The following is a 111,051-nucleotide window of genomic DNA, read 5'->3' on the forward strand; positions in this document are numbered from 1 at the left end:
CGTAAGGCACGTACCGCTTCGCCATCCACAACACCACCATCAGTCAGCGTTGCTACGACCGATGGAGTCCGCGGCGTCACAACGCCGTGGCAGTGGGCATAACCCCGCGTTACAGCCGGCGGTGTGGGCGCCGGCGGCCTGGGCGCCGGCGGGGTGGGCGCCGGCGGGTCAGGAGCCTTCGGCGAGGGCGCGGGAGCGGTCGCGCGCGGCCTCCATCGCGGTGAGGAAGGCGGCGCGCACCTTGTGGTCCTCGAGCTCGCGCAGCGCGGCGGCGGTGGTGCCACCGGGCGAGGTGACCTGCTCGCGCAGCACCGTGGGGTGGGTGCCGGTCTCGCGCAGCATCTTGCCCGAGCCGACGACGGTCTGGATGACCAGCTCGGTCGCGGTGGCCCGCGGCAGGCCGAGGTGGACGCCGGCCTCGATCATCGACTCCACGACGAAGAACACGTAGGCGGGCCCGGAACCGGAGATCGCGGTGACCGCGTCCTGCTGGCGCTCCGGGATGCGCAGTACCTTGCCGGTCGAGGCCATCAGCGACTCGGCCTCGGCGAGGTCGGCGTCGTCGCAGTGCGAGCCCGGCGAGATCGCCGCCATCCCCTCGTCGACGAGGGCGGGGGTGTTCGGCATCACCCGGACCACGGCCACCCCCTCGGGCACCCGCGCCTCGATGAACCCGGTGGTGATGCCGGCGGCCAGGGAGACCAGCAGCTGGCCGGGGCGCAGCTCGGGGTTGATCTCGGCGAGCACGTCGGCCATGTCCTGCGGCTTCACCACCAGCGCGAGGGTGTCCGCGCGGCGAGCCGCCTCGAGGTTGTCCACGACCGCCACGCCGTAGCGCTCCTCGAGCTCGCGGGCGCGCTCGGGGCGCTTCTCGCCGACCAGCAGCTGGTCGACGCGCCGTCCGGCCCGGACCAGGCCGGAGAGCAGGGTCTCCCCCATCACTCCGGCGCCGATGATCGCGGTCTGCTTCATGTGCCCCACTCTCCGCCGACGCCCGGCGTCGGTCTCCGGTGACCGGCGGCGGCGCCGTCGGTCGGTCAGTCCTTGCTGATCAGCGACCTGAGGAAGAACCCCACGTTGCGCGGCCGTTCGGCCAGGCGCCGCATCAGGTAGCCGTACCACTCGCGACCGTAGGGGACGTAGACCCGCACGGTCTCACCGGCCTCGACCAGCCGGCGCTGCTCCTCGGGGCGGATCCCGTAGAGCATCTGGAACTCATACGACCCCTGCGCCCGGCCGAACCGGCTGGCCAGCGCGCCCGCGATGCGCAGCAGGCGCGGGTCGTGGGTCGCGATCATCGGGTAGCCCTGCCCCGCCATCAACACCTTGAGGCAGCGGACGAAGGAGCGGTCCACCTCGAGCCGGCTCCCGAAGGCGACCTCCTCCGGCTCGTTGTAGGCGCCCTTGCACAGCCGCACCCGCGAGCCCTCGTAGGCCAGGTCGCGGCAGTCGGCCTCGGTACGGCGCAGGTAGGCCTGCACCACGGCGCCGGTCTCGGGGAAGTCCTTGCGCAGGTCGCGCAGGATCGCCAGCGTGGAGTCGGTGGTGCGGTGGTCCTCCATGTCGAGGGTGATCGTCGTGCCGGCATTGCGGGCGGCCCGGCAGATGGTCCGGGCGTTCTCCAGCGCCACCCGGTGTCCCCCCTCGGGCGCGACCTCTCGGGGCAGCGCCTGGCCGATCGCCGACAGCTTCAGCGACACCTCGGCGCTGCGCGAGAGACCCCGCTTGGCGAGCTGGTCGAGGAGCTGGAGGTAGGCATCGACGGTGGCGGTGGCCTGAGCGAGCTCCTCGGTGTCCTCGCCCAGGTAGTCGAGCGAGACCTGCAGCCCGTCCTCGGCCAGCTGGGCGGCCACCTCGACCGCCGCCTCGAGCCGTTCCCCGGGGACGTAGCCGCGGACCACCCCGGCAGACGCGGGAAGGGTGGTGACGAGACGCTTGACCCGGCCGCTGCGCGCGAGCAGCAGCAGGGGTTGGCGGAGCACGGACATGGTCCTCCCTGGAGGCGAGGCCCGCACCGTCGCGGGGCCACCGCCACAGGCTACGCCGTACGGCGATGCCGGGGGCGCCGCCGAGGCTCAGGGCGTCGCGGTGACAGCGAGGTGCTGGCGGGCGAACTCGAGCGACTCGATGAGGTCCCGCTCGCGCTCGGCCCGGTCCGCGGCCCGCCGGGTGTTGATCTCGAGGACCACGTGGCCGGCGAAGCCGCTGCCGCCCAGCTCACGCAGCAGCTGCGCCGCGGGCATCGTGCCGCGCCCCGGCACCAGGTGCTCGTCCTTGGCCGAGCCGGTGCCGTCGGTGAGGTGGATGTGGCGCAGCCGCGCCCCGAGCCGCTGCGCCATCGCCATCGGGTCGTCGCGCGCGATGGCGGCGTGGGAGAGGTCGAGGGTGGTGTTGCGGTAGTCCTCCTCGGAGGGGTCCCGGCCGGGCAGGTACATCTCCATCCCGCGGCGCTGCGAGGCACGCCAGGGGTACATGTTCTCGACGGCGAAGGCGATCCCGGTCGACTCCTCGAGGGAGGCGATCCCCTCCACGAAGTCGCGCGCGTACTCGCGCTGCCAGCGGAACGGCGGGTGCACGACGACCACGTCCGCGCCGACGCTGTGAGCCATCTCGGCCGAGCGGTCCAGCTTCCCCCAGGGGTCGGTCCCCCAGACCCGCTGGGTGAACAGCAGACACGGGGCGTGCACCGCGCACACGGGCATCTCGTGGTGCTCGGAGAGCTGCTGGATCGCCGAGGTCTGCTGACTCAGGGCGTCGATGCCCACCATCACCTCGACGGCGTCGTAGCCCAGCGTCGCGGCGTAGGCGAACGCGTGGGCCGTCGACTCCGGGTAGACCGAGGCTGTGGAGAGCCCGACCAGGGAGTTGCTGCTCACGCGACCACCGCCTCAGTCCAGGAATTCCAGTCGGTCGAATCGATCGAGGATCAGGCCCTCGCGCAGCGCCCACGGGGAGATCTCCAACGCGGGGAGGTCGAAGATGTCCATCACCGCCTCGGCCACCAGGGCTCCGGGGACGATCTGGTGGGCACGGCTCGGCGAGACGCCGGGCAGCGCGCAGAGCTCGTCGTAGGGCATCGCGATCAGCTTGGGCAGCCACGGCGCCAGCGCGTCGGCGCGCAGGGTGCGCGTAACGAGGGGCCCCTGGTCCGAGGGCGCCGCGCCGCAGATGCGCGCCAGCGAGCGGAACGTCTTCGAGCTTCCCGCGGCACGGTCGGGAGCGCCGTCGCGCAGCAGGCGGCCGGCGTCGCGGGCGATGGTGGCGCGGATCGTCCGGCGCAGCGAGCGGACGGTCTCCTCGTCGGGGCTGCCGTGCGGGAACCACTCGCGGGCCAGTCGGGCGGCGCCGAGCGGTACCGACCACGCCACGGCCGGTGACTCGTCGGTGCCGCCGGCGATCTCGAGAGAGCCGCCGCCGATGTCGAAGACCGCCAGCCGACCGGCCGACCACCCGAACCAGCGGCGTACGGCGAGGAAGGTCAGCCGCGCCTCATCGGCCCCGGAGAGGACCTCGATCCGCACGCCGGTGCGCTCGTGCACCTCGTCCAGCACGGCGTCGGCGTTCACGGCGTCGCGCACCGCCGACGTCGCGAAGGACAGCATCTCCTCGCAGCCCTTGTCCTCGGCCACGAGCACCGACTCGGCGGCGAACGCCGTCAGCGCGTCGATGCCGGTCTGCGAGACCGCGCCGGAGTCGTCGAGGTGCTCGGCCAGCCGCAGCGGCCGCTTGTGGGAGTACGCCGGCAGCGGGGCCGCGCCCCCGTGGGCGTCCACCACCAGCAGGTGCCCCGTGTTGGAGCCGATGTCGAGCACGCCCAGACGCATGCCTCCACGCTAGCCCGTGGGGGGAAGTAGGTTGGCGGTGTGCCCGAAGTCGACCTCGTCTTCCCCCGTGCCTGGATCGAGTTCGCCGATCCCGCCGACGACGCCCAGGTGTTCCGCTGCGACCTGACCTGGCTCACGTCGAGCTACACGTGCATCTTCGGCCAGGGCTGCCCGGGGATCTATGCCGATGCCCCCGACGTCGGCTGCTGCACGCTGGGAGCGCACTTCTCCGACGCCGACGACGAGGAGCGCGTCGCGTCGTACGTGGCCAAGCTCGACGACGCGCTGTGGCAGCACCGCCCGGGCGACGCGCCGCCGACCCGTGAGCAGTGGGTCGAGGTGGACGACGAGGGCGAGCGCAAGACGCGCACCATCGAGGTCGACGGCCAGCGCGCCTGCATCTTCCAGAACCGGCCCGACTTCCACGCCGGGGCCGGGTGCGCCCTGCACGCGCTGGCCTACGTCGAGGGCCGCAACCCGCTGGAGACGAAGCCCGACGTCTGCTGGCAGCTGCCGATCCGGCGCACCTTCCGCGACGTCGAGCGCCCCGACGGCACGGCGTACACCGAGGTCTCGATCGGGGAGTACGACCGCCGCGGCTGGGGCTCGGGAGGCCACGACCTCGACTGGTACTGCTCGGGCAACACCGAGGCGCACGTCGGCGTCGAGCCGGTCTTCGTCACCAACGAGCCCGAGCTGGTCGAGCTCATGGGCCGCCCCGCCTACGACGAGCTGGTGCGCCACTGCGAGGCCCACCTGCGCTCGCGCTCGGCGCTGGCGCTGCACCCCGCCGACCCCCGCTGACGCCGGCGCACGTCGTACCGCTCCCCCGGCCTCGGTCCCCTGCCCGACCGCCCACCCCCTCCGTTGGGGACCAAACGGTGAGGAATCCCGACTTCGGCACGCCGTTGGGGACCAAACGGCGACCCCACCGCCAACCCGGAAAAATGTGTGCCTACTCCCACAATTCTGTCTCGACGTCAAGAGACCAGACCCCGATGTGACGAGCCAATCAGTACCGGTAAACAATGTTCACATGCGCCTGGACCACCTCTCCTTCGCCGCCGGGCCGGACGGCCTCGCCAGCACCGCTCAGCGCCTCGGGGGGCTGCTCGGCCGGGAATTCGTCGACGGCGGTGTGCATCCCCGCTTCGGGACCCGGAACATGACTTTCCCGCTCGGGGGTGACACCTACCTCGAGATCGTCGAGGCACTGGACCACCCCGCGTCGGACAAGGCCCCCTTCGGCCAGGCCGTCCGCGCCCGCTCCGCCCTGGGCGGCGGCTGGCTCGGCTGGGTGGTGGCCGTCAAGGACATCGCCACCGTCGAGCAGCGTCTGGGCCGCGAGGCGGTGCAGGGCAACCGGCACCGCCCCGACGGCACCGAGCTGCGCTGGAAGCAGATCGGCGTGCACGGCCTGATCGCCGACCCGCAGCTGCCGTTCTTCGTGGAGTGGGAGACCCCCGCCGAGCTGCACCCCGGCGCCGGGGCCGGGGCCGACTACACCCTCGCCTGCCTGGAGATCGCCGGCGACCCGCACCGGGTCAGCGAATGGCTGGGCGAGACCGTCGAGGCTCCGCTGGAGGACATCAAGGTCGATTGGGTCGCCCCGAACGGCACGCCCGGCATCCTCGCCGCCCAGATCAACACCCCCGGCGGCCTGGTCCGGATCTGATGTCGTCGCCCGGTCACCCGACCGGGGTGGCCGGTCCGCGGTGAGTCGCCCGGCCGGCCTGCCCGCCGGCGCTCACCCCAGCCCGAACATCTGGCACCACACCGCCACCTACGAGCTGGAGAACCACGCCGTCGACCCGGAGCGGCGCATCGAGGCCGCGATGGCCGAGGTCGCCGGCTGGCAGGGGCGCACCGTCCTCGATCTCGGCTGCGGGACCGGCTTCCACCTCCCGCGCTGGGCCGAGCAGGCCACCCGCGTGTACGGCGTGGAGCCTCACCCCGACCTGGCCGCGCTGGCCCGGCGCCGTACCCGCCGACTCGACCGGGTGACGGTGCTCCAGGGCACCGCCCAGGACATCCCGCTGCCCGATGCCAGCGTCGACGTCGTGCACGCCCGGTGGGCCTACTTCTTCGGGCCCGGCTGCGAGCCGGGGCTCGCCGAGCTCTCCCGGGTCGTACGACGTGGCGGCAGCGCGTTCGTGATCGACAACGACGCCACCCGCTCCACGTTCGGGGGATGGTTCCGGCGCGGGTACCCCGAGATCGACCCCCTCGCCGTCGAGCGCTTCTGGTCGTTGCACGGCTGGTCGCGCACCCCCCTCGACGTCCGCTGGAGCTTCGCCTCGCGCGCGGACCTGGAGAGCGTCGTGCGCATCGAGTTCACCGCCGACCTCGCCGAGGAGCTGATCGCCGACCACGCCGGGCTGGAGGTCGACTACGCGGTGAACCTGTGGTGGCGCCACTTCTAGCGACCGCCCGCAGCTGACCCGAAGGGCGGGCGCTCAGCTGGAGCCGCGCACCGCCAGCGTGGGGGCGAGCAGCACTCCGCGCGAGCGGATCGGCGGATGGCCCAGCAGCCGCTGCAGGGCGGCGACGATCTCGACGGCCACCTGCTCCAGCGGCTGGCGCACCGAGGTCAGCCCGGGGGTCATCACCTGCGCCACCTGGGAGTCGTCGAAGCCGACGACCGCGACGTCCTGTCCGGCGCGCAGGCCGCGCTCGGCGAGCGTGTGCATGACTCCCATCGCCAGCGTGTCCGAGGCGCACATGAAGGCCGTGGGCCGGGCCTCGTCGAGCAGCACCGAGGAGGCCTCGCGACCGCTGGAGACGGTGTCCTCGACCCGTGACGCCAGGCCGGTGGTGGGCAGCCCGCGGTCGTGCAGGGCGCGTGCCCAGCCCAGCCGCCGGTCCTCCCCCAGCCGGGAGTCCTTGCGCCACCCGATCCAGGCGATCCGGGTGTGCCCGCGCTCGAGCAGGTGCCGGGTCCCGAGTTCGGCGCCCACCGCGCCGTCGACGTCGACCCACGGGTGGGTCGCGCCCGGCTGGTCCCAGGGCCGACCGAATGCCACGAACGGCGCCCTGCGGGCCTCCAGCCACTCGGCCTGGGGATTGCCCAGGAACGTGTCGGTGGCGACGAAGGCGTCCACCGCGTTGGAGCGGAGCAGGTCCTCGTAGCCCGCCACCGGGTCGTCGGGGTCGCCGGCGAAGAGCAGCACGTGGTACCCGGCCACCCGCGAGGTCTCGACCAGGGAGTGCACGAACCGGTCCATCGCGGCGTTGGCGGTGTGCTCCTGTCCGGGCGCATACCGCAGGCCGATCAGGTGGGAGGTGCGGGTGCGCAGGTTGCGCGCCGCCCGGTTGGGCGAGTAGCCGAGCTCACCGATCACCGTGCGGACCCGCACCAGGGTCTCGGGGCGCAGCAGGTCGGGGTTGTTCAGGGCGTTGGACACCGTCTGGCGCGAGACTCCCGCGCGCTCGGCGACGTCTGCCAGGGTGGGCGGCACGCCGAGGGACACGCGTGAGCCGCTGCGTGACATCCCCACCCCTTGATCGTTCCAATCGATGCTTCTGGCGCAACTATCGGCGTTGTCGCGGCCCTCGTCAACAGCTGTCCCGGCCGTGCCACGTCACACCTGGGGACGACGCGCTCCGGGCTGTCGGCGCCATGTCCTAGCGTGCCTGTCATGAGCAGAGCCACCGCCAAGACCCGCACCCGTCCGGCCTACCGCTGCGCCGAGTGCGGGTGGGAGACCGCCAAGTGGGTCGGCCGCTGCGGAGAGTGCCAGGCCTGGGGCTCGGTGGCGGAGACCGCCGTCGTGGCCACCCGATCCGCGGCCGGGCCCGTCACCACGCCGGCGGTCCCGATCGGGGAGGTCTCGGTGGCGGAGTCGCAGTTCCGCTCTAGCGGGGTCCCCGAGCTCGACCGGGTGCTCGGCGGCGGGCTGGTGCCCGGCGCCGCGATCCTGCTCGCCGGCGAGCCCGGGGTCGGCAAGAGCACGCTGCTGCTGGAGGTGGCCGCCCAGACCGCTCGCCTGCGCCAGCGCACCCTCTACATCACCGGTGAGGAGTCGGCGTCGCAGGTGCGGCTGCGCGCCGACCGCACCGGGGGCGTCCAGGACGAGCTCTACCTCGCCGCCGAGACCGACCTGGCGGCGGTGCTCACCCACATCGAGGAGGTCCGCCCGACCCTGATCGTGGTCGACTCGGTCCAGACCATCAGCGCCTCGAGCGTGGACGGGGTCCCGGGCGGGGTCACCCAGGTCAAGGAGGTCGCCGCGGCGCTCATCCGGGTCGCCAAGACCCGCAACATCACCACGGTGCTGGTCGGCCACGTCACCAAGGACGGCACCATCGCCGGGCCCCGCGTCCTGGAGCACCTGGTCGACGTCGTCCTGCACTTCGAAGGCGACCGCAACTCCCGCTTCCGGATGGTGCGGGCGATGAAGAACCGGTTCGGCCCGGTCGACGAGGTCGGCTGCTTCGACCTGTCCTCCGAGGGCATCACCGCGGTCACCGACCCGACCGGGCTCTTCGTGGAGAACCATCAGCAGCAGGTGCCCGGGACCTGCGTCGCGGTGACGATGGAGGGGCGCCGTCCGCTGCTGGCCGAGGTGCAGTCCCTGGTCACCCACAGCGCGGCCGAGCGTCCCCGTCGTACGACGTCGGGGCTGGACTCCTCCCGCGTGGCGATGGTGCTGGCGGTGCTGCAGCAGCACTGCGGCATCCGGCTGCACAGCCACGACGTGTTCGCCTCCACCGTCGGCGGGGCCAGACTGGTCGACCCCGCCAGCGACCTGGCCATCGCGGTGGCGCTGGCCTCCGCGACGTACGGCGAGCCGGCCCCGCTCGGAGTCGCCGCGATCGGGGAGATCGGCCTGGCCGGTGAGCTGCGCCGGGTGCGCGACCTCCCCCAGCGCCTGGCCGAGGCCGCCCGGCTCGGTTTCCGGGTCGCGGTGGTCCCGGGAAGCCACGAGAAGAAGGTCCGCAGCCCCGAGTCGTGGACCGTCGACGGCATGCGGGTGCTCGACGTGCCCAACGTCGCCTCGGCGCTGCGACTCCTGCATCTCGCAGGTCCCCGCCCCACGGGCCCGCGTCCCCTAGACTGACGCCGGCGGCGGAGGTCTGCTGCCGCATGCTTACAGGAGATCGGGGACGTCGTGGTCGGCATCGAGCGTTCCGAGGACACGCTGCGTCTTCGGGCCACCCTGGCGTCGATCGCTCCCGGCACAGCGCTGCGTGACGGCCTGGAGCGGATCCTGCGTGGACGCACCGGCGCGCTCATCGTGCTGGGCCTGGACAAGACGGTGGAGTCCATCGCGACCGGCGGGTTCACCCTCGACGTCCCGTTCACCGCCACCGGGCTGCGCGAGCTGGCGAAGATGGACGGCGCGATCATCCTGGACAAGGACGTCACCCGCATCCACCGCGCGGCCGTCCACCTGATGCCCGACCACACCATCCACTCCGAGGAGACCGGCACCCGGCACCGCACGGCCGACCGGGTGGCCAAGCAGACCCGGTTCCCGGTGATCTCGGTGTCGCAGTCGATGCAGATCATCGCCGCCTACGTCGGCGAAACCCGTCACGTGCTGGAGGACTCCGGCCAGATCCTGTCGCGCGCCAACCAGGCCCTGGCCACCCTCGAGCGCTACAAGATGCGTCTCGACGAGGTGTCCAGCACGTTGTCTGCCCTGGAGATCGAGGACCTGGTCACCGTGCGCGACGTCGCGGTCGTGGCGCAGCGCCTCGAGATGGTGATCCGGATCGCGCGCGAGATCGAGGACTACGTGCTCGAGCTCGGGACCGACGGACGCCTGCTGTCGCTGCAGCTCGAGGAGCTGGTGACCGGCGTCGACGCCGAGCGCGAGCTGGTCATCCGCGACTACCTCCCGGCCGGGCGGCGCACCAAGAGCCCCGAGACCCTGCTCAACCGGCTCGAGTCGCTCTCCGCGACCGACCTGGTCGATCCCGCCTCGGTCACCCGGGCGCTGGGGCTGGGCGCCAGCGAGCACCTGGACGGTGCGGTGGCGCCGCGCGGCTACCGGCTGCTGGCCAAGGTCCCCCGGCTGCCGAGCACGGTCGTGGACCGCCTGGTGGAGCACTTCGGGACCCTGCAGAAGCTGCTCTCGGCCGGCATCGACGACCTGCAGGCCGTCGAGGGCGTGGGCGAGCTGCGCGCGCGCAGCGTGCGTGAGGGGCTCTCCCGGCTCGCCGAGTCCAGCATCCTCGAGCGCTACGTCTGAGCCTGGCTCGCCCGGCAGCGAGCTTGCGCCGACTCGGCGCTCCTGCGCGACGAGTTCACGCCGACTCGGCGCTTGTGCGCGCCGAGTTCACGCCGACTCGGCGGGGGTCAGCGGTTGGGCTCTACGGCGCCGGAGGGGCGCGCGCCGGGGCGGCGGGTGCCGGTGGAGGAGTCGGTGCCGGGCTGGTTCGAGCCGGTGCCCTGCGAGGCACGCGGACGGTTCGGCGAGGGCTTCGGGGTGACGGTGCGGGTGACGACGGCGCCGGCGGGGGCCTCGAGCTCGAAGTAGGCCTCCGAGGGCTCGCCGGCCAGGGCCGCGGCCTCGACGTGGTAGCCGCCGGGCATCGCCCACTCGGTCAGCACGCTGCACTCGGCGTCCGAGCGCCGCCCCGACCAGCGCACCGCGATCTTCGCGGGCATCTCCTTGCGCACGATCAGGTCCTTGGTGGGGATCGCCTGGGGGCAGTGCCGGCTGAACCAGATCTCGTCGGGGCCCGAGGTGATCTTCACGGTGAGCGTCTGGGACGAGACCCGCCAGGTGCAGGCCTCCGCCTCCCGGGTGGTCAGCTCCAGCGCGAGCAGGCTCTTCTTGCCCGCCTCGATCTTGCCCACCACGGGCGTGGCCACCACGTCCTCGTCGACGCAGGGGCCGTCCGGCTGGGCCGGCGTGGGCTTGACCGAGGCCGCCTGGGAGGCCCGGGGACCGCTCGCGCCGCTCTGGCCCGAGGAGCTCTGCGGGGTCTCCTGGGTGGCGGAGGGATCCGCGGCGACCGGGGCGGCCTCGGGCTCCGAGGAGGCGTCGCTGCCCGACCCGAGCACCCGCGCGATCCCGGCCACCAGCAGCACGGCCACGGCGAGCAGGACCAGGCGGCGGGTCCAGTAGACCCGCGCGGGGAGCGGACCCCGAGGACGGGTCAGAGCTGTCATGGACGACACGGTATCGACCCCGAGCACGACGGTGGTGGAGCCACACCGCACGGGTGGCGAGCCCGCGCCGCCCGGGTGGCGTCGCCGCCCCTACGATCGTCGCGATGAGCGAGCTGCACGCCCCGGTCCTGCGCTGGTACGACGAGAGCGCCCGCGACCTGCCCTGGCGTCGCGCCGACGCCAGCGCCTGGTCGGTGATGGTCTCGGAGTTCATGCTCCAGCAGACCCCGGTGGCCCGGGTGCTGCCGGTCCACGCCGAGTGGCTCACTCGCTGGCCGACCCCGGCAGCGCTGGCCGCCGAGCCGCCGGGCGAGGCGGTCCGGGCCTGGGGACGACTGGGCTACCCGCGCCGAGCCCTGCGCCTGCACGCCGCGGCCACCACCATCCTCGAGCGCCACGGCGGCGCGGTCCCCGCGTCGTACGACGAGCTGATCGCGCTGCCGGGCGTGGGCGACTACACCGCGGCGGCGATCGCGACGTTCGCCTACGGCCGGCGCCACGTCGTGCTGGACACCAACGTCCGCCGCGTCCTGGCCCGGACGCTGCAGGGCGCCGAGCACCCCGCCGCGGCCGTCACCCGGGCCGAGCGCGAGCTGGCCGCCGGCGTGCTCCCGGCCGCTGAGCCCGAGGCGGCCACCTGGTCGGTGGCGGTGATGGAGCTCGGGGCCCTCGTCTGCACCGCGAAGGCCCCCCGCTGCGGGGACTGCCCGGTGGCGGAGCTGTGCGCCTGGCGGGCCGCCGGCTACCCGGCGTATGACGGCCCGGCGCGTCGGGTCCAGACCTACGCCGGCACCGACCGGCAGTGCCGCGGCCGGCTGCTCGCCGTGCTGCGCGACAGCGAGGCGCCGGTGCACCGCTCGCGCCTGGAGACGGTCTGGTCGCCCGAGGTCCAGCGCGAGCGGGCGCTGGTCAGCCTGGTCGCCGACGGGCTGGTCGTCGCCGGGCCGGGCGAGACCTACGCCCTGCCGTGACGAGCTGCCCCGACGCTCTGCCGTGACGCCCAGACGCACTACTGCCCGCACGCCGTGAAATGCGGCCGGCGCCGACCTCCCACGGGAGGCCGGCGCCGGCTGCAGCACTCGGGGGCTACTCCCCCTCGGGCGACTTCTTGATGTCGACGGGGCCGTCGGTCTCGTCCGAGGCCGACTTCTCGCCCTTGCCCAGGTCGATGGCGGCCGTCTCCAGCGGGGGCAGGTCGGGCAGCGCCCCGACCTTCTGGCCCTTGAAGGTGAACGTCGCGGACGGGCCCTCGCCCTCCACGTCGACCAGCACGATCTGACCGGGACCGACCTCGCCGTAGAGCATCTTCTCGGCCATCACGTCCTCGATCTCGCGCTGGACCGTGCGCCGCAGCGGGCGCGCGCCGAGCACCGGGTCGAAGCCCCGCTTCGCCAGCAGGTCCTTGGCCGGCTGGGTCAGCTCCAGCGACATGTCGCGGTCCTTGAGGCGCAACTCCACCGAGGCGATCATGTTGTCGACCATCGCCACGATCTGCTCCTCCGAGAGCGGCGGGAAGACCACGATCTCGTCGACGCGGTTGAGGAACTCGGGCCGGAAGTGCTGCTTGAGCTCCTCGGAGACCTTGCTCTTCATCCGCTCGTAGGACGACGCCTTGTCACCCATCTGGTTGAAGCCCAGGTTGACGCTCTTGGCGATATCGCGCGAGCCGAGGTTGGTCGTCATGATGATGACGGTGTTCTTGAAGTCCACCACCCGGCCCTGCGAGTCGGTCAGGCGACCTTCCTCGAGGATCTGCAACAGCGAGTTGAAGATGTCCGGGTGAGCCTTCTCGATCTCGTCGAAGAGGACGACGGAGAACGGCTTGCGGCGCACCTTCTCGGTGAGCTGGCCGCCCTCCTCGTAACCGACGTAGCCGGGAGGCGAGCCGAACAGTCGCGAGACCGTGTGCTTCTCGCCGAACTCGCTCATGTCGAGCTGGATCAGCGCGTCCTCGTCGCCGAAGAGGAACTCCGCCAGCGTCTTGGACAGCCAGGTCTTACCGACACCGGACGGGCCGGCGAAGATGAACGAGCCGCCGGGACGCTTGGGGTCCTTGAGCCCCGCCCGGGTACGACGGATCGCCCGCGAGAGCGCCTTGACGGCCTGGTCCTGGCCGATCACGCGCTTGTGGAGCTCGTCCTCCATCTTCAGCAGACGGGTGGACTCGGCCTCGGAGAGCTTGACGATCGGGATGCCGGTCGCGACCGCGAGGACCTCGGCGATCAGCTCCTCGTCGACCTCGGCGACGACGTCCATGTCGCCCGCGCGCCACTGCTTCTCGCGCTCGGCCTTCTTGGCGATGAGCTGCTTCTCCTCGTCGCGCAGACGCGCCGCGGCCTCGAAGTCCTGACCGTCGATCGCCGCCTCCTTGCGCTGGCGGACCTCGCCGATCTTGTCGTCGAACTCGCGCAGGTCGGCCGGCGCCGTCATCCGGCGGATCCGCAGCCGCGAGCCGGCCTCGTCGATCAGGTCGATGGCCTTGTCGGGCAGGAACCGGTCGGAGATGTAGCGGTCGGCCAGCGTCGCCGCCGAGACCAGGGCCTCGTCGGTGATCGTGACCCGGTGGTGCGCCTCGTAGCGGTCGCGCAGGCCCTTGAGCATCTCGATGGTGTGCGCGATCGACGGCTCGGCGACCTGGATGGGCTGGAAGCGGCGCTCCAGGGCGGCGTCCTTCTCGAGGTACTTGCGGTACTCGTCGAGGGTGGTGGCGCCGATGGTCTGCAGCTCGCCGCGCGCCAGCATCGGCTTGAGGATGCTGGCGGCGTCGATCGCGCCCTCGGCCGCGCCGGCCCCGACGAGGGTGTGGATCTCGTCGATGAACAGCACGATGTCGCCGCGGGTGCGGATCTCCTTGAGGACCTTCTTCAGCCGCTCCTCGAAGTCGCCGCGGTAGCGTGATCCGGCCACCAGCGCGCCGAGGTCGAGGGTGTAGATGTGCTTGTCCTTGAGCGTCTCGGGCACGTTGCCCTTGACGATGTCCTGGGCCAGCCCCTCGACGATCGTCGTCTTGCCGACGCCGGGCTCGCCGATCAGGACCGGGTTGTTCTTCGTGCGCCGCGACAGGATCTGCATGACGCGCTCGATCTCCTGGCCGCGCCCGATCACCGGGTCGAGCTTGCCCTCGCGGGCCGCCTGGGTCAGGTTGCGCCCGAACTGGTCGAGGACCAGCGAGGAGGACGGCGCCTCGGCGCCACCACCCTGCGGGGCGCCGGCCGCGGCGCTCTCCTTGCCCTGGAAGCCGGAGAGGAGCTGGATGACCTGCTGGCGGACCCGGTTGAGGTCGGCGCCGAGCTTCTGCAGCACCTGAGCTGCGACACCCTCGCCCTCGCGGATCAGGCCGAGCAGGATGTGCTCGGTGCCGATGTAGGAGTGACCGAGCTGCAGCGCCTCGCGCAGGGACAGCTCGAGCACCTTCTTGGCACGGGGCGTGAAGGGGATGTGACCACTGGGGGCCTGCTGGCCCTGACCGATGATCTCCTCGACCTGCGCGCGGACAGCCTCCAGGGAGATGTCCAGGCTCTCGAGGGCCTTGGCGGCGACGCCCTCACCCTCGTGGATGAGCCCGAGCAGGATGTGCTCGGTGCCGATGTAGTTGTGGGAGAGCATGCGGGCCTCTTCCTGGGCCAGCACGACCACCCGGCGGGCTCGGTCAGTGAACCGCTCGAACATGTGCGCTCCTCAGGCATGGAGTTCCTTGAAGTGGGCGATCCACTTCGCGTCGTGAGCGGCCCCAGTGGGACGCCCTCACGTGAGGGAACAACTTCTCCACAAGCCTACGTGTTCCCCCAGAACAGCAGGCGCCGGTCCGCTGTCAGCGAACAGCGGACCGTGGTGGGAAACGGCTCAGTGGGCCGCGTCGTACGCCTCGCGCACCTCGGAGGAGACGCGGCCGCGCTCGGGGACCTCCCAGCCGTTCTCGCGCGCCCACTCGCGGATCTCCTTGGCGCTCGGGCCGCCCGCGGACGTGCCGGACCCCGAGCCGGAGCTGCGTCGTCCGCGGCGGGGCGAGGCGCTGAGCTTGCGGGCGTGGCCGACGTACGTCGCCAGGGCCTCGCGAAGCGCCGTCGCGTTCGCGTCGTTCAGGTCGATCTCGTAGGAGGCGCCGTCGAGGCCGAAGGAAATGGTCTCGTCCGCCTCGGTACCGTCGATGTCGTCAACGAGCTGAATACTGACCTTTTGCGCCATTGCTGACTCCCTGAATCGGTCGAATGAATATCCAGTGAATCATGCCACACGGCACTCTGCCCATTCCTATGGAATACGCGGTGCCCGTGATCAGGAGTTACGCAGGAAAACCAGCTCGAGGCCGCGCAGCGTCAACCACGGGGAATGTGCGGTGAAACACGCGCATTCGTCGAGCACCACCGGGGCGAGGTAACCGGTGGCAATCACGTGCACGTCGGCCGTGGCCGCACCGAGCTCACCGATCATGCGCGCGACGATTCCCTCCACCTGCGCGGCGACACCGAAGAGCATTCCCGACTGCAATGCCTCCACGGTGTTCTTCGCAATCACGGTGCGCGGGCGCAGCAATTCCACCTTCCGCAGCTGCGCGCCGCGGCGTCCCAACGCCTCCAGGGAGATCTCGATCCCGGGCGCGATGGCGCCGCCGACGTACTGTCCCGCGGCACTGACCACGTCGAAGGTGGTGGCGGTCCCACCGAAGTCGACGACGATCGCCGGTCCCCCGTGCAGCGTCGCGGCCGCCAGGGCGTTGACGATCCGGTCCGCGCCGACCTCACGCGGGTTGTCCATCAGGATCGGCACCCCGGTGCGCACCCCGGGCTCCACGACGACGCTCGGCACGTCCGCGAACCGGCCGGCCAGCATCTCGCGCCACTCGTGCAGCACCGAGGGGACGGTGCTGCACACCGCGATCCCGTCCAGGAGGACGCCGGCCGGCCCGCCGCCGCGCAGCGCCCCGGGCGCGTCGGCGAGGAGCCCGCTGAGCAGGACCGCCCACTCGTCGGCGGTGCGCCGCGCGTCGGTCCCGACCCGCCAGTGCGCCAGCACCTCGCCGTCCTCGACCAGCCCCAGCACCGTGTGGCTGTTGCCGATGTCGGCGGCGAGCAGGCTCATCGCCGGGTCCCGGGCATGCTCAGCGGCCGGCTGCGGTGAGGTCGCCGCGGACCAGCCCGGTGCCGGGCAGCGCCTCGGCCGGGTCGGAGCCGGTGCCGATGATGGCGTTGTCGGCGTCGACGAAGACGACGTGCGGCTGCAGCTCCTTCGCCTCGGCGGTGTCCATCTGGCCGTAGCCGATCAGGATGACCACGTCGCCGGGGTGGACCAGGCGGGCCGCGGCGCCGTTGATGCCGATCACTCCCGAGCCGCGCTCGCCGGCGATCGTGTAGGTCTCGATGCGGGCCCCGTTGGTGACGTCGACGATGTGGACCAGCTCGCCGGCCAGCAGGTCGGCGGCGTCGAGCAGGTCCTCGTCGACGGTCACGGAGCCGACGTAGTGCAGGTCCGCCTGGGTCACCGTCGCGCGGTGGATCTTGCTCTTCATCATGGTGCGCAGCATCAGTGCACTTCCCTCGTCGCTGGCTGGTCGGCCGTCTCGTCACGGCTCGTCTGGTGGTGGCTGTGGTCGCCCGGGGTCTGGTCGGGCTGGGCGGTCTGGTCGGGCTGGGCGGTCGGCGAGGCTCCCAGCAGGAGCGGCATGTTGTCGAGCAGCCGGGTCCCGCCCACCCGGGCGGTGATCAGGATGCGCGCCTGCGTCCTGGCCGGCACCGGGACGGGCAGCGGCGTCAGGTCGGGCGCGGTGATCGTCAGGTAGTCGAGGTCCACGCCGTGCGACTGGCGCAGCACCGCGCGGGCGGCGGCGTAGGCCGCGTCCAGGCCCTCGGCGGCGGCGTCCTGGGCGGCGAGCAGGGCGGCGGACAGGTTCAACGCGCGGCGGCGCTGCTCGGCGTCGAGGTAGCGGTTGCGCGAGCTCATCGCCAGCCCGTCCTCCTCGCGGCGGGTGGGCCCGCCGACGACCTCGACCCCCAGACACAGGTCGCTCACCATCCGGCGCACCAGCACGAGCTGCTGGTAGTCCTTCTCGCCGAAGACCGCGACGTCGGGACGCACCAGCCCCAGGAGCTTGGCGACCACGGTGAGCACCCCGCGGAAGTGTCCGGGACGCGCGGCGCCCTCCAGGACGTCCGCCAACGGGCCCGGGTCGAGGGTCACCTGGGGCGGACCGCCGGGGTAGACCTCCTCCACGCTCGGCGCGAACACGATGTCGGCTCCGGCGCCGGCACACACCTCGAGGTCGGCCTCCAGGGTGCGCGGGTAGCGCTCCAGGTCCTCGCCGGGGCCGAACTGCATCGGGTTGACGAAGATCGAGACCACGACCGGACCGTCCCCGACGCGCTCGCGGGCGCACCGCACCAGGCTGGCGTGACCGTCGTGCAGCGCGCCCATCGTGGGCACGAGGCCGACGCGGCGGCCCGCGGCTCGATGCTCGGCGAGCAGGGCGGAGAGCTGCTCGCGGGTCTCCGCGAGCACAGGGGCGGCGCTCATTGCAGCTGCGCTCCCCGCTCCGGGACCTCGACCGGGCCAGCGAGGGCGTCGGCGTCGACGCCGAGCAGCTCGGCGATCCGCGCCGCCCGGATCGGCAGCAGCCGGCCGTCGAGCACCGCGCGGCTGAGCGTGGCGCGGCCCATCGCGACGTACGACGCCAGCGTGTGCGGGGCGTTGGCGGTGAGGTCGGCCAGGTGCGCGCGCACGGTGTTGACGTCGCCGCGCACGATCGGGCCGGTCAGCGCGGCGTCACCGTGGGTGAGCGCGTTGTCCAGGGCCGCGTTGAGCAGCGGGCGCAGCGTGTCCGCGGGGCTGTCGGCGCCGGCGGCGGCGAGCATCTCCATCGCCTCGCTGACCAGCGTCACCAGGTGGTTCGCGCCGTGGGCGAGGCCCGCGTGGTAGAGCGTGCGACGCTCCTCGGGCACCCACATGGCACGTCCCCCGAGGTCGTCCACCAGCGATTCGGCGAGGCCACGCTCGTCGGGTCCGGCGGTGACGCCGAAGACGCAGCCGGCGAGCCGGTCGAGGTCGAGCGCGGTGCCGGTGAAGGTCATCGCCGGGTGCAGCGCCACCGGGCGCGCGCCCACGGCGAGCGCGTCGGCGAGCACGGCGAGGCCGTGCCGACCGGAGGTGTGCACCACCAGCTGGCCCTCGTGGATGGCGCCACTGGCGCTGAGCGTGGCGACGACGTTGGGCAGCATGTCGTCGGGCACGGTGAGCAGCAGGAGGTCGCAGTCGCGGGCGACCGCGGTGGGCTTGGCGTTGGCGACGCCCGGCAGCAGCGCCGAGATGCGTGAGAGCGAGGCGTCGGACTCACCGGCGGCGGCCACGATCTCGTGACCGGCGGTGCGCAGAGCGGCAGCGAGGACCGCACCGACGCGACCTGCGCCGATGACCCCCACCCGAAGCGGGTGCGTCATGGACCGAACCTTTCGTTCCCGTCCCGCCGACCACCCTCCGTGCGGAGGGCCGGTGTGGGTACCGGACGTGTGCTCGAGTTGTGGAAGGACTCCGGCTGGCGCCCTCGTCCCCGAGTTCAACGAGGAATGTACGCCTCCGCATTCCCCAGGGGAACCGGCCGGGAGGTGACCTGGGTAACGCGGCCGTCATCGTGGTGTCACCCGGGCGACGCGGAACGGCCCTCCCGAGGACCGCCGACCCGCCGCCGCGGACGTAGGGTCTGCGGGCATGAGCACCACGAGTCTGGGGATGCCGGGGTTGCCGGCGCCCACGGAGCCCACCTGGAAGCAGGCCTGGGACCGTGCCTCGTTCGGCCCCGAGGGCTTCCTGCGCCGCCACCCGCCCGCGTTCACCCGGGACCGGGAGGCGCTGATCGGGCTGGTCGAGCGCGAGGATCCCAGCGAGCTCGTCCTGCTCGGGTCCGCGGGGATGCTCGCCCCCGACCTCGCCCGCGCCCTGCCCGGGCTGGCCACCCGCTTCGACCTCCCGGCGGGCTTCGCCGGGCTGGTCCTCGCCGTCGACTGGCTCAACCACGTGCCGACCCACGTGGTGGCCGTCGACGAGGCGGGCTTCCCGCGGCTGGTCCACGTCGACCCGCTGACCGGCCGCGAGCGGCTCGGGGCACGGCTCAACGAGACCCGCGTCCCGCAGAGCATCGGCACCTGGCTGGCCGACTGGTGGCCCCTGGCCGACGACGGCCCCGGCGCCAGGGCCGAGGTGGGCACCGGGCGCGACGCCGCCTGGCGCGACGTCGTACGCAGCCTGGCCGGCGGGCGCGCGATCGCCGTGGAGAGCGGCCACCTGGCCGGTCAGCGGCCCCGGCTGGGCACCCTGCGCTGCGTGCGCCGCACCGGCCCGGTGATCCCCGACGGCGAACGGGAGCTGGTCGCCGACGTCGCGCTGGACGCGGTCGCCCACGCGACCGGCGGCGAGGTGGTCCTCGACGGCGCGCTGACCCGCGTGGTGCTCGACACCCGCTGAGCCGCCCTGCTGCTCAGCGCCCCGCGGCGGGCTCCGGCGCTGCGGTCCCCCGGGCGACGCTCACCACGACGTCCCCCAGCCGCACGGTGACGTGCTCGAGGACGACGCCCGGCGGCAGGTCCAGCCCGTCGCGCGCCAGCACGGCCATCGGCACGCCGGAGAGCTTGGCCGCGCACTCCGCCCGCGTCCAGCGCTCCCAGAAGCGCTCGACTCCGAGCCGGTGGCCCAGGGCCGGGGGCACCGGGCGCGCCACCTCGGCGTCGATCGCGATGCCCTCGCTCGGCCCGGTCCAGGCCACGCAGCGCCCGTCGTGCAGGTGCGAGCGACGCTGCGAGGAGACCAGCGTCTCGGGCCGGCCCACCACCAGGTGGGCCAGCGCGCCGGCCTCGTCGAGGGCCTCAGATGGAGCCGGCACCGTCGATCACGAGCGACTGGCCGTTGATGTTGGTCTGCTCCAGCAGCAGCATCCGCACCACCGGGACGACGTCCTCGGGGGTCGTCATCCGCCCGGACGGGGTGCGCCGCAGGATCTGGTCGAGCTGGGTCTGCCCGAGCACCGCGGACATCTCGGAGGCGAAGAACCCCGGCGCGACGGCGTTGGCCAGCACCCGGCCGCTGAACTCGCGGGCGAACGCCCGGGTCGCCGCGTCGAGGCCGCCCTTGGTGGCCGAGTAGGCGACCAGGCCGGGATAGCCCCGCTGCCCGCAGATCGAGGTGACGTTGACCAGACGGCCCCGGCGGCCCTTGGCCAGGAGCCGGCGCAGCACGAAGCGGGTCAGCAGCAGCGGCGCGGTCAGGTTCGTCGCGATGATCTGCTCGATGCGCTCGGGCGAGGTGTGCACGTGCAGGGAGTCCTGCCCGATGGCGGCGTTGTTGACGAGGCCGTCGATGACGCCGAGCTTCTCCTCCACCTGCCGCACGAAGGCCTGCGTCGCCGCGGTGTCGGTGATGTCCACCGACCCGAACAGCGAGGTGTCCGGGTACTGCTCGGCCAGCGCCTCCAGCTCGGGGGTGACGGTGCGGGCGAAGGCCGCGACCTTCACCCCGCGGGCCAGCAGGTCGGCGACCATGGCGAGACCCAGGCCTCGCGAGGCTCCCGAGATGAGGACCACCTCGGCGGTGGGGAACTCGTCACCGGCGGTGCCGGTGGCGGTGCTGGGGGTGGTCTCAGACATCGCTCTTCAACGTCTCCTTGATCGGGATCTGGTCACGGAAGCGGAACCGCCGGGGCACGCCGTGCTCCGGCAGCCGCGGGCGGCACCACGCCACGAGCTCCTGCTCGAGTGCCGCGGTGTCGCCGGTCGGCTCGGCCGGTACGACCTCGGCCTGGACGAGCTGGCCGACCAGCGGCGCGCGCCGGCCGGTGACCCGCGCCCAGGCCACGCCGGGGTGCGCCATCAGCACGTTGCGGACCACGCCGGCAGAGACCTTGGCCCCGCCCACGTTGATCTCGTCGGAGTCCAGACGGCCGGTGATCAGCACCCTGCCGTCGACCCGCTCGACCCGGTCTCCGGTGCGCACCGGCCCGTCCAGGCCGGCGCCGTGGTGAGGGGAGGTGATCACCAGCTCGTCGCCCACGACGTCGATGACCGGGCGGCCCGGGACCGAGCGCCCCAGCCACTCCTCGGGGAAGCCGGCACGACCGTCGTGCACCACGATCGAGGCGCCCACCTCGGAGGAGGCGTAGATCCAGGAGATCCGCGCCTGCGGGAGCACCTCGCGCAGCTGGTCGATGATGGCCTGGTCGACCGGCTCTCCCCCGAGCGTCACCTGCTGCAGCGGCACCCGGGCGAGCCCGTCGGCCTGCCCCATCAGGGTCTGGCGCCAGAAGGTGGGCGTGCCGGACGCCGCGCTGACGCCGTGCTCCGCCGCGGCGGCGGTCCAGGAGTCGAGGTGCCCGGGGTCGACGACCAGCAGGTCCTGCCCCGGCTGGGTCAGGCCCAGCGTCACCACCTGCCACCAGGCGTAGGTGCCCGGGGAGTAGGGACACAGCCAGGTCCGCGGTGCCTGGGAGCCCGCGACGGTGGTCAGCGAGGCCAGGGTGTGGCCGATCCGCTTGGGCCGGCCGGTGGAGCCCGAGGTGAGCAGCCACAGCCGCCCCGCCTCGCCCGTGCGGGGGTGGTCCGGCTCCTGCTCGCGGCTGCCGGCCAGCCGGAAGCCGGCGGAGGTGAGCTCGGCGGCGAGGCCGTCCTCCATCCGGCCGGCGGCAACCACCAGCAGCTCGCCGCCGGTGCGCGCGTGGGCCCACACCCACGGCAGCGCGTCGAGGCCGTTGCCGACCACCGCCGCGACCGGAGGGTTCAGCGCGACGTCGTCCAGCTCGCCCCAGGTGGTCACGGCGCCGGTGCGGGCGTCGATGATGCGGTTGCCCGCGCCCGCCGCGGCCACGCCGTCAGCGCCGGCCGTCACGAGGACTGGAGCTCCTCGAGGAGGTCCAGGACGTCCTTGACGGTCACGATCTGGCGCAGCCCGGAGGCCTCGAAGTTGAGCTCCTCGTCGGTCTCGTCCTCCACGCGCAGCGCCAGCTCGGAGAAGTCCAGGGAGCGGAAGCCGATCTCGGACAGGACAGCCGACTCGTCGGCCGGCAGCGTCTTGCCCTGGGCAGTGAGCACCGCAGTCATCAGGTCACGGATCTGCTCACGGGACAGTGCGTTCATGGCACGCAGACTAGCGTGGCAGACTCGACGCCATGCTTCGCCCTGCCCTCGATGGTGACCTCGAGACGATGCTCGAATGGCGTAACCAGCCGGCGAACCGGGAGGTGAGCAACCACGCCCACGTGATCGGCCTCGAGGAGCACCGTGCCTGGTGGCAGCGTGTGCAGGAGGACCCCACCCGGCGGGTGCTGGTCTACCGCGCCGGCGAGCGCGACCTGGGGGTGGTCAGCTTCTTCGACATCACCGGCTCCAGCGCCGGCTGGGGCTTCTACCTCGACCACGAGTCCGTCACCGCCGAGGGCCTCGCGCTGACCGCCTGGATGGCGGTGATGAAGGAGGCGACCGACTACGCCTTCGACGAGCTCGGCGTCGACGTGCTGACCGGCGAGGTGCTGGCCCACAACGAGGCGGTGCGGATGATGAACCGCCGCTTCCGCTTCACCGAGGGCGAGCCCACGACCCGTGAGGTCGACGGACGTAGCATCACCGTGATCCCGATCGAGTTGCGACGCGAGAACCGTCGCGGAGGAGGCAAGCGATGACCCCGCGCGAGGTCCGCATCGGCGACATCCCGGTGGGCCCGGACCACCCGCCGTTCGTCATCGCCGAGATGTCGGGCAACCACAACGGCGACAAGGGCCGCGCCCTGGAGATCGTCCGCGCGGCAGCCGACGCCGGCGCGCACGCGCTGAAGATCCAGACCTACACCGCCGACACGATCACCCTCGACGTCGACAGCCCGCGCTTCCGGCTCTCCGCGGACCACCCGCTGTGGCCCAACCGCCGCCTGCACGACCTGTACGTCGAGGCGCACACCCCCTGGGACTGGCACGAGGAGATCTTCGACCTGGCCAAGAGCCTGGGGATGATCGCCTTCTCGGCGCCGTTCGACCCGACCGCGGTCGACTTCCTGGTCGGCCTGGACGTGCCGGTGCTCAAGTCGGCCTCCAGCGAGATCACCGACCTCCCGCTGATCCGCGCCATCGCCGCCGCCGGCCGGCCGATCATCATCTCGACCGGCACCGCCACGATGGGCGAGATCGACGCCGCGGTCCGCGCCGCCCGGGAGACCGGCAACGAGCAGGTGATCGTGCTCGGCTGCACCGCCTCCTACCCGGCGCCGCCCGAGGCCTCCAACCTGCGCTCGCTGCCGGTGCTGCGCGACGCGCTGGACGTGGTGGTGGGCCTGTCCGACCACACCCTGGGGATCGGCGCCTCGGTGGCGGCGGTGGCGCTGGGCGCCTGCGTCATCGAGAAGCACCTCACCCTGGACCCCGAGGACGGCGGCGTCGACTCGGCGTTCTCGTTGAGCCCGGAGCAGTTCCGGCTGCTGGTCAGCGAGACCCGCACCGCCTGGCAGGCGCTGGGCGAGGCCACCGTCGGGCCCAAGGCGATCGAGGCCGAGGGGCTGCGCTTCCGCCGCTCGCTCTTCGTCACCCGCGACGTCCGGGCCGGGGAGCGGGTCACGGCCGACAACGTCCGCTCGGTGCGGCCCGCCGACGGCCTGCCGCCGGACACCTTCCGGATCGTGGAGGGCCGCACGTTCGCGGTGGACGCCGCGATGGGCACCCCGCTGAGCTGGGACCTGCTGGCGGGCCCCGTCCAGGGCTGAGCCGCCCGGCTCAGCCCTGAGCCGCCGGGCGGCGCTTGAGCCGCACCAGCCAGTCGATGGCGCGCGGCGCCCTGGCGCCACCGGTCGCGACCCGGGCCCGCACGAACGTCGGCTCCTCGAGCTCGGGGAGCCGTACGACGTACCGGCGGTCCTCGCCCGGCCGGACGGAGACCGGCTGCACCGGGCTCCCGGTCAGGGAGACCGCGTCGACCTGGACCGTCCCCCGGGTCAGGCGTCGGTCGACCACCCGCTCACCGAGGTTCCGCACCCGGTGCAGGGGCTCGACCAGGCGCGCCCCGCGCCCGGAGGCGACCTCCCGCGGCTCACGCAGCCGAGGCCAGAGCGCGAGGCTGACCGGGCCCGGCCGGCTGCCGGGGTTGACCACGAAGAAGCCGGGCTGCGCCTTCACCAGGGCCGCCCGGTGGGCCTGCCTGCCTCCGGAGATGTCTCCGGGCGCGGGCTCGGGGCCGATCGGCTCGAAGCCGACGCTGCGGATGCACACGCCGATCGCGGAGTCCTCGAGCAGGTCCTGCTCGGCCCAGGCCGGGATCGCCCCCGGGGTCTCGAAGCCGATCATCACGATGCCGGATCCGTCGATCTCCTCGGCCGGGAGGTCGAACTGGACGTGCCCGCGGGCCACCGGCTCGCCGGGCTCGCGGCGCAGCACGATGGCCGCCCGCGTGCGCCCCTGCGCGCTCACCTCGAGCAGCCGGTGCTTGCCGAACTCGTCCTCCAGCACCGGCTCCCCGACGTCGTCGAGGTGCGCGTGGCGCCACATGATCGTGGAGTTCTCGTCGACCAGGAAACGGATCGTGACGCGCACCCCGGCGCCGGGGTTCTCCAGCCGCAGTCCCAGCATCGCCACCCGCCGCACCAGCCGGGCGAGGCGGTACGGGGCACGGTTCGCGCCGTCCAGCATGCACAGCGCCAACGAGTCGCCCCGCTCGGCGACCTCAGGGACGACGAGCGGCTGGACCGGGTCGTCGAACTGGGTGTCGAGGTCGATGGAGCTCAGGCGGTAGGTCACAGCGCACCCACCGGGGCCAGAGCGTCGCTGAGCTGCTCGGGCGGCAGCTCGAAGTCGACACGCGTCAAGAAGGGGTCCCTTCGTCTCCAGAGCCGGCGCACGCCGACGAACGCCGGCTCGGCGTCGGTCTCGACCTGCAGCATGTTCACCGACAGCAGGTTGAACAGCTCGTCTCCCTCGCCGACCTGCCACTGCTGCACCAGCCCGGAGGCGATGTCGGTGGCGGAACGGTAGAACCAGGCCCAGAGCCGGGCGCGCTCGACCTGCTCGGGCGAGATCAGGTCCTCGCCGCGCAGCAGGGCCTGCAGGTGCTGGCCCAGGGTCTCGAAGTACTCCTCGCGGCTGGAGACGACGGTCGTGAAGCCGCAGGAGCTCCACTCCGACCAGCCGGTCTGCAGCGCCGGGATGCCCAGGGCGGGGTACTCGTTGCTGACGCTGCCGCGCACGGTGAGGACCAGGTCGGTCAGCGCGGTCAGGAAGTTCTTGCTCAGATCCAGGCTGAGCATGAACTTCATGTGCGGCTGGTCGGCGTAGCGCGCGGCCACCCGGTCCATGAACCCGGAGGAGTCGTAGAGCGCCCGGTGCGGGTGGTCGAGGAACAGCCAGCTCACCTCCGGATGCTCCGCGGCGAACCGGGCGGTCTCCTCGAACCACTCGCCGAGGTCGTCGAAGGTCTCCATGTTGGTCCCCAGGGCGTCGGAGACCGCGTGGTTGAAGACGGTGACGATCGGCTTGTCCGGGTCCAGGCCGGTGCGGCGGGCGGCGTAGGTGCGCAGCACCGCCCGGTCGTCGGCGCTGTGCAGGTCGACGCCGGAGAAGCCACGACCCGCCCGCCACCACGCGGGGCGGCCCAGCGTCGCCTTGGCACGCCACGTGGTCAGCTCCGCGCCTCGGTAGACCAGATCCCGGTTGGCCCAGATGTGCTTCTCGAAGAACTCGCCGATCTGCTCGGTCAGCGTGGCCCGGACCGCCGCCTTCGGATCGTGCTTCTCGGGGAAGATCGCGTAGGCCTTCAACCCGCCGGTCGACTGCGGGAACAGGACCGGTACGTCGTGGCGGAGCGCGGCCTCGGTCGCCAGGCCGAAGTTGTTGTAGTCCACGTGGCTCGAGACGAGCGCCACCACGTCCAGGTTGGTCAGCAGGGCGTCGTAGACCTTGGCGAACTCGGTGCTGCGGCGCTGCACCTGCAGCCGCTTGGCCTCGAGCTCCGCGGAGCCGTCGAGGCGCGGCACCCGGGCCATCCGGCAGGCGGTGGCGTAGACGACCCGCTCGAACTCGGCCGGGTCGATCCCGGGGTCGGGGAGGTCGCCGCCCAGGTCGACGCCGGCCACCGTCAGCTCGGTCGGGTCACCGGCCACCCGGGCATCCACGAGGCTGTGCACGTCGAAGATCTCGTCGGCCCCGTAGGCCCGGGCCAGCTGGCTGATCTCGTCGAGGTTGAAGTAGGTCCACACGACCTGGTTCCAGTCCTCGTCGGCGCCGCTGTAGACCACGATCCGGGCGGGCTCGATGCGTCGCAGGGCGTTGGCGATGGTGAGGTTGCGCAGCGTGACTCGCAGGTCCTGGCTCATCGCCTCGACCAGGATCACCCGGTCGCCGGCAGGCAGGACGTTGTGCTGCCAGAACTGCGCAGCCACCTTGCAGAAGGGCTGGAAGTTTGTCAGTTCGCGCACTTCACTCTTATATCAGCCGGGACCGCCGGTGCCTGCGGCCCGGGCGGCTAGATCAGCGGCCCCTTCGGGTGGTAACCGGGGGGCACCAGCTCCTTGTCAACGGCGATCGGCTCGCGCTCGGGGACCTGGTCCCCGCGGTCGATCCACCGATGGGCCGCAGGCGCTCCCCGGTCGCGCCACCGCGCCGCCAGCCGGCGCCCCAGCGCGCGGAACCACAGCACCCGGCTGCCGATGCGGTACTCCGGCGAGGCGCTCAGCGCCTCGGCCCGCGCCCGGGCGGCGACCGCGGCGCGCTGTCGCTGGTGGATCCGGACCAGGAGCCACTCCAGCTGCTCCTCGCGCTGCGTCAGCGCCTGCTGGTAGCCGGCCAGCTGCTCGGCCAGCTCGGTGAACGCCTCAGGCGTGGCTCCGGCGCCGGTGCCCGAGAAGTCCGGCACCGGCTCCCCCGCGGGCCGCAGCCGTGCGTCGAGCGCGAGCGCCGCGCCGAAGAGGGCGTCGTCCAGCGCGAGGCCGGCCGCGGCCAGCAGCGACGCGGCCACGGTGCGGGGCGTCGCCGAGCGGGGCCAGGGGTGGCGTCCACCCTGGGCGACCAGGGCGGAACCGGCGACGAGCGCCATCCGGCCCAGTGCCACGTCCAGGGGCGCGCTCGCGTCGGCGACCCGGCTGCGATCGAGCGCGGCGAAGCCGGCCTCGGTCTCGACGACGTTGTCGAAGGTCAGCGCCACCCTCTCGGCCGGCACCTCCCCCACCGGGGCCAGCCATCCGGCGAAGGCGCGGACCAGCTCGGCGATGCCCGCGCGGTCGTGGGCCGAGGCGAGGTCCGCGAGACGGACCGACAGCGGCAGGCCGGAGGGGACCACCCCGGCGAGCCGGGCGGGCTCGCGCCGCACGCCGGGGGCCCAGGCGTAGGGGCCGGGGTCGGTCACCGGCTCGGCCACCCACTGCTCGCCGGTCCGGGTGATCCGGACGGCCAGGGACGGCTCGCTCGACCGGGTCGGCTGGGCGGCCAGCAGCACCGTCGCGTCGGGCTCACGGGTGACCTCCCCGCGCCGCAGGTGCAGCACCCACAGCGGCGCCACCTGGGCGCCGAGCCCGTGGCGCAGCAGGGTCCGCGCCGCGATCGCCGGGTCCTTGACCGGGATGTCCTGGCCGACCCCCACGGCCGCCGCGCGGCCGACCAGCGTGGCCAACACCGGGTCGTGGCGTCGCTGCGCGAAGATGCCCTGGGGCGCGGCCAGCAGCGGCTCGGTGCGCTGGCCGTAGCAGGCCCAGGCCTCGACCCGGGCCAGCCCGTGCCGGGCCCGCGCGTGCTCGGTGAGCTCGTCCAGGCTCAGCGGCACCTGCTCGTGCGAGGCCACGCCGGCCGGCCAGTGGCTGTTGTCGTGGCGGTCGTGTCCGGGCAGCGTCAGCAGCCGGCCGACACCGGCGTCGTTGGCGACCCCGACGTAGAGCTCGCCGTCCGCGCCCAGCAGGTCGGTCAGCTCGGTGAGGCAGCCTGCCCAGGACCGCGCCGGCTCCTCCGCGCTGTGCAACCGCTCGATGCCGTCGAGGGCGACGACCGCGTCGTAGCCGGCCTCCGGCCGGGCCAGCCTGCCGATCGGCCCGCAGTGGACGCGCACCGTGCTCGGCAGCTCGGCGCAGAGGCGCTCGGCGTCGGGCAGCGAGCGGACCACCACGTCGGCCCGCTGGAACTGGGCGGCGACCTCGGCGACCACCTCGGCGTCGTGCGGGCCGGCGACCAGCACGTGGCCGCGAGCCCCGCCGAAGGCGTGCAGCAGCTCCGCGGCGACCCGGCCCCGCAGGGGCCCGAGCTCCCCGTCGAAGTCCGACCAGGTCAGCATCTCCGCCCCGAGCAGGGTGATCCCCGAGAGCTCCTCAGCGTCGAGCATCGTCACCGTGTTCTCCTCCGTGTCTGCCTCGGCGCTCACGCGCGCCGCTCCGGCCTGGTCCAGCTGAACGCCTCCATGATCTCGGCCGGCGTCCGCACGTGGCGCAGCCCGAGCTCGTCGCGGGCGACCTCCTCGGCCAGCGCGCGCGGCACGTGCTCCTGGTGCAGCTCTGGCCAGCTGCGCTGCTGTCGCTCGATGCCTCCGTAGACGGAGTGCTCGCCGGCCAGCACCATCGGATCACCGTAGACGCCGACCTCGCAGCCCACCGAGGCGCCGTAGAGGATGGCCGACCCCAGCCTGTTGGAGACCACCCGCCGGTGTGCCCTCAGCTCGGCGTACTGCTTGTAGAGGAAGAGCCGGTCGGTGCCCCGGTGCGCGAAGCCGCGCAGGCCGTGGGTGATCACGCGGCAGCCGCCCTCCTCGTAGACCCGGCGGATCTCCGCGTTCTCGTAGTCCATCCAGTACAGGCAGACGGTGAGGGGACCGTCCTCGACCTCACGCAGCCGCCGCAGCATCGCCGTGTGGTCGCCGACCACCTCCTGGGCCTCCCACCCGTGGAAGGGGTAGAAGATGGTGCCCTCCCGCTCGCCGGTCGGGGCGTCGGCGTAGGCCCGCAGCTGCGGGAGCGGGCCTCGCTCTGCGCGAGCCAGCAGGTAGGCCCAGGCCGACCCGATCACCTCGTAGTTGCGTCGTCCCATCGCCCAGCCCCGGCGCAGCACCGAGTCCGACCAGACGAACAGCGGCGCCCCCGGCACGAACTCGGTGCCCACCGCGAAGCCGTCGTGCAGGTTCCACCCGTGCTGGAGGTAGCCCCAGATCATCACCGGGAACGGGATGTCCACGTAGTCGGCGAAGACGTGGGCGTGGCCGTAGTAGTGGTTGGCGGTGTGCAACTGGCTTCCCTTCCGGTGACGCTGGCTAGGCCGATGACGCGGGGGGCCGGTCCGAGAACCTCAGGCCGAGGCACGCATCGACGACGCGCTCACGCCCCCGTCCGTCGACCTCGCGCCAGACCGCGCTGCGAAGCCGCGCCCGCTCGTCGGGCGAGGCGAGCGACTCGCTGAGCAGCGAGACGGCCTCGCCGGGCGCCTCTCTCAGCGCGCCAAGATAGCCCAGCCCCACGGCGAGCCGCTGGTCGACGACCCGCTCATAAGACTGCGCCTGGTTGTCCACGACGGCGATCAGGGCGCAGGCCGCGCCGAGACAGAAGAGCTCCCACGTCGATGTGCCCGCGGCACCGACCACCAGGTCGGAGGCGACCACCAGCTCCGCCAGCCGGTCGGTGGGGTCGATCACGGACAGCCGCTGACCGGGGCCGACCCGCCCGGCCAGCGCATCCAGGGCAGGAGCCAGGTCGGCCCGGCCGCGCACCACCGTCAGCTCACAGGGCCGGCCGGTGGCCAGCACCGCCGCCGCCAGCACCGGAGCCGCCCCGTAGGCGTCGGTCCCCCCGAAGACAGCCAGCACCCGCGGCACCGGCGACCCAGCCTCCTTCGGTCGCTGCGAGATCTCGGCGGGCCGGTGACGGCGGACCTCGTCGCGCATCAAGGCGTAGCGCAGGCCGGCCAGCCGCACCGCTCCCGGCGGCAGCACCGGCCGGTCCAGCTCAGCGCCGATGTTCTGGTCCAGGTAGAGGTCGGCGACCCGCCCGCCCAGCTCACCGTCCACGAAGGCGAGCAGCGGAGCGCCGAGGCCGCGCATCGCGTCGTACGTCGAGGGCGGGAGCAGGTAGGAGTCCACGACGACCAGCGCCGGCGCGACCTCGCGGACCAGCCGGGCGTGCGCCTCGTCGCCGTGCACGGCCGGAACGTGGGCGATGCCGCGCGACTCCAGTTGGCGGCGGGCGAGCGGCACCTCGGCGACGTCGGCGCAGAAGAGCACCCGCAGACCCCGGGCCAGGAGCTCCTCGCTGAGGGCGACGCAGCGCATCAGGTGACCGACACCTGTCGTCGTCCCGACATCGCACCGCACCAGCACGTCCGCAGGCGTCACCGGCGACACCGTCCACCTCCGCAATCGCGACGAGGGCGCCACGATACCCTCTCCACCGTTGCACGACGGCGACCCCGACGGCCGCCGATCCGAGGGAAGGTACGCACAGCATGTCGATTCTCCAGGGCGCCAGCATCCTCGTGACGGGAGGCACCGGCTCCTTCGGCAAGGCGTTCATCGCCTACGCCCTCGAGAACCTGAACCCCGCCCGACTGGTGATCTTCTCGCGCGACGAGCTCAAGCAGTACGAGGTCCGCCAGCTGTTCAAGGACGACCCGCGCCTGCGCTGGTTCATCGGCGACATCCGCGACGAGCGCCGTCTGCTGCGGGCCATGCACAACGTCGACTACGTGGTGCACGCCGCGGCCCTCAAGCAGGTCGACACCGCGGAGTACAACCCCTTCGAGTTCGTGCAGACCAACGTCGTCGGCTCGCAGAACGTGATCGAGGCCTGCATCGACAGCGGCGTGAAGAAGGTCGTCGCGCTGTCGACCGACAAGGCGTCCTCGCCGATCAACCTCTACGGCGCGACCAAGCTGACCGCGGACAAGCTGTTCGTGACCGGCAACCACTACGCCGCCGCCTACGACACCCGCTTCGCCGTCGTCCGCTACGGCAACGTGATGGGCAGCCGCGGCTCGGTGATCCCGTTCTTCCGCCGCCTCGCCGAAACCGGCCAGTCGCTGCCGATCACCGACCTGCGCTGCACCCGGTTCTTCATCACGCTCCCCCAGGCCGTGCAGATGGTCGTCGACACCTTCGACATGATGCAGGGCGGCGAGCTGCTGGTGCCGCGGATCCCGTCGATGAAGGTCACCGACCTCGCCCAGGCGATCGCCCCCGGCGCCCCGATGCACGACGTGGGCCTGCGCCCCGGGGAGAAGCTCCACGAGGAGATGATCTCCCCCGAGGAGGGCCGACGCGCGGTCTCGGTGCACGACGGGAAGTACTTCGTGATCCAGCCCGACCTCGCCACCTGGGGCTACCGCCCGCCGGTCGACGCCGAGCCCGTGGGCCCCGGCTTCGCCTACCGCTCGGACACCAACGACCAGTGGCACACCCAGGAAGACATCCGCAGGATCATCGAATCGGAGCTGTGAGCGTGCTTCCCTACGGACGCCAGTCGATCGCGGACGAGGACGTCGAGGCGGTCGCCGAGATCCTGCGCGGCGACTGGCTGACCACCGGTCCGACGGTGGCCGCGTTCGAGGCGGAGCTGAGCCGCCTGTCCGGTGGGCACCACGCGGTCAGCTGCACCTCGGGCACCGCCGCCCTACACATCGCCTACTCGGCGCTCGGCGTCGGCCCCGGTGACGAGGTCGTCACCACGCCGATGACCTTCGTCGCCACCGCCTCGGGGGCGGCGCTGCTGGGCGCGAAGATCGTCTTCGCCGACGTCACCGAGGACACCGCGCTGCTCGACCCGGCGGCGGTCGAGGCGGCCGTCACCGAGCGCACCAAGGTGGTCGCGGCCGTCGACTACGCCGGCCACGCCGCCGACTACGACGCGCTGCAGCCCATCGCCGAGCGCGTCGGCGCCCGCACGCTGGCCGACGCCGCGCACTCGGTGGGCGGCACCTACAAGGGCCGCCCGGTGGGCGACCTGGCCGACGTCACCACCTTCTCGTTCTTCCCGACGAAGAACCTCACCACCGCCGAGGGCGGCGCGGTGATCGCCAAGGACGCCGAGGTGGCCGACCGGGCGGCGAAGTTCCACAACATCGGGCTGGTCCGTGAGCCCGAGCGGCTGCGGATGCCCGACGAGGGCCCCTGGCACCAGGAGGTGCACGCGTTCGGCCTCAACTACCGGCTCACCGACGTCGCCAGCGCCCTGGGCCTGTCGCAGCTGCGCCGGCTGGCGTCGTTCACCCGCCGCCGCGCGGAGCTCACCGCCCGCTACAACGCCGCCCTGGCCGGGGTCCCCGGCCTGCGCGTCCCGGCGCAGAGCCCCGACGTCGACCCGGCCTGGCACCTCTACCCGGTGCGGGTGCTGGACGGGCGACGCAAGGAGGTCTTCGTGCGGATGCGCGAGGCCGGCATCGGCGTGCAGGTCAACTACATCCCGGTCTACTGGCACCCGGTCTTCGAGGACCTGGGCTACCGACGCGGGATGTGCCCCCACGCGGAGCGCTTCTACGCCGAGGAGCTGTCCCTGCCGATGTTCCCCGACCTCACCAACGCCGACGTCGACCGGGTGATCGAGACCCTCGTCGGGATCCTCGGGTGAGCCGGCTGGCCGGGCGCCGGGGCATCGTCACCCAGGCCCGGATGACGAGCACCCGGCTGCCGGGCAAGGTCCTCCTCGAGGTGGCCGGCAAGACCCTGCTCGAGCACCACCTCGACCGGCTGCGCGCCAGCGGTCTGGACACCTACGTCGCCACCACCACGAACGCCGCCGACGACCCGATCGTCGAGGTCGCGCGCGAGCGCGGCCTGCCGGTCTTCCGGGGCAGCGAGCACGACGTGCTGGGCCGCTACGCCGGCTGCATCGAGGAGTTCGAGCTGGGCACGGTGGTGCGCGTGACCTCCGACTGCCCGCTCGTCGACGGCGCGCTGATCCGGGCCGGCGTCGATCGGTTCGTCGCCGAGGACGACCCCGACCTGTACCTGGCCAACACCCTGCAGCGCAGCTTCCCGCGCGGCTTCGACTACGAGGTCTTCGCCGGCCGCACGCTGCTCGAGGCCGAGCGGGCGGCGCAGCTGCCCGCGCACCGCGAGCACGTCACGCCGTACCTGTACGAGAACGCCTCGGGGCGCACCCGCCTGCTCAACCTGCCCTGGCCCGAGGACCGCTCGGCCTACCGGGTCACCCTCGACACCCCCGAGGACCTGGAGCTGATCCGGATCCTGCTGGAGGAGTACGACGCGGCGTCGCTGGACTGCGGCGAGATCATCGCGGTCCTCGACGCCCACCCCGAGCTGGTCGCGATCAACGCCCACGTGGAGCAGAAGAAGCTGCACGGCTGAGCGCGTCAGCCGCCCAGCGCGGCCACCTGCTCCTCCAGCACCCGCAGCCGCTCCTCGTAGCGCGACGCGGCGCTGATCCGGGCACGCACCCGGGCGTGCTCGGCGCGGACGTCGGCCAGCACCTGCGCCACCTCGGCCGGCTCGGCGTCCCCGGTCAGCGGGGCGGGCGGCTGCGCCTGCAGCTGCGCGACCCGCTCCTCCAGCGCCGCCAGCTGAGGGGAGACCCGAGCCAGCTCGCGCTCCAGCTCCGCGATCCGCTCGTGCTGTCGGTTCAGGCGCTGGGTGACCTGGTCGGGTCCGCGCGGGGCCCGGCCGAGGCGTCGCCGTACCCGGGCGACGGCCCTCCTGGCCGCGCTGGCCTGATGCTGCTCCACGGTGTCTCCTCCTCCAAGCGGTGCGCCGGTCTCAGCGCAGGAACGTCACGGTCCGGTCGTCGACCCACGAGCGCATCAGCAGCGCCTCGCGGTCGATGCGGTGCTCGCGTCCCACCGGCGCCTCGTCGCCCCACTGGTGGCGCCACGAGGTCTGGTCGGGGTCGTCGAGGAACGAGAAGCCGGTGAGCACGATCTCGGCGTCGGCGAAGAGCGTCACCGCCAGGTAGGCGGCGGTCAGGCCGGTGGTCGGGGCCAGCCGCTGCGCGCGCCAGTCGTCGCCGAGCAGCTGGTTGAGCCGGGCGGCGACCTCCCGGTTCGGCAACGGCACCAGCCCCAGGTCGCTGGGCCAGGACGCCGGCCACATCTCCGGGTTGCCGTACATCCGCATCGGCTCCGCGAGCAGGTAGAGGCGCTCGGGGTAGCGGTCGAAGAGGAACTTGGTGGCCAGGGTGATCCGGTTCCAGACCACCACGTCGACCCGGGCGCCCTGGGCGCGCGGCCCGCCGGGCTCATCCATCACGAAGCTGTTCACCCGCAGCACCAGGTCGGCGGCGTCGATGGCGTCGGCGCGGGCCTCGTCGGGGCTCAGCGGCGCGTTCCCGACCACCGCGACCCGGCGCACCGGGCGGTGGCGGGCGTAGGCGAGCATCAGCTCCCGCAGGGTCTGCAGCGCCGGCTCCAGGGGCTGCGTGGCCACCGCCGGGTCAGTCACGCGGCCCACCGCGACCGCCGCCGCGAGGGAGCCGGTCGCGCAGCTGCGCGGCCCGGTGCCGGACCCGCAGCCGGCGGCGCGCGGCCCGGGCGAGGCGGCGCGGCGCGGGCACGGCCAGCTCGGTCTCCAGCTCGGCGATGCGGACCTGCTGGCGCTCGGCGCGCTGGCGCAGGTCGCGCTGCTCGCGCTGCTCGCCCTGGCGCAGCTCCAGCACGTCGGCCAGCGCCCGGGCGGCCACGTCGAGCACCTCCGCGGGCTCGGGCTGGGTGACCACGCCGAAGGACCCGTCGTCCGGGCGCAGGTCGGCCTCGTCGCCGACGACGTGCAGACCCGCCTCGCGGATCTGCACGATCCACTCCTCGGCGGTGGTCTCGCACCACGGGCGCAGCTCGGTCGGCACCCGCAGCGGGGCGCCGTCCTGACGTTGCAGCACCCGCTGGGCCAGGTACTCCTTGGCCAGCGGCCCGTAGCCCTGGCGCGGGGAGGGCAGCCGGTCGCCGAGGGCGAGGTTGACCCGGCGCAGCAGGTCGGCCTGGGCGTGGCCCAGCGAGCGGTTGCTGGTGGCCTGCGCGACGTCCAGCCCGCGCGGGTCGACCCCGAGCACGGAGCAGAACCGGTCGAGCAGGCTGCTGGAGCCGGGGCCGCGCGAGTGCGGGGAGGTGACCAGGTGCAGGCGCTCGGGAGGCACCACCGCGCCCCAGTTCGCCAGCACCCGGCCGAGGTCCTGGTTGCGCCACAGGTCGGCGGCCGCGGGCGCCCGCGCCACCACGTCGTCGAGGAACTCGGCGTAGGTGTACGTCGCACGGGCCTGGATCCGCTGCTGCCAGGCCGAGGGCAGCTGGCGGGCCAGGTCGCGGGCGGTGACGATCACGTGCACCTCGAAGTCGCGCAGCAGCGCGAGCAGCGGCGCCGCCTCCTCGGGCGTGGTCGGGGCCAGCGCCTCCTGCGAGATCAGCACCCGCTGCGCGCGGGTCTCGCCCGCCTGGGTGCCGAGGCGCTGCAGCACGGTGCGCGCCCGCGGGTCGTCGTACTCCTGGATCAGGCCACGCACGGCCAGCGCCAGGTGGAAGTGGTCGACGCGGCGCGCGGGCAGCATCACGAGCCCCTGGTCGGCCAGCGCCTCCTGGTTCGACCACAGGACGTCCTGGAGGAACGACGTCCCGGTCTTGGGCAGTCCGACGTGCAGGTAGCAGCGGCGCACCGCGCCCGTCTCGTGCTCAGGCACGGGAGCCCCGCTGTGCTGTCGACCCGGAGACCATGGGCCGAACCCTACCGGCCGCCGCCGCGGCCCCGGTCACCTCCGCCTCAGAGCAGGCCCTCCTCGGCGAGGAAGTCCCGCGCGACGTCCTGGGGCTTCTCGCGGTCCACCGAGACCCGCACCAGCAGCTCGGCCATCGTGTCGTTGTCGAGGGCGCCCATCAGCTCGTTGAGCGGAGCCTCGATGTCCGGGTGCTCGGCGAGGAACTCGCTGCTGAGGAGCGGGACGAGGTTCTGCGCGGGCTGGATGCCCTTGTCGTCCTCGAGCATCACCAGCCCCTGGCTCTCCAGGGTGCCGTCGAGGGTGCCGGTCTGCCCCAGCTGGGACTCCCCGTCCAGCACCGACTTGTAGGTCTGTGGCGAGGCGAACCCCAGCGGCAGCACCTTGGTGACGTCGATGCCGTAGACGTCCTGGAGGCCGGCCGCGCAGTCGGCCCGGTCCGCGCAGTCGGAGTTGGCGGCAAGCACCACGGACTGGCTCTGGAGGTCGGAGAGCCGGGTGACGTCGTTCTCCTCGCTGTACTCCTCGGTGACGAAGTAGGCGTTCTGCGAGGTGGCCGCGGAGGGTTCGAGCAGGGTGAGACCCTTCTCCTCGAGCAGCGGGGTGACGTTGTCGATCGTCTCCTGGGTGTCGGAGGTGGTCAGCGGTTCGGCGGTCTCGCCGTTGACGAGGGTGTTCAGGTGGTCGGTGATGCCCCCGACGTACTCGGGGGCCAGGTCGACCGCGGCGGGCATCTCCGTGACGTAGGCCGACCGCTGGTCCACGGCCTTGGTGGTGACGTCGTAGCCGGCGTCCTCGAGCAGCTCGGCGTACATCGCCGCGACCAGCGCCGCCTCGTCGAAGGCCTGGGTGCCGATCGTCACCGAGCCGGCATCGGCCGCCGGAGACGAGGACTCCTCGTCGGCGGCGAGCTCGTCGTCGGCGCAGCCGGCGGCGAGCACCAGCGTGCCGGCGGCCAGCAACGCGGTCAGCGTGCGTCGGATCGTCATACGGTTACCACCTTCTGTGTACGGCGGCCGGGGGCCGCGCGCTGGACCAGGGACGAGGCGACCTCGAGGAGCAGGGCGACCACCGCGACCACGATCGCCCCGGCGACTGCCTGTCCATAGAGGTTACGGGCGAAGCCGTCGGTGATCACCCGACCGAGACCGGGCCCGGCGACCAGCGCGGCGATGGTGGCGGTGGCCCACAGCTGCACCAGCGCCATCCGCAGCCCAGCGCCGATCAGCGGCAGCGCGAGGGGCAGCTCGATGCGGACGAACAGCTGCACGCCGGTCATCCCCATCCCTCGCGCGGCCTCCACGACGTCCGCGGGCACCTCCCGCATCGCGACGTACGCCTGGGTGATCACCGGCGGCAGCGCGAAGAGCATCAGCGCCAGCAGGGTCGCCATCCCCGCGCGGCCGTACGGTCCCAGGGTCGCGGTCCCCGGCCAGTCCGCGGCCACCAGCAGGGCGAGCAGCGCGAAGGTCGGGACCGCACGACCGACGTTGGAGATGTTGATCGCCAGCAGCCCGCCGCGGCCGAGGTGTCCGAGCCACAGCGCGAGGGGAAGGCCCACGGCCATCGCCATCAGCAGCGCGGTGAGCGTGACCAGCAGCTGCTGGACGAGCAGCTCCAGCATCCCCCCGTCGCCGCTCCAGTGCGACGACTCGAGCAGGTAGTCGGCCGCCCCGCGCAGCGTGCTCATCCGCGCACCCCGCGGGTCCACGGGGTGAGCAGCCGCTGCAGCGCGACGATGAGCAGGTCGAGGAGGACGGCGATCAGCACGCACAGCACGGCCGCGGTGAGCAGCTGGGCCCGGAAGTCGGTGGCCACCCCGCTGGCCAGCAGGTTGCCGAGACCGCCGTAGGACACGACCGTGCCGACCGTGGTCAGCGCCACCGTCGAGACCGCGGCGACGCGCAGCCCGGCCATCATCACCGGCAGCGCCAGGGGCAGCTCGACGCGCAGCAGCCGCCGCGACGCGGAGTAGCCGAGCCCGGTGGCCGACTCCCGGACGTGGTCGGGCACGGAGGTCAGCCCGTCCAGGACCGCCCGGACGAGGATGGTGAGCGCGTACAGGGCGAGGCCGATCACCACGGTCGTCGCGCTGAGGCCGGTGAACGGCACCAGCAGCGGGAACAGCGCCAGCGACGGCACCGCGTAGATGCCCGACGCGGTCGCCAGCAGCGTGCCCTCCAGGCGCCGGCTGCGGCGGGCGAGCAGGGCGAGCGGCAGCGCGAGCAGCACGCCGAGGGCGAGGGCCGAGGCGGTGATCGTCAGGTGCTGGGTGGTGGCGTCGACGAGCTCGGGGCGCCGGTCGACCACGTAGTCCCAGCAGACCCAGTCGTTGACCAGCCGGCTGTAGCAGCTCGGCTCGTCTCCGGGCGCCGGCGCCGCCTGGGTCAGTAGGGTCACGCCATGGACGCTACCGAAGTCCCGATGATCCGGCTCTCGGGAGTGAGCAAGCGGTACGGCGATGGCCCCCCGGCCGTGCGCGAGCTCGACCTGGCCGTGGCCCGCGGTGAGCTGGTCTGCCTGGTCGGGCCGTCGGGGTGCGGCAAGTCCACCACGCTGAAGATGATCAACCGGCTGATCGAGCCGAGCACCGGCACCATCGAGATCGACGGCCACGACGTCACCCACCAGGACCCGGTCCGGCTGCGTCGCGGGATCGGCTACGTCATCCAGCAGGTCGGGCTGTTCCCGCACCAGCGGGTGATCGCGAACGTGATGACGGTGCCGCTGCTCTACGGGGAGTCCCGGGCCACCGCGCGAGCGCGCGCCACCGAGCTGCTCGAGCTCGTCGGCCTCGACCCGACGACGTACGCCGAGCGGTATCCGCACCAGCTCTCGGGCGGTCAGCAGCAGCGCGTCGGCGTGGCCCGGGCGCTGGCCGCGAACCCGCCGGTGCTGCTGATGGACGAGCCGTTCGGCGCCGTCGACCCGGTCGTGCGCACCCGGCTGCAGGAGGAGTTCAAGAGCCTGCAGCGCGACCTGGGCAAGACGGTGGTGCTGGTGACCCACGACATCGACGAGGCGGTGCGGATGGGCGACCGGGTGGGGATCTTCGCGGCGGGCGGCCGGCTGGCGCAGCTCGCCACGCCCGCGGAGCTGCTTGCGCGCCCGGCCGACGACTTCGTGGCCGACTTCGTCGGCTCCACCCGGGGGCTGCGCCGGCTGAGCGTCACCCGGATCGACCCGCGCCACCTGGAGCCGCTCGAGGGCGTGCGCGCCGGCGACCTCGCCGCGGCCGTGGACGCCGACGCGACCCTGGAGGACGCGCTCGCACTGATGCTGCGCGACGACCGCGCCGTGGTGGGCGTCCGGCGGGGCACGCAGTTCATCGGCGTCCTCACGCCGGGCGGCATCCACCGGGCGCTGCGCGCCTCGCTACGCGCCCCCGCGGGGACACCCGACCGGCTCAGCTGACGGCGACGTCCTTGTGCCAGGACTCGGTGACGTAGCGCGTCTGCCAGCCCATCCCGGTGTAGAGCGAGTCCGCCCCGGTGGGCGAGTCGGCGTCGACCTCCAGGCCGACGCGGTCGTGCCCGCGCTCGGCGGCGTCGGCGATGATCGTCTTCAGCAGGCCCTTGGCGACGCCGCGGCCGCGGGCGTTGGCGAGCACGCCCAGGTAGTCGACGTAGGACCCGTTGGGGCCGTCGGCGGTCTCCGACAGGGTGCCGACCAGGGCGCCCGCCGGCTCGGGCCGGCCGCTCTCACCGTCCACGATCTCGGCGAGCCACCAGTGGTCCCAGCGGTGGCCGGGGTCCTCGCGCAGCCGGTGGACGAACTCGGCGAACGTCTCCTCCTGCGAGTTGAAGTGATCGGTGAAGGCACCCTCGAGCACCTCGTGCACGGCACGCAGGTCGGACTCGTCGGGCATCCCGCTGCCCTCGCGCTCGACGCGGCGGAAGACCACGCCCTTGCGCTCCCAGCGGGCCGGGTCGGCCACCAGGGAGACCTCGTCGGCGCTGACCGGCCGGCTCATCTGCCACCAGGTCCGGACCCGGTCGAAGCCCGCGCTCTCCAGCCAGCGGTGCTGACGCTCGTCGTCGGCGAAGGCGCCGGTGTCGATCTGCTGTACGTCGAGCCCGCGGGCCGCGCCGACCGCACGGGCCTGGGCCTCGGCCCACGCGTAGAGCACCGCCGAGCACTGCTCGGCGGCCTCCTCGGGGATCCGGCGGTCGACCAGGTGGACGTAGAGCATCCGGCCGGCCGCACGGTCGTGGACGCTGCCCCAGGCACGCGCCACCGCGTCGCTGTCGCGGATGACCACGTTGGCCCGGGTGCGCTCGCCGTGCTCGGAGATGTCGACGAGCACCGCGTCCTCGTCCGCGGAGGCCCACCCGCGGGCGGCCTCCTCGTGGGTGCGCAGCAGGTCGGTCAGCTGGGCGACGTCGCCGGGGTCCTCGGGGTCTGCGCCACCCACCGTCCAGCCGTGCGGGAGCGGGGGCCGCTCGGGCAGCACCACGTCGGGGTCGTTCTCGAACCTTGAGTCCTCGGGGATCACGACGTACCAGCATGCCCGAGGCCCCGGCGCACGAAACCGTCGGGGGGTGTGACCAACGCCCTGCGAGGCGTACGGCGCGCGGCGGCGTCGGCGGCGCGGGCGCGCAGCGCGCGGGGGGTCAGTCAGGCGCGGCGGCGGGCGGGCTCGGCGGCGGCGGCCATCCAGGCGTTCAGCTCGGCGCGCAGCGTGTCGATCTCGGCCTCGAGCTCGGCGACCCGGACGATGGCCTCCGCGGCGCGCTCCTGGGCGTCGTCGAGGTGCGAGGCGGTGGCGCGCTCGCGCTGCTCGGCGACGTCGGCACGACGGGCCTCGGCGTTCATCTTGCGGGTGACCTCGGCGGCCCGCTTCTGGGCCTGGGCGAGGACGACCTCGAGCTCGCCGATGGTGCTCTCGCGCTCGGCGATGCGCTTGGCCATGTCGTCGGCGAAGGCGGCGTTCTCGGCCGAGCGCTTCTCGCTCATCTCGCGGTAGGCCTGCGCCTGCTCGGCGCGGTCGCGCGCGGCCTCGATCCGGGTCTGGACCAGCTCGGCGTGGGTGATCTTGGTGGAGGCGGCACCCAGGGCGACGCCGGCGAAGGCCGCCAGCACCACCAGGAGCGAGGAACCGCTCGCGACGCTGCCCGCGACCAGCAGCGCAGCGACGGCCAGGAGGAGGACAGCGACCGTGAGGCGGGTGCTGCGCTGACGGCGACGCGACGAAGACGAGGGGGAGGCCATGAGAGCAGACTAGGCGGCGTCGTCGTCGGAGGGGACGCGACACGCGCGCTCGAGCAACAGAGACGTGATGGCGATCGCCACACCGGCGCCGGCAGCAACCAGCGAGCGCACCAGCCGCTGGTCGGCCAGCTCCGCGGACGCCCCGACCCAGCTCAGCGCATAGCCGAGGTAGGCGCCCGCCACCAGCGCCCCGACCAGCGCGCAGGCGCGCGCGAGCACCAGCCGGTTGACGGCCTGCTGGGCGTCGAGCCGCTCGCGGCGCACCTGCACCGCACGCCAGGTCAACCAGGCGGTGGCGCCCAGGATGGCCGCGACCAGCAGCAGGGCGAGCACCTGGATCCAGGTGACCAGCGGAGCCGTGCCCCCGGTCCCCTCGACCAGTCGGCGCAGCAGCCAGCCGCCGACCAGGGCGACCAGGCCACAGCCGAGCAGCAACCGCCGCGACGTGGGCTGCAGCCGGCCCTCCGGGGGCGGGGAGCTCACCGGCGGATCCTGGGCGCCCGCTCGCTCACTGGAAGGAGAGCACGAGGTCCTCGCGCAGCTTCAGGCCGCCACGGTCCACGCGCTGGAGCAGCTCGGCGACCGGGCCGTGGTCGGGCAGGACGGCGTCGGACTCCACGTCGAACCAGGGCTGCAGCACGAACGCGCGCTCGGCGGCCCGCGGGTGCGGCAGCCTCAGCCACTCCTCGTCGCTGCGCCGGTCGCCGACGACGATCAGGTCGACGTCCAGCGTGCGGGGCGCGTTCTGCACCTCGCCGCGCTCGCGGTGGAACGCGTCCTCGATGGCGAGCGCTCGGTCGAGCAGCCGGGCCGCCGAGAGGGTGCTGTCGAAGAGCACCACGGCGTTGAGGTAGGGCCGCGCCTCGGGCGGCGAGTCGACCGGGGCGGTCTCGTAGACCGGCGACACGGAGGTCACCCACACCTCGGGGGTGTCGGCCAGCGCCTCCACGGCTCCTTGCAGGCTCGCCATCCGCTCGCCGAGATTGGACCCCAGGGCGACGACGCAGCGGCGGATCGGGTGCATCTCGCCGGTCAGCGTGTCGGTGTCGACGATGTGCGGGTTGGGAGTCTCAGTCACGGTCGGCCCTTCGGGTGATGGTCAGCGCGACGTCCGAGAACGTCGCGGCGATGGGTGCATCTGGCTTGTGGACCGTCACGCGGGCCCAGTCAACACGGTCTGCGGTGAGGCAGACGTCCGCAATGCGTTGGGCCAGCGTCTCGATGAGATCCACCGGATCGGTCTCCACGGCGGTCTTCACCGCGGCCACGAGACTTCCGTAGTCCACAGTGTCATGCAAGTCGTCTGAGGCCGCCGCCGGGCCGGTGTCGAGGCCGAGCGTGAGGTCCACGACGAAGATCTGGCCCTCGCGGCGCTCGAAGTCGAAGACCCCGTGGTGCCCGAAGCACTCGATGCCGCGGACGGTGAGCTCGTCCGCGGGGGCGGGGGTGTGCTGGGTCATCTGTCTCCCTCGTTCGCTGGGGTGCTCAGGGCGGCGACGACGCGCAGGGCGTCTCGGCTGGCTCTCACGTCGTGCACCCGCACCGCCCACACGCCGTGTGAGGCGAGCAGCGTGGTCAGTGCGGTCACCGCGGCCTCGCGCTCGAGCACCGGACGCGGTCGGCCGCCCTCGTCGGCGAGCAGCGCCCCCAGGAAGGCCTTGCGGCTGGCGCCGACCAGCAGCGGGAAGCCGAGCGCGTCCAGCTGAGCCAGGCCGCGCAGCAGCTCCCAGTTCTGCTCGCCGGTCTTGGCGAAGCCCAGTCCCGGGTCGAGCACCACCTGCTCGTCGCGCACGCCGGCCGCGCGGATCGCGGCCACCCGCTCGGCGAGCTCGTCGCGGACCCCGCCGACGACGCCGCCGGGGCCGTCGTAGGAGGTGAACTGCTGCATCCGGGTGCTGTGCGCGCGCCAGTGCATGGCGACGTACGTCGCGCCGCTGTCGGCCACGACGCCCAGGATGCGGGGGTCGGCGAGCCCGCCGGAGACGTCGTTGACGATCCTGGCGCCCGCGGCGAGCGCGGCCTCGGCCACCTCGCTGCGCATGGTGTCGACCGAGAGCACGGCCCCCTCCGCGGACAGCGCCCTGATCACCGGCACCACCCGGTCCAGCTCCTCGGCGAGCAGCGGCCGGGTGGCTCCGGGGCGGGTGGACTCCCCGCCGATGTCGAGGATGTCGGCGCCGTCGGCGAGCAGACGCCGGCCGTGCGCGGTCGCCGCGTCGGCGTCGGCCCAGCGGCCTCCGTCGGAGAAGGAGTCGGGCGTGACGTTGACGATGCCCATCACCCGGGTGCGCCCGACGTCAGGCAGCCCCGGGGACGGCTGTGCGGCCATCAACGGCGACTGTTGATCAGCGCCATCGCCTCGGAGCGGGTCGCGGCGCTGTGCATGATGCCGCGGACCGCCGAGGTGATCGTGCGCGCACCGGCCTTGCGTACCCCGCGCATGGTCATGCACAGGTGCTCGGCCTCAATCACCACGATCACCCCACGCGCCTCCAGGATCTCCATCAGCGCGTCGGCCACCTGCGTGGTCAGCCGCTCCTGGACCTGGGGACGCTTGGCGTAGACGTCGACGAGCCGGGCGAGCTTGGACAGCCCGGTGATCTTGCCGCTCTCGGCCGGGATGTAGCCGACGTGGGCGACCCCGGTGAACGGCACGAGGTGGTGCTCGCACATCGACCACAGCTCGATGTCGCGCACCAGCACCATCTCGTCGTGGCCGATGTCGAACGTCGTGGTGAGGACGTCCTCGGGCTCGATGCGCAGTCCGGCGGTCAGCTCCTCGTAGGCCCGGGCCACCCGCGCCGGGGTCTCGCGCAGGCCCTCGCGCTCGGGGTCCTCCCCCAGCGCGTACAGCAGCTCGCGCACCGCCGCCTCGGCACGCGCGTGGTCGAACGCGGGGACGTCAGCGCAGGGGCGCCCCACCAGGCCGATCGGGTCGGTCATCGCGGGGGCAGCTCCTGGCCCGGGGCGTCGGGGCCGAGGCCCGGGTCGCCGTGCACGTCGCCGCCGCTGCCGGGAGGCGTGATGACCACGCCGCCCTCGCGCTTCTTCTCGAGCTCGATGCCGTTGGCGGCGACCCGGTCCCGGATCGACTGCGGGATGTCGATCGGCGGGATCTGCGAGGGGTTGCGGTTGGGCGACCCGGTCCAGGCCGGCCGTGCCGAACGGCGCCGCAGCGGCTCGAAGATCTCCGCGACCTCCGCCTTGTCGAGCGTCTCGCGATCCATCAGCGCGAGCACCAGCGAGTCCAGGACGTCGCGGTTCTCCTCGAGGATGTCGAAGGCCTCCTGGTGCGCGGTGGCCAGCAGCCGCTTCGTCTCGTCGTCGACGATCGCGGCGACGTCCTCGGAGTAGTTGCGCTGGTGGCCCATGTCGCGTCCCAGGAAGGGCTCGCCCTGGGTCTCGCCGAGCTTGATCGCGCCGAGCCGCTCGGTCATCCCGTACTGGGTGACCATCGCCCGGGCCAGGTTCGTGGCCTTCTCGATGTCGTTGCCGGCGCCGGTGGTGGGGTCGTGGAAGACCATCTCCTCGGCCGCGCGCCCGCCCAGCATGTAGGCCAGCTTGTCCAGCATCTCCGACCGGGTCTGGGAGTACTTGTCCTCGTCGGGCAGCACCATCGTGTAGCCCAGCGCCCGTCCGCGCGGCAGGATCGTGATCTTGTGGACCGGGTCGGTGCCCGGCAGCGCCGCCGCCACCAGCGCGTGGCCGCCCTCGTGGTAGGCGGTGATGAGCTTCTCCTTCTCGCTCATCAGCCGCGAGCTGCGCTGCGGGCCGGCGATCACCCGGTCGATGGCCTCGTCGAGGGAGTGGTTGGTGATCTGCTTCTGGTTCTGCCGAGCCGTCAGCAGCGCCGCCTCGTTGAGGACGTTGGCGAGGTCGGCACCGGTGAAGCCGGGGGTACGTCGCGCGATCGAGCGCAGGTCGATGTCCTCGGACATCGGCTTGCCCCGCGAGTGGACGCGCAGGATCATCTCGCGACCGGCGAGGTCGGGGGCGTCGACGCCGATCTGGCGGTCGAAGCGGCCCGGGCGCAGCAGCGCCGGGTCGAGCACGTCGGGGCGGTTGGTCGCGGCGATCAGGATCACGCCGCCGCGCACGTCGAAGCCGTCCATCTCGACCAGCAGCTGGTTGAGGGTCTGCTCGCGCTCGTCGTGGCCGCCGCCCATGCCGGCACCGCGGTGCCGGCCGACGGCGTCGATCTCGTCGATGAAGACGATCGCCGGGGCGTTCTCCTTGGCCTGCTCGAACAGGTCGCGGACCCGGGAGGCGCCCACGCCGACGAACATCTCGACGAAGTCGGAGCCGGAGATCGAGTAGAACGGCACGCCGGCCTCACCGGCGACGGCGCGGGCGAGCAGCGTCTTGCCGGTTCCGGGCGGGCCGTAGAGGAGCACGCCCTTGGGGATCTTGGCGCCCACGGCCTGGAACTTCGCCGGCTCCTGGAGGAACTCCTTGATCTCGCCGAGCTCCTCGATCGCCTCGTCGCAGCCGGCGACGTCGGAGAACGTGGTCTTGGGCATGTCCTTGGAGATCAGCTTCGCCTTGGACTTGGCGAACTGCATCACGCCGCGGCCGCCGCCCCCCTGCACCTGGTTCATCAGGAACAGGAAGATCACGATGATGATCAGGAACGGAAGGAACGTCGCGAGGATCGACCCGAGCACGCTGGGCTGCGGGTTCTCGGAGTTCGACTTCTCGATCGTGCCGTCGGCGACCTGCTGGTCGACGGCGTCGATGATGCCTTCCTGCTGGCCTTGGATGTAGTAGGCCTTGACGTCCTTGCCGCCGTCGCGGTCGACGTCGTCGTCGAGGGTGGCCTTGATCTCCTGGTCACCGTCGACGAACGTGATCTCCTTGACGTCGCCGTCGGCGATGTACTCCTCCATCTGCGAGGTGGAGATCTCGTCGTACCCCCCTCCGGGGGCAAGGAACTGCAGGGCCAGGAGGACGCCGGCGACGGCGACTACGACCCACAGCCAAGGACCTTTGAATATGCGCTTCACGGGCTTCTCTCGCCAAATTCCGCACGGTGCCGCGCCGGGTCGACGGGGCACGCTCGTCTGAGGTAATGACGTTACACGTCAGAGCCAATCCAGATGGCGCGGGGCACGGGCGAATCAGCGGACCCTCGGAGACCTCTCAGCCTCACCTCAGACGCGCGCACCCGGTGGGGACGCCGTGCAGGCTCAGGAGTAGACGTGAGGCGCCAGGGTCCCGATGCAGCGCAGGTTGCGGTAGAGCTCCTTGTAGTCGAGGCCGTAGCCGACCACGAACTCGTTGGGGATGTCCCAGCCGACGTACTTGACCTCCACCGGCATGCTCTGCGCCTCCGGCTTGCGCAGCAGCGTGGCGATCTCGATGCTCGCGGGGTTGCGGCTGGAGAGGTTCGAGACCAGCCAGCTCAACGTCAGGCCGGTGTCGATGATCTCGTCGACGACCAGCACGTGCCGTCCGGAGATGTCGGTGTCGAGGTCCTTGAGGATGCGCACGACGCCGCTGGACTTGGTGCCCGAGCCGTAGGACGACACCGCCATCCAGTCCATCTCGACGTGACGGCCCAGCGAGCGCGACAGGTCGGCCATCACCATCACCGCGCCGCGCAGCACCCCGACCAGCAGCAGGTCCTGACCGGCGTAGTCCGCCTCGATCCGGGCCGCCATCTCCTTCAGCTTGTCCTGGATCTCCTCCTCGGTGAAGAGGATGTTGACCAGGTCGTTCTCCACGTGGGCAGCGTCCATGGGAGGAAAGCGTAGGCGGTCGCCGGCTCCGGTCGCCGTTGGGGACCAATCGGCGACGAAAACGCCCCGGAGACCGCCGTCTCTGCCCAATCGGCGCCCTCCCCCAGCCGCGCGCCCTCAGCCGCGGGCGCCCTCGAAGACCAGCGCGCCGTCGCGGCGTACGACGCGCAGGTGGCCGGGCAGGTCGATCCAACGCTGCCCGCGCCAGCTGGTGAGCAGTGCGTCGACGGCCAGCACGTGGTCGTGGAACAGCTCGCTGGCGGGGCTTCCCGCGGCCAGGGCGGCCAACCGGATCGCGCGGCGGCGCAGCGGGGCGGGCTCCGCGGTCAGGGTGGCGACGTCGAGCGCTCCCCCGGCCCGTACGGCGCGGCGCAGGGCAGCGTCGGCGAGGTCGTCGAGCAGCTCCATGTCGCCGCGCAGCTGGTCGGCGGTACGGGCCAGCGTGACCGCCACTCCGGGCCCGAGCTCGGCCTCCAGCATCGGCAGGACCACCTGGCGCACCCGCACCCGGGTGAAGCGCGGGTCCGCGTTGTGGGGGTCCTCCCAGGCCGCCAGGCCCTCGGCCGCGCAGGCGGCGCGGGTGTCGGCGCGCGAGACGTCGAGCAGAGGGCGCCGGTAGCGGCCGAACCCGCGCCGCATCCCGGCGATCGAGCGCCCGCCGGAGCCGCGGGCGAGGCCGAGCAGCACCGTCTCGGCCTGGTCGTCGCGGGTGTGGCCCAGCAGCACCGTCTCCGCTTCCAGCCGCTGGGCGAGCTCGTCGAGCGCCGCGTAGCGCGCCTCGCGGGCAGCCGCCTCGGGTCCCATCCCCGCCGCGTCCACGCGCACGGTGATCACGGCGGTCTCGTCGACGCCGAGCCCGGCCATCACGCCGGCCAGCGCCTGTGCCCGCTGCGCCGAGCCTTCCTGGAGCCCGTGGTCGACGGTCGCGCCCACCACCCGCCAGCCGGCCGAGCGCCGTTCGAAGACGGTCGCGCTCAGCAGGGCCAGGGAGTCGGCGCCACCGGAGCAGGCGACCACGACGGTCCGCCCGGGGCCGACGTCGACCAGCGTGCGTCGTACGGCGAGGCGGACCGCGGCGACGGCGGGATGCAGCGCCACCCGGGCGTCAGCCCAGGACCCGGGCCACCCAGGCACCCGGGTCGGCGATCTCCGCCTTGGAGGGCAGGTTCTCCGGGGCCGCCCAGACCGCGTTGAACTCGGCCATCCCGACCTTGCCCACCACCCCGTGCACGAACTTCGCGCCGTCGCGGTACTGCGCCATCTTCGCGTCGATGCCGAGCAGGCGGCGCAGGAGCTTGTCGAGGACCCCGACGCCCTGGCGGCGACGGTTGAAGCTGCGGCGGATCTGCGCCACGGTCGGGATGACCTGCGGCCCCACCCCGTCCATCACCACGTCGGCGTGGCCCTCGAGCAGCGACATCACCCCGGTCACCCGGTCCAGCACCTCCTGCTGCTCGGGGGTGCCGACCATCTCGATGAGGCTGCCGCCGCCGCGCACGCCGCGCACCGCGGCGGCCAGCCGATCGACGAGGTCCTCCCCCTGCTCGGGCTCCAGGGTGTCCACCAGCGTCTGCATCTGCGCGAACAGGTGCTCGCGCATCCAGGGCACCGCGGTGAACTGCACCCGGTGGGTCTCCTCGTGCAGGCACACCCAGAGCCGGAAGTCGTGCGGGTCGGCGCCGATCTCGCGCTCGACGTGGACGACGTTGGGGGCCACCAGCAGCAGCCGCCCCGAGGGGTCGAAGAACGGGTCGAACTGGCCCAGCACCTTGGTGCCCAGGAAGCCGAGCAGCAGCCCGACCTCGGTCCCGGTGACCCGCGAGCCGACGGCCCGCGACAGCGCCCCGGGCCCTCCCTTCTTCTGGGTCATCCGTTCGACGATGGGGTCCAGCACGGTGGCGAAGCCGTCCGCGTTGGCCTGCACCCAGCCGGCCCGGTCGACGACCAGCACCGGGGCGGTGGCCTCGGCCGCGACCAGCCCGGTGAAGTCACGCACCAGCCCGGTCGAGCGCTCGGCGCCCGCACGCAGCTCGGCGACGGCGGCGACGGCCTCGCCGCGCGCCACCGTCGGGCCCTGCCCGGCCACCCGCGAGCCCAGCGAGACCGCGAGGTCCCAGTCGATCATCTTCGCGCTCATGGCCCGACCCTACGTGGACTCTGGGAGCCCGCGGGGCCATCCGGCCCCGACGTCCGCCCGCGCCGCGCGGGCGCCCGGCGTGCTCAGGCCGAGCAGCGGCAGGCGCCCAGCTCGGCGGCGACGTTGTCCAGGGCCTCGCGCGCGTCCAGCGCGTCGAGCTCGCCGACGCGATCGGCGATCATCGCGAAGACCATCACGTTGCCGTCGAGGTCGGTGGCCACCCCGGCCAGTCCGTGTACGCCGGTGAGCGTGCCGGTCTTGGCGCGCACCCGCCCCGGCCCGGCGTCCGCGCCGCTGGCGAAGCGCGAGCTCAGCGACCCGGTGAAGCCGGCCACGGGAAGCCCGCTGAGCACGGCGCGCAGCCGCGGGTGCTCGGGGGACGCGGCGATCCGCAGCACGTCGACGAGGGTCTCCACGTCGAGCCGGTTGGCGCGCGAGAGCCCGCTCCCGTCGTGGACCACGTCGCGGGCCAGCGGGACCCCCAGCCGGCGCAGGGTCTGCACGATGCCGGCGGCCGCCGCGTCGAAGGAACCCTCGCCGGAGACCGCGAGGCCGACGTGGTGGGCGAGCACCTCGGCGCCCTCGTTGTCGCTGACGTCGAGCACCCGCTCCACGATCTGCTCGACCGGGGCGCTCTCGACCTCGGCCAGCACGGCGGCTCCGGTGGGCGCGGCGGCGCGGCGCGGCGCGCCCTGCACGCGGATGCCGGCACCGGACAGCGCGGCCGCGAACGTCCGCGCCGCCTCCGCGGACGGGTCCGCCACCCGGCTCCAGCCGTCCTCGCCGCGGCCCTGGTCGACCCACAGCGCGGTGATCGGGGAGACCACGCCGTCGGTGACGTAGTCGGGGCGCCACTGCGGGCTGGTCGTGGGACCGGTGAACAGGGAGTCGTCGTAGGCCAGCCGCACCCGGCGTACGCCGTCCGCGCGCAGCGCCCGGGCGGTGGACCGCGCGAGCGTGGCGACGTCCGCGCGGGGCGGGTAGGGCGGCTCGTCGTCCGCGGCCGGGCCCCGCTCGAGGTAGGGGTCGCCGCCGCCGACCAGCACGATCTGGCCGGCGCGGGCGCCCGCGACCACGCTGGTGGTGAAGGTGTGCTCGGGGCCGAGAGCCTCGAGCGCGGCGGTGGCGGTCAGCAGCTTCAGGGTCGAGGCGGGCACCACCTGGCCGCTGCCGGACTCGAAGACGGGGCTGCCACCGGAGAGGTTGGCGACCACGGCGACGACGTGGCGACCCAGGTCGGGGTCGGCGAGGCCTGCCCGCAGCGCGCGTCGTACGGCGGCCGGGTCGACCGCACCGGACTCGGCGCGGTTCACCGGCCGGGCCACCGGCGGCGGCGTGGTGGGCTCGGACAGATCCAGTCCCGGGGGCGGCTCGACGGCGGCCGGATCGGTGCGCGGGTCGGCCCCCTCGAGGCCGAGCCAGCGGGAGCCGAGGTCGAAGCGGTACGCCGCGCCGGCGGCGACCAGCAGCGCGAGGACCACCACCACCGGGAGCCAGCCGAACAGCCCGCCGGCCCTGTGTGGTGCGTCACCTCGTCCCATCGAGCCCCCTTCCGAGTTCCAGTTCATAACATTCTGCGCGAGACTGACCCCGGCTCCGTGTCCGGGGCCGGACCGAGACCTGTTCCGGCCACCTCACGCAGGGGCCGACGATCGCTGGAGGAACAACGTGCTGGAGTTCGACGTACTCGTGGAGATCCCGAAGGGTGAGCGGAACAAGTACGAGGTCGACCACGAGTCGGGTCGCCTTCGCCTGGACCGCATGCTCTTCACCTCCACGCAGTATCCCGCCGACTACGGCTACATCGAGAACACCCTCGGCCAGGACGGCGACCCTCTCGACGCGCTGGTGATCCTCCAGGCCCCGACGTTCCCCGGCTGCCTGATCAAGTGCCGCGCGATCGGCATGTTCCGGATGACCGACGAGGCCGGCGGCGACGACAAGGTGCTCTGCGTCCCGGCGCACGACCCCCGCCAGGGCCACCTCAAGGACATCGGCGACGTGTCGAAGTACGACCGCCTCGAGATCCAGCACTTCTTCGAGGTCTACAAGGACCTCGAGCCCGGCAAGTCCGTCGAGGGCGCCAACTGGGTCGGCCTCGCCGACGCCGAGGCCGAGGTCCTCGCGTCGTTCGAGCGCGCCAAGACCAACGGGCACTGAGCGCTCTGGCCTCAGCCGCCTCGGCTTTCACACGTTAACTCGTGAAAACCCCACTTCCCACGTGAAGGAACGCGTGGGAAGTGGGGTTTTCGCGTGGTCAGTACGGCGCGCCGGGGGGCGCCAGGAACTCCTCCAGGGCGCGGGCGACGCCGAGCAGCACCTCGCCGGTGCGCACGACGTCGCCCGGGACCGCGAGGGAGTGGTCGGCGTCGGGGAACTCCAGCATGGTGCACCCCGCGGCACCGGCCAGGTCGTGGGCGACCGCGCTGTCCCACAGCTCGTCGCCGAGCCCGCCGACGAGCAGCTGGCGACCACCCGCCCCGGCGAGCGCGCGGATGCCCTCGACCACTCCGGGGTTGGTCAGCAGCGGGGTCAGCCAGACGGCGTCGAAGACGGGCGCCGAGTCCGGGTGCAGGGCAAGCGTCGAGGCCCGCGAGCCCAGCGACTTGCCGCAGACCACGAGCCGGTCCACGCCTCCCACCTCGGCCCGCTCCTCCTCGAGCTCGGTGAGCACGTGCTCGCGCACCCAGCCGGACGGGTCGGCGAGCCGCTGGTGGGCGTCCCACCAGAGCTCGCGCACGACGTACCCGCGCTGGAGCAGGGCGATCCGGGTCAGGTCGAGCATCGGCCGCGCCGGGGAGTAGCGGCGCCCCGGAGCGACCACCGCGAGTCCGGCGGGTGACCCGGGCGGCAGGTGGCGACGGGGGTGCCACCCGAACGGCTCCATCATCGCCCTACCGGCCCCGGGCGACCCGACGTCTCAGGCACCCGCCTCGTCCTTCCCGCCCGCAGCGGCCCCCGCACCGACCAGGTCCGGGGAGCGCAGCATCGCCGCCGGCACGCCGAACGCGTCGACGAGGTCCTCGGCGATCGGGCGCAGCTTGCGGCACAGGTCGCCGATCTCGCGGGTGATCGCCTTGGAGCGCTGGCTGCCGAGCCGGCCGTGCTCCATGAACCAGGCCCGGTCCGCCTCGATCACGCTCAGCGCGTGCAGGTCGCACAGCATGGCCAGCGCGACCTTCTCGTCGCCCTCCTCCATGGCCTGCACCTTCGCGACGAACGCCTCCAGCACGAGGCGCTCCACGTGGGCGCGCGCCGCGCGGATCACGTGGTCCTGCACCCGGGAGAAGACCACGCCGGGGTTCATCCCCTGGTCCACGCCGCGCTTGAGCCGGCGGGCCACGCCGCCGATGACGTGCTCCTCGCGGAAGCGCAGCATCGCGAGCTGGTAGTCCGAGTCGAGCAGCCCCGCGTCCTGGTCCCACTCGTCGCCGCCGGGGAACGCGTCGCGGATGCGCTGGAGCACCTTGTGCACCGCGGTCCGCTCGAGCACGGTCTCGACGGCCAGCCCGGCCACGAACCGGACCATCCCGAACTGGTCCATGTCCTCGAACTCGCTGGCGTAGTCGGTGAGCAGGCCCTTGGCGACCAGCTGCAGCAGCACGTGGTTGTCGCCCTCGAACGTCGTGAAGACGTCGGTGTCGGCCTTGAGCGCGGCGAACCGGTTGACCGAGAGGTACCCGGCCCCGCCGCAGGCCTCGCGGCTCTCCTGGATCGTCCGGGTGGCGTGCCAGGTGCCGTAGGCCTTGGTGCCGGCCGCGCGCGCCTCCAGGGCCCGTACGGCGGACTCGTCCCCGCCTCCCTCGCCGGAGAACGCGTCGTGCAGCTGGCCGCGCACCACCTCCTGGGCGAAGTGCAGGGCGTAGGTGTCGGCGAGCAGCGGCAGCAACCGGCGCTGGTGCATGCCGTAGTCGAGGAGCAGCTCCTCGGTGCCGTCGCCGGTGGCCTCGAACTGGCGGCGCCGGTTGGCGTACTTGACCGCGATCGCCAGTGCGACCTTGCTGGCGTTGATCGCGCCGCCGCCGACCGAGACGCGGCCCTGGATGAGCGTGCCGAGCATGGTGAAGAAGCGCCGGTTGGGGTTCTCGATCGGGGACTCGTAGACCCCGGCCGGGGTGACGTCGGCGAAGCGGTTGAGCAGTGCGGTGCGCGGGACCCGGACCTCGTCGAACCACAGCCGGCCGTTGTCGACGCCGTTGAGGCCCATCTTGTGCCCGCAGTCCTCGATGCGGACGCCGGGCGCGGGCTCGCCGTCGACCCGGATCGGCACCACGAACGCATGCACCCCCTCGGACTTGCCGGCCACCTCGAGCTGGGCGAAGACCACCGCGAGCTCGGCGTGCTTGGCCGCGTTGCCGATGTAGTCCTTGCGCGCCGACTCCGAGGTCGTGGTGATCACGAACTCCTGGGTCGCCACGTCGTACGACGCGACGGTGCCGAGCGCCTGGACGTTCGAGCCGTGACCCGACTCCGTCATCGCGAAGCAGCCCATCAGCCGCCCGGTGATCAGGTCGCTCAGGTAGGCGTCGTGGTGCTCCTTGGAGCCCAGCTGGAGGATCGCGCCGCCGAAGAGGCCGAACTGGACGCCGACCTTCACCAGCACCGACAGGTCGCCGTAGGCAAGGGTCTCGAAGGCCGCGATCGAGGCGCCCAGGTCGCCACCGCCGCCGTACTCCTCGGGGAAGCCCATCCCCGTCTGGCCGGTCTGGGCCATCTCCACGACGACGTCCTTGACCCGCTCGCGGAACGCGCCGCGGTCGAGCTCCTCGGCCTCGGTGAGGATCGAGGCGTAGTCGGCCAGGTTCGCCCGGACGAGGTTGCGCACCTCGGCGTAGCGGTCGTCGAGCAGCGCCGTCAACGCCGCCACGTCGACGACCGGCTGGGTGTAGCCGCGTCCGGTCTCGGGAGGCGTGCCGGAGGTGGTGTCAGTCGCAACGTGCGCTGCTGCGCCCGCGGGGGAGGCGTCGGTGTCGGATGGCATGAGCGCGACGTTACCCACGCCCGCGCCTTCACAACCGCGACTTTGCCTCAGATCACCTTCACGGGCGGGCGTGCTTCACGGGCGGGCGTGGAAGTTCGGCGGGATCCAGTAGTACAGCGACTCCTGCACCACCGGGCGCCCGGCGCGGGGGGCGTGGATGATCTGCCCGCCGCCGATGTAGAGCGCGACGTGGTAGATCGACGACGACCGGCTCGAGGAGCCCCAGAAGACCAGGTCCCCGGGGCGCAGGGACGACGCGCTGATCGGCGTGGACTGCTCGTACTGGGCCACCGAGTAGTGCGGCAGCGAGGTGCCGCCGGCCTGCCAGGCCTGCATCGTCAGGCCCGAGCAGTCCCAGGAGCTGGGCCCCGCGGCGCCCCAGCGGTAGGGCTCCCCCAGCTGGGCCTTGGCGAAGCGGATCGCGGCGGCGGCCCCCGCGGCGGGCGGGGCCGGGCTGGGCTCGGGTGTCGGGACCGGCTCGGGCGTGGGCGCCGGAGCAGGAGCCGGAGCGGGCGCCGGAGCAGGAACCGGTGCGGGCTCGGGAGCGGACGGCGCGGACGGCGCGCTGTCCCCCGGGCTCGACGACCCGCCGGGAGCCGCGGGAGCGCCGGGAGCCGCGGGCACGGACGGACTCTGCGGGGTTCCCCCGGTGTCCGGCCCTGCCGGCGCCGCCGTACCGCCCGACGCCTGCGCCTCCTGATCGGCCTGCGCCGCCTGCGCCTGGGCCGCCGCGGCGGCCTGCTCCAGCGCGGCGCGCTCGAGGGCGGCCTGACGGCGCCCGGCCAGCGCGACGCTGATGTTCTCCAGTTGGGCCAGCTCGGTGATCAGCTGGTCCTTCTCCGTGGCGATGGTCTGGGCGTCGGCCGCCGCGGCGTCGGCAAGCTGCTGGGCCTCGTCGTGCGCCTCGCGGGCCTCGCCGGCGAGCGCGACGGCCTGCGTGCGGGCCTTCACGGCAGCGGCGGAGGCGAGCTCGGCCAGCGTCGCAGTGGCCTTGAAGCGGTCGTAGCCCTGACCCAGCGCGGACTCGGCGTGACGCATGCTGGTGGCCTGCTCCACGACGGTGTCGATCCCGTCGGAGTCGACGATCGCGCCGAGCGCCGTCAGCTCCGGCGCCATCCGGTACGTCGTGGCCAGCGCGCTGGCGTAGCTGGCCTGCTGCCGCGCCACCGACTCGTCGGCCCGGTCGGCGCGTCGCTGTGCCGCCGCCGCGGCCAGCCGGGCCTGGCGCGCCTTCCAGCGCGCGCCGTTCCAGGCCTCGGCCGCCTTGGCTGCGGCGATCCCGGACTCCTCCAGGCGGGCGTTGGCCTGGGCGAGCTCGGCTCGCACCGTGGCCACGTCACGGGCCTTGGCCTGTGCCTGGCGCTGCGCGGTGGCTACCTCGTGCTCGCTGGGCGGGTCGTCGTCGGCCGCGGAGGCGACCCCGCTGCCCAGCGGGGCCAGGGCCAGCAGGGTGAGGGCCAGGACCGCGGCGGACGTACGTCGTACCCCTCGCCCGCCCGGTGCGCCGGCTCCGCGTGGCCCCCGGACCTGCTGGTCCGGCGCCGGACAGCGGAGCCTCTGACGTGCCTCGTGACGACCTGCTCGCACGTGTGACCCCAATCGTTCGCTTCGCCTCGGCTGCTGGCCATCCGGACCGAGACCGTGCCTCGGGCGACTTCCCCATCGCCCGAGACACACCGGTCACGCTAATGCGCAACAGTCACAGAAGGGAACAACTTTCTCAAATTTTCCGACGCCGCGCGGCGTGTCGGCTTGACGAACTACACGAATGTAATTCGCGGCTCGCGTCGTTCGCGGGGCGCGTCGCGGGGCCGTGGGGCGGCGTACGCGAGCCCGAGACGACCGCTCGGGGCCGGCGGCCGGCGACCTCAGTGACGGAATCGGCCCCTGGGGCCGGTGAGGTAGTACCGGTCGTCAACTACTGATGTTGTCGGGCGAAGCTTCGGCCGACAACATCAGGTTTCCCCGGTCGGCCGGGGAAACCGACACCCCCAGAACACAAAGAGGCCCCGCTCGCGAAGACGAGCGGGGCCTCTGGATGGCCAGCGGGCAGCGGTCAGCGGGCGGTGGTCTCCACCGGTATCTCGACGGGCACCGCGGAGGTGTCCGTCGTGGGATGGGCGGCCAGCCCCTTGCGATCGAATTTCTGTCCTGTGGCGACGCCGCCGATGTAGAAGGAGATCAGCGCGATGCCGACGCCGGCGATGTCGTCGGCGACGTAGTGCCAGCCGAAGTAGAGGGTGGCGATCACGGTCAGGCCGAAGTTGATCCACAGCACCCAGTGCACGATGCGGTTGCGCATCGTGTACTGCGCCATCAGCGCGACCAGCAGGGTGATCGCCACGTGCAGGCTGGCGAAGCCGGCCACGGACTGCACGGCTCCCTGGAGGTCGCGGTGCAGTACGCCGGCACGTCCGTAGAACAGCGAGTCCATCAACGTCGTCGTGCCGGTGTAGGCCAGGTCCTGGTAGAGCCAGGGGTAGCGGAAGCCCGGGCCGAGGGTGGGCAGCGCGTAGTACGACGCCGTGCCCAGCGTCCAGGCCAGCACCTGCGCGGTGCAGAACCAGTAGCCGAACGAGATGTTGCGCGACCAGACGACCCAGATCGTCACCATCACCGGCACCAGCGGCAGGAAGACCAGGTAGACCACCGAGAGCACGTGCGAGACCCAGTCGAAGCCGATCACGCTGTGCAGCACCACCGCGGGCTCGTGGCCGAAGAACAGCGCCTGGTCGATCAGGTGCAGCTCGCGGTCGAACTTGTAGTCCAGGCCCAGCACGTCGGGCAGGAACGACTTGAGGTTGCGGTAGCAGACGTAGGTTCCGTAGAAGCAGATGATCCCCAGCACCACCAGGGTGATCCGCTCGCGGTTCCAGTGCTCCTTCACCCGGGCGCGGACGATCGGCATCATCCGCTTGGGGTGCATCCGCGAGCCCCACAGCATCCGGGGCACGATGTCGACCAGGAAGGCCGCGCCGACCAGCAGCGGACCGCGCGCCCAGGCGGGGCCCAGGAAGCCTTCGGGGTCGACGATCCTCCGATCGAGACTCGCTGCGGTGACCAGGGCGAGGATCGCCATCATCACCGAGACACCGATCAAGAGAACGTACGCCCGTCGATACACGGGCGCCATTCTAGGGATGGGCACCAGCGGGGCGATCTCGGGTCAGCGTCGGGCGTGGATCACGGCCAGCCGCGCCGGATCCACCCGCAGCCGCACCGGCCCACCCGGCACCGGGGCCGGCCCGCCGGGCGCGCCGGTCGCGGCGACCGCGTCGAGGAGCCCGATCCCCGGGGCGTCGACGACCAGCCGGGCCTGCTCGGGGGTGGCGCTGAGCGAGACCACGGTGGCGCACAGCGGGCCCTGCTCGTCGACCACGAACGCCGAGCGGCGTACGGCGACCCGGGCACCGTCGGCGCCGTCGGCGAGGCCCGGCTCCCCGCCGGCCAGCCGCAGCAGCCGGGCGGCGGCCGGGCCGTCGAGGACCTGGGCGTAGCCGAGGAACAGCGCGGTCTCGGCATCGGCCGGGCCGGCCCACACCCGCGCGACCGGTCCCTCCTGGACCAGCCGGCCGGCGCGCATCACCGCGATCCGGTCGGCGATGGCCCAGGCCTCGTCCTGGTCGTGGGTGACCATCAGCGCGGTGGTCCCCTCGGCGTGCAGGATCGCGCGCAGGTCGCCTGCCAGCCGACGGCGCAGCTCGGCGTCGAGGGCCGACAGCGGCTCGTCGAGCAGCAGCAGCCGGGGCCGCACCGCGAGCGCGCGGGCCAGCGCGACCCGCTGGCGCTCGCCGCCGGAGAGCGTGCCCGGCAGCCGCTCGCCGTACCCGGCCAGCCCGACCAGCTCGAGCAGCTCGGCGACCCGGGCGCGGACCGCGGCGCGCGGCACCCGGCGCAGCCGCAGCGGATAGCCCACGTTGCCGGCCACACTGAGGTGCCCGAAGAGCTGGCCGTCCTGGAACATCAGCGCGAAGCCCCGCTTGTGCGGTGGGGTGCCGGCCAGGTCCCGGCCGTCGAAGGCCACCGCCCCGCCGGCCACCGGCTCCAGGCCGGCGATCGCGCGCAGCAGTGTGGACTTGCCGCAGCCCGAGGGGCCGAGCACGGCGAGGACCTCGCCGTCGGGCAGGGTGAGGGAGAGCTCGCGCACGGCCTCCACGCCGTCGTAGCGCACGCTCACCCGATCCAGGCTCAACATCTCAGAATGCTCCCACCGAGGGCACCCGCAGGCGCTCCACCACCAGCATCACCGTCGTGGTCACCACGGCCAGCACCACCGCGGCCGCGAGCGCCATCTCGTGGTTGGCCTCCCCGGGGCGCCCGATCAGCCGGAAGATCACCACCGGCACCGTGGGATGGTCCTCGCGGGCCAGGAACGACGTCGCGCCGAACTCCCCCAGCGAGACGGCGAAGGCGAACCCGGCCGCGGCGAGCAGCGGCTTCCACACCACCGGCAGGTCGACGGTCAGCATCGCCCGCCACGGCGAGGCGCCCAGGGTGGCCGCCGCCTGCCGTTGGCGGTCGTCGATCCCGGCCAGCACCGGCGCCAGGATCCGCACCACCAGGGGCAGCGCGACCAGCGCCTGGGCGATGGGCACCAGCAGCGGGCTGTCGCGCAGGTCGAGCGGCGGCCGGTCCAGGGTGACCAGGAAGCCGAAGCCGAGCGTCACCGCGGAGACCCCCAGCGGCAGCATGAAGAAGCCGTCCAGCACGCCGCGCAGGCGGCGCTCGGCGCTGGAATGCGAGCGGCGGGTCACGATCACCGCCACGGCCAGGCCCAGCAGCAGCGACATCCAGGTGGCGTCGACGGCCGTGCGCAGCGAGTTGGCGAGCGCCTCGGTGACCGGGACCACCAGCGAGCGGGCACCCGGGCTGCCGGGCTGCGCGTCGAGCGCGCGGTAGTTGCCCAGCCCCCAGCCGTCGCCGACCCGCAGCGACCCGGCCACCATCGTCGCCAACGGCACGGCAACCAGCACCACCGGCAGCGCGGTCAGCGCCAGCAGCGGCAGGTCGGCGCGGCGCAGCGGCCGCGGTCGCGCCACGACCCGCTGCACGGTGGGGTCCGGCGTCGCGCGCAGACGCTGGGTGAGCATCAGCAGCGCGGCCACCACGGCGAGCTGCACCAGGGACAGCGCCGCGGCCCCCTGGAGGTCGAGCAGGTTGGTGGTGAGCAGGTAGATCTCGCTCTCCACGGTGGCGTGGCGCAGCCCGCCGAGGGTCAGCACGATGCCGAAGGAGGTGGCGCAGAAGAGGAAGACGACGCTCGCCGCCGAGACGATCGCCGGGCGCAGGCTGGGCAGGGTGACGGTGCGCAGCACCTGCAGCGGCGAGGCGCCGAGCAGCGCCGCCGCCTGGGCCGGGCGCGGGTCGAGCGACTCCCAGGCCGCCCCGACGGTGCGCACCACCACGCTGACGTTGAAGAAGACCAGCGCCGCGACGATCGCGGCGGGTGTCTGGTCCGCGCCCAGGAAGCCCAGCGGACCGCCGTCGCTGAGCAGCTGGCGGAAGGCGATCCCGACCACCACCGTGGGCAGCACGAACGGCACCAGCAGCGTGGCGCGCAGCAGCCGCCGGCCGGGGAACTCGCGCCGGTGCAGCAGGTACGCCGCGGGCAGGCCGAGCAGCACCGAGAGCACGGTGCCGGCCGCCGACGACCACAGCGTGAACGCCAGCACCCGGTGCACCCGGGGCCGGGCGAGCACCTGCGCGACGCCGCCGGGGTCGAAGGTGCCGTCGGGCCACAGCCCACGCGCGACCATGCCGCACACGGGCAGCACGAAGAAGACCGACAGCACCAGCACCGGGCCGGCGGCCAGCGCGGCCAGCCCGACCACCCGTCTCATCGCCCCTCCCCCCACGCCGCGACCGCCCCGGACCTTCTCACCAGCCGCCGGCTCAGCGGGTCGTGACCTCGGTCCAGGTCTGGAGCCAGTCGTCGCGCTCGGCGGCGATCTGGTCGGGGTCCAGGGTGTGCGGGTCCTCGGGCTGCCGGGCGTGCCGGGCCCACGCCGCGGGCAGCTCGACGTCGCTGCGCACCGGGAAGACGTACATGCTGTCCGGCAGTGCGGCCTGGACGTCCTCGGAGAGCAGGAAGTCGACCAGCGCGGCGCCCCCCTCGGGGTTGTCGGCGCCCTCGAGCACGCCGGCGTACTCCACCTGGCGGAAGCAGGTGTCGAGCAGCGCCGTGGTCGTCGACGTCGCGCCGTCCTCGCTGACGGTGAACGCCGGCGAGGAGTCGTAGGAGACCACGAGGGGGCGGGTGCCCTGCTCGCCGCCTTGGGTGAAGTCGACGTAGTAGGCGTCCGACCAGCCCGAGGTCAGCTTGGCGCCGTTGGCCATCAGCCTGCCCCAGTAGTCCGGCCACTGCGCGCCGTACTGCGCCACCGTGCTGAGCAGGAACGCCAGCCCCGGCGAGCTGGTGGCGGCCCCCGGCAGGACGAGCAGGTCGCGGTACGCCGGCTCGGTGAGGTCGTCGAGGGTGGCCGGCGGGTCGAGTCGGCGCTTGACGAACCACGTGGTGTCGACGTTGACGCAGACGTGTCCGACGTCGACGGGTGCCAGCCGCGCGCCGTCGCCGGGCAGCGCGTAGGTCTGCGCCCCCGGCGGCAGCTCCACGTCGAGCGGCGCGAAGACCCCGTCCTCGATCGCGCGGGAGGCGAAGGTGTTGTCGACCCCGAAGGCGACGTCGCCGGTCGGCGACTCCTTGGTGAGCACCAGCTTGTTGGTCAGGGTGCCGGCGTCGCCGCTGGGTCGGGTGGTGAGCCGGTAGCCGCTCTCCTCCTCGAAGCGCGCGAGCACCTCGTCGGGCAGGGCGAAGGAGTCGTGGGTGACCAGCACGACCTCCTGCGAGCTCCCCGCCGCATCGCCTCCCTCGTCGCCGCCGCCGAGCACCGAGCACCCGGCGAGCAGGGCACTAGCGAGGACGACGGCCCCCCACCGCAGCGGCCCCCTGGTGACGGATCTGGTCGGTCGTCGGCACGCACGCTCGCTGATCATCGGACTCCCTTCGCCGGTGCTAACCGGAGCAGGTTCGGAGGGTCTGCGGCTGTTCCGCACTCTCAGCACGCACGAGCGTGCTCCCCTGTCATCGAAGGCCCACCCTACGCCCCCACCGCCGGGTGCCGGCTACCTCGTGAGCGCCACCTCGCGCTGTCCGCCGGCGAGCTTCTCGGGGCTGCGCACCAGGTAGAGCCCGCTCACCAGGCCGTCCTCGACGAGCATCGAGGCGACCAGCGTGACCCGGCCGTGCTCGATCACGCGCAGCGCCGGAGCGCCGTTGTAGTCACACACGTCGACCTGGACACCGTCGCCGCCCAGCCCGCGGGCGATGACCGCGGCCAGGAACCGGAGCACCTTGTCGCGCCCGGTGATCGGCCGCAGCGCGGCGCTGACCAGACCGCCCCCGTCGGTGAGCAGCACGACGTCGGGCGCGAGCACGTCCATCAGCCCCTGGAGGTCGCCGGTGGCGGTCGCCGCCAGGAACCGCTCCACCACGGCGTCGCGCCGGGTCGGGTCCACCCGCTCGCGGGGGCGGCGGGCCTGCACGTGGGCGCGCGCCCGGTGCGCCACCTGTCGCACGGCCGCCGGCGTCCGGTCCACGGCCGCGGCGATCTCGTCGTACTCCAGGGCGAAGACCTCGCGCAGCACGAACACCGCCCGCTCGACCGGGCCCAGCGTCTCCAGCACGAGCAGCATCGCCGTCGAGACGCCGTCGGCGAGCTCGACGTCCTCAGCCACGTCCGGCGCGGTCAGCAGCGGCTCGGGCAGCCACGGCCCGACGTAGCTCTCGCGGAGTCGCCGCAGCGTGCGCAGCCGGTTGAGCGCGAGCCGGGTGGCGATCCGCACCAGGTAGGCGCGCGGCTCGCGGACCTCGGCCGGGTCGACCTCGACCCACCGCAGCCAGGTCTCCTGGATCACGTCCTCGGCGTCGGCCGCCGAGCCGAGCATCTCGTAGGCCACCGTGAACAGCAGGTTGCGATGCGCGACGAACTCGTCGGTGGCGGTCACACCCGCCATCATCACTCGCGCGCGGAGGCGAGGTCGACGAGCGGGAGCTCGCAGACGTCGGAGAACCCCTGGCTGGCCAGTCCCATCGCGCTGTTGAAGCGCGAGCGCTCGTTCTCGACCGCGACCATCAGCGTCAGCTCGACGACGGCCTGGGTGCCGAGCCGCCCGGACAGCGCGGTGACCATCTCGTCGGTGACGGTGGGCGGGGTCAGCGTCATCGCCTCGGCGTAGGCCATCACGTCGCGCTCGAGGTCGGTGAACACCTCGGACTCGCGCCAGCGGGGCACCTCCCGGACCTTCGCCTCGTCGAGCCCCTCGTCGTGGGCCAGGAAGTAGCCGAAGTCCAGGCACCACGAGCACCCGATCGTCGCCGCCGAGGAGAGCAGCGCGAAGGACTTCAGGTGCGGGTCGAGCCGGTCGAGCCGGGCGACCCTGCCCTCCAGCGCCAGCACCGCGCGCAGCGCCGGGCGGTGGTGCCAGAGCACCAGGAGGTTGTCGGGCACCTTGCCCCAGGTACGGCGTGCGTAGGCGCTCACCGCGCGGGCGACGGGGCCGGTCATCGTGGCCGGTGGGATGCGGAAGCTGCTGGTCATCGGATCCTCCTGGGTCTCGCCCCGGCCGCCGGTGGGCCGGTCCTGCACGTGAGACACCGGCCGGCGCCGATCTGTGACAGCCCCGCGTGACCCAGCCGCGCGTGACCTAGCCGCGCGCCGCGGCGCTGGCCCTACATTTGCCCCATGCCCCACCATCTGGCCCCCCGCGCCGACCGTCCGAGCCTGCGCCACGAGCTGCTCGCCCACGTCGTGCCCCGGCTCCGCGGCTCGCGCGAGCTGGACTCGGAGGAGGCCGAGCGGGCGCGGATCGAGCGCTGGCACACGGGGCTGGACCACTCGCTGCCCACCGGCGCGGTCCCCCGCTTCGACCGGCGGTTCATGGTCCTCGTCGAGCAGATCGCGCACGGGGACGGCCCCGGCTTCACGTCGTACTCGCTGTCGCGGCGCGGGTCGCGCCCCTCGCGCACCGTGCTCTACCTGCACGGGGGCGGCTACGTCGCGCCGATCGACCCCTTCCACACCCGCTATGCCGCGCGTCTGGCCGTCGGGCTCGACGCGCGCGTCGTGCTGCCCGACTACCCGCTGGCACCGGAGCACACCTGGCGCGACTCCCACGACGCGCTGGTCGCCCTGGCCGAGCGGCTGCTCTCGGGAGGCGGGGAGGTGATCCTGGCCGGGGACTCCGCGGGCGGGGGTCTCGCGCTGGCGCTGGCGCAGAGCCTGCGGGACCGGGCCCGGGCGACCGGTGCGCGCCAGCCCGACCGGCTGCTGCTGATCTCGCCGTGGGTCGACCTGACCGCGAGCGCCCCGGACACCGAGGCGTTCAGCACCCGCGACACGTGGCTCTTCCTGGGCAAGCTGCGCGCCTACGCCCGGTGGTGGGCCGGCTGCGCCGAGGACCTCGCCCGCCCCGAGGTCAGCCCGGGCCTCGGCGAGCTGGACGGGCTTCCGCCGGCGCTGATGCTGTGCGGCAGCCGCGACACGCTCGCACCGGCCTGTCGCCAGCTGGCCGACCGGGCGATCACCTCGACGTGGGACCTGACCTACCTCGAGCGGCCGGAGCTGATCCACGTCTTCCCGCTGCTGCCGGGCGTGCCCGAGGCGGCCCAGGCGTGGCGGGTCACCCGGGACTTCCTGCTGCACGGACCGGCCCCGCGGTGAGGGGCATCCGGACGCTCGCCTTCGACGACCTCGACGCCCGTACGGCGTACCAGGTGTGGCGGCTGCGCCAGGAGGTGTTCATCGTCGAGCAGGAGTGCCCCTACCTCGACCTGGACGGTCGGGACCTGGAGCCGGCGACCCGGCACGTGCTGCTCGAGGAGGACGCGACGCTGCTCGGCTACCTGCGCGTCCTCGACGACGGCCCGCACCTGCGGATCGGGCGGGTGCTGCTGCGCCGTGAGGCCCGCGGGCGTGGGCTGGCCGATGCGCTGATGGACGCCGCGCTGCAGCTCGCCGACGCCCGGACGGTGCGTCTGGAGGCGCAGAGCCCGCTGCGTGCCTGGTACGAGTCGCACGGGTTCGTCGTGGACGGCGCGGAGTACGAGGAGGACGCGATCCCCCACCTGCCGATGGTGCGGGCGGGGGCTCAGCCCACGCCGGGCGCCGCGGCCGACGGGGCGTAGACGAACCCGGCCTCGGAGCCTGACCGGCTCAGCTCGCCGCGCGCGACCAGCAGCTCGAGGTGCGCCTTGGTCTCCAGCGTCGCGAGCGCGCCGTTGAAGGCGTCGAGGGTGTCGAAGCGGTGCTCGTGGCGCGTCCACGGCAGCTCCCCGGCGACCTGCCAGGCCGTGCTGCCGGCCGGGGCGACGCCGGCTCGGCACAGGTCGAGGCGCTCGTCGTGGTGGGCGGCGAGCTCGTCCACGCGGGTGTGCACGGAGTCGGCGACCGGGCCGTGCGCCGGCAGCAGCCGGGCGTCCGGGAGCGCGCGCACCTTGGCCAGCGAGGCCAGGAAGTCACCCAGCGGCTGAGCGGCGAGCACCGGCTCGAAGCCGATCGAGGGCGTGATCGTGGGGAGCACGTGGTCGCCGGAGAAGAGCAGCTGCGCGGTCTGGTCGGCGAAGACGAAGTGCCCCTGGGTGTGGCCGGGCGTGGAGATCGCCTGCAGGGTGCGCGAGCCGACGTCGATGGGGTGGTCGTCCTCCAGCCAGGCGTCCGGGTAGCCCCACAGGTCGAGCTCGGGGCTGCTCTTGTCGAAGGCCTGCCACTGCTCCACCAGGTCATGGGCGCCGGCGTCGCGCAGCATCTGCAGGTGCGGGTTCTCGTCGAGGTCCCCGGGGTCATGGATCAGGTCGAGCGTCGGCTTGTCGCCGAGGCCGAGGCTGACGTGGGCCCCGAACTCCCTGCTGATCGTCGAGGCCTGGGTGTAGTGGTCGCGGTGCACGTGGGTGACCAGGAAGCGGGTGATGTCCCGCACGCCGTGGCCGATCTCGGCCAGCGACTTCTCCAGCAGCGTCCGGGAGACCTCGATCGCCCAGCCGCCGTCGATCAGGGTCAGCCCGCGGTCGGTCTCGAGCACGTAGACGTTGACCGCGCGCAGCCCGTCCATCGGCAGCGGGAGCGGGACCCGGTAGACCCCGGGGGCCACGGGCCAAGCACCCGGCTCGGTCCAGTGCTGCCCCGAGTCCGGGGAGATCGCGTGCTTGGTGGGGACACTCACCTTCCGGACTCTAGGCCCGATCCCCCAGCCCAGCCGCCCCCGTGCCGATCTCCGGGAGTCCCGGCCCGCCCGCGCCCCGCGCCCCGCCCCGCGGCCCCCCGCCCCGCGCCCCGCGGCCCCCGCCGGCTTGTAACGCGGGGTTATGCCTTCCACCACAGCGAAATAACGCTGGGGTAGTGGACATAACCCCGCGTTACAGCCGGACGGGGGCCGTACGGCGGCCGGACGGGGGCGGTACGGCGGCCGGGCGGCGGCCGTACGGCGGGGGCGCCGGGGGCGGGCGGGGCGGGGGTGGGGTGGCGCGGCTAGGCTCGCGGCAACCGTTGGAAGGACGCTCATGAGCACCGAGGAAGAAGCGACCCTCAGCGTCGCCGCACAGCTGATCAACGACCCCGAGATGCACCACGTCGCCACCGTGGGCGGCGCCCAGCCCGGCATCGTCCTGGAGCTGGTCGACCAGGCTCACGACCCCCAGCCGCAGGACGACGAGTGGGACCTCGACCCCACCGCGGACCTGGCCCTGAAGATCACCATGGGCGGCGTCGACCCGGTGGTGGCCGCTCAGCTCCTGCGCATCGCCGCGGAGTTCCTGGACGAGGCCACGATCGAGCACGACGAGGGACACGAGCAGCACTAGGCACGCCCCCAGGTCGGGCTAGGCGCTATCGGCGGCGCCCGGGCACGCCGGGCAGTTCCCGAACAGCTCGAGGGTGTGGCTCACGTCGCTGAAGCCGTGGGCGTCGGCCGTCGTGCTGGCCCAGCGTTCGACCGCCGGCCCCTCCACCTCGACGGTGCGTCCGCACACGCGGCACACCAGGTGGTGGTGATGGGTGGAGCTGCAGCGGCGATAGACGGCCTCACCACCGGCCGTGCGCAGCACGTCGACCTCGCCGACGTCCACCAGGGACTGCAGGGCCCGGTAGACCGTGGCCAGCCCCACCCGGTCCCCGGTGCGGCGCAGGGCGTCGTGGATGTCCTGGGCGCTGCGGAAGTCCTCCGAGGCCTGCAGCTCGGCCACCACGGCGCGTCGCTGCCGTGTCGACTTGGCGATGGCGGGTACGTCGTCCAGGTCGCGATTGCTCACCGGGTCAACCTACTCGCGCCGAGCGGCGCGGGGTGGGGCTACCGTGACACGCGATCAGCGATGTTCTAGGTTGACAATGAGAACGATTATCGAACAGAGGAGACCAACCATGAACCGCACCGACCTCCGCAACGCCGTGGCGGAGTCCACCGGGCTCACCAACGCCCAGGCCGACAGCGTCATCGGCGCCGTCCTGGACACCATCGGCGAGCGCCTGGCCGCGGGCGAGAGCGTCAGCCTCGCCGGCTTCGGCAACTTCGAGATCCGCGAGCGGGCCGCTCGCTCGGGCCGCAACCCGCAGACGGGTGAGCCCCTGGAGATCGCCGCCAGCGTCGCGCCCGCCTTCAAGCCGGCCGCCGCGCTGAAGCGTCGCGTCTCCGAGGGCCAGTCCCCCAGCTGAGCTGAGCCGACTCCAGCCGCTCGCTCTCCACGGTGGTACGTCCACCGCGGGAGCGAGCGGCTGAGTCGGAGCCAGGTCGTGGCTCAGCCCACGACGAGGTCGCGGAGCGCGCCACCCTCCGCACCACCCTCCGCGCCTCCCCCGTCCGAGCCAGCCCTGTCAGGGACCGTGCCGTCGGACAGGACCGGCCGTACGCCGCCGGACGCGGTGACCCAGCCGAGGCCGGGCTCGAAGCGCCGGATCACCCGCGCCGGCGAGCCGCCGACGATCGCGTTGTCGGCCACCTCGCCACGCACCACCGACCCGGCGGCCACCACGGCGTTGCGCCCGATCGTCGTACCCGGCAGCAGGATCGCGCCGTGACCGATCCAGGAGCCCGAGCCGACGACCACCGGCTGGTGGGTGCCGAACTGCCGGCCGATCGGCACGTCGAGGCGCTGGTAGCCGTGGCTGGCGTCGGAGACGAAGACGTCCTGCCCGCACCACACGTCGTCCCCGATCACGATCGACTCGTGGGCGGTCAGGCTGGTGCGCGCGCCGATCACGCACCGATCCCCGATCACCAGGCCCCGGGCCGGCATCCGGGTGTCGAGCGGCCCGTACCCGACCGAGAGGGTGACCTGGCGCCCGATCAGGGTGTGGGCGCCGATGTGGATCGACTCCTCCCCCATCAGCGTGGCGCTCGGGAAGCCGATGCAGCTGCCCGCGCCCAGGGCACCGAAGGCGTCGCCCGCGCGGGTGCCCGGGACGATCTCGCCGGAGCGCTCCGCCCAGCGCCAGGCGGCGAGCAGGGCGCGGTTGATCCATCTCTTGGAGGGGGTCACATCCGCCGAGGGTAGTGAACCCGTGACGCCGGACCGTACGGCGTCCGCCGGCTCAGCGCCCGGCGGCACCCAGGAAGACCCGCAGCGCGGAGACGAACGCCTCCGGCTGCTCGGAGTGCACCCAGTGTCCGGCCCCCTTGATGGTCACCTCCGTGGTGCGCGGGAAGAGCCGGCGCATGGTGGCGGCGTGCTCGGGCTGGATGTAGCGCGACCGTTCGCCTCCCATCCACAGGGTGGGGTGGTCGAACGTGGCGCCGACCTCGGGGAACCCCCCGATCGCGGGCAGCTCGCGGCGCAGCAGGGCGAGGTTGGCCTGCCAGTGGAATCCCTCGCGCCCCGAGCGCAGGTTCTGCAGCAGGAAGCCGCGGACCACGGCGTCGTCGATCGGGGCGGCCAGCCGCTCGTCGGCGTCCGCGCGGCGCTCCAGGCTGCCCAGGTCGAGCGCGGCGAGGCTGTCGAGGAGGTGCTCGAACTCGCCGGCGCCCTCGGAGACGACCGGGGAGATGTCGACCACGACCAGGCGGGCGACCAGCTCGGGGTGGCGCAGCGCCAGCACCATCGCCACCTTCCCGCCCAGCGAGTGACCGACCAGGTGGACCGGGCCGTCGGCGGCGAACCCCCGGCGCAGCTCCTCGGCGACCAGGTCGGCCATCAGCTCGTAGCTGAACTCCTCGGTCCACGACGAGCGGCCGTGGTTGGGCAGGTCCACCAGCAGCGAGCGGTACTCCGGCTGCAGCGCCTTGGCGATCTGGGTGAAGTTCCGGCCCTGCCCGAACAGGCCGTGCAGGAAGGCGACGCGGGCGCCGCCGTCACCGACCTGCGTGGTGTGCAGCGGCACCGCGTCCTGGGGAGACGGGGCGTGGGCGGAGGGGCCGGTGGGCGGAGCAGGCTGCGCGGAGGTCACGGGGCCAGCCTAGGCAGTGCGCGGCAGGCGCCTGCTCAGGACTCCTCGAGCACCTGCTGGGCGATCCGGAAGGCGGTGTTGGCGTCGGGGACCCCGCAGTAGATCGCGGTCTGCAGCAGCACCTCCTTGATCTCCTCGACGCTCAGCCCGTTGGTCAGCGCGGCCCGCACGTGCATGGCCAGCTCCTCGTGGTGGCCCCGGGCGACGAGCGCGGTCAGCGTCACCATCGAGCGCGAGCGCCGGTCGAGGCCGGGCCGGGTCCACACGCTGCCCCAGGCGTACTCGGTGATCAGCTCCTGGAAGTCGCGGGTGAGGTCGGTGGTGCGGGCCACCGCCCGGTCCACGTGCGCGTCGCCGAGCACCTCCCGGCGCACCTGCATCCCGGCGGCCCGGACCTCCGCGACGCTCATCACGTCCCGGCTCGGGCCGAAGACGTGCTCGCGGATCAGCCGCGCGACCGCCTCGGGGGCCTCGGCCGGCGCCAGGTGCGCGACGCCGTCGAGGACCACCAGCCGCCCGTCGCGCACGCCGTCGGCGATCTCGCGCAGGTTGGCCGGCGGCGTGGCGACGTCCCCGGCCCCGGCGACGGCGAGCACCGGCGCGGCGATCTCGCCCAGCCGGCCGCGTACGTCGAAGGCGCCCAGCGCGCCGCAGACCGCGGCGTACCCCTCGTCCTCGACCTCGGTGAGCGCGTTCAGCAGCGCGGAGCCGCGATCGGGCGCACGCTCCAGGAATCCAGGCGCGAACCAGCGCTCGGCGGAGCCGGCGACCATCGAGGCGGTGCCGGCGCGGCGTACCGCCTCGGCCCGCTCGGCCCACCCCTCCGGCTCGCCGACCTTGGCGCCGGTGCACAGCAGGGTGGCCGACTCCACCCGCGCCGGGGCGTCGAGGAGCAGTTGCAGGCCGACCGCTCCGCCCACGGAGTCCCCGGCGTAGTGGAAGCTCGGGGGCTGGATCCCCTGACCGATGGTGTTCACCAGGTCCAGCACCCCGGCGGCCAGGCCGGCGACGCTGACCGGTCCCTCCACCGCGACCCGGTTGGTGCCGTGCCCGGGCAGGTCCCAGCCGATCACCTGGAAGTCGTCGGCGAGCAGCGCGGCGGCCTCGGCCCACAGGGTGCTCGCGGTGGTGCCGAGCGAGGGGCCGAGCACCAGCAGCGGCAGGTCGGGTCGCCCGCCGAGGCGGACGGCGGTCAGGGCGGTCATGGGTTCCTCCGGCGGGGGTCGGGCTGGCTCGGGTGGGACTGGTGGTCTCTGGCACGCTCGAGCACCTCGCCGACGAGGTCGTCGGCGGCGCCGAGGTAGTCGCCGATCGGCTCCCGGCCGGCGAGGGCGGCCATGCTCCGGTGCTCGGCGTGCAGGTCGGCCGCGGCCGCGGCCGCCGTGGCCCGCATCCGGTCCGGGTGCACGCGCAGCCGCCCCAGCAGGACCGTGGCCTGCTCGGCCGCGACGACGGTACGGCGGGCGAGGACGCCGAGCGCGTCCCACTCGGCGTGCCAGCCACCGAGGGCCCGCTCGTCGACCTGGTCGGCGGCGGCCAGGTGCAGCGTGGCGCCCAGCGGCGGCGCGGCCAGGGCGGCGCGGCGCAGCAGCACCGACAGCACCGGGTTCTGCTTGTGCGGCATCGTCGAGGAGCCGCCGGCCTCGTCCTCCGACAGCTCGCCGATCTCCGGGCGCGAGAGCACCAGGACGTCGTTGGCCAGCCGCCCCCAGGCGTCGGTGCAGGCCACCAGTGCGTCCCCGGCGCGGGTCACCGGGCGGCGGGTGGTGTGCCACGGTGCGGCCGGGGCCAGCCCGAGCAGCGTCGCCAGGCGCTGCCGCGCGGCGCGGGGGTCGACGCCGAGCTCGACGGCGGCGGCCATCGTCGCGGCCGCGCCGCCCAGCTGGACGGGGAAGGTGAGCCCGGCCAGGTCGTCGTCGGCGTCGAGCAGCCCGGTGAGCCAGGTGGCCGCCTTGAGCCCGAAGGTGGTGGGCACGGCGTGCTGGGTCAGCGTGCGGGCGGCCATCGGGGTGGCGCGGTGCTCCTCGGCGAGCACGGCCAGGGCGCCCACCTGCGCGCGCACCTCGGCCCGCACCCGCCGGACGCTCTCGCGCAGCATCAGCACCAGCGCGGTGTCGACCACGTCCTGGCTGGTCAGCCCGCGATGCACCGCCGCCTCGCCGGAGCGCTCACGCAGCAGGCGGACGAGCCCGAGCACGGGGTTGCCGGCCGCCTCCGCGTCCCCGGAGATCCGGTCGAGGTCGTCCGCGCCGACCAGGCCGGTGAGCTCGCGCGGGCAGCCGAGCACGTCGAGCCAGGCCTGCTCGACCGCGACCATCGCCGCGAGGAAGCCGTCCTGGCTGAACGGGCCGGCCCCGGACGCGTCACCGGCACGCTCGGCGCCCGGCCAGAAGAGATCACCCACGGGGCTCAGTGTGCCGGGTCGGCCAGGAAGACGGTCTCCCCCTCGCCCTGCAGCCGCACGTCGAAGACGTAGCCGCGCTCGTCGCGTCGCGCGAGCAGGGTGGCGCGCCGGGCGGGGTCGACGCCCGCCAGGAACGGGTCCGCGTCCACCTGCGGCCCGGGCAGGTAGCAGCGGGTCAGCAGCCGGTGCAGCAGTCCGCGGGCGAAGACCGCCACCGCGACGTACGGCGCACGCCCCTCGGCCAGCGGCCCGGGCTCCAGCGTGGTGAACGTGTAGCGCCCGGCCCGGTCGGTCGAGGCGCGCCCGAACCCGGTGAAGGTGTGCCCGTCGCGGCGCAGCGAGCCCGGCTCGCGCACCACGTTGCCGGCCGGGTCGGGCTGCCAGATCTCCAGCAGCGCGTCGGGCACCGGGTCGCCGGCGCCGTCCAGGACGAGCCCGGTCAGCCGCACCGACCCGGGCGAGCCGGGCGGCACCAGGTCGCGGTCGTGGTCGTAGGGCAGGGCGTAGTGGAAGAACGGCCCGACGGTCTGGCCGGGGGTGGGCTGCAGCGGCTCGCTCACTGGTGGTCCTCCTGCTCCAGGGGGGTGGCCGCGCTGCCGGTGAGCACGATGTCCCAGCGGTAGCCGGTGGACCGCTCGGGTCGGGTCACCTCGTGGTCGTAGGTGGCGACCAGCCGGGCGCGCGCCCGCGGGTCCACGATCGACTGGTAGATCGGGTCGAGGGCGAAGAGCGGGTCGCCGGGGAAGTACATCTGGGTGACCAGCCGCTGGGTGAACTCGGTGCCGAACAGCGAGAAGTGGATGTGCGCCGGGCGCCACGCGTTGCGGTGGTTGCGCCACGGGTAGGGGCCGGGCTTGATCGTGGTGAAGGCGTAGCGGCCCTCGTCGTCGGTCAGGCAGCGCCCGACGCCGGTGAAGTGCGGGTCCAGCGGTGCCGGGTGCTGGTCGCGCTTGTGCACGTAGCGCCCGGCCGAGTTGGCCTGCCAGACCTCCACGAGCTGGCGGCGCACCGGGCGCCCGTCGCCGTCCAGCACGCGGCCGGTGACGACGAGCTTCTCGCCCAGCGGCTCCCCGCCGTCCTGGATGGTCAGGTCGGCCTCGAGCGGGTCGACGTCGCGCTCACCGAAGACCGGCGACCAGCGCTCGATGCCCTCGGGGTCGGGGTGGTGCAGGCTCTTGGTGGGGTGGCGCAGGATGCTCGAGCGGTACGGCGGGTAGTCCAGGCGCGGCTGGGTCTCGCCGGCGCCGTCCGGGCCGCCCGCGGCCTGGTAGGCGGCGGTGACCGCCTCCATCTCGGCGCTGACCTCACGCTGGCTGCTGGCCGCGGCGTCGGAGTCCGCCACGGACGGTGCGGTGCTGCTCATGGGCGTCCCTTCGAGGTGGTGGGCCAGCCGGTGTAGCCCTCGGCGAGGTAGGTGGCGCCGGCGCTCGAGGCACTCAGCGAGGCGAGCTCGCCGACCTGGCGCCGTACGTCGAAGTCGGAGGCGTCCGGCAGGCGGTGGAGCATCGTGGTCATCCAGTAGGAGAAGTGCTGGGCGCGCCAGACCCGGTCCAGCGCCCGCTCGGTGTAGTCGTCGAGGCTCGAGGGATCGCCGCCGCGCACGGCGCGCTCGAGCTCCTCGGCGAGCACCCGTACGTCGGCCAGCGCCAGGTTGAGGCCCTTGGCGCCGGTGGGCGGGACGGTGTGCGCGGCGTCGCCGGCGAGCAGCATCCGCCCGTAGCGCATCGGCTCCTGCACGAAGGAGCGGAACGGCAGCACCGTGCGCGAGGTGATCGGGCCCTCCTTCAGGGTGTGGCCGTTGGCGCCCACCCGGGCCTGCAGCTCCGCCCAGATCCGGTCGTCGGACCAGGCGTCGGCGTCGGTGTCGGGGTCGCACTGGAAGTACATCCGCTGCAGGGTCTCGGTGCGCTGGCTGATCAGCGCGAACCCCCGCTCGGAGTGGTTGTAGATCAGCTCCGGCGCGCTCGGCGGGGCCTCGGCGAGGATCCCGAACCAGGCGAACGGGTACTCGCGCTGGTACTGGCGGCGCTGGTCGGCAGGCACCTGGCGCCGGCAGGTGCTGCGCGACCCGTCGGCGCCGACCAGGTGGTCGCAGCTCACCTGGTGGAGCACCCCGTCGGCGTCGGTGAAGCGCAGCAGCGCCCGCTCGGCGCGCAGGTCGTCGACCTCCACGTCGCGCACCCCGAAGCGGACGTCGCCGCCGTCGCGGGCGCGGGCGTCGGCGAGGTCGATGAAGACGTCGGTCTGCGGATAGAGGTACGTCGAGGCGCCGACCAGCGCCTGGAAGTCGACGCGGTGGCTGCGCCCGCCGTAGGCCAGCTCGATGCCGTGGTGCTCGACCCCGTCGCGCAGCACCCGGTCGGACACGCCGCTGTCGACCAGCAGCCGGGCGCTGGCGTGCTCGAGGATGCCGGCGCGATGGGTCTGCTCGATCTCGGTGCGGGTGCGGATGTCGATGGCGAGGGAGGTGATGCCGGCCCGGTCGAGCAGGTGCGAGAGCAGCAGCCCCGCGGGTCCTGCGCCGACGATGGCGACGGGGACGTGCTGGGTCGTGGGCATGGGGTGGACCCTCACCCGGCGGGCCCGCCGCGCGCCACCCCCGACTTCCGCCCAGCGGAAGCCCGGCCAGGCCGGGGCGTGCGCGCGCTCACGCGGGGATCGGCGGGCCGACGACCTCCAACCCGTAGCGCGGAGCGACCTCCGCCCACCTCGGGATCTCGACCTCGGGCGTCAGGGCGTCGGCCCCGGGCAGCCGGTGCTCGGCCGCCGGCAGCCCCACCTCGTCGTACAGCCCGAGGAGGCCGGCCGGGAGCGTCAGCGCCAGCAGGCGGGCGGGGGTGTCTCCCCGGATCCGGAACGCGTGCGGCAGACCGAGCGGCAGGAAGATGAAGCAGCCGTCGTAGAGCTCGAAGAGCTCCTCGCCCGCCTGGTAGCTCATACGGCCCTCGATCAGCAGGAACGCCTCCGCCTCCCGGGTGTGGCGATGCAGCGGGGTGGCGATGCCCGGCGGCTGGGTCACCATCGCCGCCCCCAGCGAGCCGTCGCCGTCCTCGGACTCGAGGAGGTGCTCGAAGAGCGATCCCATCGCCCAGGTCGCGCGGCCTCGTCCCGGCTCCGCCATCACCGCACGGGGGGCTGTCTGCGTCATCGGAACCACATCCTCGACGAATTCATCCGAACCTGATTCGGATCGAACTACGCTAGGACGCATGTCTGCCCCGGTCAAGGCCCGCCCCTACCGCGGCGAGGGACGGCGCGCGGCCGCGGCCCTCCGCCGTCGTACGGTGATCGAGGCCGCGCTGGAGCTGTTCGGCGAGCAGGGCTACGCGCGCACCTCGGTCGCGCAGGTGGCCGAGCGTGCCGGTGTCGCGGTGGACACCGTCTACGCCTCCGTCGGCCGCAAGCCCGAGCTGTTGCTCGCGGCCCACGACCTGGCGCTCGGCGAGCGTGCCGTCGACGACGAGGGGGCGCCGGTGCCCGCGCTGCAGCGCCGCTACGTCGCGGAGGTACGCGCCGCTCCCGGGGCGCGCGCGAAGATCGCGACGTACGCCGAGGCGCTCGGGCGCCTGCTCCCCCGCACCGCGCCACTGCTCGAGGCCCTGCGTGAGGCCGGCACCGAGGACGACGCGTGCCGCACCGTCTGGGAGGCCGTCGAGGAGCGCCGAGCCTCCAACATGCGCCTGCTCGCCGCCGACCTGCGCGCCACCGGGGAGCTACGCGCGGACCTCGACGACGACGCGGTCGCCGACCTGGTGTGGTCGATGAACGGCGCCGCCTACTACCTGTCGCTGGCCCGGGCCGGCCGGGGCGGGGCGCGCTACGCCGAGCTGGTCCGCGACGTGTGGACGCGGACCCTGCTGGCGTGAGCACCCGGGGCGGCGGGCCCGGCGACGACGAAGGCCCGCCCTCGCTGGCGAGGACGGGCCCGTCGTGAGCTCCGCTGGCGACCGTGGGCCGCCGTCCGGAGCCGCCTGTCAGAATCGAACTGACGACCTAATCATTACGAGTGATTCGCTCTACCGACTGAGCTAAGGCGGCGTGCCGACCGGGTGGTATCCGAAGACCTGTCCGGGCAACGCGAGGAAGTATAGGGACTCCGCGTCGGCGGAGTGAAACCGAGGGGTCAGGCGGCGTGCGCCGACGGCTGCTCCTCGCGGGCGGGAGCCGCCGGAGCCCAGTCGAGCGGCGCCCGCTGCTCAGCGCCGCACCAGCACCTGAAGCTCACCTCGACGCCGCCCTGCGCACCCTCGAAGGCGCCGGTGAACTGGGAGGGGAAGATCAGCTGGCGCTTGGCGCAGGCGGTGCAGACGTGGACGAGCATGGGCATGGCCTCTCGGGGACGGGCAGGGAGCTACACACCAATCCTCGGCCGTCCCGACCCATAGGGCTAGTCTCATTTTCCTTCATAAGTCATAGGCTTGACCTATGTTGTCGCTGCACCAGCTGACCTGCTTCCTCGCCGCCTACGAGCACGGGTCGCTGACGGCGGCGGCCGAGCACCTCGGCTACGCCCAGCCGTCGGTCTCCGAGCAGATCCGCGCCCTGGAGAAGTCGCTGGGCAGCGACCTGTTCGTGCGGGTCGGGCGCGGCGTGGTCCCGACCGCCGCGGGCGAGTCGCTGCGCCCGTACGCCGAGCGCGTACTCGCCGCCGCCGACGACGCCCGCCGCGCCGCCCAGGCCGTCACCACCCTGGAGACCGGCACGGTGCGGTTCGGGATGTTCGGCATCGCCCGGCTCTATGCCGGCGCCGGCCTGGTCGCCGACGTGCTGGCGCGCCACCCCGGGGTCCGCGTGGAGCTGATCGGGCAGAACTCCACCGACGTCCAGGACCAGCTGCGCCGGGGCCGGATCGAGGCGGCGATGATCGCCGTACCCACCGTGCAGGCCGAGGGGCTCCAGGTCACCCCGATCGCGCGCGACGAGCTGGTCTACATCAGTGCCGACCCCGAGCGGCTGCAGTCGCCGGTCACCGCCCACCGGCTGGCCCAGGCCTCGCTGGTGATGTCGGAGACCACCTGGCGCGCCACCGACTCCAACCGGCTGATCCTGCGCCGGATGCTGCACGAGACCGGTCGCAACCCGCAGACCCGGATCGAGGTCGAGGACGTGGAGACCGCGGTGGAGCTCGTAGGGATGGGGCTCGTCGACTCGGTCGTGCCGAAGGCCGCCGCCGAGCAGCTGCTGCCCCGGCTCGCGCCGTCCGCCGGGTGGGTCTCGCTGCGGCCGCGACAGTACGACACCCTCGCGATCGTGCACCGCGCCCACGCCACGCTGTCGCCCGCGGCGCGGCTGATGACCGAGCTCGCGACCCGGCGGATCCAGTCGCTGATCGAGCCGGTCACGCCGCGCTGAGCGCCGCCGCCTGGCTCGGTGAGCCGTCAGGGGCGCCGCGACACGCCGCAGAAATGGTCGAGGGAGTGACGGGTCGGCGGGCCTGGGGTGGGGCTGGGCTTGGGGTGGGGGCTGGGCTGGGGTGGGGGTGGGGGTGGGGTGGGTCAGCAGGTGAGGGGGGCCTGGGGGGTGACGCCGTCGAGGAGGTAGTCCTCGACGGCGTCGTTCACACAGGTGTTGCCCACGTTGTAGCCGGTGTGGCCGTCACCGTCGCGGCTGATCAGCACGCCCGACTCGAGCTGCTCGGCGAGCGCCTCGGCCCAGGCGTACGGCGTGGCGGGGTCGCGCGTGGTGCCGATCACCAGGATCGGCGGCGCTCCGGCGCCGGTGACCTCCGGTGCCGGCTCGGCGGCCTCGGCCTGGACGCCCTGGCAGGTGGTCAGCCCCCAGGCGAAGACCTCGCCGAACGTCGGCGACGCCTCGACGAACTCGTCGAGGTGCGCGGGCACCTCCTCGACCGGGATCGACCACGGGTCGTCGAGGCAGTTGATCGCGTAGTTGGCCTCCATGCTGTTGTCGGTGTAGCCGTCCTCGCCGCGCGAGCTGTACAGGTCGGAGAGCATCAGCAGCCCGGTCCCGTCGCGGTCGTCGATCGCCGACTCCAGCGCCTGGCTGAGCAGGAACCAGTAGTCGCGGTTGTAGAGGGGCGCGACGATGCCGTAGAACGCGTTGCCGGCCCCCAGCTCACGATCCCCCCGCGCTTCCATGGGCGAGTCGTCGACGCTGTCCATCAGGGTGTCGATCGCGGCCAGGCCGGCCCCGACCGTGTCGCCGAGGAAGCAGTCGCCGCCCTCGACGCAGTCCTCGACGTAGGCGCGCAGCGCCACCTCGAAGCCGCCGGCCTGCTCCAGAGCGAGCTGGCGGCTGGTGAGGGTGAGGTCCACGGCGCCGTCGAGCACGAGCCGGCCGGTCCGGGTGGGGAAGAGGTCCGCGTAGGTGGCGCCCAGCTTGGTGCCGTAGGAGGCTCCCAGGTAGCTGAGCCTCTCCTCGCCCAGCACCGCCCGGAGCACGTCCATGTCGCGGGCTGCCTCGACGGTCGTGACGTGGCCGGTCAGCTCGCCACTGTGCTCGGCGCAGCCCCGCCCGAATCCCTCCAGGGAGTCGGCGTACTGCCGCACCTCGGCGGGGTTGTCGGGATCGGGGTCGCCGGCCACGTAGTTGTCGAGCTCCTCGTCGCTGAGGCAGTCGATCGCGTCGCTGTCCCCGGTGCCGCGCGGGTCGAAGCCGACGATGTCGAAGCGCGCGAGCAGAGGCCGGCCGAAGACCAGCTCCGCGGAGGCCGCGTACTGGGTGCCGGGCGCGCCCGGCCCGCCGGGGTTGACCACCAGCGAGCCGACCCGCTGCGAGGGCTCCTGCGCGGCCACCTTGAGCAGCGCGATCTCGATGCGCTCACCGTCGGGCTCGGCGTAGTCGAGCGGCACCTCCATCCGGGCGCACTCGAAGTCCCCGCGGCACGGCTCCCAGGAGACCACCTGGGAGTAGAACGGCTCGAGGGCGGGCTCCGGGGCGTCGGTGGAGCCCGGGGCGACGCTGCGCACGACCGACGGCACCTGCTCCCGGGGCCCCACGGAGTTGACGCCGTCGTCGGAGAGGACGACTCCCAGACCGATGCCCAGCACCGTCGCGGTGAGCACGCCCATCGCCACGATCACCACCACCAGGGCTGCGACCCGGCCTCGGCCGGAGCCGGCCGAGGGCGCGCCGACCGGACCCGTCCCCGTCACCCGCGTGCCCTCAGGCCGCGTCGAGCGTGAGCGAGTCGCCCGGCACCAGCTGCGTCGACTCGGTGTTCTGGTTCACGGGCTGGTCCTCCATGTCGGTCTCGTCGTCACGGACGACGCCGATGATCAACATGATGCCCAGCACGAGCAGGATTCCGACCACCACACCTGCCACGGCAAGGTATTTCCGATTCATGCGCGACTCCTCTCCGGGACCTTCAGGGCGACCATCATCGACTCCAGCGACAGCATGACAGGCACGTTGAACTCGAGCATCTGGCGTCGGGCCTCGAAGATCGCATCGATGCGACGCAGGTTGAGCTCGGGGGTCGAGGAGCGGACGATCTGCTCGATCTCGGTGCGCAGCTCCTCGTTGACCAGCGTCCCCGGCGCCCCGGTGGCCAGCGCGAGAGCGTCGCGGTAGACCGACGCGAGGTCCATCAGGCCCCGGTCGACCACGTCCAGGACCCGCCGCTTGGCGCGGGTCTTCTGGGCCTTCTCCAGCTGGCTGAGAGCGGGGGCGTACTCGCGGGGGCGGCGACCGCGCTCCACCACGCCGTAGGAGCTGTCAAGGTCGGCGCGCTCACGGGCGTCGAGCTCGCTGGTGATGACCTCGGCCTCCTCCTTGGCCACGTCGTGCAGGTTGGCGGCCGCGGTCATGCACGCGCCGAGCGTGGTCAGCCGGGTCGGGATGCCCACGATCTCGCGGCGCCGGTTGCGGGTCGCCTCGTCGCGGGCCAGCGCCCGGGCCCGGCCGATGTGTCCCTGGCTGGCGCGGGCGGCGTACGCGGCGATGCCCTCGTGGACGCCCTCGGTGCGGACCAGGAACCCGGCCACCGCCTCGGCCGTGGGGGTGCTCAGCGTGACCAGCCGGCAGCGCGAGCGGATCGTCGGCAGGAGGTCCTCCACGGTGGGCGCGCACAGCATCCACACCGTGCGCTCGGTGGGCTCCTCGATGGCCTTGAGCAGGGCGTTGCAGGCGCGCTCGGTGAGCCGGTCGGCATCCTCGACGATCAGGATCTGCCAGCGCCGACCCACCGGTGCGAGCGCGCTGCTGCGGACCAGGTCGCGGATCTCGTCGACGCCGATCGAGAGCTTGTCGGTGCGCACCACGCCCACGTCGGCGTGGGAGCCGGCCAGCGTCGTGCGACAGGCGTGGCAGTGTCCGCAGCCGCCCGCCTCGCACTGCAGGGCCGCGGCGAAGGCGAGCGCTGCGTTGGAGCGCCCCGAGCCGGGTGGACCGGTGAAGAGCCACGCGTGGGTCATCCCCTGACCGGCCACGGCCGGCTGCAGCGCGTCGACGACCGCACGCTGCCCGACCAGGCCGTCCCACACGGTGCCGGCGGCGGGCAGGGCGACGCCTCCCGGCTGACTCACCGCTCCGCCTCACGGGCGGCGAGGGCGAGCAGGGGCCGCACCCGATCCCGGACCAGCGCCTCGATCTGCTCGCGCGGCTGCCGGGCGTCCACGACCAGGTAGTGCTCGGGGTCGGCCGCGGCCATCGCCAGGAACGCCTCGCGCACCCGACGGTGGAACTCCAACGACTGCCCCTCGATCCGGTCGCGGCCCTCGAAGCGTCCCAGGCCCTGCTCGGGCCGCAGGTCGAGCACCACGGTCAGGTGCGGGCGCAGGTCGCCGGTCGCCCAGCGCGCCACGCGCTCCACCTCGCGCACGTCCAGGGAGCGGCCGGCGCCCTGGTAGGCCAGCGTCGAGTCGACGTAGCGGTCGGTGATCACGACCCGGCCGGCGTCGAGCGCCGGCTGCACGACGGAGTCGACGTGCTCGGCCTTGTCCGCGGCGTAGAGGAGCGCCTCGGTGCGGTCGCAGAGGTGGCCGGTCGCCGGGTCGAGCACGATCTCGCGCAGCCGGCGCCCCACCTCGGTGTCACCGGGCTCGAACGTGAGCACGACGTCGAAGCCCTCGGCGCCCAGCCACTGCCCGAGGGCGCGCGACTGGGTGGACTTGCCCGCGCCGTCGCCCCCCTCGAAGCAGACGAAGACGCCGGACGCCGCGTAGCGCCCCGTCGTGGTGCTGTGCTCGCTCAGCGGAGTGCCTCTCGATGTCGGTGCCGCGGTGCCGGCCCGCGCGCTGTCGGGACCGACGCTACGAGACGGCACCGACACCCGGGCCGCGCGGCCCGGGGTCAGGACTTCTTGACGGTGGTCTTCTTGGCCGTCTTCGTGGTGCTCTTCTTGGCGGTGCTCTTCTTCGCGGTGGCCTTCTTCGCCGTGCTCTTCTTGGCGGTGCTCTTCTTCGCCGTGGTCTTCTTGGCCGACTTCTTCGCCGGCCCCTTGGCCCGTCGCTCCGCGAGCAGCTCGGCGGCCCGCTCGAGGGTCAGCTCCTCGATCGTGTCGTCCTTGCGCAGGGTGGCGTTGTACTCGCCGTCGGTGACGTACTCACCGAACCGGCCCGCCTTGACCACGATCGGCTGCTTGGAGACGGGGTCCTCCCCGAGCTCCTTGAGCGGCGGCGCGGCGGCGGCGCGGCCGCGCTGCTTGGGCTGGGCGTAGATCGCCAGGGCCTCGTCGAGGGTGATCGTGAACAGCTGGTCCTCGCTGGCCAGCGAGCGCGAGTCGGTGCCCTTCTTCAGGTAGGGCCCGTAGCGCCCGTTCTGGGCGGTGATCTCGACGCCCTCGGCGTCGGTGCCGACCACCCGGGGCAGGGAGAGCAGCTTGACCGCGTCGTCGAGGGTGACGGTGTCCAGCGACATCGTCTTGAACAGCGAGCCGGTGCGCGGCTTGGCCGACTTGGGGGCGTCCTCGGGCAGCAGCTCGGTGACGTAGGGCCCGAAGCGGCCGTTCTTCGCGACGACCACCAGGCCCGTCTCGGGGTGCCGGCCGAGCTCGATCTCCTCGCCGGCGGGGTTGGCCAGCAGCTCGCGGGCCTTCTCCAGCGTCAGCTCGTCGGGGGGCAGGTCGTCGGGGACGTTGGCGCGCACGGCGAACGGCGTGCCGTCCTCGTCGGGGCCCTCCAGGTAGGGGCCGTAGCGCCCGACCCGCAGGTGGATGCCGGTGTCCTCCTCGCCGCCGGGGCCGGGGACCGGGAAGGTCGCCAGCTCCTTGGCGTCGATGTCCCCGAGCTCGTTGACCAGCCGCTTCAGGCCGGCCACGTCGTCGGAGCCGTGGTAGAACTCGCCGAGCTCGGTGACCCGGTCCTTGCGGCCCGCGGCGATCTCGTCGAGGACGTCCTCCATGGTGGCGGTGAACTCGTAGGAGACCTGGCGGGGGAAGTGCTCCTCCAGCAGCCGGGTCACCGAGAAGGCCAGCCAGGCCGGGACCAGCGCGGTCCCCTTCTTGTAGACGTAGCCGCGGTTCAGGATCGTGCCGATGATCGAGGCGTACGTCGAGGGCCGGCCGATCTCGCGCTCCTCCAGCTCCTTGACCAGCGTGGCCTCGGTGTAGCGCGCGGGGGGCTTGGTCTCGTGGCCGCTGGCGCTGACCGACGCCGCGGAGACCGGCTCGCCCTCGACCAGGTTCGGCAGCCGGGCCTCCTGGTCGTCACGCGAGGCGGCCGCGTCGTCGGTGCCCTCGACGTAGGCCTTGAGGAACCCGTGGAAGGTGATCGTGCGCCCGCTGGCGGAGAACACCACGTCCTCGCCGGTGCTGGCGGTGCCGCCGAGGCGGATGGTCAGCGTGCTGCCCACCGCGTCCTTCATCTGGGAGGCGACGGTGCGCATCCAGATCAGCTCGTAGAGGCGGAACTGCTCGCCGCGCAGGCCCGTCTGGGCCGGGGTGCGGAAGGTGTCGCCCGAGGGCCGGATCGCCTCGTGCGCCTCCTGGGCGTTCTTGACCTTGGAGGCGTAGGTGCGCGGCGCGTCGGGCAGGTACTCCGCGCCGTACAGCTCGCGGACCTGCTCGCGGGCGGCCCCGACGGCGGCCTCCGAGATCGTGGTCGAGTCGGTACGCATGTAGGTGATGAAGCCGTTCTCGTACAGCCGCTGGGCGACCGACATGGTCACCGACGAGCTCATCCCGAGCTTGCGGCTGGCCTCCTGCTGGAGGGTGGTGGTGCGGAACGGCGCGTACGGCGAGCGCTTGTAGGGCTTGGACTCCACCGAGCGCACGGCGTAGGTGGCGTCCTGCAGCGCCGAGGCCAGCGCCTCGGCCCGCGGGCGGTCGAGGTGGACGACCTTGCCGTCGCTGGAGGCCTTGAGCAGGCCGTCGGGGCCGAAGTCGGAGCCGCGGGCGACCCGGGCGCCGTCGACGGAGTACAGCTTGGCGGGGAACATCCGCTGCTCGTGCTTGCTGCCGGCGTCGAAGGTGCCCTCGAGGTCCCAGTAGGAGGCGACGCGGAAGCGCATCCGCTCGCGCTCCTTGTCGACGACCAGACGGGTCGCGACCGACTGCACGCGTCCGGCCGAGAGCCCCGACATCACCTTCTTCCACAGCACCGGCGAGATCTCGTAGCCGTACAGGCGGTCCAGGATGCGGCGCGCCTCCTGGGCCTCGACGAGGTCCATGTCGAGCTCGCGCGGGTTCTCCGCCGCGGCGAGGATGGCCGGCTTGGTGATCTCGTGGAAGACCATCCGCTTGACCGGGATGTTCTTCGGCTTCAGCTCGTCGAGGAGGTGCCAGGCGATCGCCTCGCCCTCGCGGTCCTCATCGGTGGCCAGGAAGAGCTCGTCGGCGTCCTTGAGCAGGTTCTTCAGCTTGGTGATGTGCGCCTTCTTGTCCCGAGGCACGACGTAGTAGGGCTCGAAGTCGTTGTCGACGTCGACGGCGAGACGACCCCACGGCTTGTCCTTGACCTTCGCCGGCGTGTCCGCCGCACTGCTCGGGAGGTCGCGGATGTGGCCGATGGAGGACTCGACGACGTAGCCCTTGCCGAGGTACCCACCGATCTTCTGGGCCTTCGTGGGCGACTCGACGATCACCAGCTTGTGTGCCACGGGACCTACTTCCTGCCTCTGGGTGCCCCCGTCGGGAGATCAGACGGGGCTCACGGCCGATTACGGTAGCGCGTGCCGCCGAGCACCCCGTCGCTCCGGGTGTTCCTGGGCGGTCAATCAGCCTCGGTGACGGCGGCGCCCGGGGGCTCCCGGCGCCGACGGGCCGCCCGAGGACTCCGGGCGCGGCGAGAGGAACCCCTCCACGACCAGCTCGCGCACCAGCGGCAGGTGGGTGGCGCGCAGCTCGGCCGGGTCGAGCTCCAGGATCTGCGCGAGCGCGTCGAGGATCTGGCCGATGCTCAGCTCGCCGTCACAGGCGCCGACGAGCGCGGCCTCCACGGTGTCGGCCCGCCTGGCCCGGCGCAGGCCGCGCTGCTGACGCAGCACCACCGTCTGGGGGTCCGCCGCACCGGGCGCCCCCAGCGTCTCCTGCTGCACGTCGGAGCGGGCGACGAGCCGGGCCGACGCCAGGTCGGGGATGCCGGCCAGCGACTCGACCGCGTCGGCCCACTGGCCGAAGACGGGGGCGACCGGCTGCTCCACCTCGTAGGGCCACTCCTCCAGGCGGACGTTGCCGGTGCCCTCGGCGCGCCGGCGCAGGTTGACCCAGCCGAACCCGACCGCCTCGATGCGCTGCTCCTCGAACCACGACAGCCAGGTGTCGTAGCGGCGCAGGTAATCCTCGGTGCCCTGCACGCCGGCGTCCTTGAGCCACAGCTCGACGTACGACGCCGGGTCGACGACCTCGCGCTGGACCACGAACGCGTCGCAGCCGGGGTCCAGCCACCCCGCCAGCCGCTCGTCCCAGCCGGCGCCCTCGACGATCACCCAGTTGGCCAGCACCTGGCACCAGCCGCCGGGGTTCAGGTGCGCGGGGGCGGCGCGGACGATGTCCTCGACCACCCGGTCCCCGGGCAGCCCGGAGTCGCGGTAGACCAGCCGCTCACCGGTCGCCGGCGAGATCACGAACGGCGGGTTGGTGGCGATCAGGTCGAAGCCCTCACCGCGCACCGGCTCGAAGAACGAGCCCTCGCGCACCTCGATCCCGGGCAGGTCGTTGAGCGCGGCGTTGAACCGGGCCATCCACAACGCCCGGGTGTTGACGTCGGTGGCCACCACCTGGGCGCTGTGGGTGGCCAGGTGCAGGGCCTGCACGCCGCAGCCGGTGCCCAGGTCGAGCGCACGACCCACCGGCTCGCGCCGGGTGAGCTGGGCCAGCGACGTGGACGCGGAGCTGATGCCGAGCACGTGGTCGGCTCCGACCCGGTTGGGCCGGCCGTCCAGGCCGGGGGTCAGGTCGCTGACCACCCAGAAGTCGTGGTCGCCGCGCGCGTCCGGCGCGGCGTAGGGGCGGATGTCCAGGCGGGCCGCGACCTCGCCGACGCTCTGCTCGAGCAGGCCCTGGGCGGCCATCCGGTCGAGCAGCCCCGGCAGCGCCTGCTCGGCGGCGGCGCGCGGCACCGGCCTCTGCAACAGGAACAGGCGGGTCAGGGTCTCCAGCGCGGAGCCGCCCGTGGTCCGGCGCAGGCCGGGGGTGGTCTCGTTGCGGGCGAGCGCCGCGTGTGCCTGGTCTCCGAGCAGGTCGGCGACCGCGTCGTAGGTGAAGTCCGCCTCGTCGAGGGCGGCGCGCAGGCGGCTGGCAAGGTCGGCGGTGGTCACCGCACGACTCTAGGTCAGCCGCCCGAGCCCCCTCCCCCCGCCGGGGACCCGGGCCCGGGCGGGCGACTCAGATCTGGGGTGGACGGGCCGCGCCGGACTCGGCCGCGGTCGGCGCCTCCTGGTCCACCGCGATCGAGCGGCGCTTGGACATGTACACGGAGCCGGCGATGAGCACGGTGGCCGCCAGGGCGATGACCACCGACAGCGGACGGTTGGCGTCCTCGCCGAGGGTGAGGCTCACCACCGCCCCCACGATCAGCAGGGAGACCAGGTTCATCACCTTCAGCAGCGGGTTGATGGCCGGGCCGGCGGTGTCCTTGAAGGGGTCACCGACCGTGTCGCCGATGACCGTGGCCGCGTGCGCGTCGGAGCCCTTGCCGCCGTGGTGGCCGTCCTCGACGAGCTTCTTGGCGTTGTCCCAGGCCCCACCGGAGTTGGCGAGGAAGACGGCCATCAGCGCGCCGGCGCCGATGGCGCCGGCCAGGAACCCGGCCAGCGGACCGACGCCGAGCCCGAAGCCCACCGCCACCGGCGAGAGGATCGCCAGGATGCCGGGGGTGGACAGCTCGCGCAGCGAGTCGCGGGTGACGATGTCGACGACCCGCCCGTACTCCGGGCGCGTGGTGCCCTCCATGATCCCGGGGTGCTCGCGGAACTGGCGGCGGACCTCGTAGACGACCGCGCCGGCGGCCCGGCCCACCGCGTTGATCGCCAGCCCCGAGAACAGGAAGACGACCGACACGCCGATCAGCAGGCCGACCAGGATGTCGGGGCTGAACACGAAGAACGTCAGCGCGCTGAGGTCCGCCTCCACCAGGGACACGTCCGCGACCGCGTCCAACACCGAGCCGATGTAGGACCCGAACAGCGCGCTGGCGGCGAGCACCGCGGTGGCGATCGCGATGCCCTTGGTGACCGCCTTCGTGGTGTTGCCGACGGCGTCGAGCTCGTTGAGGATCCTGGCCCCCTCCTCGCTGACCTCCCCCGACATCTCCGCGATGCCCTGAGCGTTGTCGGCGACGGGCCCGAAGGTGTCCATCGCCACGATCACCCCGACGGTGGTCAGCAGTCCGCAGCCGGCCAGCGCGACGGCGAACAACGAGATGGACAGCGACCCGGAGCCCAGCAGGAACGCCCCGAAGACGGCGGAGCCGATGACCAGGGTGGTGTAGACGGCCGACTCGAAGCCGACCGAGAGGCCGGCCAGGATCACGGTGGCGGCACCGGTCAGCGAGGTCCGCCCGATGTCGCGGACCGGGCGCGTGTGGGTGCTGGTGAAGTAGCCGGTGAGGCCCAGGATCACCGCGGCGAGCACGATCCCGATCACCACCGCCACCGCGGCGATGAGCGCCGGGCTGCCCTCGGGCTGGGCGCCGCCCGCCAGCGAGTCGATCGGGTTGTTCGGGTCGCGGCCGCTCAGGTCGGCGAAGTCGCCGGGCAGGTAGACGAAGGCGAGCACCACGCAGGCCAGCGCGGCGACCGCCGAGGAGATGACGAAGGAGCGGTTGATCGCGGTCAGCGCGCCCTCGCCGGGGCGGGACTTGGTCAGGAACACGCCCATCACCGCGGTCAATGCGCCGATGGCCGGCACCAGGAGCGGGAAGACCAGCCCCTTGTCGCCGAACGCCGCGGCGCCGAGGATCAGCGCGGCGACCAGCGTGACGGCGTACGACTCGAAGAGGTCGGCCGCCATCCCGGCGCAGTCGCCGACGTTGTCCCCCACGTTGTCGGCGATGGTGGCGGCGTTGCGGGGGTCGTCCTCGGGGATGTTCTGCTCGACCTTGCCGACGAGGTCCGCGCCGACGTCGGCGGCCTTGGTGAAGATGCCGCCGCCGACGCGCATGAACATCGCGAGCAGCGCCGCGCCGAAGCCGAAGCCCTCGAGCACGTGGGCGGCCTTGTCCTGGAAGGCGATGACCACCACGCTCGCGCCCAGCAGGCCGAGCCCGACCGTGGCCATGCCGACCGTCGCGCCGGTGCGGAAGGCGACGTTCATCGCGGGGTCGCGGCCGGTGGTGTTGGCGGCGTGGGCGACACGCAGGTTGGCCCGGGTCGCCAAGGACATGCCCAGGAAGCCGATCGCGGCGGAGAACCCGGCGCCGACCAGGAAGAAGATCGAGCGGAACACCCGAACCGTCAGGTCGTCGGCGGGCAGGGCCAGCAGGACGAAGAAGGCGATCGCCGCGAAGACCGCGAGGGTGCGGAACTGGCGAGCGAGGTAGGCGTTGGCCCCCTCCTGGACCGCCACCGCGATCTCGCGCATCCGCGCGGTGCCCTCCGGCGCGGCCAGCACCTCACGGCGGAACATCATCGCCAGTGCCAGCGCGGCCAGCGCGATCACGGCCACCACCGCCACCAGGACCAGGTTCCCCCCGGAGACCTCGACGCTCTGGGGCGGGGCTGAGGACACAACGACGGCTGCGGACAGGCTCATGCGCGACTCCCTGATGTGACGCGGGTCTCACTGCTGAGCCGGAGTCTGGCGCAGTTGGGCGCACTGCGCCAGAGCCGGGCGTCGATCACAGCGGTCGGCCAGGGGGCCAGGGCCCTGCACACACAGGGTTCCGCGGGCTCGCCAAGGCGCGCCGCACCCGGGGACGGGCGGGCGCGCGGAGGGGGTGGGGTCAGCCGGCGACGATGGCGTCGGCGGACGCGTGGATCGTGAAGACCTTCGCCAGACCGGTGATCCGGAAGATCTTCAGCAGCCGCTCCTGGTTGCAGATCAGCTCCAGCGAGCCGTCGTGGGCCCGCACCTTCTTCAGGCCGCCGACCAGGACGCCGAGGCCGGTGGAGTCCAGGAACTCCACGGCCTCCATGTCGATCACGAGGTGATAGACGCCGTCCCCGACCAGCTCCGTGATGCGGTCACGGAGCTTGGGCGCGGTGTAGACATCGATCTCGCCCCCGACCGCGACGATGGTCTTGCCATCGATCTCGCGTGTCGCAAGAGTCAGGTCCACTTTCGCTCCTCGGGCACGTTCTGCGGTTCCGGCATCGGCAGGCACCTCCCCCGATCTTTGCCAGCGTTATCAAACCACGGTCTTCCCCGAAGTGCATGAACACCTCCACACAACGGCGATTGTCGGCGGCGTTTGCGACACTGGCCCGATGTCATCCGCGACCCGTTCCACGCCGTCGAGGGCCGCCTCGCTGGTGGACCGGCTGATCGCCGCGCCGGGACGTGACGAACGACTCACCCACCTGGAGGTGCTCGCGCCGCGCACCGCCCGGCACGCCGCCTGGCCGCAGTGGGTCCCCGACGACGTGCGGGAGGCGTACGTCGCCCGCGGCGTGAGGGAGCCCTGGTTGCACCAGGTCGAGGCGGCCGAGTCCGCGCACGCCGGCGAGCACGTCGTGCTGGCCACCGGCACCGCCTCGGGCAAGTCGCTGGCCTACCAGCTGCCGGCGCTGGCCTCGATCCGCCGCGCTCGCGGCGAGCGCCGCCGGCGCGCGGCCACCACGCTGTACCTGGCCCCGACCAAGGCGCTGGCGCAGGACCAGCTCAGCGCGATCACCTCGCTCGGCCTCGACGTGCGGGTCTCCACCCACGACGGCGACTCCAGCCGGGAGATGCGCGACTGGACGCGCGACCACGCGGAGTACGTGCTGACCAACCCCGACATGCTGCACCGCTCGCTGCTGCCCGGGCACGCTCGGTGGGCCTCGTTCCTGGGGTCGCTGCAGTACGTCGTGGTCGACGAGTGCCACCACTACCGCGGGGTCTTCGGCGCCCACGTGGCCCAGGTGCTGCGCCGGCTGCGGCGGATCTGCGCCCTGTACGGCGCGTCCCCGACGTTCGTCCTGGCCTCGGCCACGGTGGCGGAGCCCGCGGTGTCGGCCCAGCGGCTCACCGGCCTGGACGTGCGGGCGGTGACCGACGACGCCTCGCCGCGCGGCCAGGTGGCGCTGGCGCTGTGGGAGCCGCCGTTCGTCAACCACGGCGGCGAGAACGGCGCGCCGGTGCGCCGCGCCGCCTCCACCGAGACCGCCCACCTGCTCGCGGACCTGGTCAGCGGCGGCGTCCGCACCCTGGCATTCGTGCGCTCGCGGCGCGGGGTGGAGCAGGTCGCGCTGACCACGGCCGAGCTGCTCGCCGAGGTGGACCCGTCCCTGCCCCGGCGGGTGGCCGCCTACCGCGGCGGCTACCTGCCCGAGGAGCGTCGGGCGCTGGAGGAGGCGCTGCGCAGCGGCGAGCTGCTCGGCCTCGCCGCGACCAACGCCCTGGAGCTGGGCATCGACATCAGCGGTCTGGACGCGGTGGTGATGGCGGGGTTCCCCGGCACCCGGGCGGCGCTGTGGCAGCAGGTCGGGCGGGCCGGGCGGGGGGCCCGGGACGCGCTGGCGATCCTGGTGGCGCGCGACGACCCGCTCGACACCTACCTGGTCACCCACCCCGAGGCCCTGGTCGGCCAGCCGGTCGAGGCCTCCGTCTTCGACCCGACCAACCACTACGTGCTCGCGCCCCACCTGTGCGCAGCCGCCGACGAGTCGCCGCTGACGCCGGCCGACCTCGAGCTCTTCGGCCCGACCGCGGCGGCGATCACCGACCAGCTGACCGAGCTGGGGCTGCTGCGTCGGCGCCCGCGGGGCTGGTTCTGGGCCGATCGCCGGCGGGCCAGCGACCTCGCCGACATCCGCTCCAGCGGCGGCTCGCCGGTCTCGCTCGTCGAGGCGGCCACCGGCCGGGTGGTGGGCACGGTCGACGCTGCCAGCGCCCACGCCACCGCGCACCAGGGAGCCGTCTACGTGCACCGCGGCGAGACCTGGCTGGTCACCTCCCTGGACCTCGACGAGCACGTCGCGGTCATCGAGCCCACGTTCGTCGACTACTCGACCACCGCACGCGAGCTCACCGACATCACCGTGGTCGCCGAGCGCGAGCACCGCCGCTGGGGCGACTGCCGGCTGGCGCTGGGCGAGGTGGACGTCTCCCACCAGGTCGTCGCGTTCCTGCGGCGGCGCCAGCCCGGTGGAGAGGTGCTCGGTGAGGAGCCGCTGGACCTCCCGGCGCGGACCCTGCGCACCAGCGCCGTGTGGTGGACCGTGCCGGCCCACGCGCTGGAGGAGGCGGGGCTGGCCGCCCAGGACCTGCCCGGAGCCGCGCACGCGGCCGAGCACTGCTCCATCGGCCTGCTGCCCCTGTTCGCCACCTGCGACCGCTGGGACATCGGCGGCGTCTCCACCGCGCTGCACCCCGACACCGGCCAGCTGACCGTCTTCGTCTACGACGGCCATCCCGGCGGCGCCGGCTTCGCCGAGCGGGGGTTCCGCGCCGCCCGGGACTGGCTGAGCGCCACCCGCGAGACGATCGCGGCCTGCCGCTGCGAGGACGGCTGCCCCTCCTGCATCCAGTCGCCCAAGTGCGGCAACCAGAACAACCCGCTCGACAAGCAGGGCGCCGTGCGCCTTCTCGACGTCCTCCTGGCGCAGTAGCCTCGGGAGATGGTCGCTCTCGGAATCCTCCTTATCGCGCTCGGTGCGCTCGCTGTGCTCGCGGCGGTCTTCATCAGCGAGGGCAGCGCCGAGCTGCTAGGCATCGACCTGAGCGCCCTGTCGATCTTCCTGGTCGGCGTCGCGGCGGGGGCCGCGATCCTGTGGGGGTTCGGGATCCTGAAGTACGGCACCAAGCGCGAGCTGGAGATCCGCCGCGAGGCACGCGTGGCCCGCCGGCAGACACGGGGACCCCGCCGGGCTCGCCCGGCCGCCGCGGCGCCAGCCGCGGAGGCGCCGGCCGGCGACCCCCCGGCCCAGCCGCCGCTCACCCAGCAGGACCCGCCCGCGCCCGGCCACTGAGGTCGCCGCTCTGGCCCAGCCAGCGGGGCCCGCGCACCCGCACGTCGACCCACACCTCGACGCCGTCGACGCGACACCCGGCGAGCCGCGCGCCGTTCGCCTCGGCCACCGTCGTCGCCCGCTCGCACCCGTCGCGGCCCCGCTGCACCGCGGACGCTCCGGCGAGCGCGGCCAGGTCCGCGGCCCCCTGAGCGGTGCGGTGCGCGGTGACGATCGCCGCCACCACGCCGAGCGCCGCGCCGAGGAGGAGCAGCACCGCCACCATCGCCACCGCGAAGAGGCTGGCGCCGCCCGCCTCGCCACCGCCGGCCCTGCCACTGCCCGCCCTGCCACCGCCGGCCCCTTCACCACCGCCGCGAGGCGCGGCGTACCGCCGCTCCGGCCGGCGCGGTCGACTCACGGCTGCTCCTCGGCGCTCGCCACCGCCTCGGCATGGACCCGCACCCCCGGCAGGAAGTCGAAGAGCCCACCGGGGCCGCGCACCCACCCCTCGGCCGTGGCCCGCACCAGCTCACCCTCGCGGGAGACCCGCACACGGGCCCCCTCGGGAGCGACCCGCTGCCCCAGCGCCACCGCCTCGGCGTCCGCGTCTCCTCGAGCGGCCACCCGGGCGGTCTCCCGCGCGGCGTCCACCACCCGGATCTGAGCGGCACCCACGGCCAGCAGCCAGGCCAGGCCTACGGTGACAGCGACGAGCAGGGGCAGCCCCATCGCGAGCTCGGCCGTCACCGCGCCGCGCTGGCTGCGTCGAAGGCTCACCCGATGCCCAGCAGGCCGAGCACGTGGTTGAACAGGCTCTTGAGCATCCGGTCGCCGAAGCCGCCGGTGAGCAGCTGGTAGAGCAGGCCGGCGAGCCCGGCCCCGGCCGCCGTCCCGACCGCGTACTCGGCCGTGGTGATCCCGTCCTCGGCCGCCGTCCGCCTCGAGCGGCCCCGGCTCGGTCCGCGGCCCGCCTCGGGTCCGCGCGGGTCCGGTGCTGCGTCTCGTCGCCTCATGGTTCCTCCACTCCGTCGGCCGCCCGATGCGACCTGCGAGGCCGACTCTTCGCCCTCCGGGCGCCGGTGGCACGGGGCCTGCGCCGCGCTGTGGAGAACCGCCCGCGCGCGGCGACCGGTGGACAGTTCCTGGGCCGACGACGCTCAGGGCGCGATGCCGCCGAGGAGCCCGGCGACCAGCGGCACGATGCCCAGCAGCAGGAAGGCCGGCAGCAGGCACAGTCCCAACGGCACCGCGGCCTTGACCCCGACCGCCCGGGCCCGGTCCTCGACCTCGGCGCGGGCCAGGGTGGCGAGGTCGTCGGCGAGCCGCTGAACCGCTCCCACCACCGGGGCACCGGTGGCGTGGGCGCGCGCCAGCGTGCGGCCCAGCGGGCCGAGCACGGCGTCGGCCGCCAGCCCCTCCCACACCGTCTCGGGGTCGAGCCCGACGTCGAGGCGGGCCCGAACCCCGCGCAGCCGGTCGGCCGCCGGGCCGGGCAGAGCGGCACAGACCACGCTGACGGCCTCGGCCGCGGGGGTGCCGACGGCGAGCGCGGCCGCAAACAGGTCGACCAGGCAGGCCAGGTCACGGCGCGCCGCCTCCCGCGCCCGCCGCTGGGCGGGTGGCTCCGCGCGGGCCAGCAGCAGCTGCACGCCACCGGCCACCAACACCCCCACCACCGGCCCCGCCGGTCCCCGCACGAAGGCGGCCGCCCCCAGGCCCGCCAGCAGTGCCCAGAGCCACCGCCGGCGCCGCTCGCCGTCCGCCTGCACCCCGGGCGGCGCCGCGGACTGCCACCCGGGCGCGGCGCCCGCCCGGACACCGCTCACCGGGCCACGCGGAAGGGCCAGCGCCACCGCGGCGGCCGCGGCGAGCGCGGCGAGCAGCGCCGTGGCCCTCACCCGACCCCCGACTCGACACCCTCGGCGATCGCCTCGATCCACCACAGGCCGGCGAAGCCGAACCCGAGCCCACCGGTGAGGCAGGCCAGGCCGAGCGGCTGGGTGATCAGGAACTGCCACGGGTTGCCGCCGGTGCCCGAGCCCATGGCCAGGGCGACCAGGGGCAGCCCCGCCAGCAGCCGCGCCGTGGCCCGCGCGGAGGCCAGCTCCGCCTCCACCACCCGGCGGGTCGTCTGTCCCGCCCGCAGCCCCCGCGCGACTCCGGTGAGGGTCCCGGCCAGCCCCTGGCCCGTGCGGTGCGCGACCTGCCAGGCCGCGGCCACGTGGCGCAGGTCCGCACAGCCCGGGGTGCGCGCCAGGGCCCGAAGCGCCTCCGGGACGTCCGATCCCAGGTGCTGGGCCCGCGCCACCGGACCGAGCGGCTCCCAGACCCCCGCCGCCCGGTCCAGCGCGGCCCCCGGAGGCCGACCCGCGGCGAGCTCGGCGGCGAGCAGCTCGCACGTCTCCAGGACCCGGCCGGCGGCTGCGGCAGCCGCCCGCCGTCGCCGCCTGCGGTGCAGCAGCGCGGCCGCGGCCGCGCCGACGAGGCCGGCCAGCACGGCCAGCAGCACCAGCCGCGCGGAGAGCGTGGTGAGCAGCAGGGCGAGCCCTCCGGCGACCGCGATCACCGCGCGTGGCCCCACCCGCGGTCCGGTGGCGACCGGCAGCACCTCGGCAGGCGGCGCCGCCAGCAGCAGCGCGACCAGGGTGGCACCGGCAGCGATCAGCACCGGCAGCGACGCGGCAGCCGTCAATGCGGCGGTCATCGGCGGCCCAGCCGCGCGGCGAGCAGGTCGGCCCCCTCCCCGGCGCTCGCCTGCTCGTCGCGGAACTCGACGGCCGACACCATCCTCACCAGCCCGTCCGCCTCGCGCACCGGCACCGCCACCTGGCTGAGCACCCGCCGACCGTCGGGACGGCGCGCCATGTGCAGCACCACGTCGACGGCGGAGGCGAACTGGCTGTGCGCCGCGGCCCGGGGCAGGCCGGCCGGCAGAGCCAGCGCCTCCACCCGGCTCGGCACGTCCACCGCCGAGTTGGCGTGCAGGGTCCCGCAACCGCCCTCGTGCCCGGTGTTGAGGGCCGCCAGCAGGTCGACGACCTCGGCACCGCGGACCTCGCCGACCACCAGCCGGTCGGGACGCATCCGCAGCGCCTGACGCACCAGGGTGCGCAGGTCGATCGCACCCGTCCCCTCGATGTTGGCCGGTCGGGCCTCCAGCCCGACCACGTGCGGGTGCGCCGGACGCAGCTCGCTGGCGTCCTCGACCAGCACCAGCCGCTCGTGCGGGGGCACCAGCGAGAGCAGGGCGGCCAGCAGGGTCGTCTTGCCCGACCCGGTCCCGCCGCTGACCAGGAACGCCAACCGCGCGTCGATCACCTCGCCCAGCAGCCGCGCCCCGGCCCGCGTCAGGGTGCCCGCCTCGAGCAGGTCGCTCATCGACAGCGCCTGGCGGCCCGGGACCCGCAGCGACAGCACCGTCCCCGGCCGCGCCACCGGCGCGAGCACGGCGTGGAAGCGGGTGCCGTCGGGCAGGCGCACGTCGACGTAGGGGGTGGCGTCGTCGAGGCGGCGACCGCCTGCGGCCGCGAGCCGCTGAGCCAACCGCCGCACCGCGGCATCGTCGGTGAACCGCACGGCGGTCGGCTCCAGCCCCGCGCCGCGGTCGAGGAGCACCTGGTCGGGGCCGTTGACCAGGACGTCGGTCACCCCCGACAGGCGCAGCAGCGGCTCGAGGGGGCCGGCCCCGACCACGTCACGGCGCAGCGTCTCGTGGACCGCGAGCACCGTGGCGTCGCCCACCGGCACCCCCGTCCCCCGCAGCGCCTCGGCCACCCGGTGCGGGGTCAGCTCGCCCGGCTCGCGCGCCAAGCGGTCGCGGACCGCCTCCAGCACTGCCGGGGGGAGAGACTCGCTCACGCCGCGGCACCGGAGTCTCGGACCTCGGCCGCCACCTGGTCCAGCACCCGCACGGCGGCGCGGCCCAGCGGGCCCCGGCGCGAGCGCACCGGCCCGAGACCCAGGTCGACGGCCTCGCCCAGACCCCGCTGGTCGGCCATCGCGGTGAGCACCGGCACCCCCACCGCCCGAGCCACCGCCTCCGGGACGACGGCGCCACCGCGGACCACCAGGCGCAGCACGGCCGGGTCCTCGAACCGGGCGCAGACCCGGGCCGCGGAGGCCACCGCGGGCACCGTGGCCACGCACACGACCAGCAGCCGGTCGCAGCGCGCGGCCAGCTCCTCGACGAGCGCGTCGCCGGTGCGCGGCAGGTCGAGCACCACGGTGTCGTGGCCGCGCTGAGCGGCCGAGAGCGCCTCCCGGACCGCGAACGCCTGCAAGGTGCCCGCGGGACCGGGCCCCCAGGACAGGGCGCCGACCCCGTCGCGCCGGGGCAGCGCCTCGCGCAGCGAGCGTGCGCTGAGCCGACCGGTCGTCTGCTGCAGAGCGTCCCACCGCACACCCGCGGAGTCCTCCAGGCCGAGGAGCCGGTCCACCCCCGGCCCCCACGGGTCGGCGTCGATGACCACCGACGCCGCCCCGTGCCCGGCCACCTGCCCCAGCGCGCACGCCAGGGTGGTCGCCCCCGCTCCACCGCTGCCGCCCAGCACACCGATGGTCAGTCCCCTGGCCCGGCCACCGCCGGCGTCGCCCAGGTCGGTCAGCGCCTCGACCACCCAGGCGTCCGAGCGCGGCAGCTCCGCGACGTTCTCCGCGCCGAGCGACAGGGCCTGGCGGAACAGGTCGTCGGCGACGGCGCCCCACGCCACCACATGCACCCCGTCGCGGCGTCCGGGCGCCGCCTGCGCCAGCTCGCCGGCCAGGTCGGCACCGACCAGGACCAGCGGGGCGGCAGCCCATCGGCGCAGCGCCGCCGGCGCGTCGCGCGCCACGTCGGGCGTCGTTCCGGCCGCCGCGGCCAGCCGCAGCAGCTCGTCGAGCAGGAGGTCGTCGGCGGTGATCAGCAGGGGCGCGGTCATGGCTGCGACGATGCCGAAGCCCGCCCCCATCGGCCCCCCGTGACGCCGCGCCTGTGGACGACAGCCGGAATTCCGACGCCTGTGGACGCCGGCTGGCCCGCTCGCTGCCGGGCGCCTCCTATGCTGACCCCATGGCGTACCGCCCGACAGCGGCCTTCTTCGACCTCGACAAGACGATCATCGCGAAGTCCAGCACCCTGGCCTTCAGCAAGCCGTTCCAGGCAGGTGGTCTGATCTCGCGGGGCGCCGTGCTGCGCTCGGCCTACGCGCAGTTCGTCTACCTGGTGGGTGGTGCCGACCACGACCAGATGGAGAAGATGCGCGCATTCATGTCCCAGCTGTGCGCCGGCTGGGACGTGGCCACCGTCCGCGAGGTCGTGGCCGACACGCTGCACAACATCGTCGACCCGATCGTCTACGACGAGGCCGTCTCGCTGATCGAGGAGCACCACCTGGCCGGTCGCGACGTGGTGATCGTCTCGGCGTCCGGGGCGGAGGTGGTCGAGCCGATCGGCGCCATGCTGGGGGCCGACCACGTGGTGGCGACCCGGATGGAGATCGAGGACGGCCGCTACACCGGCGAGATCGCGTTCTACGCCTACGCCGAGGAGAAGGCCCGCGCGATCCGCGACCTCGCCGAGCAGCGCGGCTACGACCTCGACGAGTGCTTCGCCTACTCCGACTCGATCACCGACGTGCACATGCTCGAGGCGGTCGGCCACCCGCACGCGGTCAACCCCGACAAGGAGCTGCGCAAGGTGGCGGCGGCCCGGGGCTGGCCGGTGCTGGTCTTCACCAAACCGGTCACCCTGCGCTCCCGGCTCACCACCCCCGCCAAGCCCACCCTCGCGGCCCTGGCGGTGGGCGGTCTGGTGGCGGTCGGCTCCGCGATCTACCTGAGCAGCCGCCGCCGGGCATCGTGAGGCCGCACGGGCGTGTCAAGCCTTGATAGTCCCCCCTGATCGGCGTAGAACGGAAGGCAGCACAACCGCACAAAGCGCACCCGAGTCCGGGCACCCACGCGGCGATCTCCCTTTGTTCAGGGCGCTGGCCACACGGGATATTCCCGGGGCAGCAATTAGATGATGCACGCCTGGTAACCCGAGGACTCGAGTGTCGGCGGCGGCACCTGAATCTACGCGAGGCGGGTGCCGCTCGCTGCGGAGTCAGCCCTCCTCGGTGCCCCGGCGCAGCGGGCTCGCCTCGGCCCCGGCGGCGTACGCCTCGGCGGTGTAGAGGAGCCAGGAGTGCACCCCGGCCGTCCCGCCCTGGCTGAAGCCGCGCAGGTTCGACTCGTACTGCGCGCGCAGGGCGAGGTGCCCGGCCTCGGGCACGACCAGCGACTTCTCGTCGACGCCGCGCGCCACCAGCACCAGCCGCTCGGTCGCCCGCGCCACGATGCCGTTGTGCGAGGCGAACGGCGCGCCGGTGGCGATGTCGGCGTGCACCACCGCCGCGATCAGCAGCGCGGGCGCCTGGGTCGGGGCCAGCAGCAGGTCCGCGACCCCACGCAGCCGCACCGCGCCCTCGGCGTCGCGGGGCCGCCCGAGGCGCTCGTGGGGCAGGCTGGCCGCGGCGGCCAGGGCGTGGATCCGGGCGAGCGCCTGCAGCGGGGCGGACTGCAGCAGCGGGGCCAGGCCGAGCAGCTCGGAGGAGAGGCGCAGCGAGTCCTGGGCGACCGCGTCGCCCTCCCCCGTGCGCACCTGGGCGAGGGTGGAGGCCGAGCCCTCGAGGACCGCGCTGGCGTGCGCCCCGCGCAGCAGGGACTCGGCCGTGGTCTCGGGGGTGGTGCGCCGCAGGCCCCGGTCGCGCAGCATCGCGTCGATGCCGTCGCGGGTCGCGGCGTACGCCGAGGCGACGCCCTCGAGCGAGGTGAGCCCGGCCAGCGGGTCGGCAGTCATGGGCCGAAGGCTAGTTGACCGAGGTCGACTCGCCGCGCGCCGCCCGTGCACGCGCCCGACACGGAGTAACCTGCGGAGGATGGACACGCACGGAGCCCCGACCAACCGGGGGCGCGATCACTTCCCCGAGGCGACGTCCTACCCCACCGCCCCGGCGCTGTGGCTGACCGACGACGACCCGGACACCACCGACGCGCCCCGGCGCCCCGGCGCGGCCCGCACCGTCGTCGCCCTCGGCCACCCGCTGGCCGCCGCCTCCCTGTGCACCACGCTCAGCGAGCTCGGCCACGACGTGCGCCACAGCGAGGAGGCGTCGTTCTCGCTGCCCGACTCCTCGGTCGACGTGGTGGTCGTGGTCCACCGGCTGCCGGCCGACCTGCGCGAGATCGCCCGGGTGCTCCGGCCGGGCGGTCGACTCTCCCTGGTCGTCAACCAGCGCGACCGCCGGATCCCCTGGGTGCGCAAGCTCGACCGGATCCTCGACCCCGAGCAGAGCGCCCCCGACGACGAGGCGCCCACCCGGGCGCTGGTCCGCTCCGGGCTGTTCGGCTTCGTGGAGGACACCACCTTCCGCTTCTGGGAGAGCGTCAACCGGACCCGGCTGACCGCGCTGCTGGCCGGCCTGCCCGAGATCTTCGACCTCACCGACGAGCAGACCCGCGCCGAGCGGATCGAGCGCGCCCTCGCCCTCTACGACGACTACGGCCGCGGCAACGACGGGATGCAGCTGCCCTGGCTGAGCCGCTGCTACCGGGCGACCGTGCTCGACGGCCCCACCAAGCCGACCTCCGCCGCCGAGTCCGCCGACGAGCCGGACCCGGTGCCCACGGACGGGACTCCGCACACCGGCGACGGCTCGGGCGACGCACGGGCCACGACGGGAAACCCCGAGCCGCGCGCCGGCCTCGGGGAGGCCTCCCATCCCGACGAGACCGGCGGCATCCGCGTCGTGGTGGAGTCCCAGGGCCAGGTCACCGACGTCCTGCTGATCGACTTCCGGTGACCCGGTGGGGGTCTGGCGCCAGATCGCGCGGCGCGGCCGCGGGGCCCGCCGGACCCACCTGGGCACGGAGGCCGACCGCGCCACGTTCCGCACCCTGCACACCGCCTCCCTCGCCTCGCCCGCGCTGCGCGAGGGCCTGACCGACTCCAGCGCCGAGCGCAGCATCCGGCACCTGCGGGTGCTGCTCGGCTCGCCCGCCGTGGCGCTCAGCGACACCACCCGGCTGCTCGCCTGGGACGGCGTCGGGGTCCACCACCACGGCGCCCAGGTCTCCGGGCTCACCGAGCGCGCCCTCGAGCACGGCGGCACGCTGGTGGCCGATCCGCGCGAGGTCGCCTGCGATCAGCCCGGCTGCCCGGTGCGCCACGCCATCGTCAGCCCGCTCGTCGTCGAGGAGCGGATCATCGGCACCCTGCAGGTGTTCACGCCCTACCCGACCGGCGGGCTGGTGCGGGCCGCCGACGAGGTGGCCGGCTGGGTCTCCGGACAGCTCGAGCTCGCCGAGCTCGACGCCTCACGGACCCGTCTGATGGAGGCCGAGGTGCGCGCGCTGCGCGCCCAGATCAGCCCGCACTTCATCTACAACTCGCTCGGCGCGATCGCGTCGTTCGTGCGCACCGACCCCGACCGGGCCCGCGAGCTGCTGCTGGAGTTCGCGGACTTCACCCGCTACTCGTTCCGCCGCCACGGGGAGTTCACCACGCTCGCCGAGGAGCTGCGCTCCATCGAGCAGTACCTGCTGCTCGAGCAGGCCCGCTTCGGTGACCGGCTGCAGGTGACCCTGCGGATCGCCCCCGAGGTGCTGGGGGTCACCGTCCCGTTCCTGTGCATCCAGCCGCTGGTCGAGAACGCGGTGCGGCACGGGCTGGCCGGCGCCCACGACAGCGCGGCGGGTTCGGGGCGGGTGACGATCGTGGCCCGCGACCTCGGCCAGGAGTGCGTCATCGAGGTGGAGGACGACGGCGCCGGCGAGGACCCCCAGCGGGTACGCGGCGCGCTGGCCGGCGAGTCCCACCCGGACTCGGTGGGCCTGGGGAACGTGGACGAGCGGCTGCGCAACTCCTTCGGCGACGACTACGGTCTGGTCGTGGAGACCGCACCGGGTGCCGGCACCAAGGTCATCGTCCGGGTCCCCAAGTTCGCGCCGGGGGTGCACACGTGAGCACGACCGCACCGCCCCGACTCAGGGTCCTGCTGATCGACGACGAGCGCCCGGCCCTCGACGAGCTCACCTACCTCCTCGAGCGCGACCAACGGGTGCGCGAGGTGCTGGCGACCGACACCGCCACCGAGGCGCTGCGCATGCTGCAGGACCTCGAGGTCGACGCGGTCTTCCTCGACGTGCAGATGCCCGGGCTCTCGGGGCTGGACCTGGCCCAGGTGCTGGCCCGCTTCAAGAGCCCTCCCCCGATCGTCTTCGTCACCGCCCACGACGAGCACGCGGTGGAGGCCTTCGAGCTGCGTGCGGTCGACTACGTGCTCAAGCCGGTGCGCGAGGAGCGGCTGGCCGAGGCGGTACGGCGCGTCGTCGCCGGCGGCGTCCGCCCCCCGGTGGCCGGCGGCGACCAGGTCCCCGTGGAGCGCGGCGGCATCACCCGGTTCCTGAGTCGCTCGGAGATCACCCACGTGGAGGCCCAGGGCGACTACGCCCGGCTGCACACCCCCAGCGGCTCCCACCTGCTGCGCACGCCGCTGTCGGCGCTGGAGGAGGAGTGGGGCTCGGCCGGCTTCGTCAGGATCCACCGCTCGCTGCTCGTCGCGCTCGCCCACATCAGCGAGGTCCGGATGGAGGGTGGGCGCTGCACGGTCTTCGTCGCCGGCTCCGAGCTCGGCGTCAGCCGCCGCCACACCCGCCAGCTGCGCGAGCTGCTGCTGCGCCGCGGTCCGGCCGGACGCGAGACGTGAACGCGCCGGGGCCCACCGGCCCACCCACCCGGGTCCGCGTCACCGGCCCCGCGCGACGGCGTACCCCGGCGCCGGCCACCCGGGCCCGCGAGATCGACGCCGGCACCCGGCTCGGGGCGGTCTACATGGGTTCGCTGCTGCGCGAGCAGCTGCGCCTGGCCCTGGGCGTGCTGACCGCCCTCGGTCTCGGCGTCGGGCTCCTGCCGCTGCTGTTCCACCTCCTGCCGGGGCTCGCCGCCCACCACGTGCTCGGGGTGCCCCTGCCCTGGCTGCTGCTGGGGGTGCTCGTCTACCCCTACCTGGTCCTGCTCGGCTGGCTCTACGTCCGCCGCGCCGAGGCCAACGAGCGTGACTTCGCCGCGCTGGTGGAGGAGGCCGAGCGGTGACCTCGCTGCCGGGCATCGTCGCGGTCGTCCTGGTCACGCTGGCGACCCTGGCGATCGGCACCTGGGGGCTGCGGTTCTCGCGCACCACCAGCGACTTCTTCGTGGCCTCGCGCACCGTGCGCCCGCGCCTGAACGCCTCGGCCATCGGCGGGGAGTACCTCTCGGCGGCCTCCTTCCTGGGCGTCGCCGGCCTCGTCCTCACCTTCGGCGCGGACATGCTCTGGTACCCGGTCGGCTGGACCGCCGGCTACCTCGTGCTGCTGACCCTGGTGGCCGCACCGCTGCGCCGCTCGGGTGCCTACACGCTGCCCGACTTCGCCGAGGCCCGGCTCGGCTCGCGCCGGGTCCGGGCCGTCTGCTCGCTGCTGGTGGTGGCCGTCGGCTGGCTCTACCTGCTGCCGCAGTTCCAGGGCGCCGGGCTCACCCTGGAGTCCGCCATCGGCGCGCCGCCGTGGGCCGGCTCGCTGATCGTCGCCGTCGTGGTGCTGATCAACGTCACCTCCGGCGGGATGCGCTCGATCACCTTCGTGCAGGCGTTCCAGTACTGGCTCAAGCTGACCGCCCTGCTGATCCCCGCCGCCGTCCTGGTCGCGGTCTGGCTCGGCGACGGCCGCCCCGGCCCGGGCGCCCGGGTGACGCCCCCGGGCAGCGACCTGTGGTCGCTGCCGCTCGGCGACGGCGGCAGCGGCCAGGGGCTCTACGTCACCTACTCGCTGATCATCGCCACCTTCCTCGGCACGATGGGGCTGCCGCACGTGGTGGTGCGCTTCTACACCAACCCCGACGGCCGGGCCGCGCGGCGCACGACGCTGGTGGTGCTGGTGCTGCTGGGGCTCTTCTACCTGCTGCCCCCGGTGTACGGCGCGCTCGGCCGGGTCTACGCCGCGGAGCTGGCCGCCTCCGGGCACGCCGACGTGCTGGTCCTGGAGCTGCCGCGGCTGATGGTCCCCGGCGTGGCCGGCGAGGTGCTCACCGGCCTGGTCACCGCCGGCGCGTTCGCGGCGTTCCTGTCCACCTCCTCGGGGCTGGGGATCGCCGTCGCGGGCGTGCTCAGCCAGGACGTGACCGGGCACCGCCTCGGCACGCTCTTCGCCGGGCGCCGGCTGTCCGGCGTCACCGCCTTCCGGGCCGCGGCGGTGCTGGCTGTGCTGGTGCCGGCGGTGCTCGCGCTGGCCAGCCCGGACGTCGGGGTCGCCCGGACCGTCGGCCTGGCCTTCGCCGTCGCGGCGTCGACGTTCTGCCCGCTGCTGCTGCTGGGGATCTGGTGGCGCGGGCTCACCGACGTCGGCGCCGTGTGCGGGCTCGTCGTCGGCGGCGTCGGTGCGGGCGCCGGGGTGATCCACACCCTCGCGGAGCCTGCCGGCACCGGCTGGAGCTCGGTGCTGCTGGGCCACCCGGCCGCCTGGAGCGTTCCCGCGGCGCTGCTGGCGATGGTGCTGGGCAGCCTCGCCACCCGCGCGCGGGTCCCGCAGCACGCCGGCCGGTTCATGGTGCGGCTGCACACCCCCGAGGCCGTCGACCTCGACCGCGGCTGACCGGCGGGCTCCGTCGGGCGACCGCTCGTCGCGCCGTACGTGCCGTTGGGCGACGTCTGCCGCCCGCCGGGCGCACGGTCCGGGCCGTCCACTGCCGGGTGTCCCCGCCCGCTCCTACGGTGACCCACATCACATTCTCAGGAAAGGCAGCCACCGTGAGCACCAAACCCCACGCGCAGGCCTCGCGCCACGACCCGGTCTACGACCGGCTCGCCGAGACTCCCGAGTTCGCCGAGCTCCGCAGCAAGTACCGCGGCTTCGTCTTTCCGGCCACGGTCGCGTTCCTCGTCTGGTACCTGCTCTACGTCATCATGTCGAACTGGGCTAACGACTTCATGAACACCAAGGTCATCGGCAACATCAACGTGGCCCTGATCTTCGGCCTCCTGCAGTTCGTGACGACCTTCGCGCTCGCGTGGGTCTACAGCCGTTTCTCGACCGCCCGCCTCGACCCCCTGGCGCGCCACCTCAACGACGAGTACAACGCCACGGTCGCCGACGAGCACGGGAAGAGGCACTGATCCATGGACACCAACCAGGTCCTCACCACCGTCCTCTTCCTCGGCGTCGTCGCGCTGACCGTCGCCATCACCTTCTGGGCGAGCCGCCAGACCAGCGGCAGCGACGACTTCTATGCCGGCGGGCGCGGCTTCTCCGGGTTCCAGAACGGGCTGGCGATCGGCGGCGACTACATGTCGGCCGCCTCGTTCCTCGGCATCTCCGGAGCCATCGCGCTCTACGGCTACGACGGCTTCCTGTACTCGATCGGCTTCCTCGTCGCCTGGCTGGTGGCGCTGCTGCTGGTCGCGGAGATGCTGCGCAACTCCGGGCGCTACACGATGGCCGACCAGCTGGCGTTCCGGATGAAGCAGCGCCCGGTCCGGATGGCGGCGGCCACCTCGACCGTGGCGGTGTCGATCTTCTACCTCCTCGCCCAGATGGTCGGCGCGGGCTCGCTGGTGGCTCTGCTCCTCGACGTCGAGAGCCAGGCGATCAAGAACCTCACGATCTTCGGGGTGGGCCTGCTGATGATCTTCTACGTCACCGTGGGCGGCATGAAGGGCACCACCTGGGTGCAGATCGTCAAGGCCGTCCTGCTGATGCTCGGCTCCGCGCTGATCGTCGTGATGGTGCTCGCGAAGTTCGACTTCAACCTCTCCGAGCTGCTCGGCACCGCCGCGTCCAACACCGGCAAGGGCCAGGCGTTCCTGGAGCCCGGCCTGCGCTACGGCGTGGACCTGACCAGCAAGCTCGACTTCGTCTCGCTGGGCATCGCGCTGGTGCTCGGTACCGCCGGGCTGCCGCACATCCTGATCCGCTTCTACACCGTCCCGACCTCGCGCGACGCCCGCAAGTCCGTGCTCTGGGCGATCGGCCTGATCGGCGTCTTCTACCTGTTCACGCTGGTGCTCGGCTTCGGTGCCGCGGCGCTGCTCAAGGGCGACGAGGCCGCCGAGGTGGCCACCAGCAAGGGCAACCTGGCCTCCCCGCTGCTCGCCGAGGCGGTGGGCGGCGGAGCCGGGTCGACCGGCGGCGCGATCCTGCTGGCGCTGATCGCGGCGGTGGCCTTCGCGACGATCCTCGCGGTGGTCGCCGGGCTGACCCTGACGTCGTCGGCCTCGGTGGCCCACGACATCTACAACAACGTGATCAAGAAGGGCACCGCCACGGAGAAGGAGGAGATCAAGGTGACCCGCATCGCGGCGCTCACCATCGGCCTGATCGCGATCCTGCTGGCGATCCCGGCGCAGAACCTCAACATCGCGTTCCTGGTGGCGCTGGCCTTCGCGGTGGCCGCCTCGGCCAACCTGCCGGCGATCGTCTACAACATGTTCTGGCGGCGCTTCAACACCCGCGGCGCCACCTGGAGCATCTACGGCGGCCTGATCTCCTCGCTGGGCCTGGTCTTCTTCTCCCCGGTGATGTCGGGCAAGGGCGTCGTCGACGGTGTGAACCAGAGCCTGCTCCCGGCCAGCGTCGACATCTCCTGGTTCCCGCTGGAGAACCCGGGCATCGTGTCGATCCCGCTGGGGTTCCTGTTCGGCTTCCTCGGCACGATCAGCGCCCGGGAGCCCGAGGCGGAGGAGCGCTACACCGAGCTCGAGGTCCGCGCCCTCACCGGCGCCGGAGCCGAGGGCGCGGTGGTGCACTGACCCAGCCGGGTGACCCGAGGGGCCTTGTGGTGACCCACACCACAGGGCCCCTAGGGTGGCCGTGAAGCCGATCCAGCCCCGACCTGAGACACCCCGGGAGAGACCGTGAGCGACGAGAACGAGACCCTGTCCAACCTGATGCACGAGGAGCGCCGCTTCGAGCCCCCGGCCGAGCTGGCCGCCTCGGCCAACGTGGGCGCGGAGGCCTACGAGCGGGCCGCGGCGGACCGGGAGGGGTTCTGGGCCGACCAGGCCGACCGGCTGACCTGGGACAAGAAGTGGGACCGGGTCCTCGACTGGGACGACGCTCCCTTCGCGAAGTGGTTCGTCGGCGGCCGCCTCAACGCGGCGTACAACTGCGTGGACCGCCACGTCGAGGCCGGCAACGGCGACCGGGTCGCGCTGCACTGGGTGGGCGAGCCCGCCGACGACGAGCGCACGCTCACCTACGCCGACCTGCAGGCCGAGGTCTCCCGCGCCGCCAACGCGCTGCTCGCGCTCGGGGTCGAGGCCGGCGACCGGGTCGCGATCTACCTGCCGATGATCCCCGAGGCGGTGATCGCGATGCTCGCCTGCGCGCGGATCGGGGCTCCGCACACGGTGGTCTTCGGCGGCTTCTCCTCCGACGCCCTCGCCTCGCGGGTGGTGGACTGCGAGGCCAAGGTGATCATCACCGCGGACGGCGGCTACCGCCGCGGCGCCGCCTCGGCCCTCAAGCCGGCCGTCGACGAGGCCCGCGAGAAGACCCACGCCAAGGGCTTCGACGTGCGCAACGTGCTGGTCGTGCGCCGTACCGGCCAGGAGGTGGCGTGGGAGGACGGCGTGGACGTGTGGTGGCACGACGCCGTCGACAGCGCCTCCGCGGAGCACGCCTGCGAGTCCTTCGACGCCGAGCACCCGCTCTACGTGATGTACACCTCCGGCACGACCGGCAAGCCCAAGGGCATCCTGCACACCACCGGCGGCTACCTGGTCGGCTCGTCGTACACGCACTGGGCGGTCTTCGACCTCAAGCCCGAGACGGACGTCTACTGGTGCACCGCGGACGTCGGCTGGGTGACCGGCCACAGCTACATCGTCTACGGGCCGCTGGCCAACGGCGCCACCCAGGTGATGTACGAGGGCACGCCCGACACCCCGCACAAGGGCCGCTGGTGGGAGATCATCGAGAAGTACGGCGTGACGCTCTTCTACACCGCGCCGACCGCGATCCGCACCTTCATGAAGCAGGGCCGCGAGATCCCCGACGGGTTCGACCTGTCCTCGCTGCGGCTGCTCGGCTCGGTGGGCGAGTCGATCAACCCCGAGGCGTACATGTGGTACCGCGAGGTGATCGGCGCGGAGCGCTGCCCGATCGTCGACACCTGGTGGCAGACCGAGACCGGCGCGATGATGATCTCGCCGCTCCCGGGCGTCACCGCCGGCAAGCCCGGCTCGGCGATGAAGGCGCTGCCCGGCATCAGCGTCGACGTGGTCGACGACCGGGGGAAGTCGGTGCCCAACGGCTCCGGCGGCTTCCTGGTGGCGACCGAGCCCTGGCCGGCGATGCTGCGCACCCTGTGGGGCGAGGACCAGCGCTACAAGGACACCTACTGGTCGCGCTTCGCCGAGGAGGGGTTCTACTTCGCCGGCGACGGCGCCAAGAAGGACGAGGACGGCGACATCTGGCTGCTGGGCCGCGTCGACGACGTGATGAACGTGTCGGGCCACCGGCTGTCCACCACCGAGATCGAGTCGGCGCTGGTCTCACACCCCAAGGTCGCCGAGGCGGCCGTGGTCGGCGCCAGCGACGAGACCACCGGCCAGGCCGTGTGCGCCTTCGTGATCCTGCGCGACGAGGCGGGCGACGGTGGCGAGGACATCGTCGAGGAGCTGCGCCGCCACGTCGCCAAGGAGATCGGCGCGATCGCCAAGCCGCGCCAGGTGATGGTGGTCCCCGAGCTGCCCAAGACCCGCTCGGGCAAGATCATGCGCCGCCTGCTCAAGGATGTCGCCGAGAACCGCCAGGTCGGCGACGTGACCACGCTGGCCGACTCCACGGTGATGGATCTGATCCAGGGCAAGCTGACCTCCGGGCAGGCCACCGACTGACCCCTCGGGTCGACGCGTTCCCCACGCCGAGCCGGCGCAGCCTCACGACACCACGTCGTGGGCCTGCGCCGGCTCGCGTCAGCGGTGGGGAGGCTGGAAGAGGTCGGGGATGCCGTCGTGGTCGTCGTCGACCTGCTCGCGGCGCTCCATGTCCCGGTAGTGGCGGTTGCGCGGGACGAGGACGACGGCGGCCAGCGCGGCGGCCAGGATGGAGGCACCGAGGACGGCGATCTTGGCGTGATCGCCGTGCGCCGACTCGGCCCCGAAGCTGAGCTCGGAGATCAGCAGCGAGACCGTGAACCCGACGCCGGCGAGCAGGGTCATCCCGAACAGGTCGCGCCAGGCGATGTCCTCGTCGAGGTTGGCGTGCCGGCTGCGGGTGACCAGCCAGGTCGAGGCCATGATCCCGATCGGCTTGCCCAGCACCAGGCCCGCGACGATGCCCCAGAACACCGTGTCGGTGAGCAGCGAGCCGAGCCCGCCTCCGTCGGTGAGGGACACGCCCGCGGAGAAGAACGCGAAGACGGGGATGGCGAAGCCGGCCGACATCGGGCGGAAGCGGTGCTCGAGGTGGTCGGCCAGACCCGGGCCCTCGGCGTTCTGCTTGCGCAGCACCGGCACCGTGAAGCCGAGCACCACACCGGCGATGGTGGCGTGCACGCCGGACTCGAGGAAGCAGACCCAGGTGAGGACCGCGAGGGGGAACAGCAGCACCCACGGCGCCCACCAGTGCCCCCCGATGAACGCCGGGAAGCGCTGCACCAGCACGGCGTAGACGGCGATCGGCACGAGCGCGGCGAGCAGGTACTGCAGCTGCAGGTCGGTGGAGTAGAAGATCGCGATGATGCAGATCGCGATGAGGTCGTCGACCACCGCGAGGGTCAGCAGGAACAGGCGCAGAGGCGAGGGCAGCTTCGAGCCGATCACGGCGAGCACCGCGACCGCGAAGGCGATGTCCGTCGCCGTCGGGATGGCCCACCCGCGCAGCATCTCTCCCCCGGTGCCGAGGTTGAGCAGCACGTAGATCAGCGCCGGCACCGCGACACCCCCGAACGCGGCGGCGACGGGCACGATCGCCCGGTCGAGCGTGCGCAGGTCGCCGGCGACAAACTCCTTCTTCAGCTCCAGGCCGACCAGGAAGAAGAACAGGGCCAGCAGTCCGTCGGCCGCCCAGTGCCCCAGGCTGAGGTCGAGGTCGAAGCCGAGCACCTCGCCGCCGACGTGCAGGTCGCGCAGCGCGAAGTACTCGTCGCCGAACGGCGAGTTGGCCCAGATCAGCGCGATCGCCGCGCCGGCGATGAGCAGCAGACCGCCGATCGTCTCGGTGCGCAGGATGTCGGCGACCCGCTGGTACTCGGTCCAGCTCGGCCGGGACAGGACCTTGGAGGTCGAGGGGGCAGGGGGACGGGAGCTCATCGCAGAGGAATCCTTCGGGGGTTCGGACGGCAGGGCACAGCACGTGCCGACCAGACTTCCCGGCTCACCATGCTCGAGCCTACCAAGAGGCGTTGTAAGGTCAGGCAGGTCAACCCGGACCTGACCAACCAGCGGAGGAAGATCCATGGCATCCGAACCGGTGAAGGACACCGATCCGACCATCGGCCGTCTCGTCTCGGACGCCAGCCGCGACATCTCGTCGCTGATCTCCAACGAGATCAAGCTCGCCAAGTCCGAGCTGAAGGTCAGCGTCACGAACGGCGCGACCGGAGCCGGCTTCTTCGCCGGGGCCGCCCTGCTCGGTGTGCTCGCGATCATCATGTTCTCGGTCGCCCTGGCCTACCTGATCCACTGGAACGGCAGCGGGCTCGACCTGCACTGGGCGTTCCTGATCGTGTTCGCGTTCTACCTGCTGCTCGCCGGCCTGCTGGTCTTCCTGGGCATCAAGAAGGTCAAGAAGGTGAAGGCGCCCGAGCGCGCCATCCGCCAGGCCCAGGAGAGCAAGACCCTGCTCAAGCGGAGCTGACCCCGCCGCTGGTTCGCCGGCCCCCGGGCGCCCGGCGCGGCGACGTACTGACCTCACGAAACCCGCACTTCCCACGTGTTCCTTCGCGTGGGAAGTGCGGGTTTCACGAGTTAACGTGGGGTTCCCGAGGCCAGCGTGACCCCAGTGAGCACCCGTCCCGCGTACGTCGCTCAGCCGGCGCAGCTGCCGGTGTCCACCTCGGTGTCGCTCAGACTGCCCTGTCGCGCGCTCTGCGCGACCGCGTCGGCGGTGAGCGCGTAGCCGGTCTCGGCGTCGGTCACCGACGCCGCGAACACCACCCCGGCGACCTCGCCCGACCCGGTGATCAGCGGCCCGCCGGAGTTGCCCGGGCGGACCAGCCCGCGCACGGAGTACACCTCGCGCACGATCGAGCCGTCGCCGTAGATGTCGGGTGAGCGCAGCCGCTGCTGCGAGCGGATCCGGCCGGGCTGCGCGTCGAAGGGGCCGTCCTGCGGGTAGCCCAGGATCGCGATGCTCTGCTCGTCCTCGGCGCTGTCGAAGCGCAGGGCGGGCCGGCCGGCGTCGTCGAGCGCGAGCACCGCGACGTCGAGCTGGGGGTCGTAGTGGACGACCTCGGCACTGACCGTGTCGTCCCCGATCACCACCTCCGGGTCCCGCACGCCGGCCACGACGTGGGCGTTGGTCATCAGCCGGTCGTCGTCGTAGAGGAAGCCGGTGCCCTCGACACCCCGGCCGCAGACGTTCTGCCCTCGGACCTTCAGCACGCTCTGCTGGGCCTCCTGGACCGCCGGGCGGCGCAGGGTCTTGGTGTCACCCGGGGCGACCTCGACGATGGTCTCGGGCGCGAACGGCTCGAGGTAGCGGGGGAAGAACGTCGTGCCCACCACGTTGTTGAACGCCTGGAGGACCTGACCGGCGGCGGCGGGCAGCGCCTCGTCGACGTGGCTGAGCACCTGCGAGCTGCGCACCATCGGCGTCACCGCCCCGATCCGCGAGCCCGACACCGCGACGCCCAGCGCCCAGGCGACGAGGAGGACCGCGACGGCGCTCAGGGCCGCGCCGCCCACCGCGTCGACGGCGCGCACCGGCTGCCAGGTGATCCGGTCGCGGATCCGGGCGCCGGCGTACTGCAGCAGCGCCTGGCCGAGGGTCGCGGAGAGGATCACGATGAACAGCGCGCCGAGCGAGACCCACACCGAGGGCTCCGCCTCCCCCAGCGCGGTCGGGGCGAGCCAGACGCCGAGCAGGCCGCCGAGCAGCAGCCCGGTGGTGGCGAAGGCTCCGGTGACAAACCCCTGCCAGTAGCCCGACAGCGCGTAGGCCAGGACGAGGACGACGAGCAGCCAGTCGAGCACGTTCATCCGCGCGTCTCGCTCTCGTCGGCGTCCTGGTCGTCGTTCTGGTCGGCGTCCTCGATGTCGAGCAACCGCGTGTTCGGCGGCGGGCGGTGGGCCGGCTCGCCTTGGAGCATGTAGCCGGGCAGGTCGCGCACCTGCGCCTCGTCCCACTCCTGGGTCCAGCCGAGGAAGTCGAAGAGCCGGGCGATGATGCCGCCGGTGAAGCCCCAGAGGATGACGTCCTTGTCCTCCCCGATCATGAAGCCGGGGCCCAGCCAGCCGCTGGGGTGGCGCACCCGGATCCGATGGGTGGGGTCGAGCAGGTCGTCGATCAGCACGTGGTGGACGGCGTGCACCTCCTCGCGGCTCGCGATGCCGACGCTGCCGCGCTCGCGCCACCAGCCGAGCACCGGGGTGACCGCGAAGTTGCTCGGCGGCAGCCACAGCTCCGGGAGCCGGCCGAACACCTCCACGGAGGCCGGGTCGAGCCCGATCTCCTCGTCGGCCTCGCGCAGCGCCGCCTGCTCGGGCGTCTCGCCGGGGTCCAGCGCGCCGCCGGGGAAGGAGACCTGGCCGGGGTGCGAGCGCATGTCGTGGGCGCGCTCGGTCAGCAGCAGCTCGCGCCCCCGCTCCCCCTCGCCGAACAGCATCAGCACCGCGCCCTTGCGGGCCCGGCCGCCCTCCGGCGGCTGGAACCGGGTCAGGTGGTCGACGGTGATCTCCTCGGCCGCGCGGCGTACCGGCTCGAGCCAGTCCGGGATCACAGGTCGATCCCGAGGTGCTCGGAGACCAGTTCGACCAGCTGCTCCTCGGACCTCAGCGGCACCGCCACCTGGCTGAGCTCGCCGTCGGCGGAGAGGAAGGCGAAGTGCGGCAGCCCGCGGACCTGCAGGTCGCCGGCGCGGTTGGTCTCGCCGCCCGGGTCGGCCAGCAGCGGGTAGGTCACGCCGGTCCTCTCGACGAGCGCGAAGGCGCGCTCGGGGTCGTCCTGGGAGTCGATGCCCACGATCGGCGCCCGGTCGCCGTACTTCTCGTGGAAGGCCTGCAGGATCGGCATCTCGGTGCGGCACGGAGCGCACCACTGGGCCCACCAGCTGAGCACCAGCGGGCCCTCCAGGCGCGACAGGTCCACGGACTCGCCGCCGCCGAGGCACTCCAGGGTCAGCTCGGGTAGCGGCCCCTCGCCCGGGCTGCCGGCGCCGGGCGTGCAGGGCTCGACGCCCAGGCTCGTTTTGGTCTTGCGCAGCTCGGGGGTGTCGACGTCGACGTCGGCGGGGCCGACCGAGGGCACCGACCAGCCGCGCTGCTCGTCGCCGTCGTCGGAGGCCGGCGCACAGGCGGATCCGCTGAGCGCGAGTACGGCGGCGGCCAGCGCCGCGGACAGGGTCCGGCTCATGCGGGGCCCTGGGTCTTGACCAGCGCCGCGGCCACGATCGGGTCGGTGGGCCCCGCGCCGTACGCCGGGCACCAGCGGGCGACCGGGCAGGCCCCGCAGGCGGGCTTCTTGGCGTGGCAGATGCGCCGGCCGTGCCAGATCACGTGGTGGCTGAGCATCGTCCAGTCGCGCTTGGGGAAGAGCTCCGCGACGGCGTACTCGACCTTGACCGGGTCGGTCTCCTCGGTCCACCCGAAGCGGCGCACCAGCCGCCCGAAGTGGGTGTCGACGGTGATGCCAGGAATGTCGAAGGCATTGCCGAGCACCACGTTGGCGGTCTTGCGTCCCACGCCCGGCAGCTGCACCAGGTCGTCGAGGCGAGGCGGCACCTCGCCGCCGTGGCGCTCGACCAGGGCCTGGCTGAGCCGGAGCAGGGCATCGGTCTTGGCCCGGAAGAAGCCCAGCGGCCCGATGATCTGTTCGAGCCGCGCGCGCTCGGCGCCGGCCATCGCGGCGGCGTCGGGGTAGGTCGCGAAGAGCAGGGGGCGCACGGCGTTGACCCGCCGGTCGGTGGTCTGCGCGCTCAGCACCGTCACGACGAGCAGCTGGAA

At 73.3% G+C, this 111,051-nt stretch carries 112 protein-coding genes, 1 tRNA gene and 1 riboswitch (1 of these 114 only partly in view); of the genes, 32 read left to right on the forward strand and 81 right to left on the reverse strand.

The window, feature by feature from the left end:
• Nucleotides 1-168: 168 nt before the first annotated feature.
• The 4 genes from proC to AC6EI4_RS00020 form a co-directional block, all read right to left on the reverse strand.
• Nucleotides 169-972: a pyrroline-5-carboxylate reductase gene (proC, locus tag AC6EI4_RS00005; RefSeq protein WP_498450203.1), complete on the reverse strand. Its 804-nt coding sequence runs from the start codon at nt 970-972 to the stop codon at nt 169-171.
• A gap of 65 nt (nt 973-1,037) precedes the next feature.
• Nucleotides 1,038-1,988 (reverse strand): proline dehydrogenase family protein, encoded by a 951-nt coding sequence (locus AC6EI4_RS00010; protein ID WP_498423735.1) that lies wholly within the window; start codon nt 1,986-1,988, stop codon nt 1,038-1,040.
• A gap of 87 nt (nt 1,989-2,075) precedes the next feature.
• Nucleotides 2,076-2,876: a sugar phosphate isomerase/epimerase family protein gene (locus AC6EI4_RS00015; RefSeq protein ID WP_498423733.1), complete on the reverse strand. Its 801-nt coding sequence runs from the start codon at nt 2,874-2,876 to the stop codon at nt 2,076-2,078.
• A gap of 12 nt (nt 2,877-2,888) precedes the next feature.
• Nucleotides 2,889-3,824, reverse strand: a complete 936-nt coding sequence (locus AC6EI4_RS00020; RefSeq protein WP_498423732.1) for a Ppx/GppA family phosphatase — start codon at nt 3,822-3,824, stop codon at nt 2,889-2,891.
• Nucleotides 3,825-3,863: 39 nt separating this feature from the next.
• Between AC6EI4_RS00020 and AC6EI4_RS00025 the strand changes: the two genes are divergently transcribed.
• From AC6EI4_RS00025 to AC6EI4_RS00035, 3 genes are all read left to right on the forward strand, one after another.
• Entirely contained in the window at nt 3,864-4,628 is a 765-nt protein-coding gene (locus tag AC6EI4_RS00025) for a DUF3109 family protein (protein ID WP_498450204.1), read from the forward strand.
• A gap of 232 nt (nt 4,629-4,860) precedes the next feature.
• On the forward strand, nt 4,861-5,499 hold the full coding sequence (locus AC6EI4_RS00030) for a VOC family protein (RefSeq protein ID WP_498450205.1): 639 nt from the start codon (nt 4,861-4,863) through the stop codon (nt 5,497-5,499).
• 40 nt (nt 5,500-5,539) lie between these two features.
• Complete coding sequence (locus tag AC6EI4_RS00035; protein ID WP_498450206.1) at nt 5,540-6,247, forward strand: class I SAM-dependent methyltransferase; 708 nt, start codon at nt 5,540-5,542, stop codon at nt 6,245-6,247.
• Between the two features lie 33 nt (nt 6,248-6,280).
• Here AC6EI4_RS00035 and AC6EI4_RS00040 read toward each other — a convergent pair whose 3' ends face one another.
• Nucleotides 6,281-7,315, reverse strand: a complete 1,035-nt coding sequence (locus tag AC6EI4_RS00040) for a LacI family DNA-binding transcriptional regulator (RefSeq protein ID WP_498423725.1) — start codon at nt 7,313-7,315, stop codon at nt 6,281-6,283.
• A gap of 147 nt (nt 7,316-7,462) precedes the next feature.
• Here AC6EI4_RS00040 and radA point away from each other — a divergent pair, with 147 nt between their 5' ends.
• On the forward strand, nt 7,463-8,884 hold the full coding sequence (radA, locus tag AC6EI4_RS00045) for a DNA repair protein RadA (RefSeq protein WP_498423724.1): 1,422 nt from the start codon (nt 7,463-7,465) through the stop codon (nt 8,882-8,884).
• Between the two features lie 51 nt (nt 8,885-8,935).
• Nucleotides 8,936-10,021, forward strand: coding sequence for a DNA integrity scanning diadenylate cyclase DisA (gene disA, locus AC6EI4_RS00050; RefSeq protein ID WP_498423722.1), 1,086 nt, complete (start codon nt 8,936-8,938; stop codon nt 10,019-10,021).
• 107 nt (nt 10,022-10,128) lie between these two features.
• Here disA and AC6EI4_RS00055 read toward each other — a convergent pair whose 3' ends face one another.
• Nucleotides 10,129-10,947: a hypothetical protein gene (locus tag AC6EI4_RS00055; RefSeq protein ID WP_498450207.1), complete on the reverse strand. Its 819-nt coding sequence runs from the start codon at nt 10,945-10,947 to the stop codon at nt 10,129-10,131.
• Between the two features lie 104 nt (nt 10,948-11,051).
• Here AC6EI4_RS00055 and AC6EI4_RS00060 point away from each other — a divergent pair, with 104 nt between their 5' ends.
• The gene (locus tag AC6EI4_RS00060) at nt 11,052-11,918 is read left to right on the forward strand and encodes an iron-sulfur binding domain-containing protein (RefSeq protein WP_498450208.1); all 867 of its coding nucleotides are present in this window, start codon (nt 11,052-11,054) and stop codon (nt 11,916-11,918) included.
• Nucleotides 11,919-12,033: 115 nt separating this feature from the next.
• On the opposite strand, the gene AC6EI4_RS00065 is transcribed toward AC6EI4_RS00060, so the two are convergent.
• The 6 genes from AC6EI4_RS00065 to AC6EI4_RS00090 form a co-directional block, all read right to left on the reverse strand.
• Nucleotides 12,034-14,616, reverse strand: coding sequence for an ATP-dependent Clp protease ATP-binding subunit (locus tag AC6EI4_RS00065; protein ID WP_498423718.1), 2,583 nt, complete (start codon nt 14,614-14,616; stop codon nt 12,034-12,036).
• 174 nt (nt 14,617-14,790) lie between these two features.
• Nucleotides 14,791-15,132: a histone-like nucleoid-structuring protein Lsr2 gene (locus AC6EI4_RS00070; protein ID WP_498423716.1), complete on the reverse strand. Its 342-nt coding sequence runs from the start codon at nt 15,130-15,132 to the stop codon at nt 14,791-14,793.
• 90 nt (nt 15,133-15,222) lie between these two features.
• Nucleotides 15,223-16,026 carry a type III pantothenate kinase gene (locus AC6EI4_RS00075; protein WP_498423714.1) on the reverse strand — a complete coding sequence of 268 codons (804 nt, stop codon included), beginning with the start codon at nt 16,024-16,026 and terminating at the stop codon, nt 15,223-15,225.
• Between the two features lie 19 nt (nt 16,027-16,045).
• On the reverse strand, nt 16,046-16,468 hold the full coding sequence (gene panD, locus AC6EI4_RS00080; protein ID WP_498423713.1) for an aspartate 1-decarboxylase: 423 nt from the start codon (nt 16,466-16,468) through the stop codon (nt 16,046-16,048).
• Nucleotides 16,468-17,454, reverse strand: a complete 987-nt coding sequence (panC, locus tag AC6EI4_RS00085) for a pantoate--beta-alanine ligase (RefSeq protein ID WP_498450209.1) — start codon at nt 17,452-17,454, stop codon at nt 16,468-16,470. The genes panD and panC overlap by 1 nt, the downstream gene beginning before the upstream one ends.
• Nucleotides 17,451-18,374 carry a Rossmann-like and DUF2520 domain-containing protein gene (locus AC6EI4_RS00090; protein ID WP_498450210.1) on the reverse strand — a complete coding sequence of 308 codons (924 nt, stop codon included), beginning with the start codon at nt 18,372-18,374 and terminating at the stop codon, nt 17,451-17,453. The genes panC and AC6EI4_RS00090 overlap by 4 nt, the downstream gene beginning before the upstream one ends.
• Before the next feature lie 268 nt (nt 18,375-18,642).
• Here AC6EI4_RS00090 and AC6EI4_RS00095 point away from each other — a divergent pair, with 268 nt between their 5' ends.
• Entirely contained in the window at nt 18,643-19,395 is a 753-nt protein-coding gene (locus AC6EI4_RS00095) for a class I SAM-dependent methyltransferase (RefSeq protein ID WP_498450211.1), read from the forward strand.
• A 13-nt stretch (nt 19,396-19,408) separates the two neighbouring features.
• Here AC6EI4_RS00095 and AC6EI4_RS00100 read toward each other — a convergent pair whose 3' ends face one another.
• From AC6EI4_RS00100 to AC6EI4_RS00115, 4 genes are read right to left on the reverse strand one after another with little or no spacing between them, the layout of a single operon-like run.
• Nucleotides 19,409-19,810, reverse strand: coding sequence for a hypothetical protein (locus AC6EI4_RS00100; RefSeq protein WP_498450212.1), 402 nt, complete (start codon nt 19,808-19,810; stop codon nt 19,409-19,411).
• A complete protein-coding gene (locus AC6EI4_RS00105; RefSeq protein WP_498423707.1) occupies nt 19,794-20,570 on the reverse strand; it encodes an SDR family NAD(P)-dependent oxidoreductase in 777 nt (258 codons plus the stop codon). The genes AC6EI4_RS00100 and AC6EI4_RS00105 overlap by 17 nt, the downstream gene beginning before the upstream one ends.
• Nucleotides 20,563-21,804 (reverse strand): AMP-binding protein, encoded by a 1,242-nt coding sequence (locus AC6EI4_RS00110; RefSeq protein WP_498450213.1) that lies wholly within the window; start codon nt 21,802-21,804, stop codon nt 20,563-20,565. Before AC6EI4_RS00110 ends, AC6EI4_RS00105 begins: the two co-directional genes overlap by 8 nt.
• Complete coding sequence (locus AC6EI4_RS00115) at nt 21,801-22,052, reverse strand: acyl carrier protein (RefSeq protein ID WP_498423705.1); 252 nt, start codon at nt 22,050-22,052, stop codon at nt 21,801-21,803. The genes AC6EI4_RS00110 and AC6EI4_RS00115 overlap by 4 nt, the downstream gene beginning before the upstream one ends.
• Nucleotides 22,053-22,084: 32 nt before the next feature.
• Here AC6EI4_RS00115 and AC6EI4_RS00120 point away from each other — a divergent pair, with 32 nt between their 5' ends.
• Nucleotides 22,085-22,594 (forward strand): GNAT family N-acetyltransferase, encoded by a 510-nt coding sequence (locus tag AC6EI4_RS00120; RefSeq protein WP_498423704.1) that lies wholly within the window; start codon nt 22,085-22,087, stop codon nt 22,592-22,594.
• Nucleotides 22,591-23,664, forward strand: a complete 1,074-nt coding sequence (gene pseI, locus AC6EI4_RS00125; RefSeq protein ID WP_498423702.1) for a pseudaminic acid synthase — start codon at nt 22,591-22,593, stop codon at nt 23,662-23,664. Before AC6EI4_RS00120 ends, pseI begins: the two co-directional genes overlap by 4 nt.
• A 10-nt stretch (nt 23,665-23,674) precedes the next feature.
• On the opposite strand, the gene AC6EI4_RS00130 is transcribed toward pseI, so the two are convergent.
• The 5 genes from AC6EI4_RS00130 to AC6EI4_RS00150 are packed head-to-tail and all read right to left on the reverse strand — an operon-like array spanning nt 23,675 to nt 30,245.
• The gene (locus tag AC6EI4_RS00130) at nt 23,675-24,691 is read right to left on the reverse strand and encodes a hypothetical protein (protein ID WP_498450214.1); all 1,017 of its coding nucleotides are present in this window, start codon (nt 24,689-24,691) and stop codon (nt 23,675-23,677) included.
• Nucleotides 24,688-26,364, reverse strand: a complete 1,677-nt coding sequence (locus tag AC6EI4_RS00135) for a hypothetical protein (RefSeq protein WP_498450215.1) — start codon at nt 26,362-26,364, stop codon at nt 24,688-24,690. Before AC6EI4_RS00135 ends, AC6EI4_RS00130 begins: the two co-directional genes overlap by 4 nt.
• A gap of 47 nt (nt 26,365-26,411) precedes the next feature.
• Nucleotides 26,412-28,292: a hypothetical protein gene (locus AC6EI4_RS00140; protein ID WP_498423697.1), complete on the reverse strand. Its 1,881-nt coding sequence runs from the start codon at nt 28,290-28,292 to the stop codon at nt 26,412-26,414.
• Nucleotides 28,289-29,146, reverse strand: coding sequence for a hypothetical protein (locus AC6EI4_RS00145; RefSeq protein WP_498450216.1), 858 nt, complete (start codon nt 29,144-29,146; stop codon nt 28,289-28,291). The genes AC6EI4_RS00140 and AC6EI4_RS00145 overlap by 4 nt, the downstream gene beginning before the upstream one ends.
• 25 nt (nt 29,147-29,171) lie before the next feature.
• Nucleotides 29,172-30,245, reverse strand: a complete 1,074-nt coding sequence (locus tag AC6EI4_RS00150) for a PseG/SpsG family protein (RefSeq protein ID WP_498450217.1) — start codon at nt 30,243-30,245, stop codon at nt 29,172-29,174.
• 110 nt (nt 30,246-30,355) lie between these two features.
• Between AC6EI4_RS00150 and pseB the strand changes: the two genes are divergently transcribed.
• From pseB to AC6EI4_RS00165, 3 genes are read left to right on the forward strand one after another with little or no spacing between them, the layout of a single operon-like run.
• On the forward strand, nt 30,356-31,345 hold the full coding sequence (gene pseB / locus AC6EI4_RS00155; RefSeq protein ID WP_498450218.1) for a UDP-N-acetylglucosamine 4,6-dehydratase (inverting): 990 nt from the start codon (nt 30,356-30,358) through the stop codon (nt 31,343-31,345).
• Complete coding sequence (locus AC6EI4_RS00160; protein WP_498450219.1) at nt 31,342-32,472, forward strand: DegT/DnrJ/EryC1/StrS family aminotransferase; 1,131 nt, start codon at nt 31,342-31,344, stop codon at nt 32,470-32,472. Before pseB ends, AC6EI4_RS00160 begins: the two co-directional genes overlap by 4 nt.
• The gene (locus AC6EI4_RS00165; protein ID WP_498450220.1) at nt 32,469-33,212 is read left to right on the forward strand and encodes a cytidylyltransferase domain-containing protein; all 744 of its coding nucleotides are present in this window, start codon (nt 32,469-32,471) and stop codon (nt 33,210-33,212) included. The genes AC6EI4_RS00160 and AC6EI4_RS00165 overlap by 4 nt, the downstream gene beginning before the upstream one ends.
• 5 nt (nt 33,213-33,217) lie before the next feature.
• Here AC6EI4_RS00165 and AC6EI4_RS00170 read toward each other — a convergent pair whose 3' ends face one another.
• From AC6EI4_RS00170 to AC6EI4_RS00195, 6 genes are all read right to left on the reverse strand, one after another.
• Nucleotides 33,218-33,586, reverse strand: coding sequence for a hypothetical protein (locus AC6EI4_RS00170; protein ID WP_498450221.1), 369 nt, complete (start codon nt 33,584-33,586; stop codon nt 33,218-33,220).
• Nucleotides 33,587-33,617: 31 nt separating this feature from the next.
• Complete coding sequence (locus AC6EI4_RS00175; protein ID WP_498450222.1) at nt 33,618-34,298, reverse strand: hypothetical protein; 681 nt, start codon at nt 34,296-34,298, stop codon at nt 33,618-33,620.
• On the reverse strand, nt 34,291-35,523 hold the full coding sequence (locus AC6EI4_RS00180) for a hypothetical protein (protein ID WP_498450223.1): 1,233 nt from the start codon (nt 35,521-35,523) through the stop codon (nt 34,291-34,293). Before AC6EI4_RS00180 ends, AC6EI4_RS00175 begins: the two co-directional genes overlap by 8 nt.
• An 80-nt stretch (nt 35,524-35,603) precedes the next feature.
• Nucleotides 35,604-36,545, reverse strand: coding sequence for an ABC transporter substrate-binding protein (locus tag AC6EI4_RS00185; RefSeq protein WP_498450224.1), 942 nt, complete (start codon nt 36,543-36,545; stop codon nt 35,604-35,606).
• The gene (locus AC6EI4_RS00190) at nt 36,542-37,246 is read right to left on the reverse strand and encodes an ABC transporter permease (protein WP_498450225.1); all 705 of its coding nucleotides are present in this window, start codon (nt 37,244-37,246) and stop codon (nt 36,542-36,544) included. The genes AC6EI4_RS00185 and AC6EI4_RS00190 overlap by 4 nt, the downstream gene beginning before the upstream one ends.
• Nucleotides 37,243-37,956 carry an ABC transporter permease gene (locus tag AC6EI4_RS00195; RefSeq protein ID WP_498450226.1) on the reverse strand — a complete coding sequence of 238 codons (714 nt, stop codon included), beginning with the start codon at nt 37,954-37,956 and terminating at the stop codon, nt 37,243-37,245. The genes AC6EI4_RS00190 and AC6EI4_RS00195 overlap by 4 nt, the downstream gene beginning before the upstream one ends.
• A gap of 3 nt (nt 37,957-37,959) precedes the next feature.
• On the opposite strand from AC6EI4_RS00195, the gene AC6EI4_RS00200 reads away from it, so the two are divergent.
• Nucleotides 37,960-38,970, forward strand: a complete 1,011-nt coding sequence (locus AC6EI4_RS00200; protein ID WP_498450227.1) for an ABC transporter ATP-binding protein — start codon at nt 37,960-37,962, stop codon at nt 38,968-38,970.
• On the opposite strand, the gene AC6EI4_RS00205 is transcribed toward AC6EI4_RS00200, so the two are convergent.
• The 12 genes from AC6EI4_RS00205 to dacB form a co-directional block, all read right to left on the reverse strand.
• A complete protein-coding gene (locus tag AC6EI4_RS00205; RefSeq protein WP_498423675.1) occupies nt 38,963-40,051 on the reverse strand; it encodes a GNAT family N-acetyltransferase in 1,089 nt (362 codons plus the stop codon). The genes AC6EI4_RS00200 and AC6EI4_RS00205 overlap by 8 nt on opposite strands.
• A gap of 122 nt (nt 40,052-40,173) precedes the next feature.
• Nucleotides 40,174-40,767 carry a hypothetical protein gene (locus tag AC6EI4_RS00210; protein WP_498450228.1) on the reverse strand — a complete coding sequence of 198 codons (594 nt, stop codon included), beginning with the start codon at nt 40,765-40,767 and terminating at the stop codon, nt 40,174-40,176.
• Nucleotides 40,768-40,776: 9 nt separating this feature from the next.
• Nucleotides 40,777-41,250, reverse strand: coding sequence for a DUF3180 domain-containing protein (locus AC6EI4_RS00215; protein WP_498450229.1), 474 nt, complete (start codon nt 41,248-41,250; stop codon nt 40,777-40,779).
• Between the two features lie 25 nt (nt 41,251-41,275).
• Nucleotides 41,276-41,845, reverse strand: a complete 570-nt coding sequence (gene folK, locus AC6EI4_RS00220) for a 2-amino-4-hydroxy-6-hydroxymethyldihydropteridine diphosphokinase (RefSeq protein ID WP_498423670.1) — start codon at nt 41,843-41,845, stop codon at nt 41,276-41,278.
• Complete coding sequence (gene folB / locus AC6EI4_RS00225; protein ID WP_498450230.1) at nt 41,838-42,227, reverse strand: dihydroneopterin aldolase; 390 nt, start codon at nt 42,225-42,227, stop codon at nt 41,838-41,840. The genes folK and folB overlap by 8 nt, the downstream gene beginning before the upstream one ends.
• Nucleotides 42,224-43,096 (reverse strand): dihydropteroate synthase, encoded by an 873-nt coding sequence (gene folP / locus AC6EI4_RS00230; protein ID WP_498450231.1) that lies wholly within the window; start codon nt 43,094-43,096, stop codon nt 42,224-42,226. The genes folB and folP overlap by 4 nt, the downstream gene beginning before the upstream one ends.
• Nucleotides 43,096-43,710 carry a GTP cyclohydrolase I FolE gene (gene folE, locus AC6EI4_RS00235; protein ID WP_498423667.1) on the reverse strand — a complete coding sequence of 205 codons (615 nt, stop codon included), beginning with the start codon at nt 43,708-43,710 and terminating at the stop codon, nt 43,096-43,098. The genes folP and folE overlap by 1 nt, the downstream gene beginning before the upstream one ends.
• Nucleotides 43,707-45,770 carry an ATP-dependent zinc metalloprotease FtsH gene (gene ftsH, locus AC6EI4_RS00240; RefSeq protein WP_498423666.1) on the reverse strand — a complete coding sequence of 688 codons (2,064 nt, stop codon included), beginning with the start codon at nt 45,768-45,770 and terminating at the stop codon, nt 43,707-43,709. Before ftsH ends, folE begins: the two co-directional genes overlap by 4 nt.
• Before the next feature lie 183 nt (nt 45,771-45,953).
• Nucleotides 45,954-46,505 (reverse strand): hypoxanthine phosphoribosyltransferase, encoded by a 552-nt coding sequence (hpt, locus tag AC6EI4_RS00245; protein WP_498423664.1) that lies wholly within the window; start codon nt 46,503-46,505, stop codon nt 45,954-45,956.
• Nucleotides 46,506-46,622: 117 nt separating this feature from the next.
• Complete coding sequence (gene tilS, locus AC6EI4_RS00250; RefSeq protein ID WP_498450232.1) at nt 46,623-47,603, reverse strand: tRNA lysidine(34) synthetase TilS; 981 nt, start codon at nt 47,601-47,603, stop codon at nt 46,623-46,625.
• Nucleotides 47,604-47,610: 7 nt separating this feature from the next.
• On the reverse strand, nt 47,611-48,642 hold the full coding sequence (locus AC6EI4_RS00255) for a zinc-dependent metalloprotease (protein WP_498450233.1): 1,032 nt from the start codon (nt 48,640-48,642) through the stop codon (nt 47,611-47,613).
• Between the two features lie 83 nt (nt 48,643-48,725).
• Nucleotides 48,726-50,183, reverse strand: coding sequence for a D-alanyl-D-alanine carboxypeptidase/D-alanyl-D-alanine endopeptidase (gene dacB / locus AC6EI4_RS00260; RefSeq protein WP_498450234.1), 1,458 nt, complete (start codon nt 50,181-50,183; stop codon nt 48,726-48,728).
• 130 nt (nt 50,184-50,313) lie between these two features.
• Between dacB and AC6EI4_RS00265 the strand changes: the two genes are divergently transcribed.
• Complete coding sequence (locus AC6EI4_RS00265) at nt 50,314-50,802, forward strand: inorganic diphosphatase (protein ID WP_498423789.1); 489 nt, start codon at nt 50,314-50,316, stop codon at nt 50,800-50,802.
• Between the two features lie 97 nt (nt 50,803-50,899).
• Here AC6EI4_RS00265 and AC6EI4_RS00270 read toward each other — a convergent pair whose 3' ends face one another.
• From AC6EI4_RS00270 to AC6EI4_RS00310, 9 genes are all read right to left on the reverse strand, one after another.
• Nucleotides 50,900-51,529, reverse strand: a complete 630-nt coding sequence (locus tag AC6EI4_RS00270; RefSeq protein WP_498450235.1) for a hypothetical protein — start codon at nt 51,527-51,529, stop codon at nt 50,900-50,902.
• A 33-nt stretch (nt 51,530-51,562) separates the two neighbouring features.
• Nucleotides 51,563-53,623, reverse strand: a complete 2,061-nt coding sequence (locus AC6EI4_RS00275) for an acyl-CoA dehydrogenase family protein (protein WP_498450236.1) — start codon at nt 53,621-53,623, stop codon at nt 51,563-51,565.
• 75 nt (nt 53,624-53,698) lie between these two features.
• Nucleotides 53,699-55,210, reverse strand: coding sequence for a C40 family peptidase (locus AC6EI4_RS00280; protein WP_498450237.1), 1,512 nt, complete (start codon nt 55,208-55,210; stop codon nt 53,699-53,701).
• 469 nt (nt 55,211-55,679) lie between these two features.
• On the reverse strand, nt 55,680-56,756 hold the full coding sequence (locus AC6EI4_RS00285; RefSeq protein WP_498423653.1) for a phosphatase PAP2 family protein: 1,077 nt from the start codon (nt 56,754-56,756) through the stop codon (nt 55,680-55,682).
• Nucleotides 56,757-56,789: 33 nt separating this feature from the next.
• On the reverse strand, nt 56,790-57,818 hold the full coding sequence (locus AC6EI4_RS00290; RefSeq protein WP_498450238.1) for an ABC transporter ATP-binding protein: 1,029 nt from the start codon (nt 57,816-57,818) through the stop codon (nt 56,790-56,792).
• A gap of 1 nt (nt 57,819) precedes the next feature.
• Entirely contained in the window at nt 57,820-59,463 is a 1,644-nt protein-coding gene (locus AC6EI4_RS00295; protein ID WP_498423651.1) for an ABC transporter permease, read from the reverse strand.
• A gap of 52 nt (nt 59,464-59,515) precedes the next feature.
• The gene (locus AC6EI4_RS00300; RefSeq protein ID WP_498423649.1) at nt 59,516-60,616 is read right to left on the reverse strand and encodes a thiamine ABC transporter substrate-binding protein; all 1,101 of its coding nucleotides are present in this window, start codon (nt 60,614-60,616) and stop codon (nt 59,516-59,518) included.
• Nucleotides 60,605-60,713: riboswitch (TPP riboswitch) on the reverse strand. (Overlaps the previous gene by 12 nt.)
• Before the next feature lie 32 nt (nt 60,714-60,745).
• Nucleotides 60,746-61,636 carry an RNA polymerase sigma-70 factor gene (locus AC6EI4_RS00305; protein WP_498423648.1) on the reverse strand — a complete coding sequence of 297 codons (891 nt, stop codon included), beginning with the start codon at nt 61,634-61,636 and terminating at the stop codon, nt 60,746-60,748.
• A 2-nt stretch (nt 61,637-61,638) separates the two neighbouring features.
• A complete protein-coding gene (locus AC6EI4_RS00310; RefSeq protein ID WP_498423646.1) occupies nt 61,639-62,220 on the reverse strand; it encodes a carboxymuconolactone decarboxylase family protein in 582 nt (193 codons plus the stop codon).
• Nucleotides 62,221-62,364: 144 nt separating this feature from the next.
• Here AC6EI4_RS00310 and AC6EI4_RS00315 point away from each other — a divergent pair, with 144 nt between their 5' ends.
• Nucleotides 62,365-63,342, forward strand: coding sequence for an alpha/beta hydrolase (locus tag AC6EI4_RS00315; RefSeq protein ID WP_498450239.1), 978 nt, complete (start codon nt 62,365-62,367; stop codon nt 63,340-63,342).
• Nucleotides 63,339-63,806 (forward strand): GNAT family N-acetyltransferase, encoded by a 468-nt coding sequence (locus tag AC6EI4_RS00320; RefSeq protein WP_498450240.1) that lies wholly within the window; start codon nt 63,339-63,341, stop codon nt 63,804-63,806. The genes AC6EI4_RS00315 and AC6EI4_RS00320 overlap by 4 nt, the downstream gene beginning before the upstream one ends.
• Here AC6EI4_RS00320 and AC6EI4_RS00325 read toward each other — a convergent pair.
• On the reverse strand, nt 63,770-64,840 hold the full coding sequence (locus tag AC6EI4_RS00325; RefSeq protein WP_498450241.1) for an MBL fold metallo-hydrolase: 1,071 nt from the start codon (nt 64,838-64,840) through the stop codon (nt 63,770-63,772). The two genes, AC6EI4_RS00320 and AC6EI4_RS00325, sit on opposite strands and share 37 nt — an antisense overlap.
• Before the next feature lie 337 nt (nt 64,841-65,177).
• Here AC6EI4_RS00325 and AC6EI4_RS00330 point away from each other — a divergent pair, with 337 nt between their 5' ends.
• Nucleotides 65,178-65,477 carry a hypothetical protein gene (locus AC6EI4_RS00330; protein ID WP_498423637.1) on the forward strand — a complete coding sequence of 100 codons (300 nt, stop codon included), beginning with the start codon at nt 65,178-65,180 and terminating at the stop codon, nt 65,475-65,477.
• Between the two features lie 18 nt (nt 65,478-65,495).
• Here the strand turns inward: AC6EI4_RS00330 and AC6EI4_RS00335 are convergent, their stop codons facing one another.
• Nucleotides 65,496-65,924: a Fur family transcriptional regulator gene (locus tag AC6EI4_RS00335; RefSeq protein WP_498423635.1), complete on the reverse strand. Its 429-nt coding sequence runs from the start codon at nt 65,922-65,924 to the stop codon at nt 65,496-65,498.
• 109 nt (nt 65,925-66,033) lie between these two features.
• Here AC6EI4_RS00335 and AC6EI4_RS00340 point away from each other — a divergent pair, with 109 nt between their 5' ends.
• On the forward strand, nt 66,034-66,324 hold the full coding sequence (locus AC6EI4_RS00340; protein ID WP_498423633.1) for an HU family DNA-binding protein: 291 nt from the start codon (nt 66,034-66,036) through the stop codon (nt 66,322-66,324).
• Nucleotides 66,325-66,407: 83 nt separating this feature from the next.
• Here the strand turns inward: AC6EI4_RS00340 and AC6EI4_RS00345 are convergent, their stop codons facing one another.
• The 8 genes from AC6EI4_RS00345 to AC6EI4_RS00380 form a co-directional block, all read right to left on the reverse strand.
• A complete protein-coding gene (locus AC6EI4_RS00345) occupies nt 66,408-67,148 on the reverse strand; it encodes an acyltransferase (protein WP_498423631.1) in 741 nt (246 codons plus the stop codon).
• 52 nt (nt 67,149-67,200) lie between these two features.
• Entirely contained in the window at nt 67,201-68,052 is an 852-nt protein-coding gene (locus tag AC6EI4_RS00350) for an alpha/beta fold hydrolase (protein ID WP_498450242.1), read from the reverse strand.
• A gap of 35 nt (nt 68,053-68,087) precedes the next feature.
• Nucleotides 68,088-69,257: a bifunctional 3-oxoadipate enol-lactonase/4-carboxymuconolactone decarboxylase PcaDC gene (gene pcaDC, locus AC6EI4_RS00355; protein ID WP_498450243.1), complete on the reverse strand. Its 1,170-nt coding sequence runs from the start codon at nt 69,255-69,257 to the stop codon at nt 68,088-68,090.
• The gene (locus tag AC6EI4_RS00360; protein ID WP_498423626.1) at nt 69,254-70,456 is read right to left on the reverse strand and encodes a lyase family protein; all 1,203 of its coding nucleotides are present in this window, start codon (nt 70,454-70,456) and stop codon (nt 69,254-69,256) included. Before AC6EI4_RS00360 ends, pcaDC begins: the two co-directional genes overlap by 4 nt.
• A gap of 5 nt (nt 70,457-70,461) precedes the next feature.
• Nucleotides 70,462-71,016, reverse strand: coding sequence for a protocatechuate 3,4-dioxygenase subunit alpha (gene pcaG, locus AC6EI4_RS00365; protein ID WP_498423624.1), 555 nt, complete (start codon nt 71,014-71,016; stop codon nt 70,462-70,464).
• Nucleotides 71,013-71,819 (reverse strand): protocatechuate 3,4-dioxygenase subunit beta, encoded by an 807-nt coding sequence (gene pcaH / locus AC6EI4_RS00370; protein WP_498423622.1) that lies wholly within the window; start codon nt 71,817-71,819, stop codon nt 71,013-71,015. Before pcaH ends, pcaG begins: the two co-directional genes overlap by 4 nt.
• Nucleotides 71,816-73,015: a 4-hydroxybenzoate 3-monooxygenase gene (locus AC6EI4_RS00375; protein ID WP_498450244.1), complete on the reverse strand. Its 1,200-nt coding sequence runs from the start codon at nt 73,013-73,015 to the stop codon at nt 71,816-71,818. Before AC6EI4_RS00375 ends, pcaH begins: the two co-directional genes overlap by 4 nt.
• Nucleotides 73,016-73,103: 88 nt before the next feature.
• On the reverse strand, nt 73,104-73,604 hold the full coding sequence (locus AC6EI4_RS00380; RefSeq protein WP_498423620.1) for a cupin domain-containing protein: 501 nt from the start codon (nt 73,602-73,604) through the stop codon (nt 73,104-73,106).
• Between the two features lie 61 nt (nt 73,605-73,665).
• On the opposite strand from AC6EI4_RS00380, the gene AC6EI4_RS00385 reads away from it, so the two are divergent.
• Entirely contained in the window at nt 73,666-74,322 is a 657-nt protein-coding gene (locus AC6EI4_RS00385; RefSeq protein WP_498423618.1) for a TetR/AcrR family transcriptional regulator, read from the forward strand.
• A 99-nt stretch (nt 74,323-74,421) separates the two neighbouring features.
• Here the strand turns inward: AC6EI4_RS00385 and AC6EI4_RS00390 are convergent.
• Nucleotides 74,422-74,494 (reverse strand) — tRNA-Thr (locus tag AC6EI4_RS00390).
• Nucleotides 74,495-74,579: 85 nt separating this feature from the next.
• Entirely contained in the window at nt 74,580-74,783 is a 204-nt protein-coding gene (locus AC6EI4_RS00395) for a hypothetical protein (RefSeq protein ID WP_498450245.1), read from the reverse strand.
• A 98-nt stretch (nt 74,784-74,881) separates the two neighbouring features.
• Between AC6EI4_RS00395 and AC6EI4_RS00400 the strand changes: the two genes are divergently transcribed.
• Nucleotides 74,882-75,808, forward strand: a complete 927-nt coding sequence (locus tag AC6EI4_RS00400) for a LysR family transcriptional regulator (protein WP_498423615.1) — start codon at nt 74,882-74,884, stop codon at nt 75,806-75,808.
• Nucleotides 75,809-75,951: 143 nt separating this feature from the next.
• On the opposite strand, the gene AC6EI4_RS00405 is transcribed toward AC6EI4_RS00400, so the two are convergent.
• The 8 genes from AC6EI4_RS00405 to AC6EI4_RS00440 all read right to left on the reverse strand — a co-directional run bounded on the left by AC6EI4_RS00405 (nt 75,952) and on the right by AC6EI4_RS00440 (nt 87,075).
• Nucleotides 75,952-77,571, reverse strand: a complete 1,620-nt coding sequence (locus tag AC6EI4_RS00405; RefSeq protein ID WP_498423614.1) for an alpha/beta hydrolase — start codon at nt 77,569-77,571, stop codon at nt 75,952-75,954.
• A gap of 10 nt (nt 77,572-77,581) precedes the next feature.
• Complete coding sequence (locus AC6EI4_RS00410; RefSeq protein ID WP_498423612.1) at nt 77,582-77,764, reverse strand: hypothetical protein; 183 nt, start codon at nt 77,762-77,764, stop codon at nt 77,582-77,584.
• Entirely contained in the window at nt 77,761-78,945 is a 1,185-nt protein-coding gene (locus AC6EI4_RS00415; RefSeq protein WP_498423611.1) for a DNA polymerase III subunit delta', read from the reverse strand. Before AC6EI4_RS00415 ends, AC6EI4_RS00410 begins: the two co-directional genes overlap by 4 nt.
• A complete protein-coding gene (tmk, locus tag AC6EI4_RS00420) occupies nt 78,942-79,685 on the reverse strand; it encodes a dTMP kinase (RefSeq protein ID WP_498423609.1) in 744 nt (247 codons plus the stop codon). The genes AC6EI4_RS00415 and tmk overlap by 4 nt, the downstream gene beginning before the upstream one ends.
• Before the next feature lie 26 nt (nt 79,686-79,711).
• Entirely contained in the window at nt 79,712-82,456 is a 2,745-nt protein-coding gene (gene topA / locus AC6EI4_RS00425) for a type I DNA topoisomerase (protein WP_498423607.1), read from the reverse strand.
• A gap of 117 nt (nt 82,457-82,573) precedes the next feature.
• A complete protein-coding gene (locus tag AC6EI4_RS00430; RefSeq protein ID WP_498423606.1) occupies nt 82,574-84,115 on the reverse strand; it encodes a DUF7059 domain-containing protein in 1,542 nt (513 codons plus the stop codon).
• A 67-nt stretch (nt 84,116-84,182) separates the two neighbouring features.
• Nucleotides 84,183-86,549 (reverse strand): sodium-translocating pyrophosphatase, encoded by a 2,367-nt coding sequence (locus AC6EI4_RS00435; RefSeq protein WP_498423605.1) that lies wholly within the window; start codon nt 86,547-86,549, stop codon nt 84,183-84,185.
• Between the two features lie 190 nt (nt 86,550-86,739).
• Nucleotides 86,740-87,075, reverse strand: a complete 336-nt coding sequence (locus AC6EI4_RS00440; RefSeq protein ID WP_498423603.1) for an STAS domain-containing protein — start codon at nt 87,073-87,075, stop codon at nt 86,740-86,742.
• A gap of 148 nt (nt 87,076-87,223) precedes the next feature.
• On the opposite strand from AC6EI4_RS00440, the gene AC6EI4_RS00445 reads away from it, so the two are divergent.
• Together AC6EI4_RS00445 and AC6EI4_RS00450 are read left to right on the forward strand one after the other, a co-directional pair.
• The gene (locus AC6EI4_RS00445) at nt 87,224-89,548 is read left to right on the forward strand and encodes a DEAD/DEAH box helicase (protein ID WP_498450246.1); all 2,325 of its coding nucleotides are present in this window, start codon (nt 87,224-87,226) and stop codon (nt 89,546-89,548) included.
• Nucleotides 89,549-89,557: 9 nt separating this feature from the next.
• Nucleotides 89,558-89,908, forward strand: a complete 351-nt coding sequence (locus tag AC6EI4_RS00450; protein WP_498450247.1) for a hypothetical protein — start codon at nt 89,558-89,560, stop codon at nt 89,906-89,908.
• Here the strand turns inward: AC6EI4_RS00450 and AC6EI4_RS00455 are convergent.
• The 7 genes from AC6EI4_RS00455 to ssd form a co-directional block, all read right to left on the reverse strand.
• On the reverse strand, nt 89,874-90,308 hold the full coding sequence (locus tag AC6EI4_RS00455) for an Rv3654c family TadE-like protein (protein ID WP_498450248.1): 435 nt from the start codon (nt 90,306-90,308) through the stop codon (nt 89,874-89,876). The genes AC6EI4_RS00450 and AC6EI4_RS00455 overlap by 35 nt on opposite strands.
• Entirely contained in the window at nt 90,305-90,667 is a 363-nt protein-coding gene (locus AC6EI4_RS00460) for a TadE family type IV pilus minor pilin (protein ID WP_498450249.1), read from the reverse strand. The genes AC6EI4_RS00455 and AC6EI4_RS00460 overlap by 4 nt, the downstream gene beginning before the upstream one ends.
• A complete protein-coding gene (locus AC6EI4_RS00465; RefSeq protein ID WP_498450250.1) occupies nt 90,664-90,903 on the reverse strand; it encodes a DUF4244 domain-containing protein in 240 nt (79 codons plus the stop codon). Before AC6EI4_RS00465 ends, AC6EI4_RS00460 begins: the two co-directional genes overlap by 4 nt.
• Nucleotides 90,904-91,047: 144 nt before the next feature.
• Entirely contained in the window at nt 91,048-91,788 is a 741-nt protein-coding gene (locus AC6EI4_RS00470; RefSeq protein WP_498450251.1) for a type II secretion system F family protein, read from the reverse strand.
• Complete coding sequence (locus tag AC6EI4_RS00475; protein WP_498450252.1) at nt 91,785-92,594, reverse strand: type II secretion system F family protein; 810 nt, start codon at nt 92,592-92,594, stop codon at nt 91,785-91,787. The genes AC6EI4_RS00470 and AC6EI4_RS00475 overlap by 4 nt, the downstream gene beginning before the upstream one ends.
• Entirely contained in the window at nt 92,591-93,748 is a 1,158-nt protein-coding gene (locus AC6EI4_RS00480; RefSeq protein ID WP_498450253.1) for a TadA family conjugal transfer-associated ATPase, read from the reverse strand. The genes AC6EI4_RS00475 and AC6EI4_RS00480 overlap by 4 nt, the downstream gene beginning before the upstream one ends.
• The gene (gene ssd, locus AC6EI4_RS00485; protein ID WP_498450254.1) at nt 93,745-94,809 is read right to left on the reverse strand and encodes a septum site-determining protein Ssd; all 1,065 of its coding nucleotides are present in this window, start codon (nt 94,807-94,809) and stop codon (nt 93,745-93,747) included. Before ssd ends, AC6EI4_RS00480 begins: the two co-directional genes overlap by 4 nt.
• 131 nt (nt 94,810-94,940) lie before the next feature.
• On the opposite strand from ssd, the gene AC6EI4_RS00490 reads away from it, so the two are divergent.
• Nucleotides 94,941-95,732, forward strand: coding sequence for an HAD family hydrolase (locus tag AC6EI4_RS00490; protein ID WP_498423589.1), 792 nt, complete (start codon nt 94,941-94,943; stop codon nt 95,730-95,732).
• Between the two features lie 243 nt (nt 95,733-95,975).
• On the opposite strand, the gene AC6EI4_RS00495 is transcribed toward AC6EI4_RS00490, so the two are convergent.
• Nucleotides 95,976-96,710 carry a Fic family protein gene (locus AC6EI4_RS00495; RefSeq protein WP_498450255.1) on the reverse strand — a complete coding sequence of 245 codons (735 nt, stop codon included), beginning with the start codon at nt 96,708-96,710 and terminating at the stop codon, nt 95,976-95,978.
• A 79-nt stretch (nt 96,711-96,789) separates the two neighbouring features.
• On the opposite strand from AC6EI4_RS00495, the gene AC6EI4_RS00500 reads away from it, so the two are divergent.
• From AC6EI4_RS00500 to acs, 8 genes are all read left to right on the forward strand, one after another.
• On the forward strand, nt 96,790-97,713 hold the full coding sequence (locus tag AC6EI4_RS00500) for a class I SAM-dependent methyltransferase (RefSeq protein WP_498450256.1): 924 nt from the start codon (nt 96,790-96,792) through the stop codon (nt 97,711-97,713).
• Nucleotides 97,714-97,717: 4 nt separating this feature from the next.
• Nucleotides 97,718-98,875: a sensor histidine kinase gene (locus AC6EI4_RS00505; RefSeq protein ID WP_498423585.1), complete on the forward strand. Its 1,158-nt coding sequence runs from the start codon at nt 97,718-97,720 to the stop codon at nt 98,873-98,875.
• On the forward strand, nt 98,872-99,618 hold the full coding sequence (locus tag AC6EI4_RS00510; RefSeq protein ID WP_498450257.1) for a LytR/AlgR family response regulator transcription factor: 747 nt from the start codon (nt 98,872-98,874) through the stop codon (nt 99,616-99,618). The genes AC6EI4_RS00505 and AC6EI4_RS00510 overlap by 4 nt, the downstream gene beginning before the upstream one ends.
• Nucleotides 99,615-100,004, forward strand: a complete 390-nt coding sequence (locus tag AC6EI4_RS00515; protein WP_498423583.1) for a DUF485 domain-containing protein — start codon at nt 99,615-99,617, stop codon at nt 100,002-100,004. The genes AC6EI4_RS00510 and AC6EI4_RS00515 overlap by 4 nt, the downstream gene beginning before the upstream one ends.
• Nucleotides 100,001-101,539: a sodium/solute symporter gene (locus tag AC6EI4_RS00520; protein ID WP_498423582.1), complete on the forward strand. Its 1,539-nt coding sequence runs from the start codon at nt 100,001-100,003 to the stop codon at nt 101,537-101,539. Before AC6EI4_RS00515 ends, AC6EI4_RS00520 begins: the two co-directional genes overlap by 4 nt.
• Nucleotides 101,540-101,694: 155 nt before the next feature.
• A complete protein-coding gene (locus AC6EI4_RS00525) occupies nt 101,695-102,060 on the forward strand; it encodes a DUF485 domain-containing protein (protein ID WP_498423581.1) in 366 nt (121 codons plus the stop codon).
• A gap of 3 nt (nt 102,061-102,063) precedes the next feature.
• Nucleotides 102,064-103,692 (forward strand): monocarboxylic acid transporter, encoded by a 1,629-nt coding sequence (locus tag AC6EI4_RS00530; protein ID WP_498423579.1) that lies wholly within the window; start codon nt 102,064-102,066, stop codon nt 103,690-103,692.
• Between the two features lie 138 nt (nt 103,693-103,830).
• Nucleotides 103,831-105,783: an acetate--CoA ligase gene (gene acs, locus AC6EI4_RS00535; protein ID WP_498423788.1), complete on the forward strand. Its 1,953-nt coding sequence runs from the start codon at nt 103,831-103,833 to the stop codon at nt 105,781-105,783.
• 78 nt (nt 105,784-105,861) lie between these two features.
• Here the strand turns inward: acs and nhaA are convergent, their stop codons facing one another.
• On the reverse strand, nt 105,862-107,199 hold the full coding sequence (nhaA, locus tag AC6EI4_RS00540) for a Na+/H+ antiporter NhaA (RefSeq protein WP_498423578.1): 1,338 nt from the start codon (nt 107,197-107,199) through the stop codon (nt 105,862-105,864).
• 145 nt (nt 107,200-107,344) lie between these two features.
• Here nhaA and AC6EI4_RS00545 point away from each other — a divergent pair, with 145 nt between their 5' ends.
• Nucleotides 107,345-107,746, forward strand: coding sequence for a phage holin family protein (locus AC6EI4_RS00545; RefSeq protein ID WP_498423577.1), 402 nt, complete (start codon nt 107,345-107,347; stop codon nt 107,744-107,746).
• 170 nt (nt 107,747-107,916) lie between these two features.
• Here AC6EI4_RS00545 and AC6EI4_RS00550 read toward each other — a convergent pair whose 3' ends face one another.
• The 4 genes in view from AC6EI4_RS00550 to nth are tightly spaced (each overlapping or abutting the next) and all read right to left on the reverse strand, a layout consistent with a single transcriptional unit that may run on beyond the window.
• A complete protein-coding gene (locus AC6EI4_RS00550; RefSeq protein WP_498423576.1) occupies nt 107,917-109,089 on the reverse strand; it encodes a MarP family serine protease in 1,173 nt (390 codons plus the stop codon).
• The gene (locus tag AC6EI4_RS00555) at nt 109,086-109,829 is read right to left on the reverse strand and encodes an NUDIX hydrolase (RefSeq protein WP_498450258.1); all 744 of its coding nucleotides are present in this window, start codon (nt 109,827-109,829) and stop codon (nt 109,086-109,088) included. Before AC6EI4_RS00555 ends, AC6EI4_RS00550 begins: the two co-directional genes overlap by 4 nt.
• Complete coding sequence (locus AC6EI4_RS00560; protein WP_498450259.1) at nt 109,826-110,461, reverse strand: TlpA family protein disulfide reductase; 636 nt, start codon at nt 110,459-110,461, stop codon at nt 109,826-109,828. Before AC6EI4_RS00560 ends, AC6EI4_RS00555 begins: the two co-directional genes overlap by 4 nt.
• On the reverse strand, nt 110,458-111,051 hold the 3' portion of the coding sequence (gene nth, locus AC6EI4_RS00565) for an endonuclease III (protein WP_498450260.1). 99 nt of this gene lie beyond the right edge of the window; the window shows 594 of its 693 coding nt (coding positions 100-693); its start codon lies off the right edge, out of view; the stop codon is at nt 110,458-110,460. Before nth ends, AC6EI4_RS00560 begins: the two co-directional genes overlap by 4 nt.

Source organism: Nocardioides sp. Z43_10 (assembly GCF_059766615.1).

What these genes read in the sequence shown, in the direction of transcription:
- proC (WP_498450203.1), bottom strand. Translation starts at nt 972, where the DNA reads ATGAAGCAGACCGCGATCATCGGCGCCGGAGTGATGGGGGAGACCCTG.
- AC6EI4_RS00010 (WP_498423735.1), bottom strand. Translation starts at nt 1,988, where the DNA reads ATGTCCGTGCTCCGCCAACCCCTGCTGCTGCTCGCGCGCAGCGGCCGG.
- AC6EI4_RS00020 (WP_498423732.1), bottom strand. Translation starts at nt 3,824, where the DNA reads ATGCGTCTGGGCGTGCTCGACATCGGCTCCAACACGGGGCACCTGCTG.
- AC6EI4_RS00030 (WP_498450205.1), top strand. Translation starts at nt 4,861, where the DNA reads ATGCGCCTGGACCACCTCTCCTTCGCCGCCGGGCCGGACGGCCTCGCC.
- AC6EI4_RS00040 (WP_498423725.1), bottom strand. Translation starts at nt 7,315, where the DNA reads ATGTCACGCAGCGGCTCACGCGTGTCCCTCGGCGTGCCGCCCACCCTG.
- radA (WP_498423724.1), top strand. Translation starts at nt 7,463, where the DNA reads ATGAGCAGAGCCACCGCCAAGACCCGCACCCGTCCGGCCTACCGCTGC.
- AC6EI4_RS00055 (WP_498450207.1), bottom strand. Translation starts at nt 10,947, where the DNA reads ATGACAGCTCTGACCCGTCCTCGGGGTCCGCTCCCCGCGCGGGTCTAC.
- AC6EI4_RS00060 (WP_498450208.1), top strand. Translation starts at nt 11,052, where the DNA reads ATGAGCGAGCTGCACGCCCCGGTCCTGCGCTGGTACGACGAGAGCGCC.
- AC6EI4_RS00065 (WP_498423718.1), bottom strand. Translation starts at nt 14,616, where the DNA reads ATGTTCGAGCGGTTCACTGACCGAGCCCGCCGGGTGGTCGTGCTGGCC.
- AC6EI4_RS00070 (WP_498423716.1), bottom strand. Translation starts at nt 15,132, where the DNA reads ATGGCGCAAAAGGTCAGTATTCAGCTCGTTGACGACATCGACGGTACC.
- AC6EI4_RS00075 (WP_498423714.1), bottom strand. Translation starts at nt 16,026, where the DNA reads ATGAGCCTGCTCGCCGCCGACATCGGCAACAGCCACACGGTGCTGGGG.
- panD (WP_498423713.1), bottom strand. Translation starts at nt 16,468, where the DNA reads ATGCTGCGCACCATGATGAAGAGCAAGATCCACCGCGCGACGGTGACC.
- panC (WP_498450209.1), bottom strand. Translation starts at nt 17,454, where the DNA reads ATGAGCGCCGCCCCTGTGCTCGCGGAGACCCGCGAGCAGCTCTCCGCC.
- AC6EI4_RS00090 (WP_498450210.1), bottom strand. Translation starts at nt 18,374, where the DNA reads ATGACGCACCCGCTTCGGGTGGGGGTCATCGGCGCAGGTCGCGTCGGT.
- AC6EI4_RS00095 (WP_498450211.1), top strand. Translation starts at nt 18,643, where the DNA reads ATGAGCACCACGAGTCTGGGGATGCCGGGGTTGCCGGCGCCCACGGAG.
- AC6EI4_RS00105 (WP_498423707.1), bottom strand. Translation starts at nt 20,570, where the DNA reads ATGTCTGAGACCACCCCCAGCACCGCCACCGGCACCGCCGGTGACGAG.
- AC6EI4_RS00115 (WP_498423705.1), bottom strand. Translation starts at nt 22,052, where the DNA reads ATGAACGCACTGTCCCGTGAGCAGATCCGTGACCTGATGACTGCGGTG.
- AC6EI4_RS00120 (WP_498423704.1), top strand. Translation starts at nt 22,085, where the DNA reads ATGCTTCGCCCTGCCCTCGATGGTGACCTCGAGACGATGCTCGAATGG.
- pseI (WP_498423702.1), top strand. Translation starts at nt 22,591, where the DNA reads ATGACCCCGCGCGAGGTCCGCATCGGCGACATCCCGGTGGGCCCGGAC.
- pseB (WP_498450218.1), top strand. Translation starts at nt 30,356, where the DNA reads ATGTCGATTCTCCAGGGCGCCAGCATCCTCGTGACGGGAGGCACCGGC.
- AC6EI4_RS00185 (WP_498450224.1), bottom strand. Translation starts at nt 36,545, where the DNA reads ATGACGATCCGACGCACGCTGACCGCGTTGCTGGCCGCCGGCACGCTG.
- AC6EI4_RS00190 (WP_498450225.1), bottom strand. Translation starts at nt 37,246, where the DNA reads ATGAGCACGCTGCGCGGGGCGGCCGACTACCTGCTCGAGTCGTCGCAC.
- AC6EI4_RS00200 (WP_498450227.1), top strand. Translation starts at nt 37,960, where the DNA reads ATGGACGCTACCGAAGTCCCGATGATCCGGCTCTCGGGAGTGAGCAAG.
- AC6EI4_RS00210 (WP_498450228.1), bottom strand. Translation starts at nt 40,767, where the DNA reads ATGGCCTCCCCCTCGTCTTCGTCGCGTCGCCGTCAGCGCAGCACCCGC.
- folB (WP_498450230.1), bottom strand. Translation starts at nt 42,227, where the DNA reads ATGACCCAGCACACCCCCGCCCCCGCGGACGAGCTCACCGTCCGCGGC.
- folP (WP_498450231.1), bottom strand. Translation starts at nt 43,096, where the DNA reads ATGGCCGCACAGCCGTCCCCGGGGCTGCCTGACGTCGGGCGCACCCGG.
- folE (WP_498423667.1), bottom strand. Translation starts at nt 43,710, where the DNA reads ATGACCGACCCGATCGGCCTGGTGGGGCGCCCCTGCGCTGACGTCCCC.
- hpt (WP_498423664.1), bottom strand. Translation starts at nt 46,505, where the DNA reads ATGGACGCTGCCCACGTGGAGAACGACCTGGTCAACATCCTCTTCACC.
- AC6EI4_RS00255 (WP_498450233.1), bottom strand. Translation starts at nt 48,642, where the DNA reads ATGAGCGCGAAGATGATCGACTGGGACCTCGCGGTCTCGCTGGGCTCG.
- dacB (WP_498450234.1), bottom strand. Translation starts at nt 50,183, where the DNA reads ATGGGACGAGGTGACGCACCACACAGGGCCGGCGGGCTGTTCGGCTGG.
- AC6EI4_RS00270 (WP_498450235.1), bottom strand. Translation starts at nt 51,529, where the DNA reads ATGGAGCCGTTCGGGTGGCACCCCCGTCGCCACCTGCCGCCCGGGTCA.
- AC6EI4_RS00275 (WP_498450236.1), bottom strand. Translation starts at nt 53,623, where the DNA reads ATGCCATCCGACACCGACGCCTCCCCCGCGGGCGCAGCAGCGCACGTT.
- AC6EI4_RS00285 (WP_498423653.1), bottom strand. Translation starts at nt 56,756, where the DNA reads ATGGCGCCCGTGTATCGACGGGCGTACGTTCTCTTGATCGGTGTCTCG.
- AC6EI4_RS00290 (WP_498450238.1), bottom strand. Translation starts at nt 57,818, where the DNA reads ATGTTGAGCCTGGATCGGGTGAGCGTGCGCTACGACGGCGTGGAGGCC.
- AC6EI4_RS00295 (WP_498423651.1), bottom strand. Translation starts at nt 59,463, where the DNA reads ATGAGACGGGTGGTCGGGCTGGCCGCGCTGGCCGCCGGCCCGGTGCTG.
- AC6EI4_RS00300 (WP_498423649.1), bottom strand. Translation starts at nt 60,616, where the DNA reads ATGATCAGCGAGCGTGCGTGCCGACGACCGACCAGATCCGTCACCAGG.
- AC6EI4_RS00305 (WP_498423648.1), bottom strand. Translation starts at nt 61,636, where the DNA reads ATGGCGGGTGTGACCGCCACCGACGAGTTCGTCGCGCATCGCAACCTG.
- AC6EI4_RS00310 (WP_498423646.1), bottom strand. Translation starts at nt 62,220, where the DNA reads ATGACCAGCAGCTTCCGCATCCCACCGGCCACGATGACCGGCCCCGTC.
- AC6EI4_RS00315 (WP_498450239.1), top strand. Translation starts at nt 62,365, where the DNA reads ATGCCCCACCATCTGGCCCCCCGCGCCGACCGTCCGAGCCTGCGCCAC.
- AC6EI4_RS00330 (WP_498423637.1), top strand. Translation starts at nt 65,178, where the DNA reads ATGAGCACCGAGGAAGAAGCGACCCTCAGCGTCGCCGCACAGCTGATC.
- AC6EI4_RS00340 (WP_498423633.1), top strand. Translation starts at nt 66,034, where the DNA reads ATGAACCGCACCGACCTCCGCAACGCCGTGGCGGAGTCCACCGGGCTC.
- pcaDC (WP_498450243.1), bottom strand. Translation starts at nt 69,257, where the DNA reads ATGACCGCCCTGACCGCCGTCCGCCTCGGCGGGCGACCCGACCTGCCG.
- pcaH (WP_498423622.1), bottom strand. Translation starts at nt 71,819, where the DNA reads ATGAGCAGCACCGCACCGTCCGTGGCGGACTCCGACGCCGCGGCCAGC.
- AC6EI4_RS00375 (WP_498450244.1), bottom strand. Translation starts at nt 73,015, where the DNA reads ATGCCCACGACCCAGCACGTCCCCGTCGCCATCGTCGGCGCAGGACCC.
- AC6EI4_RS00380 (WP_498423620.1), bottom strand. Translation starts at nt 73,604, where the DNA reads ATGACGCAGACAGCCCCCCGTGCGGTGATGGCGGAGCCGGGACGAGGC.
- AC6EI4_RS00385 (WP_498423618.1), top strand. Translation starts at nt 73,666, where the DNA reads ATGTCTGCCCCGGTCAAGGCCCGCCCCTACCGCGGCGAGGGACGGCGC.
- AC6EI4_RS00395 (WP_498450245.1), bottom strand. Translation starts at nt 74,783, where the DNA reads ATGCCCATGCTCGTCCACGTCTGCACCGCCTGCGCCAAGCGCCAGCTG.
- AC6EI4_RS00400 (WP_498423615.1), top strand. Translation starts at nt 74,882, where the DNA reads ATGTTGTCGCTGCACCAGCTGACCTGCTTCCTCGCCGCCTACGAGCAC.
- AC6EI4_RS00410 (WP_498423612.1), bottom strand. Translation starts at nt 77,764, where the DNA reads ATGAATCGGAAATACCTTGCCGTGGCAGGTGTGGTGGTCGGAATCCTG.
- AC6EI4_RS00435 (WP_498423605.1), bottom strand. Translation starts at nt 86,549, where the DNA reads ATGAGCCTGTCCGCAGCCGTCGTTGTGTCCTCAGCCCCGCCCCAGAGC.
- AC6EI4_RS00445 (WP_498450246.1), top strand. Translation starts at nt 87,224, where the DNA reads ATGTCATCCGCGACCCGTTCCACGCCGTCGAGGGCCGCCTCGCTGGTG.
- AC6EI4_RS00450 (WP_498450247.1), top strand. Translation starts at nt 89,558, where the DNA reads ATGGTCGCTCTCGGAATCCTCCTTATCGCGCTCGGTGCGCTCGCTGTG.
- AC6EI4_RS00465 (WP_498450250.1), bottom strand. Translation starts at nt 90,903, where the DNA reads ATGAGGCGACGAGACGCAGCACCGGACCCGCGCGGACCCGAGGCGGGC.
- AC6EI4_RS00475 (WP_498450252.1), bottom strand. Translation starts at nt 92,594, where the DNA reads ATGACCGCCGCATTGACGGCTGCCGCGTCGCTGCCGGTGCTGATCGCT.
- ssd (WP_498450254.1), bottom strand. Translation starts at nt 94,809, where the DNA reads ATGACCGCGCCCCTGCTGATCACCGCCGACGACCTCCTGCTCGACGAG.
- AC6EI4_RS00490 (WP_498423589.1), top strand. Translation starts at nt 94,941, where the DNA reads ATGGCGTACCGCCCGACAGCGGCCTTCTTCGACCTCGACAAGACGATC.
- AC6EI4_RS00495 (WP_498450255.1), bottom strand. Translation starts at nt 96,710, where the DNA reads ATGACTGCCGACCCGCTGGCCGGGCTCACCTCGCTCGAGGGCGTCGCC.
- AC6EI4_RS00500 (WP_498450256.1), top strand. Translation starts at nt 96,790, where the DNA reads ATGGACACGCACGGAGCCCCGACCAACCGGGGGCGCGATCACTTCCCC.
- AC6EI4_RS00530 (WP_498423579.1), top strand. Translation starts at nt 102,064, where the DNA reads ATGGACACCAACCAGGTCCTCACCACCGTCCTCTTCCTCGGCGTCGTC.
- acs (WP_498423788.1), top strand. Translation starts at nt 103,831, where the DNA reads ATGCACGAGGAGCGCCGCTTCGAGCCCCCGGCCGAGCTGGCCGCCTCG.
- nhaA (WP_498423578.1), bottom strand. Translation starts at nt 107,199, where the DNA reads ATGAGCTCCCGTCCCCCTGCCCCCTCGACCTCCAAGGTCCTGTCCCGG.
- AC6EI4_RS00545 (WP_498423577.1), top strand. Translation starts at nt 107,345, where the DNA reads ATGGCATCCGAACCGGTGAAGGACACCGATCCGACCATCGGCCGTCTC.
- AC6EI4_RS00550 (WP_498423576.1), bottom strand. Translation starts at nt 109,089, where the DNA reads ATGAACGTGCTCGACTGGCTGCTCGTCGTCCTCGTCCTGGCCTACGCG.
- AC6EI4_RS00560 (WP_498450259.1), bottom strand. Translation starts at nt 110,461, where the DNA reads ATGAGCCGGACCCTGTCCGCGGCGCTGGCCGCCGCCGTACTCGCGCTC.